The organism is Arthrobacter sp. 2MCAF14 (genome assembly GCF_052115645.1).
Taxonomy (GTDB): Bacteria; Actinomycetota; Actinomycetes; order Actinomycetales; family Micrococcaceae; genus Arthrobacter.
Window position 1 is genome coordinate 1 of sequence record NZ_JBFRHB010000001.1, and the last position, 115,343, is coordinate 115,343.

Genomic DNA, 115,343 nt, shown 5'->3' on the forward strand with positions numbered 1-115,343 from the left:
GGCTTGGTTCCAGAACCAAGCCCACGGGCCACACCCATGTTTCCGGCGTTCTTGCGACTAGCCCTCGATTGCCACAATTTCCGACTTGACCACCTTTGCCACTTTGACGCTGCGGCGCATCCGGCTTTCAAGCCATTTGGCGAATGCAGCCAGGATCAGGCACATTCCGACGTACAGGACACCGGCGATGATCGCGGAAGGAATGATGGGCGAACCGTACTGGGCCTGGCTTCCGAAATACTTGGCCTGGAAGAGGATCTCGTTGTAGGTCACGATGAAGCCCAACGCCGTGTCCTTGAGGATGACCACGAGCTGGGAGATGATCACCGGGAGCATCGAGCGGACCGCCTGCGGAAGCAGGATGTTCGTCATGACCGCACTCTTCGGCAAACCGATGGCATAACCGGCCTCGCTCTGGCCACGGGGAAGCGATTCGATGCCGGCACGGAAGACTTCCGCGAGCACGGATCCGTTGTAGAGCACCAGGCCCGCAACGACTGCCGTGAAGGGCGTGATCCCCTGGACGCCGAGCGGAGGAAGCCCGTAGTAGAAGATCATCATGAGGATCAGCAAAGGAATGGCACGGAAGAGTTCCGTGAATCCATAGCAGGGCAAGCTGATCCACTTACGGTCGGAGAGCCTGCCGAAGGCCAGGAAGACACCCAGCACGAGGCTGAACACGGCTGCCGTCGCAAAAGCTGAAAGCGTTGCACCCACCGATTGGACGATGGTCTGCTGGACCAGCGGGAACGTGAACAAGTGCCACTTCTTCTCATCGAACTGCCCGCTTTGGGCGAAGCGAAGGACGATGAATCCGACGATGGCGATAATGACCAGAGCGGTCACGACGCCGAGAATCCGGTAGCGCGCGCGGGCCTTCGGGCCCGGAGCGTCAAAAAGGACCGAGCTCATCGGGCCACCTTCCATTTCTTTTCAAGCTTCCGCTGGACAAAGGAAAGAATGAAAACGAGCAGAACGAAGATCAGTGCGATCCAGAGCAGCCCGGCCATGGCCGGCTCGCCGCGCTCGGAAAGATTCGATCTGATCGCTCCCGCTTCGGCGACCGAGAAGCCTGCAGCCACTGTGGTGTTCTTGAGCAATGCAATGAACACGCTGAACATGGGCGGGATGACAGCGCGGAATGCCTGGGGGAGGATCACCAGCGTCAGGGTTTGCGTGAACGGCAGCCCGATGGCCCGCGCGGCCTCGGCCTGACCGACAGGCACCGTGTTGATGCCGGAGCGCACGGCTTCCGCCACGTAAGTAGCGGTGTACAGGCTGAGGCCGACGGTTGCGGCGGTCATGAAATCAATTTCCACGAGGCCGAGCTTCGGGTAGCCCAAAGCAAAAAAGAACAGGACCAACGTCAACGGGGTGTTGCGGACAACGTTGATATACAACGTCGCGGCGGCGCGCATCGCAGGGATCGGGGAGACACGCAGTGTCGCCACGATGGTGCCCAGGATCAGCGCAAAGATGCCGGCAACAACGAAAAGTATGAGGGTGTTCCGGAACCCTGTGATGAACAGGTCCGAATTATTCAGCAGCGTATTCACAGAATGGTCGCTTTCAGCCGATATTCGAGGGGGCGGCCAATGGCCGCCCCCTCAACATGGGTTTAGTAGTTGTCCACTGCGGGCTGGGTGACCTTGGTGCCGGACTGTCCCAGCGTGGAGTCGTAGATCTTCTGCCACACGGAGCCGCCGTCGGTGAACATCTTGTTCACGAACTTGCGGAAGGCGGTGTCGCCCTTCTTCAAGCCCACACCGTACTTCTCAGTGGTAAACGGCTGGCCGACCACCTTGAGGTTGTCGGTGTCCTGGGACGCGTAGCCGATCAGGATTGCCTGGTCGGTAGTCACTGCATCGACCTGGCCGCTCTTGAGGGCCTCGACACACTGTGAGTACGTGTCGAACTCAGTGGTCTTGGTGCCGGGGAAGTTTGCCTTGATGTTCTGGATGGGGGTTGAACCCGTGGCTGAACAGACGTTCTTCCCGCTCAGGTCCTTCTCGCTGTTGATGGTCTTGTTGTCCTTCTTGACCAGCAGGCCTTGACCCGTCACGAAGTAGGGGCCGGCGAAATCAATCAGCTGCTTGCGCTTGTCGGTAATGGAGTAGGTCCCGACGTAATAGTCGATGTCGCCGTTGGTAATGGCAGACTCGCGGTTGGCCGAAGGAATGGGCTTGTACTCGATTTTGTCCTTGGAGTAACCGAGGGAAGCCGCGATCCACTGGGCAACCTGGATGTCGAAACCGCTGTACTCGCCGGTCGCGGCGTCCTTGAAGCCCAGGCCAGGCTGGTCCTGCTTGACGCCGATCCTGATCTTTCCATTCGATTTGATCGTGTCGAACGTGGGGCTGCCCGTAATGGACACGTTCTGGGCCACCGTGAACGGCGCCGACTCGGTGCTTGGCGCGGTGGTGGAACCCCCGCCTCCACCGCATGCGCTCAGCGAAAGGGCGAGCGCCGCGCTTGCAGCGACCAGGAGGGATTTCCTCCGGGTGATAAAAGTCTTCATAATATTCCTTTCATTGTGCGGCCACCCCCGCGGCCTGGGTGCGGTGAGTGTCAGTGAGTCAGGAGTTTGGAGAGGAAATCCTTGGCGCGGTTGCTCTGGGGGTTGGTGAAGAATTCCTCCGGCTTGGCGTCTTCCACGATCTGGCCGTCGGCCATGAAGACAACGCGGTCGGCAGCTTTGCGCGCAAAGCCCATCTCGTGGGTGACCACGATCATGGTCATGCCTTCCTTGGCCAGCTGAACCATGACATCCAGGACCTCGTTGATCATTTCCGGATCAAGTGCCGAGGTCGGCTCATCGAACAGCATGACCTTCGGCTTCATCGCGAGCGCCCGGGCAATTGCCACACGCTGTTGTTGGCCACCGGACAGCTGTGCAGGCATCTTGGGTGCCTGTTGCCCGACGCCGACACGCTCCAACAACGCCATGGCGTCCTTGTCCGCGGTTGCTTTGTCCTGTTTCTTCACCTTGATCGGTCCCAGCGTGACGTTTTCGAGAATCGTCTTGTGGGCGAACAAGTTGAAGGATTGGAAGACCATACCGACGTCGGCCCGGAGGAGTGCAAGTTCCTTGCCTTCCTCGGGCAGTTTCTTGCCATCGATCGAAATCTCGCCCGTATCGATGGTCTCCAAGCGGTTGATGGCGCGGCACAGTGTGGACTTGCCCGAGCCCGACGGCCCAATGACAACCACGACTTCACCCTTTTTCACTTGGAGGTTGATGTCCTTCAGGACATGCAGTTGACCAAAGTGCTTATTGACGCCATTCAGGGAGACGAGGGCATCGCTGGCGGCTTGAATAGTCATGTGACGAATCTAGCGAAGAAATGATTCAAGTTGAGCCAGCTCACACTAACTTCCGCGGATCGTGATTCAACAGATACCTGCCTTGCAGCTATCTGACAGCAAATGGTGGCCAGGGAACTCAACACCGCAAACAACAGAGCCACGCTGGAACGGCTGCAGCCGCCATCCGCGCTAGCCTAGGTCAATGAGTACCAGCCAGCCCCAAGTTCCAAGTCCAGACGCCAATGGCAAGGCGGTGAGCAACGGATCGGCAGCATCAGTTCCGGCCGTAGCCGCGGAGCCGCCAGCCAAGCACAAAGGACCCTTGGAGCTTCGGCGCAAACAGGCCGCCATGCCGATGTCGGACCAGCGACTCCTGGACACCAGGGGAGCCGACCACTTCATTCACACCGATCCTTGGCGGGTCCTGCGGATCCAGAGTGAATTCGTTGAAGGATTCGGTGCTCTCGCCGAGCTCGGCCCCGCCGTCAGTGTCTTTGGCTCCGCCCGCACCAAGCCGGGCACCGGCTACTACGATATGGGCGTGCAAGTCGGCCGCCACCTCGCGGAAGCCGGCGTCGCCGTCATCACCGGCGGTGGGCCGGGATCCATGGAAGCCGCCAACCGGGGGGCCGTTGAAGGCAACGGCGTTTCCGTGGGACTGGGAATCGAGCTGCCCTTCGAACAAGGCCTCAACCGCTGGGTGGACCTTGGCATCAACTTCAGGTACTTCTTCGCCCGCAAGACCATGTTCGTCAAGTACGCGCAAGGGTTCATCGTCCTGCCGGGCGGCCTGGGAACCCTTGACGAACTGTTTGAAGCCATGGTCCTGGTGCAGACCCGCAAGGTGACATCGTTCCCCATCGTTCTTCTGGGGGTCGACTTCTGGAGCCCGATGATCGAATGGATCAAGGGGACCCTCGTGGCCGAAGGAATGGTCTCCGCAAAGGACCTGGACCTTATCCAGCTTGTGGACGACCCTGCGGACGCCGTTCACCGCGTCCTGCACGGAATCCCGCGGCCACCCTCGACCAACGGAGACCAGCGCCCGGAGTAGCATTGCCGGAACTGAGCTCTCAGCTGAGTCTGGCACGATGGTTGTTGTGAGCTTTTTTCTGGTCTTTCTCGCCATTGTCATTATCGGTGCCGTGTTGTTCCTCGGCGCCGGAATGGCGAAATCCAGCCGCGACCCCGGCTCCGGGTTGGATGAACCCGTTCCGAACCTGCCGCCCGTTCTGTTACCGGCCGGAGCCAAGGCGTCCGACGTCGACCGCGTGCGCTTTGCCCTTGGGCTGCGGGGCTACCGGATGGACCAAGTGGATGAGGTCCTCGATGAGCTGAGGGATCAGCTCACCTGGCAGCAGAGGGAAATCGAACGGCTGAAACTGGCCCTTGAAGCAGCCGGGACCCAGGAAGAACCAAAAGAGTGACCCCGTCAGTCGAATTGCGGTCCTCGACGGGATTCCTGGCCCGACTGAGCCGCGCCGGAGCCCACGCCGCGAGCTGGCCGTGGTGGATCCAGGTCGCCCTCATTTACATCGCCTCGAGGCTCGTCAGCGCTTGTATTTTCATGGCTGCCGCATTGCAGCAAGGCGTCAATCCGTGGTTTCCGCCAGCACCCGACTACTGGAACTTCATCACGATCTGGGATGGGCGCTGGTACTCCGAAGCCGCAAACAACGGTTATCCGTCTGTTTTGCCGGCCAATGCGGACGGCGGCGTCGCGGAAAATTCCTGGGCGTTCTATCCACTGTTTCCGTACGTTGCCCGCGCCGTCGGTGCACTCACCGGATTGGCGACGCTGCCGGCCCTGACGGTCGTCGCCATGTTTGCCGGGCTTGGGGCGGCCCTGGTGGTCTACAAACTGTTCCGGGAATTCGCCGGGCGAACAACTGCGCTGTGGGCACTGACCTTCTTCTCGATGTTCCCCGTCTCGGCCATCCTGCAGGTCCCCTATGCGGAATCCCTCAATACCCTTCTCTTGGCCGGTTCGCTTCTACTTGTGGTGCGACGCAAGTATCTTGGCGCGATGCCCGTGGTCTTGCTCATGTGCCTATCACGGCCCACCGGAGTGCCCTTCGCGGCCATGGCGGGCCTGTTGCTGCTCCACCACCTGTGGAAGAGGTTCGGACGCCGCTCCGGCGCCGGGTCCATTCCGGACTCCGTGCCAACAGCCGCCGTACCGACGCTCCGGGAACTCATATCGTTGGCCGCGCTCGTGGTCGTCAGCGTGGCAGGGGCTTTCGCCTGGCCGGCCATTGCCTGGGCGGTCACGGGGGATCCGCTGGCCTACACCAAGACCGAAACTGTTTGGCGCGGCGCTGACCTCGTTCCGTTCAAGCCGTGGTTCGAGACCGGTCAAATGCTCTTCGGACCGGTACTCGGTATTCTGGCGCCGTTTGTCTTCGTGGCGCTCTTTGCCCTGCTGATGATGAGCAAACCGGTCCGGGCACTGGGCACCGAAATGAGGCTGTGGTGCGCGTGCTACATGGGCTACCTCCTGGTCTTCCTGCACCCCCAGACGAGCACGTTCCGGATGCTCTTGCCCTTGTTCCCCTTGGCGCTCAGTGCAGCCTGGTTGTCCCGCTCGAAGGCCTACCGCGGCACCGTGGTGGTCATGTTCTTCCTCCTCCAGATCGTATGGATCGTCTGGCTGTGGGCGTGGGCCCAGTTGCCGGGCGGCGGCGACTACCCTCCGTGACGCTGCGCGTCGTTTCGGCTGTTCAAGCGCGATCACGGCCCGCCGGGAAAAGTCCATCAATTAGCTACGGGCGGGTAATTACGAGATAATGGACACAAGCAAGGACAAAGGCACTCTCGGGTGCCCGGCGACGACGACTGAACTGCCATGACTGTCGACGCCGTATATTCCACGCGGAGCCAACCCGGCCGGGTTGGCGGGATTTGGGACAACTGGAGGGGATTTTCCTAATGGCGGCTATGAAACCACGTACTGGCGACGGCCCTATGGAAGTAACCAAAGAGGGCCGCAGCCTGATCATGCGTGTGCCGCTCGAAGGCGGAGGACGGCTGGTGGTCGAGCTCAACGCAGCAGAGGCGGCGAACCTCAAGGAATGCCTCGTTGGCGTTACCGAATAGATTCACTGGGCAGGGCCCGGCAGAAGAGCCGGCGCCCTGCTTTCATGTTTAAGGCTGAAAGCGAAGGCTGGCCGGTTACTTCTTGACCGCTACCAGCAAGCCGTCGCCGGTAGGAAGCATCGCCGAAGAGAGTCGCTCGTCGTCGCGGATGGCTTTGCCGATCTGGCGCAACACCACGGTGGTGCTGTCCCTGGCAGCCGGGTTGGAAACCCTGTCCTTGTCCAGGGCGTCATTGATGACCAGTGTTCCGCCCGACTTGAGCAGCCTGATGGCCTGCTCGACGTAACGGGGAAAGTTGGGCTTGTCTGCGTCGATGAACACGAGGTCGTAAGCGGAGTCGGTGAGCCGCGGCAAGACGTCGGCTGCACGGCCGGAGATGGTCCGGGTCCGGTTCGCGGGGCTGCCGGATTCCAGGAAGGCCTCACGGGCGGCCTTGAGGTGCTCGACGTCGACGTCGATAGTGGTCAGGACAGCCTGCGGGCTGAGGCCGCGCAGCAGGCACACGCCGGAAACACCTGCCCCGGATCCGACTTCTACAACCGTCTGGGCCTTCGATGCCGCGGCGAGGACTGTCAGGACAGCGCCAACGCCGGGGCTCACGGGAGTAACGCCCAGCTCGAAAGAGCGTTCACGGGCGCGAAGCAACACGTCGTCCTCGGCAGGCAGATCTTCTGCGTAGGACCAGCTGGTTGACTTGTCGGCACTCATGGGGGTTCGCTTTCCAGGCAGAGGGGTATTGCTTACAGACTACTGGCTACGGGGCGTCCGGCCCGGACGCCCGCGGCCCGCAATTCTGTGTCTTTCCGGGTGTCATGCGGGCGTCCTTCGGACAATGTTCGCTCTGCGGGAAAAGCCTGCCTGTGATCAGCAAAATCTCAGGCAAGACTGGGATGATGTATATCCAGCCATCCAAGCGAGGGCCGGCAACGAACTCCTGAGTGACCGGCAGGATGACAAACAGTTTGAGGGGAGCGGACGATGCGGGCATCAAGTGCTGCGCCAGTCCAGACAACGGCAGCAGTCCTGGGTTCCACCGACACGGCCCCTCCGGCCGAAGAGTGGGTCAGGCCAAGCTGGGAAGAAGTGGTGGAGAACCACTCCGCCAAGGTCTTCCGCCTTGCCTACCGGCTCACGGGAAACAAGTTCGACGCCGAAGACCTCACCCAGGAAGTCTTCGTCAGGGTCTTCCGTTCGCTCGAAAACTTCAAGCCAGGCACACTCGACGGCTGGCTGCACCGCATCACCACCAACCTCTTCCTTGACCAGGCGCGTCGGAAGAGCCGCATACGCTTCGATGCGTTGGCCGAAGACGCCGAATCCCGGTTGCCGGGGCATGAACCGGGGCCGGAGCAAAGCTTCGAGCTGAACAACCTCGATCTCGACGTCCAGCGCGCCCTGGAAGAACTCCCCCCGGACTTCCGCGCCGCCGTCGTGCTTTGCGATCTGGAAGGCCTTTCGTACGACGAAGTCGCCGAAGCACTTGACGTGAAGCTGGGGACCGTCAGGTCCCGCATCCACCGCGGACGGACAATGCTTCGTGAAAAGCTGGCGCACAGGGATCCGCGTCCCGTCCAAGCCCGCAAGCCGCGGCTCAAGATGCCGCGCATCGCCGGTCTCCTTTAGTCGCCGATGGGTCTGCTGAAAGGACGACGCGGTGGTTTGACCCGGGGAAGTATTCGGCACAGCCGCGCCCCGGGCCACCTGCAGGAATGCTCTGAATGCCACGCCGCGGTCCTGCGGGAGCGCCAGTACCTGGAACGGCTTCGCCGTGCCGCGGTTCCGGAGGCGAGCCAGGATTTCACCAACAGGCTGATCGAACACACCCAGCGGTTGGCGCAATCCGATTTTCCTGAGCGCCCTGTTCCCCCGCGAAGCGTGTGGCACGGTATCCGGATTGCCAGCGCCGCGGCCGGCGGACTCGCCGTAAGCGCCGGAATCCTGGCGGTTGCAGCCTACGCGGTCGGCGGTGAAGTTGCGCCGCAGGCCTCCAACCGCGGAGAGCAGGAAGTCCGGACGCTGGTCAGTTCAACCGTGCCCGGAAACGTCGGCGAGCAGCTCCCCGTGACTGGTGCGCAGTTGAGTCTGCCCGCGAGCGTGGCCGGGACGGTGAGCCTGAGCGAGCAGCAGTTGTCCGAACTGCGGCGAGACGGCTGGGCATGTCCCGAAATGGCGAGCATGGGATACCACGTGGTTTCCGCCCGGGCCTTGATGCAGGACGGGCATCCCGCCGTTGAGCTGCACCTCAGCGACGGTGACCACCACGCCACCCTGGTGGAGCAGCACTTGGAGGGCACCGGCACTTCGGGAACCCAACTGTCCATCACCCAAGGGGCCCCGTGGCAGGCCGTATATTCCTCGCCGGTGGCCGTGCTGCGATATTCCTCCGACATGCCTGCCAATCAGGCTGCGGGAGCCGTTCCTGAGCTCGTGAAGGCGGGCGATTCGCTTGTGGTCGCCCGGCCCGCCGAAAACAGCGCGGAGACCTGGAACGAACGGCTGCAACGGGGACTCCATGCCCTGGCGGGCCTCGCAGGTTTCTGAGCGGACCAACGGACAAGGTAATCTTCGATACGTGTTTGGAATCAATGGCTCGGAGTTTCTCATCCTGCTGATCATCGGCGTCATCGTGATCGGCCCCAGCCGTTTGCCTGAATACACGCGGAAGCTGACGAACCTGGTCAAGGAGCTGCGGCGCATGGCGTCCGGTGCCCGCGAGCAGATCAAGGAAGAAGTCGGCATCGACATAGATGAAGTCGACTGGAAGAAGTATGACCCGCGCCAGTACGATCCGCGCCGGATCATCAAGGAAGCACTGCTCGACGACGACACGAAGCCTGTCAGCGACGGTGCGCCTGTCGCCGTGGCAGCCGTGGACACCCCGGCGAAGGTTCCCGAGCGCATTGTTGAACGGCTTTCCATTGGTGAAAAGGCGCCCTTCGACGCCGAGGCCACCTAAAAAAGCTATTTCGGCTGGATCCCGAGGGACATTCCGGCGAGGCCGCGCGGCTTGGCGTTCAGCTTTCCCGCGATGCCCTGAAGTGCCTGTGCGGCGGCCGTCTCCGGAGCCGTCAACACTACGGGACGGCCCGCGTCTCCGCCTTCGCGCAGACGGATGTCCAAGGGGATCTGTCCCAACAGCGGAACGTCGGTCCCGACGGCGGCGCTCAACCGCTGAGCCAGCACCCGCCCGCCGCCGCTTCCGAACAATTCCATCCTGCCGCCGTCGGGCATTTCCAGGAAGGACATGTTCTCGACGACTCCGGCAAGCTTCTGGCCGGTCTGCGTTGCGATGGTTCCGGCTCTCTCGGCAACATCCGCCGCTGCGGCCTGCGGTGTGGTCACCACGAGGATTTCCGCGTTGGGAAGCAACTGCGCCACCGAGATGGCGATGTCGCCCGTGCCTGGCGGAAGGTCCAGGAACAGGGCATCCAGATCGCCGAAATAGACATCCGTGAGGAATTGCTCCAGGGCACGGTGCAGCATGGGTCCCCGCCAGGCCACCGCCTTGTTCCCGTAAACAAACATGCCGATGGAGATCACCTTCACGCCGAAGGCCACGGGCGGGAGGATCATGTCGTCCACCCGGGTGGGCTGTTGCGTGATTCCCATGAGCGCCGGGACGGAGAAGCCGTGGACGTCGGCGTCGACGATTCCTACGCGCAGCCCCTGCGCTGCAAGGGCGCACGCGAGGTTGACCGTCACAGAGGACTTGCCTACACCGCCCTTGCCGCTGGCCACGGCGAAGACCTTCGTCAGGGAGCCTGGTTCGTTGAAGGGGATTCCGCGTTGTCCCCCTGCGCCTCTCAACTGTTCCTTGAGTGCGTCGCGCTGCGCTTGTGTCATGACCTTGAGCTCGACTTCGACGCGCGTCACGCCCGGAACCCTCGTCAGGGCAGCCCTGGCGTCGGCCGTGATCGTCTCACGCAGGGGGCAGCCGGCGATGGTCAGCAGCACCACAACCCGGACGGTTCCGTCCGGACTGGCCTCTACCGAATCCAGCATCCCCAACTCAGTGATGGGCCGGCGGAGTTCGGGATCGATGACGGTTGCCAAGGCGGCGTTGAGGGCCTCGACAGATGGTGTGCTCATGGGGTGGATGTTCAGCTTTCGGGCTGGGCGGGAGGACTTGAGTGACGCGCCGGCGAAGTGCCGACTGCCGAGAGGTCGGGGGCGGATTGCTCCGCGTTGGAATGCGCCGGATGGACCTTGGGAATCTGTTGCGTGGGGGGATTGCGCTGTTTATTGCGCTTGTCCTTGATTTTATCCTTGGCTTTCTCGCCGTTGTTTGAGCCGCCGGAATTGTTCGGACCCAACTCCTCCTGCGCTTCGAGCAGATCTGACAGCAGCGAGCGGAGTTCTGCACGTACGTAGTCCCTGGTAGCGACCTCGCGCAAGGCGATGCGAAGAGCCGCGACCTCACGGGTCAGGTATTCGGTGTCAGCCAGATTGCGCTCGTCTCGGGCGCGGTCCTGCTCGATTGTCACGCGGTCCCTGTCGTCCTGGCGGTTCTGGGCCAACAGGATCAGGGGTGCGGCGTAGGAGGCCTGCGTGGAGAAGAAAAGATTCAGGAGGATGAACGGGTACGGATCCCACTGGAAGCCGAACAGGCCGACAACATTGAACGCGATCCAGACGATCACGAAGATCGTCATGTAGAACAGGAAATTCGCCGTACCCATGTAACGGGCGAAGCGCTCGGCAAATCGGCCGAAGGCATCGGGATCGCTGCCGAAGTTCGGCAGCATGCGGGAACGTAGCTCGAGCGGGGTGTCCAGTCCTCCGCTGGTGGGCTTCTCAGCCAATTCGGCCTCCTAGTTTCCTGATCGGGGCTCCGTCTTCGTGGGTTCGCCAGTCGTCCGGGAGCAAATGGTCCAAGAGGTCGTCAACAGTCACCGCCCCTACGAGGCGACCGGCGCTATTCACGACCGGGAGGGAGTTGAGGTTGTAGGAGGCCATGGTGTGGCTGACCTCGCTGACGCTGGCGTGATCGGAAACCGGCTCCAGGTTCTTGTCCACGATGCTGCCCAGCTGTTCGGGCGGGGCGCTGCGGAGCAATTGTTGGATATGCACGACGCCGAGGAACCGGCCCGTGGGGGTCTCCAGTGGCGGGCGGCAGATAAAGATGGCAGAGGCCAGGGCGGGGGAGAGTTCCTCGCTGCGCACGTGGGCGAGAGCCTCAGCGACGGTGGCTTCGGGGGGAAGGATGACGGGAACCGGGGTCATGAGGCCGCCGGCAGTGTCTTCGTCATACTGCAGGAGCCTGCGGACGTCGTCGGCCTCGTCGGGCTCCATGAGGAGCAGTAGTTCTTCGGCCTTTGCGGAAGGAAGGTCCGCCAACAGGTCTGCGGCGTCGTCCGGGTCCATCTCTTCCAGCACGTCCGCTGCGCGTTCGTTGTCCAGGGCGGACAGGAGCGTCACCTGGTCCTCTTCCGGCAATTCCTGGAGAACGTCGGCGAGGCGTTCGTCCTGGAGTTCGCTGGCCACTTCGATCCGTCGCTTGTCCGACATCTCCTGGAGTGCGTCGGCAAAGTCGGCCGGTTTGAGGTCCTCGTGGGTGGCAACGAAGTGACTTGCGCCTTGGGGATCGTTCTCGGAGCCCTGCAGCGTGTCCGCCCAGTCCACCAGGAGGGTATGACCGCGGCGCAACCCTCGGAGCCTGGAGGTGGACGTGCCGCGTCGAATGAAAAGTTTGGAGACCAGCCAGTCACCGTTGCGCTGCTGGTCCATGGCGATGTCTTCGATGATGGCGTCGCCGCTGCCGTCTTTGAGGGTCACCTTGCGGTCAAAGAGCTCTCCGACCACCAGCTGCTCGGCACCGCGTTGTTGGAAGCGGCGCAGATTGACCAGTCCGGTGCAGATGATCTGGCTCTGGTCCATGGACGTCAGCCTGGTCATGGGAACGAAGACGCGCTTCTTGCCCGGAACTTCGACGACGATACCCACGGCATGCGGGGCACCGCGCAAGCCGCGCGAGAGCACCACGACATCGCGCAGCCGGCCCAGGCGATCGCCCAGGGGGTCGAAAACGTCGAGGCCGAGCAAGCGCGCAACAAAGATGCGTGATGGATTTGTGCTCACCCTTACAGGCTACCGAGTCTGCTCTCTTTTAGCTGAATTTCAGCCGGTTCACATGTGTATGGGACAGAATGGGGGTATGGCGAACATTTTCGGTGCCCCTAAGGCCACGGAGGAATCCCGCAGCGTCCCCAAGGGCGACACTGTGGGCTCTTACACTTCCTATCTCGATGCCCAGAAGGCGGTGGATTATCTTGCCGACCAGCAGTTCCCCGTCCAGCATGTCTCCATTGTCGGAAACGACCTCAAAATGGTGGAGCGGGTAACGGGACGGCTCAGTTACCCGCGGGTCGCTTTGTCCGGCGCCCTGAGCGGTATGTGGTTCGGGCTGTTCGTGGGCGTTATGCTTTCGTTCTTTACCCCGGCCGGTGGCCCCTTCTCGATAGTGACGTCGGTCCTCATGGGGGCGGCATTCTTCATGCTCTTTGGGATCGTCACCTACGCCGCGCAGCGCGGGAAGCGGGACTTCACCTCCACCAGCCAGGTAGTGGCGACGAACTATGACGTCATTGTGGCGTTGGAAGCATCGCAGGAAGCCCGCCGTCTCCTTCACCAGTTGCCGATGAATCCGTCCGAGGCAGCCTTCGGCCGGCCGCCGCAGGCATACACGCCGCAGGACTACCGGAACCCGCCGGTCCATCCGGGTGCACCACAGGGCCCGGCTCCGGAACGTCCAGCGTCCTGGCAGGACCCCTATGGCCAGCATGGACCCGAAGCCGGACAGGGCACGGCCGCCGAGCCCGCCCAGCCTGTTGCGGATGCCCCGGCCCCAGCCCCGGCCCCGACCGCCGGCGTCCGCTACCCGGATCTTCCCGACGGCCGTCCGCAGTACGGTGTGCGGGTGAACGAACCCGGAAGCGGCGAGCAGGCCGCCAGCGGTGAGGATCCGGCCAAGCAGTAGTTATTGCTGGGCCACGATCCGCAGGGCCTCCCACGCTGCCGGATTCGCCACTACTCAGCCCTCAGGGCAGCTACCGGCTCTATTCGAGCCGCCCTGCGGCTCCGTCCTATCGCCGCAAGGCATAACGCCGTCAGGGTGACAATTGCGATTCCACTGAATGCCAGGACGGAAACAGTCGGGCTCAGCGTCACTCCGAGTGCCCCGGCGACAATCTGGGTCAGGACCCACCCAGCCAACTGACCAACGAGAAGACCCCCTGCCAAGGCTGCAATTCCGAGCAAAATCGCATCAACGGCAACTAGCCTCGTTATGTCGCCCCGGGTGGCACCAATCGCGCGCAGCATCCCGAACTCTTTCTCCCGACGAGCGACCCCGACTGAGAACAGGCCGGCGGCGCCGACCGCGCCGAGACCGAGTGCAAGCACCACGATGCCGAAGGCAGCTCCGGCGTATGAACCGAGCTCTGATTCTGCGCGCTCCTTCATTTTGGCGGCCGTGATCACCGAGACCCCAGGGATGTCGGCAACTGAATCAGCGATCTGGTCCCGGAGCGCTGTGACGTCGACACCTGGCTTCGCTTCTACATTCCAGCCGTTGGATCCAGTGATTCCGAGCTCGGCAGCCGTGTCACGACTCATCACCACTTGGTTCCCTGTTGCCAAGGACGCAAACGTCCCGACAAGGCGAACCGAGAGGGTCTTGCCTGCCCGATCTAATCTGACGGTGTCGCCCAAGGAAATACCGCGGCTCACGGCGAGAGCTTCAGGAATGATGACTGCGCCTCCCTTTTCCAGGGCAAGTGGCGCAGTCCCGACACTTCCCCGGCGCCATGGAAGCTGAGCTGTGGCGAAATAGCTGTTTGGATCGACAGCAAGGATTGCAATCTGGCTCGAGGTCCCCTGGAACTGCAATGCTCCGCGGTCCCAAACAGTGTCTGAAACCCTGTTGATCATTTCAATGGACCTCAGGCGTTCTTCTAATTTTTCAGTGATAGGCGTCGTGGAGGATATTTGAATGTCGGCTCCGAATTGGCGAGCAATCTGCTCCATCATCGCGCTCCTTACCGAGCCGACTCCGATCACAAGGGCGGCACCCAGGCAGACGACAACGCCCATGATGGCCGCCGTGGAGTCGAGCGATGCGTGTTTGCGCAGACGCCGGGCCGCAGCCTTGCCTGTCCACCCTTTGAAGATCTGTAGCCTGGCGGTGGCTTCGAGAATTAACGGAGCAAGGAATCCCACGGCGGCCAGCGATAGGACGAAGCCAGCGAGCTTCACGACGACGGAGTCAAGCCAGTAGCTACCGACTCCGAATACGAGGAGCATGATGCCGACGGCGGCACGGAGTCTGCGCCCAGACCTGCGCTCTGCGACTTCAGGCGAGATGGCCATAAGAGGGGCCTGGCGTAGCACTTTCACTATGGCCCGAGCCGCCCCGGCGCAGCCCGCAGCGACCCCGCTCAGGATGGCAAGCAGTACCTGCCAAAGTTCGGCCGCCACGGTTGCTGGAGGTAAGTTGCCGATCGATGATAGGCCTTGGTTGAGGATCCAGCTGACGCCAAACCCAAGCCCCAACCCGACCACCGAGCACGCGAACGCAAGCATCAGTGCCTCACACAAGACGGCGCCTGCCAGCCAGGAACCGCGGGCGCCGACAGCTCTCATGACTCCGTAAGTCAGCCGGCGGGCATTCACGACGGATTGGAAGGCCGTCGCTGATAGGAGGATCGAGATGCCCAGAACGGTGCAGGAGGCGATCATCAAGATGAGTGAAACAACGGTGATGAGGGGACCGAGGGTCGAATTGAGGGCAGAAGTGTCCTGCACTTTGAACTGAGAAGGCAGGCTGGACGAATATTCGCTCTGCCAGCGTTCCGCGGAGTGTCCTGCCGCCAACTGGATATCAACTCTTGATACTTGGCCCTGCTGGTTGAATATCATCTGGGCGTAGGACAAATCGACAAAAATGTTGTCGTATGCCAACGGACCAAGAATCTTGCCATTGATATCTCACTTGGTTCGTTGGTGGCGATACACGAGCCCCGCCACCAACGAACCGAGCGTGGCAACAGCACCAAACGGGGGATCGACTATCGGTGCTGCGCCTAGGAGGAGGGTACAAGCGCCGAAGGGCGTCTCCGTGTGGATTTCGTCAATCTCAGTGGTCAAAACGGCAAATCTCAGTGTAAAAAAGCCGAAATTAAGTGGACGGAAGCCGGCGTCTACGTGTTTGAACTCCTGCAGGACCTGGCATAGGAGCTCGTCATCGTCGCAGCCCGCCACCACTACCAGGACAGCGCAAAGCAAAAGAGGAGGGCTACCGGATCAAAAGATCCGGTAGCCCTCCTCTTGCGTTTTGCCTCAGTGGTTACGCTTCGGCGTCCTGGTAGATGCCCGCCATCCAGGACTCGACGTCGTCGGCCTTGCGGGGGAGAGCGGCGCTGAGGTTGACGGGACCGTCTGCCGTCATCAGGATGTCGTCCTCGATCCGAACGCCGATTCCACGATATTCCTCCGGAATGGCAAGATCCTCGTTCTTGAAGTAGAGCCCGGGTTCGATGGTGAAGACCATGCCCTCGGTGAGGACACCGTCCAGGTAGAGATCGCGCTTGGCCTGGGCACAGTCATGGACGTCCAGGCCAAGGTGGTGGCTGGTACCGTGCGGCATCCAGCGGCGGTGCTGCTGGCCTTCGGCGCTGATGGCTTCCTCCACGGACACCGGCAGCAGTCCCCACTCCGCAAGGCGCTCTGCGAGGACCTTGGTGGCGGCGGTGTGGATGTCGCGGAACTTCACCCCCGGCTGGGCAGCGGCGAATCCGGCGTCAGCGGCGTCAAGGACGGCTTCATAGACCTTGCGCTGGACATCCGAGAACTTTCCGTTAGCGGGAATGGTACGCGTTACGTCGGCTGTGTAGAGGGAATCTGCCTCCACACCGGCGTCGAGCAGCACGAGTTCCCCGGCGTTGACCTTGCCGGTGTTCCGGGTCCAGTGCAGAACCGTGGCGTTGTTTCCTGCGGCCGCGATGGTGTCGTAGCCGAGCTCGTTGCCTTCCTCGCGGGCACGTGCGAAGAAGGCGCCTTCGATGACGCGTTCGCCGCGGTGGTGGGTCATGGCGCGGGGGAGGGCGCGGACCACCTCTGCGAAACCCTCCACGGTGGCCGCTACAGCGGTCTTCATCTGCTCGATTTCCCAGTCGTCCTTGAGCAAGCGCAACTCGGAGAGCGCCTCGCTGAGCAGTTCGTCCAAGGCATCGAGCTCGCCGAGGTCCAGGTTCTCCGGATCCTTCGCTGTGTTGTAGCGGGCGGTGTCCACGAGGGCATCGATGTTCTCGTCGACTTTGCGGACCAGGCGGATGGAGATGCCGCCGATTTCCGGGGCACCCACGTTCTTGGTGATGGCCATCTCGAGTTCGTCGAGATGCGCCGTCCTGAGTCCGAGGCGCGCTTCGAATTCGGCGAGCGTCGGACGCTCGCCGATCCAGAACTCACCGGAACGCGAGTCGGCGTAGAACTGTTCAGTGTCCCGGCCGGCGAGCGGACGGAAGTAGAGCGTCGCGAGGTGGTTGCCGCCGTCGTCGCCGGTTCCCTCCTCCACAGGTTCCAGGACCAGCACGGCATCGGGCTCGTGGTCCAGGCCCAAGCCCGTGAGGTGGGCAAAGCCGGAGTGGGGGCGGAAGCGGTAGTCGCAATCGTTCGAGCGGACCTTGAGCGGGCCCGCCGGTACGACGAGGCGCAGGCCTGCGAACTTGTCGGAGATGGCCCGACGACGCGTGGCGGCATGGTCGGCGACGGCGTCACGCGCAGGGATCACCTGCGGCGCTGGTGCCCAATTGCTGGCCATGAATGCCTTGAAGGCATCGGATGTGGGCCGCTGGGAGCGGTTGTTGACGCGCTCCTCCAGGGGCTGGGAGGCTGTGGTTTCACCGTTTTGGGTGTTTTCTGCATCGTTCACCGTCCCATAGTCCCATCAAGGCCGACACTAGGCCAACGCCGAAACGGTCCAAGCCGTCCCCAATCAAATACGCTTGGAAAGTGAAGATCGACCTGCACGCGCACTCCAATGTTTCCGACGGGACCGAGGCTCCCGCGGGAGTGATCGCTTCCGCATCAGCTGCGGGTCTGGATGTGGTGGCCTTGACCGACCACGATTCCACTGACGGATGGGAGCAGGCCTCGGTCGCAGCCCGCGAATTCGGAGTGGCTTTCGTGCCGGGGATAGAGATCTCGTGCCGCACCCGGGAGGGGATCAGCGTCCATCTGCTGAGCTATCTCCACGATCCCGCACATCCCGGCCTGCTCGAGGAAATCACCAAGGCGAAAGACGCGAGGCTCACCCGCGCTAAACGGATGGTCACGCTCCTGGCCGAGGATTACCCCTTGAGCTGGGACGATGTCATCCATCATGTGGCTCCGGGTGCCACTGTGGGCCGGCCCCACATCGCCGACGCCCTCGTGGCGGCCGGTGCGGTGGCGAGCCGCTCCGAGGCGTTCACGGCGATCCTGACTTCGCACTCGCGCTATTTCGTGCAGCACTACGCACCGGACCCGGCGCTCGCCGTCGAGCTCGTCCGGTCGGCCGGAGGTGTACCCGTTTTCGCCCATCCGGTGGCCTCGGCCCGCGGACGCGTCGTGGGGGAACGGACTTACCGGGAAATGATCGACGCCGGCCTCCTGGGGCTGGAAGTGGAGCACCGCGACAATCCGGAGGAAGGCCGCGTGTTCCTGCGGCGCCTGGCTGCCGAGCACGGGTTGTTCATGACCGGATCGTCCGACTACCACGGAACCGGCAAACCCAATCTGCTCGGGGAGAACCTGACGTCGCCCGATGTCCTGGCGTGCATCGAGGAGCTTGGCACGGGGAGTTCGGTGGTCCGTTAGACGGGGTAGAAGGTGGCCTTGCCGTCCAGGCGCTTGCGCATCACTTCGATGGCCGGGGCGTTCTGGTCCACGCACACGAACCTGCGCTCGAGTTTCGCCGCGACCGAACCAAGGGTGCCTGAGCCTGCGAAGAAGTCGAGGCACCAGTCTCCTGGCCGGCTCGATGCCGTGACGATGCGCCGGACCAGGCCTTCCGGCTTCTGCGTCGGGTAGCCGGTCTTTTCCTTGCCGGTCGGGGAAACGATGGTGTGCCACCAGACGTCCGTGGGAAGCTTCCCAAGTTCGCGTTTGGCCGGCGTCACGAGGCCTGGCGCCATGTACGGCTCACGGTCGACCTCGGCGTTGTCGAAGTGGTACTTGGCGGGGTTCTTGACGTACACGAGGATGTTGTCGTGCTTGGTGGGCCAGCGGTTCTTGGCGCGTGCGCCGTAGTCGTAGGCCCAGATGATTTCGTTCAGGAAACACTCGCGGCCGAAGATCGAGTCCAGCATGACTTTGGCGTAGTGCACTTCGCGATAGTCGAGATGCAGGTACAGGGTGCCGTCGTCGGCGAGCAGGCGCCAGGCCTCCACGAGCCGGGGTTCCAGGAAGGACCAATAGTCGCTGAACGCGTCGTCGTAGCGGTGCAGGGCGCCCTTGATTGTGTCATAGGAGCGTCCCTTGAAGCCGACGCGGTCGCCGTCGCCGTCGGCGTTGCGGACCATGCGCGTTTCCTGGCGGCTCTGGACCCGGCCCGTATTGAAGGGCGGGTCCACGTAAATCAGTGTGAAGGCGCCGTCCGGCAGCGTCGGGAGGAAATCCGCGTTGTCCGCGTGAACCACCAAATTGCCGCCGTCCGGCGCCCAAACAATGTCAGTCATTGAGGCCGTTAAGCCTCGGTGCTCTCGCCGGACGCACCGGAAGCCGAGACCACTTCGCCGTTGCGGCGGCGGGTGCGGGAACGGCGTGCGCGGGAAGGCTTGTCCGCGCCCTCGCCGGACTGTGCCTGCCCGGATTGGGGCTCGGCTGACTGAACTGAACCTCCAGCGGGAGCTGCGTCGCCTTCGGAAGTACGACGGCGGCGGGTGCGGTTGCGTCCGCCCTCACCGTCTCCTTCGCGGGACGGAGCATCGCTGGACTTGGTACCGCGGCGTGCACCTTCACGGCCGCCATCACGCCCGGCGTCGCGGCCCGTGCGTCCACGCCCGGAATCGCCGCCTGAACGGGAGTTCTTCTTGCCGGTCTCGCCCAGGTCTTCCAGGACCTCAGCGTCGACCCCCGCGAGGGTGCGCTTGTCGCGGGGCAGGCGCCCCTTGGTGCCCGCGGGGATGTCCAGTTCCTCGAAAAGGTGCGGCGACGAGGAGTAGGTTTCCACGGGCTCCGGGTAGCTCAGTCCCAGCGCCTTGTTGATCAGGCCCCAGCGCGGCATGTCGTCCCAATCGACGAACGTCACGGCCGTGCCCTTGTTGCCTGCGCGGCCGGTGCGGCCAACGCGGTGCAAGTAGATCTTTTCGTCTTCGACGCACTGGTAGTTGATTACGTGCGTGACGTCATCGACGTCGATGCCGCGGGCGGCGACGTCGGTGGCCACGAGGACGTCCACCTTGTTGTTGCGGAAGGCGCGGAGTGCCTGCTCGCGGGCGCCCTGGCCCAGGTCTCCGTGGATGGCGGCGGCTGCGAAGCCGCGGTCCACGAGTTCCTCGGCAACCTTGGCGGCAGTGCGCTTGGTCTTGGTGAAGATGATGGTCCGGCCGCGGCCGCGGGCCTGCAGAATGCGGGCGACGACCTCGACCTTGTCCATGCTGTGGGCGCGGTAGATGAGCTGCCGGATGTCGCGCTTGGTCAGGCCTTCGTCGTCCGGGTCGGCGGCACGGATGTGCGTGGGCTGCGTCATGTAACGGCGCGCCATGGCGATGACCGGGCCAGGCATGGTGGCCGAGAAGAGCAGGGTCTGGCGGACGGCGGGTGTGCCGGCAATCAGGGTCTCGACGTCCGGAAGGAAGCCGAGGTCAAGCATCTCGTCTGCCTCGTCGAGAATCACCATGCGAACGTTCTTGAGGTTCAGGTGCTTCTGCTTGTAGAGGTCGATCAGACGGCCGGGCGTGCCGACAACAACCTCGACGCCCTTTTGCAGGGCTTCGATCTGGGGCTCGTAGGCGCGGCCGCCGTAGATGGTGGCGATGCGGGCGTTGCGCTTCCGGGACGCCGTCTGCAGATCGTTGGCAACCTGAACGGCGAGTTCGCGGGTAGGAACAATCACGAGGGCCTGGGGTGCACCCGGGACAGCAAGCTTGTCGTGGCCGGCGTCGTCCGGTCCGACGACGCGCTGCAGCGCCGGAATGCCGAAACCGAGGGTCTTTCCGGTACCTGTTTTGGCCTGGCCGATGATGTCGTGACCGCCCAGGGCGACCGGGAGGGTCATGGCCTGGATGGGGAACGGGTGGGTGATACCGGCGTCGGCGAGGGATTCAACGATGTCGGCGCGGACGTTGTAGTCGGCGAAGGTTTTTTCTGCGATCTCGTGGGGTGTTTCGTCCGAGGAAATGGTTTCCTCGGGTTCGATCGTTTCGGTTCCGTCTGTCAGAACTTCATGGGTGTGCAATTCACTCACAGTGGAGTTTTCCTTATTCATTTGGGCTGCGCTGCGTGCTCAACGGTTGTGGCAGGGCCGTTCCGGAGCACGGATGGGCGCAAGCAGATCCAGTGGAAGCCGATCGCGGGCTATCTAAATACTGGCACTGGGGACCAGCTGGTATATCTCAAGATCGCGTAGGGGCGGGCTTGTTGATGTCAAAAAATTAACTGAATCAACGACCGGGCATCCATTACTACTCACCCAGTCTAGCGTCTGGGGGCGATAATCCCCGGATCGCGGCCCCGGCCCTGCGGACGGAGCGCGCTACGGGAGCAGTTCGAAGGTGATTTGGCGGGTGGCGATCTCCGCATCGAGCAGTTTCACCCGGACCTTCGTGCCGGACTCCATTTCGCCGTCGCAACGAGCGGTGACCGCGGGCTCGGCGATCTGGACTATGCCGTAGGGGCCGTGCGGGGCTCCGTTCCCATTCCCATTGCCATTGCGGTTGTTGCCGTTGGTGCTGTTCCCGTTGCCGTTTCCGTTGTTCTTGGCGGGTTTCGATCCGGAAATCACTACGGCGTCGAATTCCCGTCCGATGTGGTTGACAAGGAGTGCTGCCTCCACAGTGTCCAGGGCCAGGTGCTCCATTTTGGCGGCAAGCTGGTCGGATGACGCCATGATCTCGGGCAGGCTCGGCAAAGCATGCCGGGCCCATGTCGGGATCTCTGTTCCATTGCTCAGCGCTTCGCAGATGACCAGCACAAAACGATCGACCAGCCGGCGCAACGGCGCAGTGGTGTGGGCATAGGGTGCCCCGATGGCTGACTGCATGACGCTGCCCGGTACCTCGCCGTCGAAGGGCGTGTAGCCGGCACCGCGGAAAAGCAGCCCTGCTGAATGGAGGATGGCCAGTTGCCGGGGGTCCTTGGCGTCGAGGGTCCGCAGGTACGCTCCATAGCTCGTCCCCTCGGTCCAGGGCTTGCCGAGCGCCCCCGTCTGCCGTTTGAAATGGAGCAGCGAACGCTCATCGGGGGCCGGCATGGTGCGCAGGATCCCCACTTTGCCGTCGAGCATCAGCTGGGCGGCGGCCATCCCGGTCATGAGCGAAATCTGGGCGTTCCAGTCCTCCACCGGGAGCGAGGGAGCTGCGACGATCCTGTACCCCCCGCCGTCGGGCAGTTGGACGATTTCCTGCTCAGGCATGTTAAGGCTTGCCCCGCCGCGGCGGCGCTCGAGTTCCACCCGCTTGAGCCCGACTTCCTTGAGCAGCTGCAGGACGGGATCAGCCGTACCGGAATCGATCTCCCTCTGCACGCCCTTGTAGTTGAGCTTGGCGCGGCTCCGTACGCTTGCCCGACGGACGGAGACGGTGCGGAACTCCGCCTCGGCATCGAGTTCGAAGTCCCACACGAACGCGCCGCACGTCTGGCCGGCCAGCAGGCTCCCGGCATGCTCGCTGATGATCTCGGGGTGCAGCGGGATGCGGCCGTCCGGGGCATAGTAGGTTTGCCCCCGGTGGCGGGTCTCGGCGTCGAGCGCGCCTCCCGGGGGCACAAAGGAGGGCACATCGGAGATGGCGTAGAGAACCCTGTAACCATCGCCGGATCGGTCAATGAAGAGGGCCTGGTCGAGATCCGTGGAAGAGGCTGGGTCGATCGTGATGAAAGGAACGTCCGTGAGATCCTGCGTCGGCAGGGTGTGTCCGGAAACCGCGGCTTCAGCGTCGCGCAGCGCTTCAGCGGGATAACCTGCGGGCAGCTCGAGTTCAGTCCGAAGCGCCGCCAGCGCTTCCGCGAGGTGGTTCGACGTTTCACTGACATTCGGGGCTAACCGCTGATGTGACACGAAAATCAGGGTAACTCCAAAATCTTCCGGCGTCTCGCTAGGCATTGGCGGGAGGATTCTGGCGACAGCGGGCAAGCCGCGAACCAGCACAACGTGTTTCATCAAAGGGGACTGAAGACTGTTCTCCTCTGATGCTGGTGGGCCTAATGTTACCGATGGGGGAAAAGTACGCTCCCTCGCCAACACCACGTTCACATCAGAGGGAGTTCCACCATGAGTTACGAGAACCCGTCGGGCCAGCCTTACGCGGGCCCGACGCCGCCGTCCTATTACGCCGCGCCGCAGGTATTCAGTCCCCGGCCCCAAGTCGGCTTCGTTGATGCCATCAAGCAGTTCTACGGTCGTTACGCCACCTTCACCGGCCGCTCAAACCGAAGCGAATATTGGTGGGTGGCGCTGTACATTGCCATCGTGAATGCCGTTTTGGGGATACCGTACTACATCGAAGTAGGCAGCTACGCTGCCTCAGTCAGTGCGGCCAGCACGGCTGAAGCCCAGCAGGCCGCAGCGGCGAGTTTCCCCGCCGCTGCCATGATCTTTGGCATTGTGTGGTTCATTTGGGGCCTCGTGAACCTTGTGCCTGGCCTGGCGCTCACGGTTCGTCGCCTCCACGACACCGGGCGCAGCGGCTGGTTCATTCTGCTCGGACTTATTCCGATTGCAGGTCCGATCATCTTGCTCGTCTTCTACGCCACGGCGTCGAAACCGGAAGGGGCGACTTACGGCGCCTGAGCGCCGCACGCTTTGAAAGCCACGGGCTGAAAACTGACCAAGAGCGACGGTGGTCGTTGCCGGGGTGCCGTAAGAACCCCGGCAACGACCGCCGTCGTCGTTCTACTCCCGGGAAATGTCCTTAAGTCGTCGCGTCAAGGGCAGCCAGAAGCGCCTGGGCTGCCGCCGTCGGATCCTGTGCTTCGGTGATGGCCCGCACCACCACGATGCGGCTGGCGCCGGCCCTAACTACCTCTTCCACGTTGCTGAGATCGATGCCGCCAATCGCAAACCAGGGGAGCACAACGCCTCCGACTGTCTCTTCGTCTGCCTGCTTCACCGCGTTGGCGGCGTACTTCACCAGATCGAGCCCGACGGCCGAGCGTCCCGGCTTGGTGGGGGTGGCCCACACCGGCCCGACGCAGAAGTAGTCCAGGCCGCTGCGGCCAGGCGACGCGGCGATGGCTGCGTCAATCTGTTCCGGCGTGTGTGTGGAGAGACCGATGATGGTGGGGTCGTGGAGCAGCTTCCGGGCAGAGCGCAGCGGAATGTCCTTTTGGCCGATGTGGAACACCGGCGCGCCGGAGAGGGATGCTACGTCCGCGCGGTCGTTGACTGCCCAGAGACGGCCGTGACGATGGGCCACTGATTGCAGGATCTCCAGGAGCTCCAGTTCCTCTGCCGCTTCAATCGTCTTGTCGCGGAGCTGGATGATGTCCACGCCGCCCTCGAATGCGGCATCGACAAACTGCCCAAAATCACCCTGTTCCTTGCGGGCGTCGGTGCAGAGGTACAGGCGGGCGGTGGTGTGGACATCGTGCTGGGTCATGGAAACAGAGTAGTTCCTCTAAACTGGGCTGGTACCGCGGGAGCCGCGGCGGCAGTCACAATCGCCGCGCGGCTGAGAGGGCTTCAGCGCCGACCGCTTGACCTGATCCGGCTAGTACCGGCGTAGGGAAGGACTCCATGGACGAAGTAAACACCCAGCACGAACCCCTGCGCGCGGATGTCGCGGTGATCGGGGGCGGTGTCATTGGCCTCGGCATCGCGTGGGAAGCCCGCAGATCCGGCCGTTCGGTTGTCCTCATCGATCCCGCACCGGCCAGCGGCGCTACGTTCGCGGCGGCGGGAATGCTGGCGCCGGTCAGCGAATTGCACTACCAGGAAGAGGACCTCCTGGAGCTAATGCTCGAATCGTCGGTATTCTGGCCGGACTTCGAACGCAATGTGACCGGCTCGAGCATCGGCCGCAGCACGGGTTACCGTACGACGCCGACCCTCGCCGTCGGCGCGGACGCTGCGGACCGCCGGGCGCTCGCCGATCTCCGGGATGTCCAGCTGGCCAACGGCCTGGTGGTGGAATCCGTGCGGTTGCGCGAGGTGCGGGAGCGTGAGCCGCTGCTGAGCCCGCAGATTTCCTGCGCCTTCGACATCCCGGGCGACCACCAAGTGGATCCGCGCCGGCTTTCGGTCGCGATTCTGGGCGCGCTGGCAGACCACCAGCCCAGGGATTCCAGCTGGATTCCGGGGGCCGATGGCGGTTTTGCGGTCCACGACACTGCAGCGGGCCTCCTGTGGGAGGACGGGCGCGTCGTGGGGGCCGTGCTCGGCTCAGGAATCGAGGTGCTCGCCACGGAAACAGTGGTAGCCAACGGACTGGATGCCGCCCGCTTGAACGGCCTGCCGGATGGATTGTCACTCCCGTTGCGTCCGGTGTATGGCGACATATTGCGGTTGCGCGTCCCGGAGCATCTGCAACCCCTGGTCACCGCCACGGTCCGGGGAATGGTGCGCGGAGTGCCCGTCTATATCGTGCCCCGCGACGACGGGACGGTGGTGATCGGCGCGACGCAACGTGAAGACGGCTTGTCGGCGTCCGGGGGATCGGCCAACCCGGTGTCAGCCGGTGGCGTGTACCAATTGCTCCGCGACGCCCAGGTACTTGTCCCGGCTGTGGCCGAACTGGAACTTCTGGAAGCAACTGCCCGTGCGCGTCCGGGCACTCCGGACAATGCACCGCTGTTGGGCCGTGTGAAAGGCGGCGAAAGCGAAGGAACCGTGCCCGGCCTCATCGTGGCCAGCGGCTTCTTCCGCCACGGCGTACTCCTCACTCCGGCAGCGGCGAAGATCTGCGTCGGACTCATGGACGGCACCGCGGATCCCCGGTGGAACAAATTCCGCCCGGACCGCTTCTCCCACCAGCTTTCAGCGACACGGGCCTCAACAGACGGCCCATCGGCCGGTACCTCATATCCCCTTCCGAAGGACCACGCATGAACATCAAATTGAACGGCGCAGACCACACACTGAGCGACGACGCGTCTGTCACCACCCTCGTCAGCCACGTCACCGGACGTGTTGTGGACTCCAGCGGCCAGACGGCTGACGGACGCAAGATCGGCGTCGCCGTCGCACGCAATTCCGAAGTGGTCCCGCGCAGCCAGTGGGCTGCCACCGCGCTCGCAGACGGCGACGAACTCGAAATCGTTACCGCAGTACAGGGAGGCTGAACCATGACCACAGCAAGCACTCAAGCAGCAAGCACCCGAACCGACGCCCTGGTGATCGATGGTGTCGAGTTCGGCTCGCGCCTCATCATGGGCACCGGCGGAGCCCCGAGCCTGGACGGCCTGGGGGCGGCGTTGCTGGCCTCCGGCACCGAACTCACCACCGTTGCCATGCGGAGGTACTCGCCGACCGAAACAGGTTCGCTCTTCCAGTTGCTCGTGGACCATGGCATCCGTGTCCTGCCCAACACGGCCGGCTGTTTTACCGCCAAGGACGCTGTCATGACAGCCGAGCTTGCCCGGGAGGCGCTGGAAACGGATTGGGTGAAGCTCGAGGTCATCGCCGACGAACAGACGCTGCTGCCTGACGCAGTGGAGCTCGTGGACGCAACGGAGAAGCTGGTGGACCGCGGCTTCAAGGTCTTCGCCTACACCAACGACGACCCCGTGCTGGCGCTTCGATTGGAAAACCTTGGAGCCACAGCGGTGATGCCCTTGGGCGCGCCTATCGGCACCGGCCTGGGCATCCTGAATCCCCACAACATCGAGCTGATTGTGTCCCGGGCTTCTGTGCCGGTAGTACTCGACGCCGGCATCGGAACCGCGTCCGACGCCGCACTCGCCATGGAGCTCGGTTGCGACGCAGTGCTGCTGGCAACCGCGGTGACCCGTGCGCAGAACCCGGTGCAGATGGGCGAAGCCTTCAAACACGCTGTCATCGCCGGTAGGCTGGCGAAGCAGGCCGGCCGCATCCCGCGCCGGGAACACGCCCTGGCCTCCTCGGCGATGGAAGGCCGGGCCGAGTTCCTCTAGTGGCCTACGCTGGCCGCTCCGGGGATTCCTGCGAATTCGACGTCAGCGAAGGAGCCCCGGATGGCCGGCAAAGATGACATCCTCACCAAGTCCGCGATCGACGACGCCCTGGCGGAGCTGCCGGACTGGCGGTACCGCCTGGGCGGACTCGCCACCGTCTACAAATGCCCGACGTCGGCTGCCGCACTGGAGCTGATTGCCGCCGTCGGGCGCATCGCCGAACAGCAGAACCATCATCCGGACCTCGACTGGCGGTACAACCGGGTGTTCATCCGCTACACCTCCCATGACGCCGGGAGCGAGGTGACCCAACGCGACATCCGGGCGGCCACGAGCGCCAGCGAAGCAGCCGCGGAAGTGGGGGCAGTGGCCAAACCGGAAGCCCTACCGGACAGTTGAAGTCGGAATCGACGCCCCGGATCCGGAAGAGATCTCGGAAGTCTGGATGCGACACCCAGGTTTATCCGCGACACGCAAACAGCTAGGCGACGCCCGGATATGAGTGTCGCCGGCCCGTTCGCGCAGCGCCAGCTAGAGTCGCAGCGCCGCGGTCAGCTGGGCGGTGTCGTGCCGGGTCCGATGGCGGCCCAGGAAGTAGGAGGCCGCCGCGGCCGCCACGGTTCCCAGAATGATCGGCAGGACCCACGGGATCCACGTCACGCCAGGCTGGTAGCCAAAGCCAAGTTGGATGAAGATCATCCAACTCAGCATGGCGACGGCGACGGAAACACCAGCGGGCAGGGCGATTCCGTACGTGCCATGGTGTTTGTCAGTTCCCCAGACGATGAAGCCTGAGGCGATGGTGGCTAGCGCCACGATGACAAGTGAGAGCATGCGGACTCCTGGCTCGCTGGTGTTCTTGCGTATCGCTTAGAGGGCGCCGAAGCCGACCCGGCGCACTTCCTCGGCGCCGATCTCCACGTATCCGAGGACATTGCCGGGAACGATGACCTGGCGGCCCTTTTCGTCGGTCAGGCGCAGGTCCGTGCCGTTGGCAATGGCCTCGCTTACGATCTTGGCAACAGCCTCGGCATCGAGAGCGGACTCAAGCGCGATCTCACGGCCAACGTTCTGAATGCCGATCTTTACTTCCACAGCGGGGCCTCCCAGCCAATCAAGAAATTACTCAGTCCTCTATTTGTAGTCTAGGACTCTTTCGGGAAGCGACTGATTCCGCGCCAAGCTAAACGGTAGATCAGATCGCTGGCGACATCGAGGTCCAGATCGCCGTCGGTTTCGAGCCAATACCGGGCGCTGACCTGCGCCATTCCGGCCAGGCCCCGGCCGAGCAGCTGGGCCTCCAGCGGGGGCAGCTTGGTGTCTTCGGCGATGACCTTGGCGACGGCGTCGGCGAAGGTGCGGTTGAAAGTCTCCAGTCGCGAGCTGACATCCGGGTCATTGATGAGATCGGATTCGAAGACGAGCCGGTGGGCTTGGTCATCGCCCGCGATGAAACGGTAGTAGGCGCGCATGACGGCCTGGACGCGTTCCTTGTTGTCCGACGTCGAATTCAGCGCCGTGAGCATCTGGTCCGTGAGCATGGCCAGGTGGCTGTCGAGGAGGGCCATGTAAAGCTCCCGCTTGGACGGGAAGTGCTGGTACAGCACCGGCTTGCTGACATGGGCGGTCTCGGCGATTTCGTCCATCGCCGCACCATGGAAGCCGTTGGCAACGAAGACTTCCAAGGCGGCGTTCAAGAGCTGGGCCCGGCGCTCATCTCGTGGCAGCCTCGCCGAGCGTGGGGAACCGGTCCGATCTTGCCTGACCTGTGCCTCCTGTTTGATACGTGCACTCTCAGCCACTTGTCTGCCGCCTTTCCTTTGCAGTTATGACCACAATACTGCGCAGTAATATGACCGGGCGGCAGCGGCAGGCATACTTTGGAGTATGGCCACTATTTTTGCTGCCCAAACGTTGCCGTCTTCGCTGCCGCCACTTGTGGAACCGGCCGCGGAGCTGACCACCGAAGAGGTCGAACGGTACTCGCGCCACCTCATTATTCCCGAAATCGGAGCGGCCGGTCAGCGCCGGCTCAAGAACGCAAAAGTCCTCGTGATCGGTGCGGGCGGACTGGGCTCTCCGGCGTTGCTGTACCTGGCCGCCGCCGGCGTGGGGACGCTCGGAATTGTGGACGACGACGACGTCGACCTCAGCAACCTGCAACGCCAGATCATCCACGGCGTGGGCGATGTGGGACGACCGAAGATCGAATCGGCACGTGACGCCATCAAGGAACTCAATCCGCTGGTCAACGTGCAGCTGCACAACGTGCGCCTGGACTCCTCCAACGCTTTGGAGATTTTCTCCGGCTACGACCTCATCCTGGATGGCGCAGACAATTTCGCCACCCGATACCTGGTCAACGATGCTGCCGCGATCCTCGGCAAACCGTACGTCTGGGGATCCATTTTCCGCTTCGACGGCCAGGTCAGCGTGTTCTGGGAGAAGCATGGACCCAGCTACCGCGATCTCTATCCGGAGGCCCCTCCTGCAGGCTCCGTCCCGTCCTGCGGCGAAGGCGGCGTGTTCGGCATGCTGTGCGCTGCTGTCGGCTCGCTCATGGTGACGGAGGCAGTCAAGCTGATCACCGGCGTCGGGCGCTCCATGCTGGGACGTGTGGCGCTCTTCGACGCGCTCGGCGGCAGCTGGCGCGAAATCAAAGTTTCGAAAGACCCGCAGGCCGAACCGATCACTGAATTGACCGACTACGAAGCCTTCTGCGGCATCACCCCGGCCCCCGCAGGCGACTCGGTTCCGACCGTCACGGCCACCGAACTTTCCGGGATGCTCGAGGCCCGCGCGGCGGGGCAACGCGACTTTGAACTGGTGGATGTCCGCGAGATCGGTGAACACGAGATTGTGAGCATCGACGGATCGGTGCTCATCCCGCAGGGACGTATCCTCGCGGGGGAGGCCTGGACGGAACTGCCGCAAGACAAAGAGATCGTGTTCCACTGCAAGGGCGGTACCCGTTCCGCTGCGGTGCTCGCGGCCGCACAGCGCGCTGGCTACTCGCGCGTGAGCCACCTCGACGGCGGGATCCTGGCCTGGGTGCATGACGTCGAGCCGGGCAAACCGGTTTACTGAACCCACTGTGCCGTTGAACCCACTGTGCTGTTGAACCCACTGTGCTGTTGAACCCGAAAGGTCCCGATATGAGCGAGGAATCCATGACCACACCGCAACACCCCATCGGATCGGGATTCGGCCACGGCTCCAAGGCATCGGAGGTTGTGGCGGGAGTGGACCTCCGCGGCAAGACGGCAATCGTCACGGGAGGCTATTCCGGGCTCGGCCTGGAAACGGTGCGGGCTTTGTCCTTCGCTGGCGCCGCGGTCACGGTTCCCGCCCGCCGTCCGGAACACGCTAGGGAAGTCCTCGCCGCGGCCGGCCTGGCCCCGGAGCAAGTGACCGTGGAAGCCTTGGATCTGGCCGACCAGCAGGCTGTGGAGGATTTCGCGGCACGCTTCCTGGCGTCGAACCCAACCCTGGACATCCTGATCAACAACGCCGCCATCATGGCGAGCCCGGAACAACGCGTGGGCCCGGGCTGGGAATCCCAGTTCGCCACCAACCACTTGGGCCACTTCACACTTCTCAACACTTTGTGGCCCGCGCTGGCGGCTGCCGGTTCGGCCCGTGTGGTCTCCTTGTCCTCTACGGGACACAAACTCTCGCCGATCCGTTTTGAGGACATCAATTTCGAGACCGGTTACGACAAATGGAAGGCCTACGGCCAGGCAAAGACCGCAAATGCGCTATTCGCCGTGGAGCTGGACCGCCTGGGTAAATCCGCCGGGGTGCGGGCCTTCGCGGTCCATCCCGGCGGCATCATGACCGAGCTCCAGCGCTACCTTCCGCGTGAAGAGATGGTCGCGGCGGGTTGGATGGACGACGCAGGCAACGTCCGGGAGGGTTTCAAGACTCCGGAGCAGGGGGCTGCCACGTCCACGTGGGCAGCCACGTCCTCGGCTCTGGCGGGCATGGGCGGGGTGTATTGCGAAGACTGCGACATCGCCAAGCCCACGGACCCGGCCTCGCCGCTCGCGCGATACCAGGGAGTGGATGCGCACGCAGTGGACCCCGAAGCCGCAACAAGGCTGTGGGCTGTGTCTGCAGAAATGACGGGCGTCAACGCCTTCGCATAGGACCCCGCGATTCGCGAACCGCCACCAGATTTCGAGAACAATCACAAAGGGACATGCTCATTCTTGGTCATTGCCGCTGGACATGATCCTGTTGTGTCCAGTCTTGGTGATCAGGGGCGGGCATGCTCTGAGGGGAGTTGCAGGATGGACCTAGCAGTCACGGTCGCGTGGGCTAGGCGCTTTCAGCCTGCTGGGATGCCTGTTGGTGGTCCACAGGGCATTCAGCTGCTGGAGCCGCGGCAACCGGCTGCTCCACCTGGATGCCATATAAGGCCTCGAGGGCTGCCACATAATCGTCTTGCTGGCCGTTGGCGGCAAGTTCGCGCGCGCGGACCGTGGGGATGTGGAGCAATTGCTTGACCATGCGGCGGAGCGCGAACTCGACTTCTTCAGCCGCAGCGGTGCAGCCGTGCCGGGCCCGGACTTTTTCCATCTCGGCGTCGAGCACGTTCATGGTGTGGCGGCGCAGTGCCACAATGGCCGAGTCGACTGACCGCGCTTCGCGCTCCTGCTCGAAGGCGTCTGCCGCACCGGAAACAATGGTGCTCGCTTGCGCCAGCGACTCCGCTTGTTCCTGGGGCGCCGCGAGCCGCACGGATTCGAGCGTCAGGAGCTCGACGCCGTCGAGCTCGCCCACCGCGGGGTCGAAGTCGTGGGTGAGCGCGAGGTCGATCGCAATAAGCGTCTGGGTGGACAGGGCACGGACCTTGGCGAGCTCTTCGGCCTCAACGCGGGTGTCCGATCCGCTGCAACCGATCATGACATCGGCGGCAGCGACGGCGGCAGGAAGGGTTTCGGCGTCGAGCGCGGTTCCGCCGCGGGTCGCCACGAAAGCCTCGGCCCGGCCGGAAGACGAGTAAACGGAGACGTCGGTGCAGCCGCGGTCGCGAAGCAGCGACATAGTGGCCCCGGCGTAGGCCCCGGTCCCGAAGACAACTACCTTCTTGGTGCTCCAGTCGGCGTTCTCCGAGAGGTCCGTGGCGAGGTCCAGGGCAACTGAAACTATGGACAGGCCCCGCGAACCGAGCGCGGTCTGGGCACCGACGTCCTTGGCCGTCTTGGAGGCAGCCTGGAACAAGCGGACCAGCCCGGAACTCGCGGTTCCTTCGTGCTGGGCAGTGATGAGGGCACGGCGCACTTGGCCGGCGATTTCGCGTTCGCCGACGACGGCGGAGTCCAGTCCGGCGCTGACGGCGAAGAGGTGCTTGCTGACCTCAGGGCCGGTGCGGGTGCTGAAGGCGCGCGAGACGAGTTGCTCGTTGAGTCCGCTCAAGCCACTGATCTGCGTGACGAGCGCCGAGCGGGCAGCTTCAAGGTTCTCGACATGCGGCGTTTCGCCGTAGATTTCGTAGCGGTTGCAGGTGGCCAGGACCACGGCGCCGGAGACAAGTTGGGAATCGGCCAAAGCGGACGAGGCAACCTCGGATGAACCGTTGCTCAACTGAGCGACGGTTTCAAGATCGATGTCGGCGTGTGTAGCCACCAATGAGAAAAGAACCACAGCAAAGCAATCATAGCTTTTTCGGCGCCACGTAGAACAACGCTCGCGAGTGGTTCTCCGCACTGTCCGGAGTGACGCCCGTCACCGCGCAATGTGCGGGACAGGCTGTCGTTATCTTTTGATCCCGATCTTCGGCACAATCGAAGGCATGACTTCCAGTTCCGCACTGCCTCATTCTGTGTCGGCCAACGGCGTTTCCGGCACCGCCGCCTCGAGCCTTGATGCAAGCCACCCGCTCATGGATGGCCGCACCGCAGACTCCCCGCTGATCCAGGCGTACCGTGGAGGCAAGCCGTCCCGCCGTCCCGTGTGGTTCATGCGCCAGGCCGGCCGCTCGTTGCCGGAGTACCTCAAAGTCCGTGAAGGCGTGGCGATGCTGGACTCCTGCCTGCGTCCCGGGCTCGCCTCCGAGATCACTTTGCAGCCGGTCCGCCGCCACGACGTTGATGCAGCCATCTTCTTCTCGGATATCGTCATTCCCCTCAAGCTGGCGGGCGTCGGCGTGGACATCGTTCCCGGCGTCGGTCCTGTCCTGGACAAGCCCGTCCGCACGGCCGCTGACGTGGCCGCCTTGCCGCAGCTGACATGGGAAGCCCTCGAGCCGATCCGCGAGGCCGTGCGCCTGACGGTGGCGGAGCTCGGCACCACACCCCTGATCGGTTTCGCCGGTGCGCCGTTCACGCTCGCCGCGTACATGGTGGAAGGCAAGCCTTCCCGTGACCACCTCGGTCCGCGCACCATGATGCACGCCGATCCGGAAACCTGGACCGCCCTGGCCAACTGGGCAGCCGACGCTTCCGGCATATTCCTGCGGGCGCAACTGGAAGCGGGCGCCTCTGCAGGGCAACTGTTCGACTCCTGGGCCGGTTCCCTTGGCCTGGCCGACTACGCCAAGTACGTTGCCCCGGCCTCGAGCCGCGCCCTCGACCACGTCCGCCACCTCGGCGCGCCGCTTGTCCACTTCGGTACGGGAACGTCCGAGTTGCTCGTCGCGATGCGCGACGTCGGCGTGGACGTCGTAGGGGTGGACTACCGGCTGCCGCTTGACGAGGCAAACCGGCGCCTAGGTGGAACCGTGCCCCTGCAGGGCAACATTGACCCCGCGCTGCTTTCGGCGCCGTGGGAGGTCCTGGAAGCCCATGTCCGCGAGGTAATCGCCGCCGGTTCCGCAGCCCCGGGCCACGTCCTCAACCTCGGCCACGGCGTGCCTCCGGAGACGGACCCCGCGGTCCTGACCCGGGTAGTGGAACTCATCCACTCGATCCCGGCAGTGTAGCCGGCATGCGCGGCGGTCACCCACAGCCCGAACACACCAAGCCCAAACACGCACTTCCCGGCGATTCAGCAGCTGGCTTGACGGCCGTCGTCGCGGGCGGCGGCATTTCCGGCTTGCTCGCCGCCCGTGGACTGGCCAAAGCGGGCATCGCTGTCACCGTGCTCGAAGCGGGCGACTCATGGGGCGGTTGCGTGGGAAGCCACGAGGTTGGCGGCCTTGAGCTGGACAGTGGAGCGGAGTCCTTCGCCACGCGCTCCACTGCCGTGGCCGATCTCGCCCGCGATCTCGGGCTTGGCGGCAACATCGTGGCGCCCCATCCTGGAGGAGCCTGGGTTCAGTTGCCCGACGGTCCGCAGGAACTACCCAAGACCGGAGTGCTCGGAATTCCGGCGAACCCCTGGGACCCCGAGGTGCGGCGTTCCTTGGGCTTCGCCGGCTCCTTGCGGGCCTCGCTCGACCGCTACCTGCCTGCCTCGGTGGGCACTACAGCTGAGGTCACGAGCGTCTCTTCGTTGGTCCGGGCACGGATGGGCAAGCGGGTGCTCGAACGGCTTGTGGCACCCGTCGTCGGAGGAGTGCACTCCGCGGATCCCGGACTGCTCGACGTCGACATGGTGGCCCCGGGACTACGCGCAGCACTGCGCAAGCACGGTTCGTTGGCCGCCGCGGTGGCCAGCCAGCGCGCAGCCGGTTCAAGTCAAAACGGAACCGGGGCGGCGCAGGCCGGATCCGCCGTCGGCGGCTTGAAAGGCGGGATGAACACCCTGATCACCGCCCTCGTCGCGGAGCTGCGTTCTCAAGGTGTCACCCTGATTTCCGGTGCCCGAGTGGATTCCATCACGCGCACTGAAAGCGGCTGGCAAGTTTGGGCCGCGGACACAACGTACGATGCCGGGCGGCTCGTGGTGGCGCTCGACGGTCCGGCCGCCGTCGGGCTACTGGAGGAGGCGCTTCCGGAGCTGTCAGGGCTGCGTCCCGCCGCGGGCCCGCTGGTGAGCCTGGTGACCTTGGTGGTGGACGTGCCCGAACTGGACCGCCGCCCCCGCGGCACCGGCATTCTTGTCGCTCCGCAAACCGCTGGCATCGAGGCGAAGGCGCTCACGCATGCCACGGCGAAATGGGACTGGCTTGCGGAGGAAGCCGGCCCCGGCACGCACGTGCTGCGTCTGTCCTATGGACGGGGCGAGGGAGCGGACGCCCCTGAATCGGCGGCCGCGCTGGATAACGATGCCCTGTTTGAGGCTGCGCTCCGCGACGCCTCGACCTTGCTGACCGTGCCGATTGTCCGCGAAGACGTGCTCGATTGGGACGTCGTCCGGTGGGCGGGCGCTCTGCCGTTCGCCGCCGTCGGTCACAAACAGCGCGTTGCCGAGGTGCGCCGCATCTGTGCCGAAGCCGAGGGTCTGTCCGTTTTAGGCGGTTGGCTCGCGGGAAACGGCCTGGCTGCTGTGGTTGCCGACGCCCAAGCGCAAATAGACGCAATATTGTGAAATGCAGCACTTCTACGTCTTGTAGAAGTGCTGCATTTCGACTTAGCGGCATCCACGGGGCAGACTTGTACCATGAGCCACACTTCTGCCGAATCTGTCACTAAAACTGCCGAGTCCGAAGAGCAGTTCTTTACGCTGTGGACCGTGTTCAAGCGGTCGGACGATGTCCTGCGCAGCGCCGATGCTGTCCAGGATTTCGAGCAGCTGGCTGCCAAGCTGGCCGGGGACGGCGTTGTGCTCCGCGGAAGCTACGACGTCTCCGCCATGCGTTCCGACGCCGACATCATGGTGTGGCTCCACGGAGCCAAGCCCGAGGCCCTGCAACAGGCCGTCCGTGACATCCGCCGCAGCGCGCTGTTCGCCGGCACGGAGATCGTCTGGTCCGCCATGGGCGTCCACCGCGAAGCCGAATTCGCCAAGAACCACGTTCCGGCCTACGCCCGCGGCGTCGAGCCCAGCACCTGGCTCTGCGTCTACCCGTTCGTGCGCTCCTACGAGTGGTACATCCTGCCGGCCGAAGAGCGTGGAAAGATGCTGCGCGACCACGGCATGCTGGGCCGCGACTTCCCCCAGGTCATCTCCAACACAGTGTCCTCGTTCGCCTTGGGCGACTGGGAGTGGATCCTTGGCCTGGAAGCACCCGAACTCGTTGACCTGGTCGACCTCATGCGCCACCTGCGGGCCACGGACGCCCGCAACCACGTCCGCGAGGAAATCCCGTTCTACACCGGTCGCCGCATCACCGCCGCGGAGATCGCCGAGGTCCTCGCGTGAGCGGCCGCCACTCCGCCGGTCCGGCCAGCCTCACCGAGGTCAATGACGTCACCGAGGCCGGACGCATGGCCCCCAAAGAGTACGACGCCGTCCTCCTCGCCTCGTTCGGCGGACCCGAAGGCCAGGACGACGTCATTCCCTTCCTGCGCAGTGTGACCCGTGGCCGCGGCATCCCGGATGAGCGTCTCGAAGAGGTGTCCCACCACTACCGCGCCTTTGGCGGGATCAGCCCCATCAACCAGCAAAACAGGAACCTCAAGGCCGCCCTCGAGGCAGAGCTTGCGGCACGCGGCATCAGCCTGCCTGTGCTGTGGGGCAACCGCAACTGGGATCCCTACATCCCGCAAACCCTCCAGGAAGCCTACGACGCCGGCCACCGCAAGCTGCTGATGGTCACCACCAGTGCTTACTCCTGTTACTCCAGCTGCCGCCAATACCGCGAGGACATCGGCATTGCTCTGACGGAGACCGGCCTTGACGGCAAACTCGAGGTGGACAAGGTCCGCCAGTACTTCGACCACCCTGGCTTCGTCGAACCATTCGTGGAAGGAACGGCTGCGGGACTTGCGGAGGTCAAGGAGAAACTGGCCGCGGCCGGTCTCCAGGACGCTGCGGTGCACATCCTGTTTGCAACGCACTCCATTCCTACCCGCGACGCTGAGGCCGCCGGGCGTTCGGACGCCGAGCCCCGCGAGTTCGAGCAGGACTCGGCTTATGTGGCCCAACACCTGGCCGCCGGCGCCGAGGTTGTTCGGCGGGTTGAAGCCGAATCCGGACTCACCGCGCCATGGTCCTTGGTGTACCAGTCCCGTTCGGGCGCACCGAGTGTTCCATGGCTTGAGCCGGATATCAACGATGCCATCGAGGAACTGGCCGGCCAAGGGATCAAGGGCGTCGTGATCGTTCCGCTCGGCTTCGTCTCCGACCACATGGAAGTGGCCTGGGACCTGGACACCGAGGCCTTGGAAACGTGCAAGAATCTCGGGCTCAGCGCGACCCGCGTCCCCACGCCGGGAACCCACCGCAAGTTCGTTTCCGGCTTGGTGGACCTCATTTGCGAGCGGACTGCAGCCAACAACATCGCCGATCGCCCTGCCATGACCGGGCTGGGACCGTGGTACGACATCTGCCGTCCCGGCTGCTGTGCCAACTTCCGTGGAGAGAAGCCCACGATTGCGGGTGCGGACACCACCGTCGGCACTGGCCATGATGCCTACCCTGTAGGAGAAGGCGCGAAATGACCGTACGGATCGGCACCCGCGCGAGCAAGCTCGCGCTCACCCAAAGCCAGCAGACCGCGGACCAGCTGGCCGCCGTCGGTGGCTTTCCCGTTGAACTGGTGCGCATCAAGACCGAAGGCGATGTCCGGACGGGCTCGCTGTCCCAGATGGGCGGCACCGGAGTGTTCGTCGCAGCCCTTCGCGAAGCGCTGTTGGAGAACGCGTGCGACGTCGCGGTGCACTCCCTGAAGGATCTCCCCACGGGTGCGGCACCGGGACTCACGATTGCCGCAACGCCCAAGCGCGTCGACGTCCGGGACGCCTTGTGCGCCCGTGACGGTCTCAAGCTGGCGGATCTTCCGGCCGGCGCAAGGGTCGGTACCGGCTCGCCGCGTCGCGCTGCGCAGTTGCGCGCCGCCCGCCCGGATCTCGACGTCGTGGACATCCGCGGCAACGTGGACACCCGGCTGGGCCGCGTTCCGGGGCTCGCCGGCAACGCAGAAGATTCACCCGGCGACCTCGACGCCGTCGTCCTCGCCGCGGCGGGACTGGAACGGATCAGCAGGCTCGACGTCGTGACGGAGTTCTTTGAGACCGACGTCATGCTTCCCGCCCCCGGACAGGGCTCACTCGCGATCGAGTGCCGCACCGTCGACGCTCCAGGACAATCCGGCTCGGCCGAAAGTTCCCAGGGCGCTCTCGCCCAGGCCCTGGCCGCACTCAATGATGAAGACACCCGGCTGGCCGTCACCGCGGAGCGGGCCGTCCTGGCCCGCCTCGAAGCAGGCTGTGCTGCGCCCGTGGGCGCCTACGCTTACCGCAAGGGCAGCTTGCTGTACCTGGAAGCGGTCGTCTGTGCCGTGGACGGGAGCAAGTCCGTACGCGAGAAAAAGGCCACGGACGGGCTCACTGAGGTGGGCGCCACGTTGCTAGGCATCGAAGTCGCTGAGCTCCTGCTTGCCGCGGGTGCCGCGGACATCGCAGATCTTGCAGCTTCCCGATAACCGGAGCCAACAGGAGACGATGGGACGGCACAGCGCGGTGAAGTCGGGGGAGGCCCGGGTCCTTGAAGGCGCCCGGGTTCTTGTGACGCGCAGCCCTGATCGTGCCGCCCCGCTCGTCAGCGCCCTGCGGGAAGCCGGCGCGGAGCCGCTCTTGTTGCCCTTGATCGACTTTGAGCGTGCCCGCGACCAGCATTCCCTCGAGGTCGCCTTGGACGCCCTCCTCGCGGGAGCGTACGGCTGGCTGGTGGTCAGCAGTATCACGACGGTGCGCGCCCTGAAGGAGAAAGCGGCCGAGCGTCGCTTGGAGTTGACGGACCTGATTCCGGATTCCGTCCGGATCGCGACGATTGGTCCGTCAAGCCGGCGGGTCCTCGAAGCGGAGGGCATTCCCGTGGACCTCGCGCCGGAAGACGTCCAGTCGGCCGCGGGACTCGTGGCGGTCTGGCCGACAGGCCCGGCCAATGTGCTGTTGCCCCAAGCGGACATCGCCGATTCGATGTTGGCGGAGGGGATCGAAGCCAAGGGAGCCGCGGTCCAGCCAGTGACGGCCTACCACACCGTGGACTACCCCGCGGCCCCCGAACGCAGGCTGACTGCTGCCTTGGTAGCGGCGAACGGCTGGAAGACAGGGGCGGGATCCGGGGCGCCGGAGCTCACCCCCGAAGCCGCCAAGGCCGAACTTTCCGGCGGCCGGCTCCACGCCGTCGTCGCCGCGTCACCCAGTGCGGCACGCCGCATCCACGCCTCGCTGGGGCCGCTGCAGGATTGCCGCTTTATTGCGATCGGGCGCTCGACGGCGGCAGAGGCTGCCGCTCTCGGCATCCCGGTCGCGGCAACCGCCAAAGAACCCACGCCCGACGGCATCGTGACCGCCCTACGCACCGTATTCGCCACCGAAGGGAACGAAAGTTGAGCTTTCCAAACCACCGGCCCCGCCGGCTCCGCACCACCCCCGCCATGCGCCGGATGACCGCCGAACACCGGCTGGCTCCCGCGGATCTCATCCTGCCCGCCTTTATTCGCGAAGGACTCAGCGAACCGGCTCCGATCAGCTCCATGCCCGGTGTCGTGCAGCACACCACCGACTCGCTCAAGCGCGCCGCTGCGGAAGCCGTGGAACTCGGTGTCAGCGGCATCATGCTGTTCGGTGTCCCGGCCGTCCGCGATGCCCGAGGAACCGCCTCCCTGGATCCGGACGGCGTGCTGAACAAAGCCATCCGCGACGTCCGGGCGGAAGTCGGCGATGACCTGGTTGTCATGGGCGACGTGTGCCTCGACGAATTCACCGACCACGGCCACTGCGGCGTCCTGGACGCCAACGGCTACGTGGACAACGACGCCACCCTCGAAATCTACGCTCAAATGGCCGTAGCCCAGGCCGACGCCGGTGCCCACGTCCTGGGGCCGTCCGGGATGATGGATGGCCAGATCGCCGTGATTCGTCAGGCCCTTGAAGAGGCCGGACACCAGAACACCGCGCTCCTGGCCTACGCGGCGAAGTACGCCTCCGCCTACTACGGCCCTTTCCGCGAAGCCGTGGACTCGCAGCTCAAGGGTGACCGCCGGACGTACCAGATGGATGCCGCCAACCGCCGCGAAGCCATCATCGAGGTGGAACTCGACCTCGAAGAGGGCGCCGACATGGTGATGGTCAAGCCGGCCATGAGCTACCTCGACATCCTCGCCGACGTCGCCGCCATGAGCCCGGTTCCCGTGGCGGCCTACCAAATCTCCGGCGAATACGCCATGATCGAAGCGGCTGCCGCGAACGGCTGGATCGATCGCCGCGGCGCCATCACAGAATCCGTGCTCGGCATCAAGCGGGCCGGCGCCGACATGGTGCTGACGTACTGGGCCTCCGAGCTTGCCGGCTGGCTTAAGGAGTCCTGATGACAGATACCGCTTCCACTCCCACGGCCCCTGTCGGAGCTACGGAGATCCTCCTCGGACTGAATACTTTCGGTGACGCCGGGGTGGACGCCGGCGGCAACCCGAAACCGCATGCACAGGTTTTGCGGGAGCTGCTGGCGGAAGCGGAACTGGCGGACGCCGTCGGGCTTCATGCCTTTGGGGTGGGGGAGCACCACCGCCGCGACTTCGCTGTCTCGGCGCCCGAAGTGTTCCTGGCGGCCGCCGCCGCCCGGACATCGCAGATCAAACTCGGTTCGGCGGTCACCGTGCTCAGCTCCGACGACCCCATCAGGGTCTTCCAGCGCTTCTCGACCGTTGACGCGATCTCCAACGGTCGTGCGGAGGTGATGCTGGGCCGCGGCTCCTTCGTGGAATCGTTCCCCCTATTCGGCCTGGACCTGGCGGACTACGAAGTCCTGTTCGAGGAGAAGCTGGAACTCTTCGACAAGGTCCGGGCGCAGAAGCCCGTGCATTGGGAAGGCCGTACCCGGCCGAACGTGAACGGAATGAGCGTTTTTCCGCCGCTGGAACACCACTTGCTGCCAACGTGGATCGGTGTGGGTGGAACCCCCGAGTCGGTGCTGCGCTGCGCCCAATACGGCTATCCGATTATCTTCGCCATCATCGGCGGGGAGCCGCGCCGTTTTGCCCCCTTGGTGGACCTGTACCGCGAGGCAATGGGGAAATACGGACACAACATGCAGCAGATTGCCACCCACTCGCCCGGCTACGTCGCTCCCACCGACGAGCAGGCCCGGGAGGAACTGTTCCCGCATTGGCTGGCCCAGCGCAACCGCATCGGCGCGGAACGCGGTTGGGGACCGGCGAGCAGGGGCGAGTTCGACGCCATGTGCGGACCTGAGGGAGCACTTTACGTGGGTTCCCCGGAAACGGTCGCCCGGAAGATCGTTTTGCTGAAGCGGAACCTCGGCGTTGACCGTTTCGACCTCAAATACAGCAATGGAACCCTGCCGCACGAATCCATGATGCGCTGCATAGAACTCTTCGGCACCGTGGTGGCCCCACTGGTGGCCAAGAAGCTTGCCGGCGCCTGAACCGTCCCGAATCCCTGAAAGAATGGACACCATGACTTCAAACACCCCTGTCTCCGACCAGCTGTTCGACCGCGCCCGTTCCCTGATGCCTGGCGGCGTCAACTCTCCGGTGCGCGCCTTCGGTTCCGTTGGCGGGACCCCGAAGTTCATGGTTTCGGCGCAGGGTCCGTACCTGACCGACGCGGATGGCCGCGAATACGTAGACCTCGTCTGCTCATGGGGTCCGGCGCTGCTGGGTCACGCGCACCCGGCCGTCCTCGAAGCCGTCCACGCCGCCGTCGACCGCGGCTTGTCCTTCGGCGCCTCTACGCCCGATGAGGCAAACCTCGCCGCGATCGTCAAGGAACGCGTCTCCGCCGTCGAACGCATCCGCATGGTGTCCACGGGCACCGAGGCCACCATGACCGCCGTACGCTTGGCTCGCGGGTTCACTGGCCGCAACCTGATCGTGAAGTTCGCGGGCTGCTACCACGGCCACCTCGATGGACTGCTCGCCGCCGCTGGTTCGGGCCTTGCGACCATGGCACTGCCCGGTTCGGCCGGTGTCACTGAAGCTGCCGCCGCTGAAACCCTCGTCCTGCCGTACAACGACCTCGGCGCGGTGGAAGCCGCTTTCGCTGCGCACGGCAACAACATCGCTGCCGTCATCACCGAAGCCGCTCCCGCCAACATGGGCGTCGTCACCCCGGACGAAGGCTTCAACGCAGGGCTGTCCCGCATCACCCGCGAACACGGCGCGCTGTTGATCCTGGACGAGGTGCTCACCGGCTTCCGCACGGGCTACGCGGGCTACTGGGGCCTCACTGGCCGCCAGGAAGGCTGGATGCCGGACCTGCTGACCTTCGGCAAGGTCATCGGCGGCGGCATGCCGACGGCGGCCCTCGGCGGGCGTGCTGACGTCATGGATTACCTTGCGCCCCTTGGTCCGGTGTACCAGGCAGGAACCTTGTCCGGGAACCCGGTGGCAATGGCCGCAGGCGTCGCCACCCTGACGCTCGCGACCCCGGAGGTCTACAGCTTCGTGGATGCCCGCTCGCTGGAACTTTCGGCGGCACTCTCGTCGGCGCTGGACACTGCCGGCGTGGACCACTCGATCCAGCGCGCAGGGAACCTCTTCTCCGTGGCCTTCGGCACTTCGGCCAACGGCGTCCACAACTACGCCGACGCCCAGGCCCAAGATGTCTTCCGCTACGCACCGTTCTTCCACTCCATGCTGGACTCCGGCGTCTACCTGCCGCCCTCGGTCTTCGAGGCATGGTTCCTGTCCGCTGCCCACGACGACGTCGCCATGAACCGGATCTTTGACGCGCTCCCTGCAGCAGCCAAAGCGGCCGCGGAGGCCACCGCCCTGTAACGCCACTTTCCCGATGCTGCGCAGCCTGCTCCTTGCACGCCCCGCCGGGCCGGGAGCAGGCTGTGGGCAACGATCGAATCTACAAGGCGATGATTCATCTGCTCAAGCCGTCCAGAATTTCAGTGCTCATCCTCTTCGCCCTGATGGCCGGGGCATTTGTCGGCATTGCGCATGCCGACGCCCCTGACCGCGGGTTCCCGGCCGTCGGAGACCCGCCCCCGGCGCCAGGCACTCCCCAGGCCGCCCCAACGCCTCGGTTTTCCAACTCTCCGTCCGCGGGATCGCCGAGTGCTTCTGCAACGCCGGCCGGTCCTACTGAGCTGCCGCCGCCACCGCACCCGACGCCGGAACAGCGGCTCGCGGGCCTGACCCTGGAGCAAAGGGTAGGGCAATTGTTCATGGTGGCGGCCAAGGCCGACGGAAGCGATTCGGGCGCAGTGGCCGATCTCCTGAACAACCACGTCGGCAATATCTATTTGGCCGGACGCAGCCAGGCCGGCGTCTCGGCGACGGCATCAGTTGTGGAAACGCTGAGGGCGGCGATTTCGCCGGCCTCAAGCCGTGGCTTGCCTCTGTCCGTCGCGACGGACCAGGAGGGCGGCTCCGTCCAAGTCCTCCGGGGACCTGGATTCCTGCCTATTCCCGCAGCCTTGGACCAAGGCAACTCGAGCCCCGAACAACTACGCGCCGACGCTCGGAACTGGGGGGCCGAACTCTTGCAGGCCGGCGTGAATGTTGACTTGGCGCCGGTACTGGATACGGTTCCCAGCCCCGAATTTGCGCCCTCGAACAAGCCCATTGGGGCGTTCAAGCGTGAATACGGCTTCACCCCGGCCGCGGTGTCCGAGCACGGGAACGCGATGGCGGCCGGACTGCGGGACGCGGGGGTGGCGCCCGTGGTCAAGCATTTCCCAGGAATGGGGCGCGTCAGCCTGAACACTGACGTCAGCGCGAACGTCCACGACGCCGAAACCACCCGGACGGATCCGTACCTGATGCCGTTCAAAGCCGCGATCGACAGCGGACTCCGGTGGGTCATGATTTCGAACGCCTACTACGACAAGATCGATCCCGACCATGTGGCCCCGTTTTCGTCGGTGATCATGCGCACCATGTTGCGGACGGACGCGGGGTTCACCGGCATCATCGTGTCTGATGACCTTTGCAACGCCGTGCAGCTGTCGCCCTGGAGCATGGGGGATAGGGCAACGAACTTCATCGGGGCAGGCGGCACCATGGTTCTGTGCGCAGACACCGCTTCAGTTCCGGCGATGTACGCCCAGGTCCTGCAACGTGCGCAGGCCGATCCTGAATTCCGCAAATCAGTCGATGCCGCTGCTTTGACTGTTCTTCAAGTGAAGGCAGGGCAGTAGCCCCGGTTACAGGCCGGGGCGGACGTGAAAAATCCCCGGTTTCCGGACGATTCACCACTGTGGGTGGTTCGTGCGGAAACCGGGGATCTTCGTTGTTAAGGCCTAGAGCACGTCCGAAAGGAAGCCCTTCAGGCGATCGGTCCGCGGCTCGGTGAAGAGTTGTTCCGGCGATCCGGTCTCTACGACGACGCCTGCGTCCATGAACGTCACGGTGTCGGACACGTTCCTTGAGAAGCCCATTTCGTGGGTTACCACCACCATGGTCATGCCGCCCTTGGCCAGATCGGTCATGAGCGCTAGAACGCCCTTGACCAGTTCAGGGTCCAGGGCCGATGTTGCTTCGTCGAAGAACATCACCTCGGGCTTCATGGCGAGCGCTCGGGCAATGGCCACTCGCTGCTGTTGCCCGCCGGAGAGGTTGGCTGGCCGGGCGTCGGCCTTGTGCTTGAGTCCTACGAGGTCCAGTTGGGCCAGGGCATCCTCCCGTGCCTGCTCCTTGGACATGCCACGGAGCTTCCGCAGTGCGAGGGAGACATTTTCCGCTACGGTCTTGTGCGGGAACAGGTTGAACTGTTGGAAAACCATGCCGATCCGCCGGCGCAGTTCATCCGGGTTGTCCTTGAGCACCGAACGGCCATCGAGCAAAATGTCACCCTGCTCGGGTTCGATGAGCCGGTTCATGACCCGCAGGAGCGTGGATTTCCCCGAGCCGGAAGGACCGATCACGGAAGCCGTGGTGCCCTTCTCGACGTGCAGGTCTATGCCGCGCAGGACATGGTTGGACCCGAAGGACAAATGGATGTTTTTAGCCGTCAGTGTTCCTGAAGCGAACTCGCTCATGCCTGGGCTCCCTTCCCGACGACGGCGGCCGCCTCGTCCGGTTCCTTCTTTTCCGGTCGCCCCGAACGCAGGCGGCGGTCCAGCCAGTTCACGAAATGCGTGAGCGGAATCGTCATGACCAGGTAGAACAGGCCCGCCGCCACGTAGGGGGACAGATTGCCGCTCGTAGACGCAAAGTCCTTGCCGATCTGGAAGACTTCCCGTTCAGAGGCGAGGAGACCCAGGACGAACACGAGGGAGGACTCCTTGATCAGCGCAATGAACTGGTTCACGAGCGCGGGCAGCACGCGGCGTACACCCTGGGGAACCACCACAAGCCGCATGGCAGGGCCGTAGCCGAACCCCAGTGCTCGTGTTGCCTCGAGCTGCCCCTTGTCGACGCTCTGGATGCCCGAGCGGAAGATCTCGCCGATGTACGCCGCCGACATCAGGGACAGAGCCGCGACAGCCAACGGGTACGGGCTTGTTGAGCCCGTCAAATGCCGGATGATGGGTCCGAAACCGAGGCCGATCACGAGGATCGTGAGCACTGCCGGGAGCCCGCGGAGGACATCCGTGTAGATCCTGGCAATCCACCGGGCGACAGGATTCCGGGAGATCCCCATGAGGGCGAGCAACATCCCGAGCAGCGTTCCGATGATGCCGGAGGTGACGGCGAGGACAAGCGTGTTCGGCAAGCCGACCGCGAACATCTTGGGGATGACTTCGCCCATCGCCTTCCAGTCGAGGAAGGTCTCGCCGAGCTGTTTGAGGATTTCCTGGAGATCCATGGAATGCCTGGGTTACTTGGCCGGGATCTGGACAGCCTTGCTGCCCGGCTTCCAGCCCTGCGGGGTCTGCTCCGCCGTCGTCGGGCGGTCCTTGTACCACTCGGCAGTCAGCTTGGTCCAGGTACCGTCCGCGATCACGGCGTCAAGGCCGGAGTTGAGGGCATCGAGCAGAGGCTGGTTGTCCTTGTTCACGGCCCAGGCGGTGAAGTTCTGGGTGTTCACGACCTTTTCGGCGATCTTGGTGTTGTCGCCGTCCTTGACCTGGCCGGTTGCCTGCTGCGACGGGGCGACCCAGGCGTCAACCTGGCCGCTCTTCACGTTGGCGTAAACCGTGTTGTAGTCCGGGAAGCGGACGGGCTCAAGCTTGAGCGTGTTGGTGACGTAGTCGTCCTGGACGGTGCCCTGAACGACGCCGATGCGGACGTCGGACTTGAGGTCCGCGAAGCCCTTGATCTTGGAGTCGGACTTGGTCACGACAGCCATGTAGCCGAAGTCGTAGCCATTCGTGAACCCGACCGACTCGCGGCGCTTGTCCGTGGTGGAGATCGAGGAGGATCCGACGTCGAACTGCTTGTTCTTGACCTGGGAGAGCAGTGCGGAGAAGTCAGTGGAGGCGAACTCGACCTTGAGGCCCAGCTTGGCTCCAACCGCGCGCAGCAGCTCGTTGTCATAGCCGGTGAACTTGCCCGAGGGATCGATGAAGATGTTCGGCGGGGCGTCCGAGAGGGTGCCGACGCGCAGGGTGCCGTCGGTGATGAGGCCCAGCTTGGACTTGTCGATCTTGTCCAGCGGAGTGACGTCCTTGGTGGTGTACTTGTCCAGAGTCTTCTGGTCGCTGCCTTGGAGGGCATCGGTCGGCGAGGCGCTGCTGGTGCTGCCCGCTCCGCCACCACACGCGGCCAGGGAGACCGCCAGGATTGCAGCCACGGGGACAGCAGAGAACCACTTCAGGGCTTTGATTTTCATCAAGCAAATCACTTTCATCGGGGAACACGCGTTCGTATCGAGACGGGCGGGGAACGCAGCCAAAGCAGGTTTGGGCCGCAATATCAGGACTCGACCCGCCAAACTTAATTATGTCATCCGCCCATTCAGCGATAAATTGACGGCGATAAGACGTGGGATTCCCGGAAACTCCGAATCAAATTCAAGATCGAATGGAAATTGCGCTTGAAGTGCCGCGCCCCTCAGGCGTCGAGGTGAATTCGTGACTGACGTCCAGCTGGCTTTCAGGCAATAAGCGCCATGTGACGTGCGTCCCATCATGCGGACTCTGGAAAAGCGTCCGATACGTGGACGGGCGCTATGAAAGTCCGGCCGCTTTAGAAGTCTCCCCGGCTGGCATCTTCCGGGGGAAGGACCGGCCAATTGCCTTCGATGACGGCTGTCGGTTTGGTCTTGCGCAGGTAGCTCTGGAAATCGGCGGCCTGTGCAGCCGCCCAATCGACCTGGAGGTGGTGCAGCTTGGAAGCGGGCATTTGCAGTTTCGGGAACTTGCCGGCCATGGCATCGAGGACGCGCAGCGTGGCGAGGGCGTCTGCAGCGGAGGTGTGGGCGTTATCGAGGTTCACACCGTACTCCTCGCACAAAGCGGTCAGGGTCCGCTTGCCCTTGCGGTACCGGTCGACCTGCTTGTTCATGACGTAGGGGTCAAGCACGGGGAAACGGCTAAGTTGCGGCACACCGTAGCGGGCGGATTCGGCCGACAGGACCGTGAAGTCATAGCTGGCGTTGAATGCAATGACCGGCACGCCGTCGTCGAAAAGTTCCTGGAGCGCTGCCGCGAGTTCGCGCGTCACTTCTGCCGCCGGACGGCCCTCGGCCTTCGCCTTTTCCGTGGTGATGCCGTGGATCTCGCTGGCCTCCAGGGGGATCTCCACTCCAGGGTCCGCCAACCATTCGAGTTCCTTGACGATGCCGCCGTCGTCGTCCACTACCGTGACGGAAGCGGTGACGATCCGCGCGGAACGGGAGTTCCGTCCCGTGGTCTCAAGGTCGAACGCGGCGCGGGGGAGGGTGTTCCAGGAGCTCATGCTTCAACGCTACCGGCGCCCTCCGACAAGAACCGGAGCGACACTCCTTCTGCGCCGATCCTGCGGCGCATGCCGATAGGCTGGTGGCATGCGGATGGAGTTTGTGACGGCGGTACTGGCCGTCGTGGATCTCATGCCGCCCGGCGTCGCCGTGTCGTATGGGGATGTTGCCGAGCTTCTGGGCTCAGGCGGTCCCCGGCAGATCGGATCGGTCATGAGCCACCATGGGAGCACAGTGGCTTGGTGGCGCGTACTGCGTGCAAGCGGGGAAGCGCCCCCAGGACTTGAGTCGGAAGCGCTACATCACTACTTGGATGAGGGAACGCCGCTGCACGGCGCCTACGCGGAGTATCTGCGGACCGGCGAGGGCCGCTGGCGGGTTGACCTGTCCCTGGCCCGGTGGGCTCCGACGAACCGCGATTTCGACAGTATCGACGCGATCTCAGGCCAACTCGAGCGTCAGCTTCATAAATTGTCGGTACCCGATGATGAAATGACCGTGTGAGTCCAACACCAACACCTCAAGCAACAACGCAGGAAGCAACACAGGCACAACCGCGGCAGGCACAGTCGCGGCAAGCGCCCGCCCGGTTGCGCCTGCTTCCCCCGCGCGAGGTCCGCTACGCAGCGCCGGAGTTGCCAGCCGACCAGGCCGCCGTCGTCGGGCTCACGCACGGATCCGGGCCGGTCCTGATACCGGGGGCGCCGGGCACCGGAAAATCCACTGTGCTGGTGGAAACCGCCGTCCGCCGGGTTCAGCGTGACGGCGTGGATCCGGAACGGATCCTGATTCTCGCACCCGGCCGGCATGCGGCGTCGGCGTTGCGGGACACCTTTACAGGGCGGCTGGACCGCAGCTTGAGTACGACGCCGGCGCGCACCTGGGCGTCATACGCTTTCGATCTGATCCGGCGAGCCAAGGCCGAGGGCGTGCTGCCGCTGCAGCGGCCGCCCAAATTGCTCTCGGGGCCGGAACAGGACCTCATCATCAAGGAACTGCTGGAGGGGCACGCCCGGCCGGGCTTCGAACTTCCCTGGCCGCAGGACTTGTCCGCCGCGTTGCCAACTCGGGGTTTCCGGCAGGAGATCCGGCAACTCTTCGACCGGATCATCGAATCCGGCCGCACTGCGGACGATCTCACGTCACTTGCGTATGAATGCGGCAGACCGGACTGGATCGCTGCCGCAGACCTCTATTCGGAGTACCGGGATGTCCTGGACCTGCGCATGCCGGAGGCCTTTGACCCGGCAGGAATCATTACCGCCGCGCGCCAAATCTTCCAGGACTCGCCCGGATTCCTGGCGGCAGAGCGCGAGCGGCTGCAGTTGATCCTGGTGGACGACGTCCAAGAGGCAAACCCCGCCGTGTTTGAACTGCTCGCGGACATCGCGGAAGGAAAGGACGTTTTGGTGGCGTCCTCCCCGGACACCGTCGTCCAGGGGTTCCGCGGCGCACGACCGGACCTTGTCGCAGAACTGCCGCGGCTTCTCGGAGGCCTTGCGGGTACCGTGCGTGAGCTTCCGCTATGGCACACTCACCGGCACCTCCCCGACGTCGCAAAAGCGTGGACGGGCGTGGCTGCCCGCATCTCGCAGCGTGCGGGAGGCCAGTTGGCCCGGCGTCTGGACCCACTTCCTGCATCGGCAGAGGAGACTCGTTCCGGAGGTAGCCAGGCCATGGGTCGGGTGGAAGCACATGTCCTTCCCTCCACAGTCCACGAATTGCGCTACGTGGCACAACGCATCCTTGAAGCACAGCTGCGCGAAAACCACGAGTTCGGCGACATCGCAGTGATTGTGCGCAACGGTGGGCAATTGGCGCAGCTCCAGCGCTATCTGAGCGGTCAGGGAATCCCGGTCCGCGTCCCCGTCGCGGACTCGGCTGTCCGCGACGAAGTGGCTGTCCGTCCCCTGCTTGAGGTGTACGGCGTGGTGCTGGATGCTGCCAAGCTGACGCCTGAGTCTGCCGTCTCGCTTCTCACGTCGAGGATCGGCGGGGCTACCGCCATCGAGTTGCGCCGCCTGCGGCAATCCCTGCGCCGTGAGGAACTGTTGGGCGGTGGTGGACGGTCCAGCGATGCGTTGCTGGTTGAAGCGTTGCTGGAGCCTGGGGCACTGGGTTCTTTGGGCATCGAGGGTAATTCGGCCCGCCGTTTGGCCCGCATGATCGCGGCGGGACGTTCGGCGGCCGCCGAACCCGGAGCTAACGCGGAGACGGTGTTGTGGGCGTTGTGGCAAGCCACCGGCCTGGCTTCGCGCTGGACGGAAATGGCGCTCGACGGCGGCGCGGCCGGCGCCCGGGCGGACCGGGACCTTGACGCCATGATGGCACTGTTCCACACTGCCGAGCGCTATGTCGACCAGCTCCCAGGCTCCGGTCCCGAACAGTTCCTCGAGTATCTGCTCAGCCAGGAACTCCCCATGGACACCCTTGCCGCCAGGGCACAGTTGGAGGAAGCGGTGGAGCTCATGACGCCGGCCAGCGCGGCCGGGCGGGAGTGGGCCGTGGTCATCGTGGCGGGTCTACAGGAGGGCGTCTGGCCCAATACGAGGCTCCGTGGTGAACTCCTCGGGAGTACTTTGTTCGCCGATGCCGTGGAGCATGGAGTCGAACATGCCCTGCAACGCGGGCCCCTCAGCAGGCTGCGCGATATCCGCTACGACGAACTGCGCAGCTTCTCCACAGCAGTTTCGCGGGCCCGGGAAGTCCTCATCTGCACCGCGGTTTCTTCCGAAGACGAGCAGCAGTCTGCCTTTCTCGACTACGTGGCCCCGTTGGAACCGGGACAGTACCAACGTGAGTACACACCGGTTGGCCGGCCCATGACGCTGCGTGCCTTGGTGGCAGAGCTGAGGCAGCGCGTTCAGCCGGACGACGCCGCGCTTGCCCGCCCGGGCGTCGCCGAGGATGCGGCTGAAGCTGCGCGCGTGCTGGCACACCTTGCCACCGCAGAGCCCGCAGTGCCGGGCGCGCATCCGGATTCCTGGTGGGGTCTGGCACCGCTTAGCAGCGAGGCGCCGGTGGTCCCGGCGGAAGGCACGGTGTTCGTTTCTCCTTCGAAGGTGGAAACTGTGCACGAATCGCCGTTGGATTGGTTTGTCCAGGCGGCCGGGGGCGAAGCCGCTACCGACTTTGCCCGCAGCCTGGGCACCTTGGTTCATGCGATTGCCCAGGAGTTGCCCGATGCTTCCGGCGCGGAATATGTCGCCGAGCTCGTGCGTCGCTGGCCGACCCTGGGCATGAAGGACAACTGGGAGGGCAGGCTGGACTTCCAACGGGCAGAGCAGATGGTCCGGAAACTCGCCCAATACGTCCTTGTCATGCGGAGCGAAGGCCGAAGCCTGGCCGGGGTGGAAGTGGACTTCGAGGTTCCTCTTCCGGAGGTGCGTCTGGGCCACGTTGCCGAGGATTCCGATGTTGTCCGGAACGCCGTCCTTCGGGGACAAGTGGATCGTTTGGAAATAGATGCAGAGGGCAGGCTAGTGATTGTCGACCTCAAGACGGGCAAACGCCAGCCGGGCAAAGCCGAACTCGCCAGGCACCCCCAGCTCGGTGCGTATCAGGCGGCGGTACTGCACGGGGCGTTCCAGGATCTGCCTGTTCCGGGGCTTGTTCCCGGCGGTGCCGTGCTGGCACAGCTGGGGACCAAGACAAAAACGCCTGCGGTCCAAGTGCAGGAGCCCCTGGACCCGGGAGATAACTGGGCACAGGACCTTGTCAGCGAGGCCGCCGTGCTCATGGCCGGAGCAAGCTTCGAAGCACGTCACGATCCCTCGAAAGGGAGCCATGGAGGCCACAGCTGCCGACTGCCCGATATTTGCCCGTTGTGCGCCAGGGGAAAGCAGGTCACGGAATGACCGTCCAGACACTCGCGGGAATTGAGGCCGGAGACGCCGCCGAAGATGCCGCGGTCCTGCCGGAACCTCGATTTTCGCCCGGCGAATTGGCCGATATCCTCGGCGAACGGAACCGTCCCACGGACGAACAATCCGCGATTATTGCGTCACCGTTGACCCCCCGGCTGGTCATCGCCGGCGCCGGATCGGGAAAGACCGCAACCATGGCGGACCGTGTGGTATGGCTCGTCGCGAACGGATTCGTTCGCCCCGAAGAGGTCCTTGGCGTCACCTTCACCCGTAAAGCCGCAGGGGAGCTGGCCAGCCGTATCCGCGCGAAATTGGCCACCCTGCAGCGCATCGCGTCCTCGGACAACGGGCAGTACGGCTTCCCGGAGGGCGTTGCAGGCTCCGATGAGCTTGAACCCAAAGTGTCTACGTACCATTCCTACGCCAGCGGGATCGTATCCGACTACGGCCTGCGCCTGGGCATCGAGCGCGATGTGGTGCTGCTCGGCGGCGCCCAGGCCTGGCAGCTCGCGAGTGAAGTGGTCGAAGCGTACGACGGCGACTACGAGCACTTCACCGCTGCCAAGTCCACGTTGGTCAATGCCGTGATGCAGTTGGCCGGCGAGTGCGCCGAACACTTGCGAGAACCAGCCGAGGTCCAGTGCTGGTTGATGGACCGGGTGTCCGAATTCGCGCAATTGCCCTATGTGTCCGCGGCGAAAAAGAACCCGAGCCAAGCTGCCGGTGATCTCGGCGCCATGTTGCGTACCAGGGCCAGCGTCGCGGACATGGTGGGGCGATACCAAGAGGCCAAGAGGAATCGCGGCGTCCTCGACTTCGGCGACCTCGTTGCGCTCGCCGCGAAGATCGCCCAGGACATACCCTTGGCCGCTGCCACCGAACGGGCCCGCTACAAGGTGGTGCTGTTGGATGAATTCCAGGACACCTCGCACGCGCAACTGGTCCTGTTCTCCCGCCTGTTCGGGGGAGGGCACGCTGTGACGGCGGTGGGGGACCCGAACCAGTCCATCTATGGGTTCAGGGGTGCTTCCGCCGGCCAACTGTTCCACTTTGTCCAGGAATTTCCCGTCCGGGTGGAAGACGGTTTTGTAACGGCATCCCTTACAACTGCACCCACCTCGTACCTGACCACCGCGTGGCGGAACGGGCGCAACATCCTGGCCGCCGCCAATGTCATTTCCGCCCCTCTGAACAAGGCCGCCGCGAATGACGGAGCCCCGGGCTCCAGGGCCGACGACGGTTCCGTCGCAGTGCCTCCGCTGCAGCCGAGCCCGGCAGCCGTGGACGGCAACGTCGTTCTCGGACGATTTGCCACCGACGAAGACGAAGCCGCAGCGATTGGGCGGGACGTCCGGCGCTACCGGCGCACAGTCTTTGAAACCGCGGCCGACGGTACGCCGGTTTCTCCCACCATGGCGGTGCTATGCCGCCGCCGGGCGCAGATGGAGTGCTTGCGGCGGGAATTCGAGGTCCAGGGGATCCCCTACGAAATAGTCGGCCTCGGCGGGCTCCTCGACACCCCTGAAGTAGTGGACCTCGTTGCCGCGCTCCGGGTCCTCGCCGATCCCGGCCGTTCCGATGCCCTGATGCGTTTGCTGGCAGGCGCCCGGTGGAGGATCGGAACTGCTGATCTGATGGCATTCCGCGACTGGTCCCAGTTCCTCGCAAGGCGGCGATCCCACGGCGGTGCGGGGGACCGCGGCGCCCCAAACGATGCGTCAATCGCGGACGAAAGCCCGATGGAGACGGTCGTGGAGAGCGACATTACTGATGCGGCCAGCCTTGTGGAAGCGCTGGACTTCCTGCCACGCCCGGGGTGGACTTCCGGCCACGGACGCTCGCTCAGCGCGGAGGCTTTGGACCGTCTTGGCCGGCTGTCTGCGGAACTTCGGAACCTGCGGGGATTCATCGGAGACGATCTGACCACGCTGATCGGCGAGGTGGAACGTGCCATGCTGCTGGACATTGAGGTCGCTGCGAAGCCCGGCACGAGTATCCACCAGGCCCGCCGGAACCTGGACGCATTCCACGATGCCGCGGCGGGTTTCCTGCAGACTTCGCAGCGCGTGGACCTTCTGGCTTTCCTGGGCTGGCTTGAAGCGGCCGCATCGGAAGAAGGCGGACTGGACATGGCCGACGCCGAGGTGAACCACGAAGCCGTGCAATTGCTGACAGTCCACGCCTCCAAAGGATTGGAATGGGACGTTGTTTTCGTCCCCGGTCTCAACGCCGGAGCCTTTCCGAGCAACCGGGACTCCCGGTGGAGCAGCGGTACCGCTGCCTTGCCATGGCCCCTTCGTGGCGACCGGGCGGATCTCCCTCAATGGGATCTGGACCAGCCGGACCAAAAGGGCTGGCTGGACGCCGAAAAGGACTTCAAATCGAAAGTCCAGCACCACGGCGAAGCCGAAGAGCGGCGACTCGCCTACGTTGCCTATACCCGCGCAAAGTTCGTCCTGTGGGCATCGAGCGCCGCGTGGAATGGTTCCCGGGCAGGCATTGCCGAGACGTCACCTTTCCTTGCAGAGCTGGCCGGCCTTGCCGGTGAGGCAGGAGACAGCGAGGGCGGAGCATCGGCTGCCATTCACCCGCAGTCCCTCAGCGAAGACGCGCTGCCCACTGAGAGTCCCTTGACAGTCGGCGCCGAGGTGGCGATCTTCCCCTATGATCCGCTCGAAGGTCCAAGCGACCCTCGCACAGGGGAACGGCTCCGCTTGGTACCGGGGCGGCGGGCCGCCATGGAGGCGGCAGCAACCCGGGTCAGGGAGGCCATCGAGGGACTGCGGACGGATTCGCCGCTGGTCGTCGATGCCTCGGGGACCTCCCTACGCGGTGCCGCAGCGGGCTGGGCCGCCGAAGCGGAGTTGTTGTTGGAACGGCAGTTGCGGCGGAAGCCCGTCCAGGACGTCCATTTGCCCGGACACATCTCGGCATCGATGTTCGTTGACCTGGGAGACGACCCCAGCGCGGTCCTGGCCCAGCTCCGGCGCCCGGTGCCCCGGCAACCCGGGATCTCGGCACGCAAAGGCACCGCTTTCCATTCCTGGGTGGAGGAATACTACGGAACCACCGGCATGCTGGATATCGACGAAGCCCCCGGCTCTGACTCCCACATTGACGAAGCCTATGGACTTGACGACATGGTGGCGACGTTCAGCAATTCAGAATGGGCACACCGGTCCCCGGCCTTCGTTGAAGTTCCCGTGGAAACAAGGATCGGGGACGTCGTGGTTCGCGGACGGATTGACGCAGTCTTCCAAAGCGCCGATGGCATATGGGAACTGGTGGACTGGAAAACGGGCAAACGCCCGGCCGGGAGTCAACTCAAGACGCGTGCGGTGCAACTGGCCGTCTACCGGCTGGCATGGGCGCGCCTCAAGGGTGTTCCGTTGGATCACGTCAGTGCAGCGTTCTACTACGTTGCCGATGACGCTGTCGTGAGGCCCCATGACCTGGGCACGGCCGAAGAACTGGAGAAGATCATCGCTTCCGCGCTGGGTAGCCGAACCGATAGGCAGCCGAAGCCGCTAGGCAGCCGAAACCACGGCAGCCAAGCCGGGAAGGACTAGTGGTCCTTGGCGTCTTGGAGCGGCGCGGGCTCCACTATCTGGAGGGCCGTCGTCGAGGTGTCGTCAGCTTCGGACGGCGCCTCCGGCGTCGGGTTGATCCCGTCTGCTGAATCTCCCGAAGGCTCCGGGATAGCTGTAACACTCACCGTCGGCTTTGCGGAGTCGCCCTCGGGGGCCTTCTCTTCCGAAGCCATAACGACTGCCGGTGCTGCCGGCCCTTCCGCGGCGGCAAGTTCCGCGGCGGCAAGTTCCGCAGCTGCAAGTTCCGCCGCGGCATCTGCCTCCTCGGCTGCCAACGCGTTCTGCTCCTCGATGTCGTCGGCGAGGGATTTGAGCATCGCCTCGGCCTCTGCCGTCATCTCGCTGTGACCGGCTGCCAAGGCCTTGACGAGATACTGGGCCAGGGCGAATTCGGCGAGAAGTGCCGAGCGTCGGAGCAGATGGCCATCGGGCGTGTCCCGCCGGGCTTCCGTGTAGTGCCGCAATACGGACTCCACGAAGCGCTGTTCGTTTGAGGCCACGAGCCAGGCGAAATCATCGGCGGGATCGCCGATGCGCAGATCGGTCCACCCCGTCACCGCCGTCACGCTGTCGCCGTCGACCAGCAGATTGTCTTCATGGAGATCGCCGTGGACCACGCACGGGTTGAAGCGCCACAGCGCCACGTCCTCGAGTGCGTGCTCCCAGCGACGCAACAGCGCGGGCGGAATCTTGCCCGTGGTGGCGGCCTGGTCCAGCTCGTTCAACTTGCGCTGGCGGAATTCGTTGGCCGTGTAGCTGGGAAGATCGGCGTTATTGACGAGCGATTGGGGGAGATCGTGGACGGCGGCCAGTGCCACACCGATCTCCTTGGCCAAGGCATCACTGCAGGTCGACAACTCTTCGATGCTGCGCGTGGCACCAGCCAAGTGGGCGTACACAAATGTGCTCAGCGCACCTTGGCGAACGGTTCCGGCCACAGTGGGCATCAGAAAAGGCAGCTCGGCCCGGATCGCCGGAGCGAAAGCCCGCAGAATCATGAATTCGGTTTCCAGCCGGGTGCTGGCTTCCGGATGGCGCGGCGAACGGACACGCCACCGTTTGCCCTCCGAGTCCAGCAGAAGCGCCGAATCGAAATCGGCAGCATCATCCGGGGCGGTGGCGGCAGCCATCGGCGTCAGGCCGGGCACCGCCGCAGTAGCTACAGCGGCCAGTTCGAACGGTGTTCTTCTCACGCCTTCCACGGTAGATTGACAAGCGCTTCTGGCAGCGATGCAGTGCGGCGAGTCTTGAGATCCGCTGGAAAACAGCATCCAGGGGCGTGGATCGCTGAAAGATCCAAATGTCAATTGTCGGTGCGAGTCAGTACGGTAGGTACATGAGTTTCACCGAGTTCCAGGCGCCGGCAAACCACCTTATCGATACCGTTCTTCCAGTGCGCCCTGCCATGGTTGACCGCGGATCTGCCGAGCGCCTGAAGCCAGGCATGCTTGACGAAGTGATCTCCTCAGGATCCGCCAAGGCGATGGTGGTGTCCCAGCGTCAGGCCCTCGTGGTGGGTGACAAGCTGTGGCTGGGCGACGCCGCGCCGCTCTTCGAAAACCTTAAAGCCGCCGGCGGACCGCTCACTGCCATTTATCTCGGCCGGACGCTCGCTGCTTCCTCTGTCCCGGAGCAAACATCAATCGTCCTCTTTGTGCCCACCGAGCCGGTTTCGCCTCGGGCCGCGGGCCTTCCGGCCGACGGCTCCTGGGCGGGATTCCGGGAGGTCGCCGCGCGCCTTGGTGCCATGGACACAGCCTTGTTTGTTGAGGCCAGCGCCATTTCCAATTGGCATGCCACCCATACCCACTGCCCGCAGTGTGGAACTCCCACGGAAATCGAAGCCGGCGGCTGGGTTCGCAGGTGCCCGCGGGACAAATCGGAACACTATCCGAGGACCGATCCGGCCATCATCGTCACTGTGGTCGGTTCCGACGGCAGGCTGCTCCTGGGCGGGGGAGGGCCGCTTGACGCCAAGAACTACTCCACGCTCGCCGGCTTCGTTGAGCCCGGGGAATCGCTCGAACAGGCCGTGGTTCGCGAAATCGGGGAAGAAGTGGGTGTGCGGGTCACCGCTTGCCAGTACCTTGGCTCGCAGTCGTGGCCGTTTCCGGCCTCGCTTATGCTCGGGTTCACCGCAACGACGGACGACGTCGAGGCCCGGCCCGACGGCGTAGAGGTCACCCGGGCACGCTGGTTCAGCCGTGCGGAACTCCAGGCAGCCGTGCTCAGCGGCGAGATCACGATCTCCACAAGGCTTTCGATTGCCCGTTCCCTGATCGAGCACTGGTACGGCGGCGTCATCGAGGATCTCCAGCAGTGACAGAGGGTATTTTCAGCGACACCGCTTCACTCGAGGACCGGATTCTCGGCGGACTTGACGCCGAGCAACGGGAAGTCGCCAGCAACCTCACTGGTCCCATGTGCGTCCTCGCGGGAGCGGGTACGGGAAAAACCCGGGCCATTACGCACCGCATCGCCTATGGTGTCCACTCCGGCGTTTACAGCCCTCAGCGCCTCCTGGCTGTCACCTTCACCTCCCGGGCCGCCGCCGAGATGCGCAGCCGGCTGCGGGATCTCGGCGTCGGAAACGTCCAAGCACGCACCTTTCACGCCGCTGCGCTCAGGCAACTGCAGTTCTTCTGGCCGCAGGCGGTCGGCGGCGTCCTGCCGAACTTGCTCGACCACAAGGCGAACATGATCGCCGAAGCCGCACGGCGGCTCCGGCTGAGTACCGATCGAGCTTCCATCCGTGACCTTGCGGCGGAGATCGAGTGGGCCAAGGTTTCCATGCTGACGCCGGCAAACTACCTTGAGAACGCCCAGGACCGCGGCACTCCGGGAGGTTTTGACCTCACCGCCGTCGCACGGGTTTTCCAGTCTTACGAAGACGTGAAGACGGACCGCAACGTGATCGATTTCGAGGACGTCTTGTTGATCACCGTAGGCATCCTTCAGGAAGACCCGAAAGTCGCAGCGACGGTCCGCGAGCAGTACCGGCACTTTGTGGTGGACGAGTACCAGGACGTTTCGCCGTTGCAACAGCGGCTTCTTGAGCTGTGGCTTGGCGGCCGCGACGAACTCTGCGTGGTGGGCGACTCCAGCCAGACCATCTACTCGTTCACGGGAGCCTCTCCCAAGCATCTCCTGGGATTCAAGGGCCACTACCCTTCGGCGACGGTCGTCAAACTGGTTCGTGACTACCGTTCCACGCCTCAAGTGGTGAAGCTCGCCAACGATCTCCTCGGATCCCGCCGCAGTGGAGGAACGGTTGCCGACGCCGCCTGGGCCAAACCCCTGCAGTTGGTGGCCCAGCGCCCGGCCGGTCCGGAGCCGCGGTTCATGGAATGCCCCGACGACGAGGCCGAGGCGGCGGTGGTCGCAGGCCGGATCCGGGAATTGATCGACGCCGGCACCAAGGCGAGCGAGATTGCCGTGCTGTTCCGCACCAACGGCCAATCGGAAGCGTACGAACAAGCCCTTGCTTCGGCGGGCATCGGCTACCAGCTGCGGGGTGGTGAGCGGTTCTTCGCGCGCAAGGAAGTCCGGGATGCTATCCTGCAGTTGCGCGCCGCCACGCGTGCGGTGGCCGAGGATTCCGCCAAGGAGCCGCTGGGCCAACTGGTCCGGGACATCGTGGCTTCGCTCGGTTACACGGATGCCGCCCCGCATAGCGGCGGTGCCCTTCGCGAACGCTGGGAGTCGCTGGCCGCGCTCGTGGCCCTCGCGGACGAACTGGCCATTAGCCGCGGGCCGGAATTCACGTTGATGGAATTCGTCAACGAGCTCCAGGAACGTTCGGTGGCCCAGCACGCCCCGACGGTCCAGGGCGTGACTCTCGCATCGTTGCACGCCGCGAAGGGCCTGGAATGGGACGCTGTGTTCCTGGTGGGCTTGAGCGAGGGACTTATGCCCATTTCCTTCGCCGACACTCCCGAGAGCGTGGACGAGGAACGCCGTCTGCTTTACGTCGGGATCACGCGGGCACGCGAGCACCTGAACCTGTCCTGGTCCACGGCACGCACGCCTGGTGGCCGTGCCAACCGCAAGCCTTCGCGTTTCCTCGACGGGCTCCGCCCCGATTCGGTGCTCGGGGCCAACGCGCGCAGCCGCCCGACGCCACGGCGTAAGGCGGCAGCACCGGCGTCGTGCAGGGTCTGCGGCACGATGCTCGCCACTGGCGCTGAACGCAAAGTGGGTCGCTGCAGCCAGTGCCCGCCCACGTACGAGGACCAGACCTTTGAGGCTTTGCGGCAATGGCGCAAGGAAGAGGCCTTGAGCAACGAGGTTCCCGCCTATGTGGTCTTCACGGACGCGACGTTGACGGCCATCGCCGAGGCCCGGCCCACTTCGCTTGAGGAACTGGCGAAACTCGCCGGCGTCGGACCTTCCAAACTGGAAAAGTACGGCGAAGCCGTGCTGGCAGTTCTGGTTGAGAACGGGTCTGCCTAGTGCCCCGGGTGGCAGGCCAGCCCGATCTGCCGCTGACCACCGATGACGGCATACCCGTCGTCGTTCGCCGCTCTGCCCGCCGGCGTCGTACCGTGGCGGCTTTCTGGGAGGACGGGAACGCCGTTGTTGCGATCCCTGCCCACTTCACGAAGGCGCAAGAAGGCGAATGGGTCCGGCGGATGCTGGACAAGCTCAAGCGCCAAGGGCAGAGAGGCGCCCAGGGCGCCGGCAGGCGGAAACCCGCGAGCGATGCAGCCCTTGCCGGTCATGCCGCGGAATTGTCTTCAAAGTATCTGGGCGGGCGAGCCATCCCGACGTCGGTCCGCTGGGTCAGCAACCAGAAGTCACGGTGGGGCTCGGCAACTCCGGCGGACGGGACCATCCGGCTTTCCGACAAGCTCCAGTCGATGCCGCAATGGGTGATCGATTACGTGTTGCTCCACGAACTCGCGCATTTGCTGGTGGCCGGGCACAACGCCGCGTTTTGGCGCTTGCTGGAGGCGTACCCCGAAACACAGCGGGCGAAGGCCTTCCTGGAGGGCGTCGCCTTTGCGACGTCCCGTGGGCTTGGACCGGATGAAGAAGGCGCCGGCGCTCCAGCCGGAAGCTGGGACGCCGACGCCGACTAGGCGTTCAAGGAGCGGCTAAGCTTTCGGCTCGCCCGGCTCCGTGTTTTCAGGGGAGTCTCCGTCTTCAGGCTTCGGAGCCTCCGGGCTCCCCTCTGTGTTCTCCTCATCCTTCGGAGCGTCGTAGCCACCTTCAAGGAGCTTCTGCAGCGCATCGTCCACTTCGGTGTCGCTGGCTTCGGCCAGGCGGCGCCGTTCAGTGAAGCCCGCCGGGTCGTCGAGGTCATGCGCCGTGGGGAGCAAATCGGGGTGCTGCCAGATGGCATCGCGCCCGGCGATTCCCCGCTCGTCCTTCAGGGCAGCCCACAGCGTGGCGGCTTCACGCAGGCGCCGCGGGCGCAGCTCGAGTCCCACCAGGGAGGAGAACGCGTGTTCAGCGGGTCCTCCCGTGGCGCGGCGCCTCCGCACTGTCTCGCGGAGTGCGACGGCGGATGGCAGCACATTCCCGGTGGCAGCAGCCGTGAGTTCGTCCACCCAGCCCTCAACCAGCGCCAGGGCCGTTTCGAGTTTCTCCAGTGCAGCCGACTGTTCGGGAGTGCGCTCGGGTGTGAACACCCCTTGGGAGAGGGCTTCTTGAATGCCCTCGGGGTTGCCGGGATCCAGGTCCCGGGCGAGGTCCTCGACGCGGGACAGGTCGATGTGGATGCCTCGGGCATAAGCTTCGATCGCTCCGAGGAGATGGCCTCGCAGCCATGGAACCTGCACGAAGAGGCGGGCATGCGCGGCTTCGCGGACGGCGAGGAACAACCGGACGTCATTCTCAGGGACGCTTAGGCCTTCGCCGAATTTCGCCACATTGGCGGGTAGCAATGCCATCTCGAGATCAGCCAGTGGAACGCCGATGTCGGTAGAGCTGACCACCTCGGCTGACAAGGCGCCGATCGCCTGGCCCAGCTGTATGCCGAAGATGGCTCCGCCCATGTTCTGCAACATGGACGAGGTGCCACCCATCATGGCCTTCATTTCTTCCGGCATTTGCTGGGTCAGTGCGTCCGACAGGGCGTTGGCGATGCTGTTGGCCACCGGCTCCGTGAGCCGTTTCCACGTAGCGAGGGTAGCTTCCACCCATTCAGCGCGGGACCACGCGCGGCCGATGAGGCCCGTTGCCTGAAGATCGGTGACCGGATCCAACCAGAGTTCCGCGAGCCGGAGCGCCTCGTCGACTTCGCGGGCCTGCACCGCATTCACGGACGGATCCGTGCCGGCAGCGGCAACACGGCGTGCATTCTCGTGGGCGAGCTGCCAATTGACGGGACCCTCTGAAGTGGAGCTCATCATGGCCTGCACCTGGGCGAACATTTGCTGCAGCATGTTGGGGTCGTTCGGCAGCCCTGCGGCCTTTGCCAGTTCGGCGGGGTCGATATTGCCCATGCCTTGCCCGCCCATCAGGTTCTTCAGCATTTCTGCCAAGGGATCCACGGGTGAATCGTCTCCGTTGGGAGGGGTATTGGGGTTGGAGGTCATGGTGCCGCCGATCGTCGGTGTGACTGGTGATCACTTTCAAGGTACCGCGATGCCCCGGGGCTGTCTGCCTCAGGAACGCGTCGTTCGCTCTAGGCAAAGCACCCCAGGCGGGCACAGCAAAGTAGGGTGGATCGTTGGTATGTTTACTGGCCTCCACCATGAGGGGGTCGAAACGGTAGTGCTGGGCACACGGTTCCCGGCGCGGAGAGGTCTTCCATTGACTAGTTTGCCGAGCCCCGGAGCGGCCGGGGAACCCGGACAGCCTCTCGGCCCCTCCAACTCCCCGGACGTCCCGACGTCGGACGGGCATTTCCCGGAGCGGGACACCGCACCATCGCAGGAGCCAGGGCAGGAATCGCCCGACGCGCCCCAACCGCCACGGCGCCGTGACGGCCGGTACGTCGCGATGCTCGTCTCCGGCGCCCTGACCATTGTGTTGGGAATCGCCGCGGCTGTCCTCCCTGTTCCTTACGTCGTGGAATCTCCCGGACCGACGTTCAACACCTTGGGCACGGACCACGACAAGCCGGTCATTAGCATCTCCGGGCACGCGACGTATCCTGCCAAAGGAAATCTGGACCTGACCACCGTCTACATCAACGGCGGCCCCAACGGACCCGTCAACATTTTCGAGGCCTTCCAAGCCTGGCTGGATGGTTCCAAGGCCGTATACCCCGAAGAACTTCTCTATCCCAAGGGCGTCACCAAGCAGCAATCCGAACAGGAAAGCGCGCTTGCCATGACTACCTCCCAAGAGAACGCAGTTGCCTCGGCCCTCAAGGAAGAGAACATTCCGTACGGGCAGAAGCTTGCAGTCGCAGGGTTGTCCGATGGCTCGGCCTCGGCAGGCAAACTCCAAACAGGGGATGTCTTCACGTCGATCAACGGGAAGGCGGTCACGTCCCTGAACGTCGTCCAAACCGCACTGGCCGAGGGCGCGGGCGCGCCCGCCGCCGTCGTCGTCGATCGGAACGGCAAGCCTGTGACGGTGAGCATCACTCCGGGCAAGGGCTCGAACGGCAAGTACATCCTGGGCGTACTGCTTCAGTACAAGTTCACCTTCCCGTTCGACGTCAAGATCTCCCTGGACCAGGTGGGCGGACCGAGCGCCGGCATGATGTTCGCGCTGGGCATCATCGACAGCATCACCCCCGGCGACCTCACGGGGGGCAAGCATGTGGCCGGCACCGGCACCATTTCGCCGGACGGCACCGTGGGACCCATTGGTGGAATCGCCCAGAAAATGCGCGGAGCCCGCAACGGCGGCGCCACGCTTTTCCTCGCGCCTGCCGCCAATTGCGACGAGGTCGTTGGGCACGTTCCGGACGGGCTGCAGGTAGTCAAAGTGGACACTCTGGCGGACGCAAAATCAGCCGTCGAGCGACTCGCCTCGGGCCAGAATGTGTCCCGCCTCCCGACATGCTCCAACAACTAGACTGATGATGGAACTTAGCTCCACCGCCACTCGTGGCACTAATGACGGCCTCCGCCATTAGCACCCGGCACCGGGGCCGACGAACACACGCACTGATGACCGTTAACTGACGACCAGCGATGAGGTATCGAGTTTGTCCCGTCCAGCCAGCACCAGCCCGCCCGGAAGACCGCAGCGGAGACGGGGTGCACTCACTCCAACTCTGATCATCGTCGCCGTCGCCGTGGTGGGATTCATTTTCTTCGCCAATGTGTGGACAGACGTCCTCTGGTACCAGCAGTTGGGCTTCTTCGAAGTCTATTTCAGGGAGAACCTGGCCCGGATCCTGAACTTCCTCGCCGGCTTCGTCCTGATGTTCGTGCCGGTCTTCTACGCAATCCGCGTTGCCTACCACGCACGGCCCGTTTACGCTCCGGACTCCGAGGTCAGGGACAACCTGAACCGGTACCAGGCCCAACTCGAACCCGTGCGACGCGTGGTCATGATCGGCATCCCCGTGCTGTTCGGCCTCTTTGCAGGCAGCGCGGCCGCGAGCCAGTGGCAATCGGTGCTTTTGTTCTTCAACCAGGTACCCTTCGGCCAGGCCGATCCCCAGTTTGGCCTGGACATCAGCTTCTATCTCATGACTTTGCCGTTCCTTGGCTTTGTCACGGGTTTCCTCATGAGCGTTGTGGTGATTGCCGGAATCGCGGGAATCCTCACCCACTACCTCTATGGCAGCATCCGGCTCATGGAACGCGGCATCTTCACCAGCCGTGCCGCCCAAATCCACCTCGCCGTGACCGGGGCCGTTTTCCTGCTGCTGCTTGGAGCCAACTTCTGGCTTAACGTCTACGACACCGTTCAAAACCAAGGTGGACACTGGGCGGGCGCCCTGTATACCGACGTCAACGCCGTGATCCCAACGCAGACAATCCTGGCCGTTGCCGCGGGTCTGGTGGCTATCCTCTTCATTGTGGCCGCTGTGATCGGGCGTTGGCGCCTGCCCGTGATCGGCACGGCCATGCTGATCATCACGTCCATCCTTGCCGGTGGCGTCTACCCTTGGGTTATCCAGCAGTTCCAAGTCCGTCCCTCCGAGCAGACGTTGGAAAACAAGTACATCGATCGCAATATTTCGATGACCCGGGCCGCCTACGGTTTGGATAAGATCCAGGTATCCCCTTACAACGCCACCACGGATGCCAAGACCGGGGCGCTTGCCAAGGATGCGCAGACCACCGCCAATATCCGGCTGTTGGACCCGAACCTTGTCTCTTCTGCGTTCTCCCAGTTGGAGCAGTACCGTCCGTACTACCAGTTCCCCAAGGCCCTGAACGTCGACCGTTACACCGTGGACGGCAAGACCCAGGACACCGTGATCGCTGTCCGCGAGTTGAACCAGGACGGGCTGAACGCCAGCCAGCAGACCTGGGTCAACCGGCATATCGTCTACACGCACGGTTACGGCGTCGTGGCGGCCAAGGGCAACACGGTCACCGTTGACGGCAAGCCGGACTTCCTGTTGTCCGGCATCCCGTCGATGGGTAGCCTCGGCAGCGATGCGAGCTACCAGCCCCGCATCTACTTCGGCGAAGATTCGCCTGACTACTCCGTTGTCGGCGCCCCGGACGGTGCTCCTCAGCGCGAGCAGGACCGTCCTGCCGCCACGGACAGCACCACCGAGACGCAGTACACTTTCACCGGCAATGGTGGCCCAAACGTCGGTAACTGGTTCAACCGCCTCCTGTACTCCATCAAGTTCCAGTCCTCGGATCTGCTTTTGTCTGACGGCGTCAATGCGAAGTCCCAGATCCTCTACGACCGCTCCCCGCGCGATCGAGTTCAAAAGGTCGCTCCGTACCTGACCGTGGATGGCAGCGCTTATCCCGCGGTTATTGACGGCCGGGTGAAGTGGATTGTGGACGGCTACACCACCAGCCAGTACTTTCCCTACTCTCAGCAGCAACAACTGCAAACCGCCACCGCTGACTCGCAAACGACCTCCGGGCGCACTGCGGTCTTGCCGAACAACTCCGTCAACTACATCAGGAACTCGGTCAAGGCCACTGTTGACGCCTACGACGGCTCAGTGACACTGTACGCCTGGGATGACCAGGACCCCGTCCTCAAGTCCTGGCAGAAGATTTTCCCCAGCACCATCAAACCGATCTCGGAGATGTCCGGACAGCTGATGAGCCACGTGCGGTATCCGGAGGATCTCTTCAAGGTCCAGCAGGAGCTGCTTGGCCGTTACCACGTGACCAACGCGGACAGCTTCTACCAGAACAACGACGCTTGGAGCGTCCCGAACGACCCCACCGTCACTGATCCCGTCCGGCAGCCTCCGTACTACCTGTCCCTGCAGATGCCTGGCCAGAGCAAGCCGGCGTTTCAGCTGACCTCCTCGTTCATTCCACAGGTAGTCAACGGTAACGCTCGGAACATCTTGTATGGCTTCCTGGCTGCCGACTCCGACGCCGGTAACCAGAAGGGGGTGAAGGCAGACTCGTATGGCCAGTTGCGATTGCTCCAGTTGCCCACGGATACCCAGGTTCCAGGCCCGGGCCAGGCCCAGAACAAGTTCAACTCTGATCCTGAGGTGTCGCAGCAACTCAACCTGCTCAGGCAAGGAGCCTCGGATGTGCTCAACGGCAACCTTCTGACGCTTCCTGTGGGTGGCGGCCTGCTGTACGTGCAGCCGGTGTACGTGAAGTCAACGGGTGAAACGTCCTATCCAACGCTTCAGCGAGTGCTCGTAGCATTCGGCGACAAGGTAGGGTTCGCCTCCACCTTGGATGCCGCGCTGAAGGTTTTGTTCGGGGGCGACTCGGGGGCCTCGGCGGGAGACTCGGCAAATAACGGCCAGACCCCCACTCCGCCGGGGACCACCACGCCACCGGCCGCTGCGGATGCACAGGCCCAGCTGAAGGCTGCGCTGGACCAGGCCAACAAGGCCATCCAGGATGGCCAGGCTGCGCTGGCCAAGGGCGACTTCGCCGGATACGGTGCCCAGCAGAGCCTCCTGTCCGCGGCAATACAGAAAGCGCTCGACGCCGAGTCCCGGCTTGGTGTCACCCCGGCTCCGTCGGCAAGTGCCGGCCCTTCGGCGAGTCCGTCCGCGAGCCCGTCGGCGAGCCCGTCGCCCTCGCCAAGCAAATAGCTGACTCCAGCTGGCCGATTTCGGCATAGCTGAGGGTTTTTGCAAGACCGGGCCGGCCCTGAACCAGGGCTGGCCCGGTCTTCCTTTTGATCTGGTGGCCCCTGCAGCTTGGCCGCAGGGCCGGGGAGACGGAGGTCACGTCGTTTCGATTTGGCCTGACATTCACCTGCAGGTAAAGTAGTTCTTGCGACGCGGGGTGGAGCAGTTCGGTAGCTCGCTGGGCTCATAACCCAGAGGTCACAGGTTCAAATCCTGTCCCCGCAACTGGAGATAAGATCCGGCACAGTGGAAACACTGTGCCGGATCTTTTTGTTTTCCACCGATTTGTGGGTGGTGGAGTGCGGGATGGGTAGAACGCGCGGGCGGTGCGGGCCTGGCACGTCCGCCCAGGGATCGTCTTCGCTCGGATGTCGGATTTTGCTCAATCATTCGAATAGACAAATTCCGGGCCCGCGGAATCAGGGACCGGCAACTTCGGCGAAGAGAATGATCCAGCAGAATCCGACAATGTCCATCGATCGTAGCTCCCGTCGACTTGGATCTGGTCATGGACCTCCCCGGTCACCGGGATCCGCGGGGTAACGTTCCAGCACCAGGCCGTGCGGCGGCGGAATGACCGGGCGGCGCCGAATGAGGTGGGCGAAGACTGACCGGAGGTGCCCTTCAGCCAGTCAGGGAACCCTTCGGGCTCTGAGCGTCGGCTGACGTCCGGGCGTTCACCGGAGCGGCTAGCCCCGCAGACCGGGCACCGGTAGCGCTGCTTGCCCGCGGCCGTTTTTCCGTTCCGTCCCAGCGCCTGACCACAGTCCTGTCACGTCCGTCCTGACCTTCTTTGAGCCGCCTGGGCGCCCAAATGACGCGACCCGCCGTGTCGCAAGCGCTTTCCCAAAGCAAAGAGGGTCAGGACGGCGCCGAGCACCGGCGACAATAGCCCCGCCTCTCAGGGCCTGTTACTTTCATCCCGAGGGCTCCCTTTGAGGCCTCAGTTCCCATCGTGCCGCAGCCCACACCCGAGTGGTCAAGGGTGTCCGTGAATGTGCGGTAGAGTTGATTTTGCGACGCGGGGTGGAGCAGTTCGGTAGCTCGCTGGGCTCATAACCCAGAGGTCACAGGTTCAAATCCTGTCCCCGCAACCAAATAAACGAAAGAGTCCGCCCGGCTGGGCGGACTCTTTGGTTTAACTCCCTTTTTGCAGCCTTCTGAATCCTGAAGTAAGGGTTATAGGACAAAACGTGTGTATATCCCGAGCGGGTCATGTCCGCCCGGGCTTGTCTTCGCCCGGATGCCGGATTCTGCTCAATCATTCGAATGGACAAATTCCGGGCCCGCGGAATCACGGGACCGGCAACCTCAGCCAAGAGAATGATCCAGCAGAATCCAACGGTGTGCGCAGATGCTGTCGATCTGGACATGGTCTTGGACACGGATTCAGAAGGCTATGCGGGCCGATCAGGGTGAATCGTTTTTCCACACGTAGAAGCGGCGAGATCCACACTGAGATTGCCCAAAACACACTGATTTTTGGCAAATCTGTACGGATTTTGACCAGGTCGACCCCTGAGAGGCGAAATATCGGGCTACTTTCTTGGGCGAGGGAACAAAGCTTCATCAGTGGATTTCAGGCTGGGCTCAGCGTCGACCGACTTGAGGAGGAGCTTCGATGAATACGGCATCGAAAATTATTGGTACGGCCATGGGCGGAATGGCCGGGGGATTGGCACTGTCGTTCATTCTGTGTGTGGCCACAAGCGTGATCGCCATTTCGACGGGCTCCCCGGCGACCCTTCCGGGTCTGTTTACCGCGACCGCCGGAACCGAAAACGGGGCACTGGTCTTGGAATTCCAGCCCAACTTCGCCGGAATCCTTGTGGTCACAGCGTTGTCGGTGCTTGTCCGCGTGGTGATGGCCGTGCAAAGCAACAATGTGTCCCCTGGGCTCTCAGGACGCAACTAATGGGCGCTGCTTCGCGATGACGGCGACGGGCGCATGCTCCGCGTGGCGCTGAGACAAGTCCGGCCGCGTGACCCACGCCGATCCGAACGCTTCAAGCGTTGACAGTCCAGTTCCTCGAGGACCACACTTGGGCCGAATGGCCTGTTCATCCTGACGGAATGGGCCGCCCTGAGGAGGGCCGAGATGATCAGCGCAAGCATGGTCGTGGCGACAATTCCGGTCACGGATCTGGAACGGGCGAAAGAGTTCTACGGCGGCATCCTGGGGCTGACCTTCCTCTGGGAAACTCCGGTAGGCGTACGGTACCGGTGCGGCCCCGTCAGTGAGATCTCGGTCTTCAAGCGTCCGCCTACCACTACGGAGCACACCCTTGCCCACTTCGAAGTGGACGACATCGAGGCGGTCGTCCAAGACCTGGCCGCCAAGGGCGTTGAGTTTCTCGACTACACAGAGGGTCCGCTCGCCACGACAGGGCATATCGCCCAGCTCGGCCCGGCCCGCGGCGCTTGGTTCCGTGATCCCGACGGGAACACCCTCGGAATCCGCCAGGGCTAGATCGATCGCTTCTAAAGCCTGCAACCTGCCGCCGGGCCGGATCGCCGTGCCCGGCGCGGAGAATCCCCAATCCCGGCAGAATCAATAGGAGTTCCAAGCATTCCTTCCCTCGCTCCATGGTAAATACTAGGAGTTCCTAGTATTCTCGATTCCAAGCGTCAGCCATTTGCATCGAGGGAGCTGTTGAATGAAGATCGTCGTGCTCGTCAAACAAGTGCCGGATACGGCTGAGGAACGGAAGCTCGACCTGGCAACCGGCCGGCTCGACCGTGAGGCTGCCGACTCCGTGGTCGATGAAATCAACGAGCGCGCCCTCGAAGCCGCGTTGCGCATCAAGGATGCCAACAAAGGCACCGAAGTAGTGGCAATGACCATGGGTCCTGATGACGCCACCCAGTCCTTGCGCAAGGCCCTCTCCATGGGAGCCGATTCCGGGGTTCACATCGTGGATGATTCCCTGGCCGGCGCCGACACCGTTCGAACGGCCGCAACGCTGGCGGCTGCACTGAGGTCTACCGGGTTCGACGTGGTGATGGCCGGCAACGAATCGACGGATGGCCGCGCCGGCGTCGTGCCCGCCATGGTTGCCGAACATCTCCAGTTGCCACTGTTGGGTTCGTTGATCTCCGCGGAAATCGCCGACGACGGCGTGAGCGGCGTTCGCCAGGGCGAGGGCGGAACCCTCACTGTCCGTGCCGGACTGCCCGCCATCATCACTGTGACCGAGCGTTTCCCGGAGGCCCGGTTTCCCAACTTCAAGGGCATCCTGACGGCCAAGCGCAAACCCGTCACCACGTTGTCCGCCGCCGAGCTTGGCGTCCCGGCGGGCGCCAGCCGCACCGTAGTGGTCTCCACCGTTGAGCGGCCGCCGCGCGCGGCCGGGCGAAAACTCATCGATGACGGGACCGCGGCCGACGAGCTCGCCGAGTTCCTCGTTGCGAACCGCCTGGTCTGAGGGAGGAAAAGAAATGTCGAACGTCTTGGTGCTCATTGAAATTTCCCACCGCGGCGAGATTGCCGCATCCGCCCGCGGGCTGCTGGCTGCCGCAGCCACGCTGGGCTCACCGGCCGCCGTCGTCGTGTCCTCGGCACCGCTGGCGGACGACGACGTCGCGCGCCTGGGTGAGCTGGGCGCGGCAAGGATCTACTCGGCTGTGACAGCTGCCGCCGGCACTGTTTTGGTGGCACCCGCCGTGGATGCCCTGAGCGGGGCCGTCGAAGCCTACGGGCCGGCTGCCGTCCTCACCGCGAATTCGGTGGACGGCCGCGAAGCTGCCGCCCGGCTTGCTGTCCGGGTCGGCGGGAGCATGCTCGCCGACGTCGTGCAGGTGCGCAGCGACAACGGAACCGTTGTTGCCCAGCATTCGGTGTTTGGCGGGGCCTACACCGTCGAGTCCGTGGTGGAAGGCGGGCTGCCCATCCTCACCATCCGGCAGGGGGCGATCGAAGGCCAGGCTCCTGCAGCAACGGCAGACCTGCAGACGGTGTCCCTCGATGCCAGAGAAGAAGGCGCCGCCATCATTGACCAGTTCAACGACGATGCCGCCGTCTCGGCCCGGCCCGAGCTTCGGACTGCGTCGACGGTGGTTTCCGGGGGACGGGGTTTGGGCTCGTCCGAGAACTTCGTGCTGGTGGAACAGCTTGCCGACACCTTGGGCGCGGCGATCGGTGCGTCACGCGCAGCCGTCGACGCCGGGTACATTGCCCAGACGGCCCAGGTGGGCCAGACCGGTGTGAGCGTGTCCCCGCAGCTGTACATCGCATTGGGAATATCCGGAGCCATCCAGCACCGCGCAGGCATGCAGACCGCCAAGACCATTGTGGCCATCAACAAAGACGAGGACGCGCCCATTTTCGAGGTGGCCGACTTCGGAATCGTGGGCGATATTTTCACGGTGGTCCCGAAACTCATCGAGGCCGTCAAGGCCCGTTCAAACTGACGGCGTAACAGGCTTTGGCCGCTTCGGTCCAAAGCCTGTTAGCTTGATGCGTCCCTGATTGCAAAGTTCTTCCGAGAGGTGCCTGAGAAGATGTCCACCCCCGCCAAAAAGTCGACAGCAGCCAAAAGCAAATGGTCCCAACCCCTTTGGGTGGTTCCAGGCGTGCTGCTCGCACTTTTGCTCATCGTCTTGTTTGCCAAATGGTTGACGGGCCTGTCGGGTGTGCAGTCGTTCTTGCACGAGTTCCCAGGCGCATCCAGCCTCCCGGCGAACGCCCCTGTAGGTTTCCCGGCATGGCTGGGGTGGCAGCATTTCCTGAACGTCTTCTTCATGGTGCTCATCGTTCGATCCGGTTGGCAGGTCCGCACAGCCAAGAGGCCTCCGGCCCAATGGACCCGAAACAACAAAGGATTCATCCGGACCAAGAACGCGCCAACCAAGATCAGCCTGGACCTGTGGTTCCACCTGACCCTGGATGCCCTGTGGGTGTTGAACGGCATCATCTTCGTCATCGTGATCTTTGCCACCGGGCAATGGATGCGGATCATTCCGACCAGCTGGGATGTATTCCCGAACGCCCTTTCCGCCGCCCTCCAGTACGCATCGTTGAACTGGCCCACTGAGGACGGCTGGGTGAACTACAACGCCCTTCAATTGCTGACCTACTTCGTCACGGTCTTCATCGCCGCCCCGCTTGCCATCATCACCGGCCTGCGAACGTCCCCTGCATGGCCGAAGAAGGCCGGCACGGTGAACAAGATCTATCCCATCGAACTGGCCCGAGCGGTGCATTTCCCGGTGATGGTGTACTTCGTGCTCTTCACCATCGTGCACGTCACCCTGGTGCTCGCCACCGGGGCGCTGCGCAACCTGAACCACATGTATGGCGGCAGCGACGATATCAACTGGGTTGGTTTCGGCATTTTCGCCGTATCCCTCCTGGTGATTGTGGGCGCGTGGTTCCTCGCGAGGCCGCTGTTCCTTCGCCCTGTCGCTTCGCTGATGGGCAAAGTCAGCAAGTAAACGCACCGAATAGCCAGAAATACCGGACAACCCGGAGAACTGGGAAGAACTGCAAAGGAGTGCCAATGTTTGAGCTCACAGAGGACCAGCAAGCGGTGGTGGAGATGGTGCGCGACTTCGCCACAACGGCCATTGCGCCGCACGCCGCGGAATGGGACGAGACCAAGCATTTCCCTGTGGATGTCCTGCGCGAAGCGGGCACCCTCGGCATGGGAGGCATCTATGTCCGGGAAGAGTTCGGCGGCTCGGGGCTTTCCCGCACGGATGCTGCGCTGATCTTTGAGGAGCTTTCCAAGGCAGACCCCACCATCGCGGCCTATATCTCGATCCACAACATGGTGGTGTGGATGATCGATGCTTTCGGCAACGATGAGCAGCGGGCCCAATGGGTGCCGCAGCTTGCGTCCATGGAAGCACTGGGCAGCTATTGCCTCACGGAGCCGGGAGCAGGCTCGGACGCCGCTGCCCTGAGCACCAAAGCAGTGCTCGACGGCGACAGTTACGTTCTTAACGGCACCAAACAGTTCATTTCGGGCGCAGGAGTTTCCAGCGTCTATGTGGTCATGGCACGGACTGCCGACACGGGGAGCCAGGGCATCACCGCGATCGTTGTGCCCTCGGACGCGCCGGGCCTGTCCTTCGGCCCGAATGAAAAGAAGATGGGATGGAATGCCCAGCCCACGCGTCAGGTCATCTTCGAGGACGTACGGGTCCCGGTGGCGAACCGGCTTGGCGAGGAAGGCAGCGGATTCGGCATCGCCATGAAGGGCCTCAACGGAGGCCGGGTCAATATGGGCGCTTGTTCCTTGGGAGGCGGCCAGGCGGCCCTGGAGAAGTCCATCGCCTACCTCAAGTCACGTTCGGCTTTCGGTGGCCCGCTCATCAACCAGCAGTCCTTGCTGTTTGAAATCGCCGACATGGATACGGAACTCGAAACTGCCAGGACCTTGATCCTCCGTGCCGCAGACGCCTTGGACCGCGGCGCCCCGGACACCGTGAGGTTGTGCGCAATGGCGAAGCGCGTCGCCACGGACGCCGGGTTCAATGTCGCAAACAAGGCCATCCAACTGCACGGCGGCTACGGATACCTGTCGGAATACGGCCTCGAGAAGATTGCCAGGGACCTGCGCGTCCACCAAATCCTGGAAGGCAGCAACGAAATCATGCGGCTCATCATTGGACGACTCGCTGTAGGCGCATAAAGCACGCAGCAAGCACGAAGGGCCGGACCCCATGAGGTCCGGCCCTTCGTTTGGTGGGACTAGAGCTTGTCGAAGTCGGCTTCGTCCACAGTGTCATCTGCCGGAGCGGCGGCGCCGGCTCCGATCGCAGCCTTCGAACCGCCCGACTTCAACGCCGCCAGCCGGGCCTCGATTTCCGTCTGCTCTCCGAGGTCCTCAAGCTGGTTGAACTGCGCGTCCAGGCTGGAGGCCGCAAGTTCCTGCTGGCCGAGGACTTTGGCCTCTTCGCGGCGGATCTTCTCTTCGAAGCGGCCCACCTCGCTGGTGGGGTCCATGATGTCGATGCTCTTGAGGGCGTCGTGCACCTGGGTCTGGGCAGCAACCGTCTTGGAGCGGGCAACCAGCTCATTGCGCTTGCTGGTGAGCTCGTTGAGCTTGCCCTTCATCTGGTCGAGACCGCTCTTGAGCTTGTCCACGACCTCCGACTGGGACGCGATGTTGGGCTCGGCGGCCTTGGCCTCGTTCTCCGCCGACATCTGGCGCTGGATGGCCACCTTGGCAAGGTTGTCGAACTTCACGGCGTCGGCCGCGCTACCGGTAGCACGGTACTCGTCCGCCTTGCGGGAGGCCGCGAGGGCCTTGTTGCCCCAGTCTTGGGCGTTCTTGATGTCCTCGCTGTAGTCGGCCTGGAGCATGCGGAGGTTGCCGATGGTCTGCGCCACGGCGGACTCGGCCTCGGCGATGTTGTTCGAGTAGTCGCGGACCATCTGGTCCAGCATCTTCTGCGGGTCCTCAGCCTGGTCGAGCAAGGCATTGATATTCGCCTTGGCGAGCTGTGCGATCCGCCCGAAAATGGACTGCTTAACCATGGTGTTGCCTTTCGTCCTGCTCAGTGGTGCCCACTGAATCCAGTGATCAGTTTTTGTATCCTTCTACGCGGGGGAGAGGCCCCCACCTAGTCTTCGTGAGCTAGAAGCTGCCGGAGTCGCCGCCGCCGAAGTCACCTCCGCCGCCGCCGTCGCCGCCGAAGAAGCCTCCGCCCCCACCGCCGTCGCCGCCGAAGAAGCCTCCGCCCCCACCGCCGTCGCCGCCGCCGAAGAAGCCTCCGCCTCCGCCGTCATTGGTTCCGCCGCCCCAGCCGCCTCCGCCGCCGTGCAGGATGGAGTTGATGAGGATGCCGCCGAGGATCGCTCCGCCGAGGCCGCCACCGCTCCCTCCACCACCGAACATGCCGCCACGGCCGTAGCCTTGGTTGGCAAAGCCACCGAACTGATCGACGTCGGACTGTGCCAGTTGCGCGGCTTGTGCAGCGAGCGACTGGGCCTGCTGGGCGTACGTCAGTGCGGTGACCGGGTCATTGCGGGAAATGGACAGGGCGTAGTCGAGATTCCGTTGGGCTTCGGCCAGCCGGGTACGCGCCTCGGTGCCCACGCCGCCGCGTCGCGCCGCGATGTAGTCCGAAGTGGCGCTGATCTGGGACTGGGCAGCCATGATGGTCTGCTGGAGCGCGGCCTGTGCACGCCTTGCCTGTTCCTGCTGGTCACGGATACCCGAGAGGGACTGGTCTAAGGCCTGGTGCGCCTTCTCCACGCGGTCCAAGGTGGCAATGGGATCGATTTTCCCGCCCTGGATTTCAAGTTTGACCTGCGCCAGTGCGGCTTCGACTCCAGCAACCGGGCCAGCCAGCTCCTGGTGTTCGCCGGACTGGATCATCGCTTTGGCCTGTGCCAGGTCCTGGCTGGTCTCCACCACGGCGCCCTCCAGCGAGTTCCGGGCTTCGTCGAGGCTGCCCGCTACCTTGGAGATGGCGTCGATTAGCACGTTGGTCTGGTGCAGGCCCTCTTCCGCAGCGCGGACTGCTACTGCGGCAAGGCTGCTCTCACCTGCGGCGAGCTTTTCCTGGGCCGTCGTTGTCGCGTTGTGGACGAAGGCAAGCCGGTCCTTGGCCTGGGTGATGTTGTCGCTCACGTGGCCAAGTGCGCTGTCTGCGTACTTCTCGCGCAGGCCATTGAGCGATTGCTCCGCGCTGCTGATCTTTGCCTCGGCTTCGTTGGCGCCGGCGGCAACAGTGGCCAAAGCCTGCGGCGCGTTCTTCTCGAGTTCGCGCAGGGAGTCGAAATCGGCCTTCTGCTCGCGCAGCGACTCGAGCGCTGCCTCCGAGCGTCGGATGATTTCGCCGAGCCAACTGCGCTGCTGCTCTTCGGTGTCCGGGATGTGATCATCGAGCTGTTGCTGCAGCTTGAAGGATTCGGTCATGTGGTTCTTGGCTTCCAGCAATGCCTTGGTGAAGTTCCCGACGGCGGCATCGCCGTATTGCGCCTGGGCGAAGCCGAGTTCCTGTTCGCTGGATTTGATGGTGTCATCCGCTTCGATGAGCAGGGAACCGGCTTTTCGCCGCAAGTCCGGGATGCTCAACGAGGCCAGGGGATCGAGCTGTTCTCCCTGCGGGCCGTAGCTCGTTCCGGATGCCTGGCCCTTCTTGCGGCGGTTACGGAAGTACAAGTACGTGCCCACACCGCCCGCCGCAACAACACCCGCGCCGATCAAAACGGCTGCACCCGAGTTGCCGCTCGGAACCGTGCCGCTGCCCCCACCGGCGGCGTCGCCGACGGCGGCCGCAGTGTCGATGGCTGCCTGGGCAAAGTCCCGCTTGCCTGCGCCCAGGTTGGCCGCGATGGCATTGGACGAAATGGTTGACCTCTTGGAATAGATCGCGCTTGCAGAGTTGGGTGCGAAATAGTACTGACCGGCCGTGGAGATGGCCAGAATGACGTCAGCCTTGCCCATACCCTTCTTGTTGGCCACAGCCATGGCCCAGTCTGCGGGCGATGAGGGGTTGTCGAAGGAATCCACGGTGACCACATACAAGTTGTATTTGTGGTCCTTCAGGAGCTTCTGGATGGCATCCTGGACCTCGCCCTTGCGGTTGCCCAGAACATTCGCCTTGTCCACGATGTTCTGGCCGGAGGGGATTGTCACTGGACCCTCGGCCCAGGCTGCGGTGGCCGGGAGGACCAGCATTCCGGCCAGGCCGATGACGGCGAGTACACGTTTCAACATTGACCGCATGTGCAACCCTTCAGCACGTCTGCGATTGGTCCGGGCCGGAACAATCGAAACAGAATGCGTCAGCGCCCCCACGCATGGTTATCAAGCCGCAGGTCGCTGTGGCAATTCCACTTGATACTATGGTGCACCTTTTGGAGCGTCCACAGCGGCAAATATGCCGCCAGCGAAACGGGGAGAGATCCTCCCTTCTCCAGCGTTGAGGGGCTAGTCGGCGCCATTCGAGGGCACAGGGCCATTCCGATGACGGCGTTCAGCAAGCTCCCAGCGAACGTCGACTCTTGATCCAGCAAGAGCGACGATAGTTAAGGGGACGAGGAAGAAAGGAAGTCCCATGACGGAGAACCCAGCACAGGGCGCCGCGCCTGAGAACAATGGCCCCGAGAACCATGGTCCTGAGGGCGCCGGCCAGGCGGAGGCGGACAAGCAAGGCAATTCCCAGCCTACGGCCCCGCTGCCGGCATACCAGCCGGGTCAGGATTTCACTGCGAAGCCCGAATACACTGCGAAGCCCGAATACACTGCGCAGCCGGATCACACGGCGCAGCCGGCTCACACAGCGCAGGGCCCGGTAGCTCCGGCACCGTGGGCCCAGGGTCGGGCCGAAAACGCCACCGAGCAGATCCAGGCACAGCACAGCGCTCCGGAGCACGGCGCACCCCAACACGGAGCGCCCCAATACGGAGCGCCCCAGCACAGCGCGGGACCGCAACACCCCTACCCGCAGCACCAGCCCTTCTATGGCGGACCGAACCCTGCGCAGCACTATCCCACGCAGCAGTTTCCGGCCCACCCGGGCGGTCCGGCGGCTAGCCCGAAGCGCAAGCCGGCCTTCGGCGTCGGGACCTTGGTGGCCTGCATCCTGGCAGCCGGTCTCGTCGGCGGAGGCGTTGTGGCCGCCAGCGATCAATTGTTGAACAGCCGGACCCCGGCGGCGGCCACTAGCGGCCAGACGGGAACCGTGATTGTCAACAACACGGACAACGTCAACGCCATCACCGCAGCCGCGGCCAAGGCTTCGCCGAGCGTCGTGACCATCATGGCCTCGAGCGGAAACCAGGGCGGCACCGGTTCGGGCATCATCCTCGACGACCAGGGCCACATCCTGACCAACACCCACGTGGTAACCCTCGACGGTGCCAGCGCCAACGCCGCGATTGAAGTGCGGTTGAGCGATGGACGCGTCCTGAAGGCGACGGTAGTGGGGACGGACCCGCTTTCGGACCTCGCCATCATCAAGGTGGACAACGCCTCCGGCCTCGTGCCGGCCACCCTGGGTGATTCCAGCAAAATCAACGTCGGGGACAACGCAATTGCCATCGGCGCTCCCCTCGGCCTGCCCGGCACGGTCACCGACGGCATCGTGTCCACGCTCAACCGCACCATCAGCGTGGCGTCCTCGGCTGTTCCCAACGGCGGCTCCGACAATTCGCAAAACGGCGGCCAGGGCGGATTCCAATTCGCCCCTCCAGGCGGTGGCCAGAGCCAGAGCAGTGCAGGCCAGGGCACCGTTTCGCTCAACGTGATCCAGACCGACGCGCCGATCAACCCGGGCAACTCCGGTGGAGCGCTTGTCAACACCAAGGGCGAGATCATTGGCGTCAACGTGGCGATCGCTTCCGCCGGAAGCAACAGTTCCTCGTCTTCCTCCAGCGGCAACATTGGTGTGGGCTTCAGTATCCCCATCAACAACGCGAAGCGTATTGCGCAGGAACTCATCAAGAACGGCAAGGCCACCCATGGGCAGTTCGGCGTCAGCGTGCAGCCTAAGTCTGCCACGGGGAGCAGCTCCGGGTTCTCGGTGGGCGCGCAGGTTGCGGCTGTTACCAAGGGCTCGGCAGCTGAGAAGGCCGGGCTCAAGGTGGGCGATGTCGTGACCAAGTTCGCCGGCATCGACATCAGCGATCCCGAGCAACTCACCGCGGCTGTCCGTGAGCAGCCGGCAGGAGCAACGGTCAAGGTGACCATCCAGCGCAGCGGCCAGTCGCAGGAGCTCGACGTGACACTGGATGCTGCGCCGTAACAGCTTCCCAGTAGCAACGGATTCCAGGACGGAAACCAACAAGCAGTCGATGACGGCGGGCGGCACCACCGGTGCGGCCCGCCGTCGTCGCGTGCTCTTGCTGCCGTAAGCGATGCGATCCGCGAAACAGGAGTTAACGCGGCGCCGTTGTCCGACTTGTCCCGCAATATGCTTAGCTAGGACGAGCCCGTACGCCGGGCACTCTTGGCCATGCGCCTAGTTGCTGGCCATCCCCGAGTATGGAAGGCTGCCTCGAACACAGTGGGAGATACATTGAAGATTGTTGTTCTGGTCAAGCACGTCCCGGACGCGCAGTTCGACCGACACCTCACCGGCCCAGGCAACACCACGGACCGCGACGAGAGCATTCTGTCCGAACTGGACGAATATGCGCTTGAAGCCGCATTGCAGCTGAGCGAAGCGCGCGGAGGTGCCAAGGCCGGCAACGAGGTGATCGCCTTGAGCATGGGTCCCGCCGGTGCCGTGAACGCCGTCAAGAAGTCCCTGCAGATCGGTGCCTCCTCGGGAGCGCATTTGAGCGATGACGCGTTGGCCGGTTCCGACGCCGCCGCCACCTCGCTGGCTCTCGCCGCGGCGATCCGGTATCTTGGCGCCGACTCGCCCGTGGACCTCGTCCTGACGGGCATGGCCTCGACCGACGGCGAAACGTCCTTGGTTCCGGCCCAGCTCGCTGAGCGGCTCGGACTCCCGCAAGTGACTTTCGCTTCCTCCCTGGAGGTCAACGGCGAACGCATCGTAGCGCGTCGTGACGGTGACGCCCACGCGGACACCGTGGAGGCAACCTTGCCCGCGCTGGTGTCCGTGACGGACCAGATCAACGAGCCGCGATACCCCAACTTCAAGGGCATCCTTGCAGCCAAGAAGAAGAAAATCACCGCACTCACGCTGGCCGATATCGGCGTCGATGCCGCGCAGGTGGGCGCCGCGGGTTCGCTGACCGCCGTCGAGACCGCCGAAGCGCGGCCGCCGCGCACTGCCGGCACCATCATCACCGACGAAGGCGACGCCGGCATCAAGCTGGTTGAGTTCCTGGCCGCCCAGAAGCTGCTCTAAGAGGATTCCGACACATGGCAAAAGCACTTGTATTCATTGACAACCCGGGCGCGGCGCTCAAGAAGAGCAGCCTGGAACTCCTGACGATCGCACGTTCCCTCGGGGAAGCAGTGGCTGCCGTCAACGGCGAACTGCACGACGACGTCGCGGCCGCCCTGGGTACGCAAGGAGTTTCGGCTCTTTACCGCCCGTCCGCTACGGACCTGGACGACTACCTGGTTGCGCCGAAAGCCGCATATCTTGCTGCGGCCGTTGCGGCCTCCGGAGCCCAGACCGTCCTGCTGGAGAACACCGCCGACGGCAAGGAAATCGCGGCCCGTCTTGGCGTGAAGCTCAACGCCGGGGTCATCACCGATGTCGTGGGCGTCGACGCCGACGGCACGGCCCACAAGTCGGTCCTGGCAGGCTCGTACACCACCACGGCCAAGGCGCGCACCGCCGTCGCCGTGCTCACAGTCAAGCCGAACAGCGTCGACGTCGGGGCCCCGGCCGCGGCAAGCACGCCCGAAACCGTCACTATCGACGTCCGGGCCGATGCCACTGCGAATGCCGCACGGGTCACCGGGCGTGCAGAAAAGCCGGTCAGCGGCCGTCCCGAGCTCACCGAAGCCCGGATCGTGGTTGCCGGCGGACGCGGCGTCGACGGCGACTTCGGTCCTTTGGAAGAACTGGCCGACGCGCTGGGCGGCGCACTCGGGGCTTCCCGCGCCGCCACGGATGCAGGCTGGATTGGTCATGACTACCAGGTTGGCCAGACGGGCAAGACCGTGTCCCCGCAGCTCTACATTTCGGCGGGCATCTCCGGAGCGATCCAGCAGAAGGCCGGTATGCAGACCTCCAAGGTCATCGTCGCGATCAACAAGGATGCTGAATCGCCGATCTTCGAAATCGCGGACTTCGGCATCATCGGCGACCTCTTCAAGGTTGTTCCGCAGGCCACCGAAGAGATCAAAAAGCGGAAAGGCTGATCCCTTTGTCTTCTGACGCCACGTCAGCGAAGAGCCCGTTCAACGCCTCCACGGAGCGCGTCGAGCGGGTGCTTTGTTTTACCGCCCATCCGGACGACATTGACTTCGGCGCGGCCGGCACCATCGCTGCCTGGACCGCTGCCGGCGTCGAGGTCAGCTACTGCGTCATGACCGACGGCGACGCCGGAGGTTTCGATCCTGCGCACCGCGAAGAGATCATTTCCATGCGCGCAGAGGAACAGAGACAAGCCGCTGCCCTCGTCGGCGTGACGGATGTGCACTACCTCCATGAGCGCGATGGATACCTGGAACCGACGCATGGGGTCATCGAGCAAGTGGTGAAGCTCATCCGCGAAATCCGCCCCGACGTCGTCCTTGCCATGCACCCGGAACGCAATTGGGACAGGATACAGAAGAGCCATCCCGACCACCTCGCAGTGGGGGAGATCGTGACCCGGGCGGTGTACCCCGCGGTTGAGAACCCCTTCGCCTACCCGGAACTGGCCGCAGCGGGTCTCGAGGCCTTCAAACTGCCATGGCTGTGGCTCTTCGCCGGTCCCGAAACCCGTGAGAACTATTTCGTGGATGTGACCGAACACATCGACGCGAAACTGGCTGCTATCCGGATCCATGCAAGCCAGCACCCCGATCTGGGGGGCATGGAACGGGCTGTCAGAGGCATGCTCCGGCACAATGCCTCGCGCGCCGGCATGCCCGACGGGCGCAGCGCCGAGGCGTTCCATGTGGTGGAAGTCAACGGTTCCCAAACCATCGCCGGTTTCTGAAATTGCTGATGTGTAACCTGTGTCATATGCTTAGTCTCGTTTAAATCATATTTAATTGAGAGAGGCAGACTTTGATGGCGAAGACTGCACAACAGTCGGTATTGGTGATCATGGGTGTCTCCGGTTCCGGTAAATCGACAGTGGCCGGCGTATTGGCCGGCCGGCTGGGGTGGGACCTCGCCGAGGGCGACGACCTGCACCCGGAAGCGAACGTGGCAAAGATGCAGGCGGGGCACGCACTCAGCGATGAGGACCGTTGGCCCTGGCTGAACATCATTGCCGATTGGATCAAGGAGCGTACCGCAGCAGGAAAGCCGGGCATCATCACGTGCTCGGCCTTGAAGAAGCGCTACCGGGATGTCCTCCGCGGGGAGGGCGTCGTGTTCGTCTTCCTCCAAGGGAGCAAGGACAAGATTTCCGACCGGCTGGCTTCGCGTCACGGACACTTCATGCCTGCCTCGCTGCTGGAATCCCAGTTCGATGCACTGGAGGCGCCCACCGAGGACGAGAACCACATCTCACTGTGCGTCTCCGCTTCTCCGGCTGAAGAAGCGGACGAAATCATCGAACGGCTCGGCCTTGAGGCACAGACCGCACACACAACCGGAGATGCAGCGTGAACTGGACCGGGCACGATACCCAACTCCTTGTCGTCGCGGCCATCGGCATTGCGCTGATCGTCCTGCTGATCGCCAAATTCAAGGTCCACCCGTTCTTGTCCCTCGTGCTTGGTTCGGCCTTCGTCGGCCTGGCATCGGGAGTCGGCCTCGACAAGGTGGTCAGCAACTTCGAAGACGGCGTGGGCGGCGTCCTCAAAGAGGTCGGGCTTCTGATTGCCCTCGGCGCCATGCTGGGCAAGCTCCTGGCGGACTCCGGCGGCGCAAACCGCGTGGTGGACACCTTGCTGGAGAAAGCCAGCGGCAACAAGGTGGTCTGGATGATCACCTTGGTTGCTGTCATCATCGGCCTCCCAATGTTCTTCGAGATTGGCCTCGTCCTGCTCCTTCCGGTGATCGTCCTGGTCACCCAGCGCTCGCAGATGAAGCTCATGCGCATTGCCATTCCGGCGCTCGCGGGTTTGTCCGTGTTGCACGGCCTGGTCCCGCCGCACCCCGGCCCACTCATCGCCATCAGCGCCGTGAAGGCTGAACTAGGAACCACCCTGGCTCTTGGGCTCCTGGTGGCCGTCCCCACAGTGATCATTTGTGGACCGTTGTTTTCCCGTTTGGCCGCGCGTTGGGTTCCCGTGGATGCCCCCGCGGTGGCGGGCGGTATCGACACCAAGCACGCCGTCGATCTCAGCGACGTCAAGCGCCAACCGACCTTCCTTGTCACTTTGCTGACGATCATTTTCCCGGTGGTGCTCATGCTCCTGAAGGCCGTTGCGGACATTGTCTGGCCTGACGCCGCCCATGCCCCGATGATCCGCACAGTCCTGGACTTCATTGGCCAGCCCCTCGTTGCGATGACTTTGGCTGTGCTCGCCGCCATGGTGACCTTCGGCTACGCCGTCGGCTTCACCGGAAGCAAGATCACCGCGAAGCTCGGCAACAGCCTCGGGCCGATTGCCGCGATCCTGCTGATCGTGGGCGCGGGCGGCGGTTTCAAGCAGACCCTCATCGGTGCCGGCGTCGGTGACGCGGTCAAGAAATGGGCCGAAGGCGCCAACATGTCCGTGCTGGTCCTGGGCTTCCTTGTGGCTGTGGCGCTTCGGCTGGCCACGGGCTCGGCGACAGTTGCCACCGTGACGGCTGCAGGGATCGTGGCTCCGTTGGCAAGCAGCCTGAGTCCGACGCATGCCGCGCTCCTTGCCTTGGCCATCGGTGCAGGCTCGCTCTTCCTGTCCCACGTCAACGACGCAGGGTTCTGGCTCGTGAAGGAACTCTTCGGCCTGACGGTCGGGCAGACGTTCAAGACGTGGTCGGTGATGGAGACGCTCATCTCGGTGGTCGGCTTCGGCTTCATCATGGTGCTCTCGCTGATCATTTAGCGTCGGCTGCTTGGCAGCCAGTACGATGGCGGCCCGTCCCCTTTGATTCCAAGGGGACGGGCCGCCGTCGTACTTTTCTTGAGGAATGCCCTAACTGAGCATTTCTGCCGCGTAGACCTTGATGCCTTCCAGTAGGTAGGGCGCCAGGCCGACCCTGACCTTGTCGTAATTGGCGGCGAACCGGGGGTCGTCCACATACATCTGTCCCAGGCCTACATAGGATTCCGCGTTGGGGGTCCAACTCTCGCAGATCCACTTGTAGTGCCGGCCGACAGCTGCCTGGACGTCCGGGTGATCCGCCGGAAGGGCGGCGTCGAAACAGCGGGCGAGATCCTGGTTCAGCGCCGCGTACTCCTCCATGAAGGCCTGTTTCTGGGCCGTTGTCATTGCCGAGTGCCGGGCCTTGCTCGCGTCGACGGCGCGATCGCCCCAGCGCTCGCGCGCCTCGGCTTCGTAGGGGTTGTTGTCGAAATCCTTGAAGATGTTCTCCGCGGTCATGGTTTCTCCTTGACGTAGTGCTGCGATAGTGGCGTCGACCGTCCGGGACATCCGGTCCAGCCGGTCGCGCTCGGCCAGCAGCCAGTTCCTGTGCACGGCGAGTGCCTCCACGGGATCGGCCTGGCCATCCAGAACTTCGCCGATGGTCTCGAGCCCAAGGCCAAGTTCACGAAGCAGGAGGATCCGCTGCAGTCGCAGCAGCTCAGGCTGGCCGTAGTACCGGTAGCCGTTGTGTCCGGTGTGGGCAGGTTCCAATAGTCCGAGTTGGTCATAGTGGCGCAAGGTCCGCGAGGAAACCTTGCTGGCCTTGGCCAGTTCGGAAATGGTCCAGGTACCTGCCTTGTCCTGCTTCATGTGTCCAGCGTAGAAGTTGACGTTACGTCAAGGTCAAGCCCCGCCGCTAAGAGCCCACGGCGGGGCAGGGCCCCTCGCTTTACGTGAGGGGCGCTGCTGCGACCGTCGGGAGTGTCGGCTTCTTGGAGCCGCCCACGGGCTCAACCGTGATGCCGATGGACGCCGCGCTGGCAATGCCCGAGACAACCGCCGGATGGCTCAAGGCCTGGGCGTCCATGAGTCCTTGGGAGACAGGGTCGGAGCCATCCTTGGGAATAAGCCACATCTGATAAACCTTGCCGGCCGGGGGAGCGGGAACTCCGTTCATCCGGACCACCACGGCGTTCTTCGAGCTGGAGATGGACACGGTGGCCGTGCCGCCGCCGTTGACGTCGACCGTGGCTTGACGGACATCGCCGGCCTGCAGTACTTGGTTCACGGGATCGTTCTGCCCGGCCACGTAGACGCCAACGCCGATACCGCCAAGCGCAATAACCGCGGCCGCCGCAGCGGCTGCCACCCAACCACGGACGCCGCCGAAGCGTCGGCGATCACGCCGGTTCCGGGCGGCGGCGAGGTCGACGACGTCGGGGGAAACGTGCGCTGCGGGGCCAGCCGGCACCTCGGGAACCGACGACGGCGCGGAAGCTGTGCCGGTTTGTGCAGTGCGTGGTTGTTGCGGGAGCTGCCGCAGAATGTCCTCCAAGAGCCCAGGCCGCGGTTCCGCCTCGTCGGTGAAGGAAGCGGCAAGAGTCTCGCGTGACTGCCTGACCCGCTCAAGGAACGCGGAACGAACAGGTGCGGTGGCAATGTAGTTGTCGATTTCCGCTCTCTCGGCGTCGCTCAAGGCATCGAGGGCGTAAATCTCGGCGAGTTCCAGGACGCGGCCTTCGGCGAGATCAGTGGCTATATCGGTGGCGAACATCCTGCGGAGGCCTTCCTTCCCGGCATTCTGCTTGTTGTCATCGTGTTCGGTCATGTCAGCTCACCCCCAGGCAAGTCTTGAGTCGGAGAAGTCCATCGCGGATGCGGGACTTGATGGTCGGAATCGCGGCACCGAGTTGTTCAGCTACCTCCCGGTACGTGAGCCCGCCATAGTAGGCGAGCCGCACGGATTCCAATTGCGTTTCCGTCAGGGTGCCAAGGCAACGGGTGACGGCCTCGGCTTCAAGCCGGCTGCTCGCTTCTTCCTCCACCGAATCGTGGTCAAGGAGTTGGCTCGCGGCACCATATTTCGCTTCGCGGTCCGTGGCGGACTGGGCCGAGCGGACGCGGTCGATGGCGCGCCGGTGGGTGATGGTCATGAGCCACGCGAGGGGACTGCCTGCCTCGGGATTGAACTTGCCCGCGTTCTGCCAGACCTGGATGAAGACTTCCTGGGTGGTATCTTCGCTCAGGCCCGCATCCACCAAGACACGCTTGGCCATGCCGAAGACCCTCCGCGCAGTGAGGCGGTAGAACTCGCTGAAGGCGACACGATCGCCGTCGGCCATCAACCCCAGCAATTCCGCAAGCTGCGCATTCGAGCCGGCAATCACGCTGGGGGCCTCGGGGCCTCGCACATTCGGTGTATCCATCACCGTCCAGCATAGATTGCTCGTGACCCTGGCAGTACCAGAAGCACTCTTGAGGGTAGTCACCTGCGCCCCTTCCGCGGCCGTCGCTTCACCGGCACCTTGCCACGCAGGCCAGCTGCCTGCCCAGGCTGTTGGTGCCTGCACAGGGTATTCGGCGCAGGGGGAGCTTTGGATGGGTGACCCGCGGAGGTGAGCTAGGGGGTGCCCGGCGGCCAGGCAGTCTTGCTAGAGCTTCGCGCCCGCAAAACCGTGTTGGCGCCAGGCTTCATACACCGCGATGGAGGCGGCATTGGCAAGGTTCAGCGAGCGGAGGGATGGCAGCATGGGGAGCCGGACGCGGGCCGTGACATGAGGGTCCTGTTTCAGCCAGTCCGGAAGCCCGACGGACTCGGGGCCGAACAGCAATACGTCGCGCTCCTCGTAGGCAATGTCCGTGTAGGAGGATTCGCCGTCGGACGTGAAAGCGAAGACGCGCTCGGGCTGCAAGGCCGCCCAGGCGGCCTCGATGTCCTTGTGCACCGTGACCACCGCGAGGTCGTGGTAGTCAAGTCCCGCGCGGCGCAGCTTCGCGTCGGAGAAGTCGAAGCCCAGCGGCTCCACAAGGTGCAGCTCCGCGCCGGTGATGGCGGCGAGCCGGATGGCGTTTCCCGTGTTGCCCGGGATTTCAGGGGTGTGGAAGAGGATGCGGAACACGTATCAATCCTAGCCAGCGAAAATACAGGGTTTTTCCTGCAGGCTCAGTGCATGCCGCGCAGCAGCCGGGCCAGGACCGGAACAACCACGGTGTTTGGTGCGGGACCCGAACTCAGGAACTGCTTGAGGCCGCGGGCCAGCCCGGAGGCGTTGACGATTTGCACCAAACCGAAGTCTCCATCCGTGCGCCGGTAATGGTCGATGACCGGTTCGTGCGGGTTGCCGTCCGGGCTATGGATTACCACCCAACCCGTCACATTCAGTTCCGGGAAGATCTCCTGCATGTGGCGAACGATCAGCTCGAGCTGCGGCGGAGGCACCGAACGCCCGCCGTGCTTGAGCGCGACGCCGTCCCAGGCGTAGGCACCCTTGGGCAGGAGCATGGAACCGATGAGCGCTAGTCGGTAGCCGGCAAGAAGGGCGTGATCGATGTGGCTGTCGTCCGAGGGGGAGCGAAGCCCGTTCACGAGCCGTGCTGACGGGATGGCAGGCAGAATCTGGCGGCTGATGAGCTGGACTGTCCGCATTTCGCGCTGAATGCGGGCTTCGGCGCCGAAGATTCCACGCTTCCGGGGAATCCCGTGGATCTGCAGGGCGGCCTCGCCCTTGGACAGCAGTGGCACCTCGTGGGGATCATCGAAGGGCGGTACGTAGACGGGGGCGTCGCCAGCTGTGTTGCGCGGCGCATTCGGCCGGTGGACACCGGCGGTGGTGCGGGGTTCTGGTCCGGGAGCGCCGTAGTCCGGTCTTTGCGCCGGGAAGGGGTTCGCCCTGCCGGAACCGCCGCTCGCGTAGCGGCGGTCGTACTCCGCGCGTCGTTTGGGGTCAATCAGGGTCTCGTACGCGAGCGTGACCTGTCGAAAAACCTCAGGATCCCCGCCATGGTCCGGGTGGGCGTTCCTCGCGGCCTTCCGGTAGGCCACTTTAATCTCCTTGTCCGTCGCGGTGACGGGAACCCGGAGGATCTGATAGTGGGAACTGCTGCCCTGAGCCAACCACGGGCCTTTCTCTGGGATTCTGAAGGTTCCCGCCGTCCCGGTGCGGAGCGGCGATCTTGGCAAGTCTAGCCAGCCCACCATGAGAACGACGGCGGCCCGGGCTTTAGTTCCCCTGATCACGCCCCTGCCGATGGCATGATTCATGCTGTGAACTCCGCGGCCGGCCCCGACCATCCCCTTGACCAACCAAGTACCGGCCCTGATGGGTTGGACGGGTCCTCCCGCCGAAGGGTCGTGCTGGCGGTCAATCCAACCGCAGCGTTTGGACGGCACGCCCTTGCCGGGGACGACGCCGCCCGTTGCCTCCGCGCGGCGGGCCTCGACGTCGTCGTACTTCGGCGCGACAGCATGGACGCCCTGCGGGAAGCTGTAGACGAAGCGATTCGCGCCGGCGCCGAAGCCTTGGTGGTGGTGGGCGGCGACGGCATGGTCCATTTGGGCGTCAACTCACTGAGCGGGACCGGGTTGCCGCTCGGGATTGTTCCCGTGGGTACGGGAAACGACGTTGCCCGGATGCTTGGGCTGCCTTTGCAGGATGTCGAGGGCTCCTGCGCCCGCGTGATTTCGGCGCTCGCCGACGGTGGCCGGGTGCTCGATGCAGGCCGCATCACCACTGGCGGGCGGACCATTTGGTTTACCGGGGCCGTATCTGCGGGGTTCGACGCCGCTGTCAATGAACGGGCCAACTCCTGGAGATGGCCCCGCGGCGCCCTCCGCTACACCCTTGCGATGCTCCGGGAGCTCGGATCGTTCCGGGCCATCAACTACACCGTGACTGCCGACGGCGTGGCATCGCACGAGGGTGCCATGCTGATCTCCGTGGCCAACGCCCAGTCGATCGGCGGCGGCATGCGCATCGTCCCGGATGCCGCGCCCGACGACGGGTTGCTGGATCTGTTCATCGTCAAGCCCCTGTCCCGGCTGGCCCTCCTTGCGGTCTTCCCGAAGGTCTTCTCCGGACGGCACACCCGGCACCCGGCCGTGGAAATCCGCCGGGTGCGCTCAGTGCGCCTTGCCGCCGAGAACGTGGTGGCCTACGCCGACGGCGAGCGGATCGGTCTCCTTCCACTGGACATCGAGGTGGTTCCGGGCGCACTGCGGGTATTGGCCTAACCTGGCCGCTCAGCGACGCGAGGCGACGGCCAGGCGGTTGAGCGCGAGTGCGCCCACGAGCAGTCCGAAGTCGCGGAGGGCGACGTCGAAGAAGTTGCCGAGCACCAGCAGGTTCACGATGATGCCCAGGAGCCACGCGGCCACCAGGAGCGAGCCAAAGCGCGGACGGACCGCCACCGCGATGCCGGCCACGATCTCCACAACGCCCACGATGTACATGAAGGTCTGGGCCGGGATCGGAATCACCGAGGTGGCCACGGGCGCCAGATACATAGTCCAGTGGGTGAGCAGGTTGGTGAACTTGTCCAGGCCGAAAAGGATCGGCACCACGGTGAACACGGTCCGAAGGAGCAGGAAAGCCTGCCGTTGCGGATCCATGGACATCAGCGATCCGGTTTTCGCCTGGGCCGGGGATGATGCGGTGTTCATAATGCCTTCTTTCTAAAAATGGATAATCTGATTTTAGAAAATTCCGAAGGATTAAGCAATGAGTGTTGATTTTAGAGTTAAGCTGGATCCATGACCGGACTTCCGTGGCTGCGTCGGCTCTCCGCTTTGGCATCCCTCGACGACGGCAACCGTCGTCGCTTGTACGAGCACGTCTGCAGCGCAAGCGATGCAGTCAGTCGCGACGACGCCGCGATGGCCCTGGGGCTTCCCCGCAGCACGGCCTCCTTCCACCTCGACCGGCTGGTCCGTGACGGGCTCCTGAATGTTGAGTTCCGCAAGCTCGGCGGCAAGGTCGGCCCGGGTTCCGGACGGCCTGCGAAGCTGTACACGCCCGTCATTGAAGAGATCGGCGTCTCGGTTCCGGAGCGCCACTATGACCTCGCCGGGGAAGTGATGGCCTCTGCCATCCAGGACCTGATGGCGAAGGGTGGTTCCCCCCGCGAAGCTCTCCTCGAAACCGCGTACGCCCGGGGCCGCGAGGCCGGCAGCGCGGAGCCCCGTTTCGAGGATGTCTTGGCGAACTACGGTTACAGGCCGGAAGTTGACGACGGCGGCGGGTACTCGCTGGTCAATTGCCCGTTCCACCGGCTGGCCGAAAGCCACACGAGCGTCGTCTGCGCCATGAACGGCGCCTTCCTGAGCGGAGCGGCGGCCGCCTGCGGAATTGCCGAGGCCCGGATCGCTGACGACAACCGCGAAGGCCATTGCTGCGCAAGGATCCTTCCCGCGGATTAGGGAAGCGGCACTGGAGGCACCCTCCGTCGCCGAAGCTTGGATCCGCCTGCCTCGATAGACTTGGGTGGTGCCTGTTTACCTGGACCATGCCGCCACCACGCCCCTTGCCGCCGTCGCCCTCACCGCCATGACCCGCGAGCTGGTACGGACCGGCAATCCGTCATCGTTGCACGCTTCCGGACGGCGTGCCCGGCGATCCGTGGAAGAGGCGCGGGAAGCGATTGCGGCAGCGGCCGGGGCGCATCCCTCCGAGCTCATCTTCACGTCGGGAGGCACCGAAGCAGACAACCTCGCCGTCAAGGGGATGTACTGGGCCCGCCACGACGACGACGGCCGCCGCAAGCGGATCCTTTGCTCCGCCGTCGAGCACCACGCCGTGCAGGACACGGTTGAATGGCTAGAACGGCACGAAGGGGCCGAAGCGGTGTGGCTCGCCGTCGATTCCCAGGGCGTCGTGCGGCTGGACGCTGTGCGGGCGGAAATCGAGCGTGATCCGGGATCGGTGGCCCTCGTCACCGTCATGTGGGCAAACAACGAGGTGGGCAGCATCCAGCCCATCAAGGAAATAGTGGAAATTGCCGCCGCCCACGGCATTCCCGTGCACTCGGACGCTGTCCAGGCGTTCGGCTCGATTCCCCTCAGCTTCCGCGAATCCGGGCTCGCTGCGATGTCGGTCTCGAGCCACAAAATCGGCGGACCCGTGGGTGTGGGCGCCCTGTTCCTGGGGCGGTCCACCAAGGTCACTCCTGTCCAGCACGGGGGAGGGCAAGAGCGCGACGTCCGCTCGGGAACCCTGGATACGGCGTCGATCGCGGCTTTCGCCGCCGCAGCAGAGTCTGTTGCCCGGAACCTGCCCGCGGAGCGCGAGCGAATCAGTGCCTTGCGGGAAAGGATCATTGAGGGGGTCCACGCGGCCGTTCCCGAGGCTGTGCTGCGCGGAGCGCCTGGAGACGCCCGGCTTCCGGGCAACGCGCACTTCACCTTCCCTGGCTGTGAAGGCGATTCCTTGCTGTTCCTGCTGGACCTCGCAGGTATTGAGTCCTCGACGGGATCCGCCTGTACCGCAGGGGTCCCCAGACCCTCTCACGTCTTGCTCGCCATGGGGCTTGATGAGGACACCGCTCGGGGTGCACAGCGATTCAGCCTGGGGCACTCCTCGAACGACGCCGACGTCGACGCCCTGCTCAAGGCCCTGCCCGATGCGTATGCCCGGGCGAAGCTTGCCGGAATGGCCGGTCACGAGTCCAGCATCCAGACCGCGGGCACCGTGGCCCGGGGCCACGGTAGCGGTTCTGCAGGCAACTCGGCGAGCGATTAGGTACCGGGCAACAACTGATCCAGCGGAACGGCAGGATCGGTCAGGCGGTCCACGTCCACCGGAAAGCGCCCCGAAATGAGTGCCTTGACCGGCTTCTGGACCCGTTGCTGGTTGACGCTCATGCCCGCCACGACGGCGCCGTCCCGTAGCCAGAAGGCGAGGAAGCTGTTGTCCTCCAACATGCCGCGGATGACGGGCACGGAACCTGCCGCGAGCGTGGGATATCCCCAGTACTCCATCGAGACGTCGAACTGGTCTGTATAGAAATACGGGACCCCGTCCAGCATCGCGTCCTGTCCCAGCATCGCTTTGGCCACGACCTTGCCGCCGTTGAGGGCGTTGGACCAGTGTTCGCTGCGGTGGTGATCACCGGTGAAGGGGTGGAGGGCGTTGGCTACGTCTCCGGCTGCGAACACGTCCGGACTGCTGCTCCGGAGCGAAGAATCCACCAAGATCCCGTTGCGGATATCCAGCCCTGCGGCTTCGGCCAGGCCCGTGTCCGGAACGACGCCGACGGCCACCACCACGAGGTCAGCGGGAAGGACTTCGGCGGAGTTGGTGACAACGGCGCTCGCCTTGCCCCCGGTGCCCGTGATTTCCGCCGCGCTCGCGGGGAGCCGGAACTGCACGCCGTGCTTTTCGTGCACGCTGCGGAAGAAGCCGCCCAGTTCCGGGCCGATGGCCATGCTGAGCGGCACGTCCTCCAGTCCCAGCAGGGTCACTGTGTTCCCGTAGCTGCTCGCCGCGGCGGCAAGCTCCATGCCGATCCAACCGGAGCCGATCATCACCACATTCCGGCCTCCTCCGGCCAGCTCTTCCTTGAGTCGGCGCGAATCATTGAACGTCCGGAACGTCATGACACCGGCAAGATCGGAACCGGGGAGCGGAATCCGACGCGGCTGTGCCCCTGTGGCGATCAGGAGCTTGCTGAACCGAAGCTCGGTTCCTGATTCCAGTTGTACCGTGTGGGCAGCAGGATCGACAGCCGCAACAGGGTCGCCAAGGAGGAGTTCGACGTCGTTCTCCCCGTACCAGCCGGCTGCGAGCACCGGGACGGCATCCTCGCCGGCTTTGCCCAGGAGGAACTCCTTGGAGAGGGGAGGCCGCAAGTAGGGCTGTTCATTCTCGGCGCAGGCCACGGTGATGTGGCCCTCGAAGCCTTCGGACCGGAGGGTCTTGGCCGCCGTGGCGCCGGCCAGCCCGCCGCCTGCAATAACGATGTGTTCAGTGTCCATGGTGACTCGATTCGCGGGGCGTGGGCGGTTAGCGCGGGCAGTCCGGGTGCGCGTGAACGCGCGAACAGCCTCATCTAAAACTGCTAGTTTTGACTTTAGAATCGTCCGCGACGGTGGTCAAGGCATTTTTGGGGCGGATTCCCGCGGGCGCTAGAATAGTTGGGCGCGCTTCCTCTCTTGAGCGCAATTCTTCTCCCCACACATCAACAGAAAGCCAGCATGCGAGTTCTTGCAGCCATGAGCGGCGGAGTCGACTCCGCCGTTGCCGCCGCCCGCGCCGTCGAGGCGGGGCACGACGTCGTCGGCGTCCACTTGGCGCTGTCCCGCATGCCCGGAACACTGCGCACGGGCAGCCGCGGCTGCTGCACCATTGAAGACTCCCGCGACGCCTGGCGCGCCTGCGACGTACTGGGGATTCCCTATTATGTTTGGGATTTCTCGGAACGCTTCAAGGAAGACGTTGTCCAGGACTTCATCGATGAATACGCCGCGGGCCGAACTCCTAATCCCTGCATGCGCTGCAACGAGCGGATCAAGTTCGCCGCCTTGCTGGAGAAGGCCATCGCCCTGGGCTTCGACGCGGTCTGCACTGGACACTACGCCAAGGTCATCCAAGACGCCGACGGCAATCCCGAACTCCACCGTGCCGCCGATTGGGCCAAGGACCAAAGCTACGTACTCGGCGTCCTGACCCACGAACAGCTCAAGCACTCCATGTTCCCGCTGGCAGAGACTCCCTCCAAGGCCGAGGTCCGTGCAGAGGCGGAGCGCCGCGGTCTGTCCGTGGCAAACAAGCCGGACAGCCACGACATCTGCTTCATCCCGGACGGTGATACCGCCGGCTGGCTCGCCGAGAAGATCGACATGACCACGGGCGACATCGTGGACGAGGCCGGAACCAAGGTTGGGGAGCACCCGGGGGCCAACGCCTTTACCGTAGGCCAGCGCCGCGGCCTCAAGCTGGGCACCCCTGCCGCTGACGGCAAGCCGCGCTTCGTGCTGGAAATCCGGCCCAAGGAAAACAAGGTGGTCGTCGGGCCCGAAGCCCTGCTGGCCATCGACGAGATCCGCGGAATCAAGGTCTCCTGGGCTGGCCTGCCTATCGCCGAGGTGGCTACCGGCGCCGAATTCGACTGCTATGCCCAGGTACGCGCCCATGGCGACCCCGTTCCTGCCAAGGCATTTGTCGAGCGGCACGTCGACGACGCCGGCATTGAGCGCGAAGGCCTCGTGGTGACCCTTGTCGATCCCCTCCGCGGCGTGGCCCCCGGGCAGACGATCGTGCTGTACCAAGGCACCCGTGTCCTGGGCCAGGCAACCATCGACGCCGCTCGGTCCCTTCAGCGCGCGGAGCTCTAGGCCCGCGAATTTCCGGTGATTTGTTCTCCGGGAAGCCGAGCACGAAATTGTGAGCGCTAACTAAGTCCTTTCGCCACGTTCGGACCGGCGCGCGGTGGTCGTCCTAGCCGACCGAACGGACAGTCAAAAGTAAATTTTGTGTCTCAACTCACAAAATCAAACGTTTCACCAGAAAAGCTTCTGATTGAATCGTGGAGTTGGGAGTGTGTGCTCCTAGGAAATTACCGACGGCGGTTCGCCGTATCCATCGAACAGAAAGTTCACTGATGGCATTGAACAAAAAAGCCTTGCGAAGCGCTATCGCGTTCGCGGGCATCTCCGTATTCGCTTTGACGGCCTGCACGGGCCCGGCAGGCGGCGGCGGTTCAGCTTCCTCAGCTGCCAGCGGTCCGATCGCTTATGGCACCACCGATAAGGTGACCGCCCTCGATCCCGCGGGTTCGTACGACAACGGTTCCTTCATGGTGATGAACCAGGTCTATTCCTTCCTCCTCAACTCGAAGCCAGGAAGTGCCGACCCCGTTCCGGACCTGGCAGCGTCGGCGTCGTTCACGTCGCCCACCGAGTACACCGTCAAGCTGAAGCCCGGACTCAAGTGGGCCAATGGCCACACGCTGGACTCCACCGACGTCAAGTTTTCGTTCGACCGGCAGCTCAAGATCAACGACCCCGCCGGTCCTGCAAGCCTGCTCGCCAACCTGGACAGCGTCACCACCCCTGACGCCGACACGGCCGTTTTCAAGCTGAAGCTCGCCAACGACCAGACGTTCCCGCAGATCCTCAGCAGCCCGGCCGCGCCGATTGTGGACCACCAGGTCTTCCCGGCCGACAAACTGCTTTCCGATGACGACATCATCAAGGCCAAGGCGTTCTACGGCCAGTACACGATCGACAGCTACAAGAAGAACGAGCTCATCAGCCTCAAGGCCTACCCTGACTACCAGGGTGTCCTGGGCAAGCCGGCCAACGACGCCGCCACGATCAAGTACTACGCCGAGCCGACCAACATGAAGCTGGACATCCAGCAGGGCAACATCGACGTGGCGAACCGAAGCCTTAGCGCCACCGACGTCGACGACCTCAAGAAGGACTCGAAGGTCAAGGTCAACGTTGGTCCCGGCGGCGAGATCCGCTACATCACGTTCAACTTCGACACGATGCCGTTCGGCGCCAAGGCAGCCGGCGCCGACCCGGCCAAGGCACTTGCCGTGCGCCAGGCGATCGCCAACCTCGTTGACCGCCAGGCAATCGCGGACCAGGTCTACAAGGGCACCTACCTGCCGCTGTACTCCAACGTCCCCAGCGGCTTCCTGGGCGCCAACGAGTCGTTCAAGGATGCCTATGGCGACAACGGAAAGCCGAGCTTGGACAAAGCCAAGAAGGTTCTTTCCGATGCCGGTGTCAAGGACGTCGTGACGTTGAACCTCCAGTACAACCCGGACCACTACGGCAAGTCCTCGGGCGACGAGTACGCCATGATCAAGGACCAGCTCGAGAAGTCGGGCCTCTTCAAGGTGAACCTGCAGTCCACCGAATGGGTGACCTACAGCAAGGCCAGCCGTGCGGACGAGTACCCGCTGTTCCAGTTCGGTTGGTTCCCTGACTTCAGCGACCCCGACAACTACCTGAGTCCCTTCTTCCCGAACGGTGGCTTCCTGAAGAACCACTACAACAACCCCGCCGTGACGGATCTGATCAACAAGCAACTGACCACTACGGACAAGACGGCCCGCGAGTCGGCCATCAAGAACGCCCAGAACGCATTGGCAAAGGACATTTCCACTTTGCCGCTGCTCCAGGGTGCACAAGTTGCCATCTCGGCGAAGGGCGTGAACGGCGTCGACAAGACGCTTGACGCATCCTTCAAGTTCCGATTGGGAACCGTTTCAAAGTAAGCAGCCGGTCGGGGGAGGCGGGTGCCAACAGGCGCTTTGCCTCCCCTTACTGCTGATTGCCTCACATATGAGCAAAACCCCGCGCGATCCGCGGGCAATGAACTTAGGTAGCAATGACAACACTTATAGAGGTGCCCGACGTCGAACCGGACGCGGTCACTCCCAAGAGCAAATCGGCGGGCGGGGGTCTCGGCAGGTACATCGTGGTCAGGTTTTTCCTGATCATCCCGACGATCTTCATCCTCGTGACTCTGGTTTTCTTCCTCATGCGGGTCATCGGAGACCCCATCACCGCAGCACAGGGCGGCCGGCTTCCCCCGGATGTCCTGGCGCAGCGAATCCACGACGCCGGTTACGACCGGCCGATCATCCTCCAGTACTTCGAATACCTGGGCCAGTTGGTCACCGGCAACTTCGGCACCACCATCACGGACCGGCGCCCCGTCGTCGAAATGCTGTCGACCTTCGGTGCAGCCACCCTTGAGCTTTCGATCAACGCTCTGATCGTGGCGCTCGCGGTCGGCATCCCGCTGGGCATGATCGCCGCGCAACGGCGCGACAAGGCGACTGACGCCTTCCTGCGCTGCTTTGCCATCCTCTGCTACGCCACTCCGGTCTTCTTCTCCGGACTCCTGCTCAAGCTGACGTTCTCGGTTTGGCTCGGATGGCTCCCAGTGGCCGGGCGAGTGTCCACCCGCACTGAGCTGACCATGGGCCAACTGGCCGCTCCCACCGGCATTTATTGGCTCGACGCGCTGCGCAGCGGCAATCTCACCGCTCTCGGCGACGTCGTGTCGCACGCGGTGCTTCCCGCTATTGCCCTGGGTCTCCTGACCGCCGGTGTCTTCCTGCGCCTCGTCCGGACCAACGTCATCGGAACGCTGGGCAAGGATTACGTCGAGGCCGGCCGTTCCCGCGGCGTCAGCGAGTTCCGGCTCGTGACGAAGCACGCCTACAAGCCGGCGCTCATCCCCATCATCACCGTCATGGGCTTGCAGATCGCCCTGATGCTCGGCGGAGCCGTGCTCACCGAGACCACCTTCGAATGGAAGGGACTTGGCTATCAGCTGGTCCAGTACCTGAACGCCAGGGACTTCGTGGCGGTCCAGGGCATCGTGGTGCTGCTGGCCGTCATCGTCGCATTTACCAACTTCGTCGTGGACGTCGTCGCCGCGCTGATCGACCCGCGAGTGAGGTACTGACATGAGCACTGCAACAATTTCAGGACGGAAGAAGTCCTTCCTGTCCGGACTTCCTGTCATTTCCCACGTCAAGAAGAGCGTTGGCCTCCAGCGGGGCATGCTCATCACCGGGCTTGTGCTGACCGGGATCTTCCTTCTCTCGACCGTGCTCGCGCCGTTCATCGCACCGTACGGCTATTCCCAACTGAGTGACGCTTCCGGATCGTTCCCGACCCAGGAAGCCCCCGGCAGCAAGCACCTGCTCGGCACCACAGTCGGCGGCTATGACGTTCTCTCCCGCGTCCTGTGGGGTTCACAGACCGCCGTGACCGTGATCGTCGTCGCCGTGGTGATGTCCATCTTCCTCGGCGTGGCGCTGGGCCTGCTCAGCGGCTACTTCGGTGGCTGGCTGGACCGGGTGCTGGTAGTCATCGCCGATGCCATTTATGCCTTTCCTTCCCTGCTCCTGGCGATTGTCATGTCGATCGTCATCAGCCGTGGCCAATCGAGCTTCTGGGGCGGCATCCTCGCCTGCTCCTTCTCGATCACCGTGGTGTTCGTTCCGCAGTATTTCCGCGTGATCCGGGCCGAAACCATCAGGCTCAAGGCCGAGCCGTTCGTGGAATCGGCCATGGTCCTGGGCGCGTCCAGCCTTCGGATCATCACCCGGCACATCTTCAAGAACGCCACCAGGACGCTTCCGCTGATGTTCACCCTGAACGCCTCCGAAGCGATCCTGACCCTTGCCGGCCTTGGTTTCCTGGGCTTCGGCATTGAACCGTCCTCGGCCGCAGAGTGGGGCTTCGACCTCAACAAGGCCATGGCGGACGCTTCCTCCGGCATTTGGTGGACCGGCGTCTTCCCCGGTATCGCGATCGTCCTCACAGTGCTGGGGCTGACCTTGGTCGGCGAAAGCATCAACGATCTCAACGATCCCCGTCTCCGTGGCCGAAAGCGTGCTGGAGGCAAGGCCTCCCGCTCCAAGGCCGCGGCAGGAACCGACGGCACGAACACAGGGGCCCCTACCGCTCCCAAACCGGAAACAGGCAGCCCAGAAGCAGGTAAGGCATGACCACCAACATCGGCAACATTTCGGACCAGCCGCTGACATCCGGGCAGCCCGTCCTGGACATCGAACGGCTCAAAGTCACCTTTGCCACCGACAGCGGCGACGTTTACGCGGTCAAGGACGTCAGCCTCGAGGTCAAAGCCGGCGAAGTGCTGGCGATCGTGGGGGAGTCGGGCTCCGGCAAGACTGTCACGGCCAAGACCATCCTCGGCCTGCTCCCTGAAACGGCCATCAGCTCGGGAGCCGTGCTGATCAACGGCAACAACGTCATCAGCGTCAGTGCGTCCAAACTGCGCAAGATCCGCGGCCGCGACGTGGCCATGGTCTTCCAGGAACCGTCAACGGCACTGAACCCGGTGTTCACGGTGGGCTGGCAGATCGCCGAAGGCATCCGGGCACACGCCTCGGACGGACACCGCATCTCGGCCAAGGAGGCCAAGAAACGGGCCACCGAAGCCCTGCGGAAGGTGGGAATCCCTGATCCCGAAACCCGCGTCAACTACTATCCCCACCAGCTTTCCGGTGGCCAGAAGCAACGCGTCGTCATCGCGGCTGCGCTCGCCTTGAACCCCGGGTTGATCGTGGCGGACGAACCGACGACGGCCCTGGACGTCACTGTCCAGGCCGAGATCCTTCAGTTGCTCCGGGACTTGCGGGACAAGTACGGCACCTCGATTGTGCTCATCACGCACAATATGGGTGTCGTGGCCGACCTGGCCGACCGCGTCGTGGTCATGTACCAAGGCGACGTCGTCGAAGAGGCCACTGCCAGGGTTCTCTTCGCCGAGCCCAAGCAGGACTACACCAAGAAGCTGCTGGCCGCCGTGCCGCACCTCGGCCGCAACTCAGCGTCCGAAGGGGCCACCGAACGGTTGCACCAAACCGGAAAGATCCTGGTTGAGGCAAAGAACCTCACCATCGAGTATCCGGGCCGCCTCGGCAAGCCAGGGTTCAAAGCCGTGGACAACGTCAGCTTCACGGTTTCCGAGAACGAGGTCTTTGGCCTGGTTGGCGAGTCCGGTTCGGGCAAGTCCACCATCGGTCGCGCCATCGCAGGCCTCAACAGGGCAACCGGCGGCAGCCTCAAGGTCCTTGGCTACGAAATGCTGGGCTTCAAGGAACACACGTTCAAGCCGCTGCGCAAGGATATCGGCTTCGTCTTCCAGGACCCGGCCGCTTCGTTCAACCCTCACCTGACCATCGGTGAGTGCGTGGCGGAACCGCTGCTCATCCATACCCACCCGAGCCCGGCTCAAGCACGCCTGCGTGTGGCGCAGTTGCTCGAATCGGTGCAGCTGCCGGCGTCGTACGCTGAACGCTTCCCGCATGAGCTCTCCGGCGGGCAGCGCCAGCGCGCTTCGCTGGCGCGTTCGCTCGCGCTCAACCCGCGCCTCCTGATCGCCGACGAGCCGACCTCGGCCCTCGACGTATCCGTGCAGGCAAAGGTCCTGGAACTGTTCAAGGACATCCAGGAAGAGTTCGGTTTCGCCGCGCTGTTCATCAGCCACGACCTCGCCGTCGTGGACATTCTCTCCCACTGGGTGGGCGTGTTGTACAAGGGCGAGCTCGTAGAGCAGGGGATCGGCAGCCAGATCATGGGCAATCCCCAGCACGACTACACCCGCAAGCTCATCGCCTCGCTGCCGGTGCCGGATCCTGACGAACAGGCCCGACGCCGGGAGGAGAACCGCGCGCTGCTGGGCATCTAGCCCGCCATCCAAGCAACGATCCGCAACAACGGACATGCCCGCCCTTCTCCGCGAAGGGCGGGCATGTCCCGTTGGCTGCGGCTATTCCGACACGATGCTGATGTTGAAGAGCTTGTCCTTCGGCTGGCGCATGAAGATCCGGAGCCACAGCGGCATCCACATTTCGAGGCCGCGGGCGACGTCGAGCCCGCCCAGGTCGTGGATGTGTTCCGGGAGCCAGCCGAACTCCTGCAGGAGCGCGACGACGGTGGCTTTCGCGTCGTCGTCGTTACCGGCCACGAAGACGTCGTGGGCGCCATCGGCGAGCTTGAGCGGGTCAACCATCAGCGGAGCCTCCAACGTGTTGAGGGCCTTGACCACGCGGGCCTTGGGGAAGGCACGCTGGATGGTTTCGGCAATGCTGTCGGTATTGCAGACGGAGAGCGACGGCGGGAAGCCGGCGGAAAAGTCCAGCGGGTTGGACACATCCACCAGGACCTTGCCCGCCAGGTTCGCCGCCCCGGCTTCACTCAACGCGGCGAGGGACACCATCCCGGGGGTTGCGTTGACCACGATCTCGGCCATGGCTGCGGCCTCCGCGAAGGAACCGGAGCTTGCTCCCGGACCTGCCTGCGCCGCCCACTCCATCCCCTTGGGATTGCCGGCCTCCCGCGAACCCATCATGACCTCGTGGCCTATTGCCACCAATTTTCCGGCCAGAGTGTGCCCCACCATTCCGGTGCCAAGAACTGCGATTTTCATGCGTGCTCTCCTTATCATCGGCGCGGACATGCCCATTCTGCCCCTCTAGGCCCGGCCGGCACACCCTAGACTGGAGGAATGACCGAGCAGAACCACGCCCTCCCCGACGCCGACTCCTTCGATCCTTCCGCCAGCTCCCTCGCCGGCCGCGTGGACCAGGCCGTCATGGACGAGTTGCTCTCCATCCGCTCCAGCATCGACAACATCGACGCCACCCTCGTCTTCCTCCTCGCGGAACGGTTCAAGGCCACCCAGAAAGTGGGCGTCCTCAAGGCGACGCACAAGCTTCCAGCCGGGGACCCCGGACGCGAGTCCGCCCAGATTGCGCGGCTCCGCCGGCTCGCCGAAGAGGCGCACCTCGATCCTGCCTTCGCCGAGAAGTTCCTGAATTTCATCATCAGTGAGGTCATCCGGCACCACGAGGCAATCGCCGAAGGCCACCAGGCTTCCATCGCGCAGGCCTGAACACGTGGCCGCCGAAACCGCGCAGAACCAGGTCATCGCCACGGCATTGGGTCCTTGGCCCGGAACGGATCCTGCTGAGGCCGCCCGGATCATCCGCGGCGAGCTGGGCAGCCCGCACCTGCCGTTCCTGGCCGAGCTTCCGGACCGTGGGGTCGGCTCGGACGCCCTCGGCCGGACGGCATCCCTTCTGGTTGAGTTGGCCATCGATGTGCAGCCGCACGGCTGGCGCCTGGTAGACCGGCCGGGTAAAGACCTCCGGCGTGCGAAGTCCGCCCTTGCTACGGACATCAACGTCCTGGCTGACGTTGCCGGCTCGGAAGAATCCTCCGCTGAGGAACTGAAGATCCAGTTGCGCGGACCGCTGAGCCTTGCGGCGGGCCTCTACTTGCACAACGGGGAACGTGCTCTTCTTGACTATGGTGCCCGGAGGGACATTGCGGAGTCCTTGGCCGCCGGCGTCGCTGAGCATATATCCCGCGTCCGTGCTGCGGTTCCGGGCGCCGGGATAGTGGTCCAGCTTGACGAACCGGACATCTCCTCCGTGTTGGCCGGCACAATTCCCACGGCGAGCGGCTACCGCACCCTGCGCTCCATCCCGGGCGAGGAAGTCACGGGAGCCTGGCGGTTGGTGATCGACGCGCTGCGGGCCGCAGGAGTGGCGGAGACCGTGGTTTCCGTTCCGGAAATCGAAGCCCCGATCCAGCAGATCCTCTCCGCCGGAGCCGACGGCGTCGCCCTGCCGCTCAAAGCGCTCACCACGCGCCAATGGGAACAGATTGCCACCGCTGTGGAAGCCGGCAAACGCCTGTGGGCCGGCGCTTTGCCGGTAGACATTCCGCGGGCAACCCTGCCACGTACCGCTGAGCTTGTGGACACCGTCTGGCGGCCTTGGCGCCAACTCGGCCTACCGGCGTCGAGCCTGGGGGCCGTGCGTGTCACGCCCTCGGACGGGCTGGCCGGATTCTCGCCGTCGGGAGCCAAAGAGGTTCTGAACCGCTTGACCCAGATTGCGGACGGGCTGAACCAGCTCGGGCTCGGCTAGCCTGCTTCGGGCCTTCTAGACGCGCGGTTCCCAACGGTCCGGCTCGGCATAGCGGGGGAGCCCGACGGCGGCAGTGGCGGTCCGCGCGGGCGCGGCACCATCCGTCGCGGGCAGTGAAGGTGCCAAACGATAGTCGAAGGAACCGGCGTAGACCAGGACCAAGCCGACGTCTGGCTGAAGCACCTTCACCTGGATCCGATGCTTGCCTTCTGCCGGATCCCACCACTGCTCCGCGTAGGCCTTCGCATCAAGGGAAGCCGGCAAGCTGAGCCTCAGCGGACCCAGGAACAAACGCGAGGCTCCCGAGACGCCGCGAAGACGCCCTTCCGCTGTGACATCCAAATCCAATGCCGTGGCCAGCCTGCGGTACCGGCCCACATAGTCGACCAGACGGGTACCGCCGTCGTTGGCGGTCTCCGCAACAGTGGTGTCATGGAACAGCCGGGTGTGCCCGGGAAAGAAAATTTCACGCCGGGCCGTGAGGCTGGACCGTCCGAACGGATCAAGGTGCGCATGGTTTTCGATGCGGAACGGGATGCGCTCGCCGTACTCGGGGAAGAAGGCCTCTTCCCCTGCAACCGTGGCAAGGAGCGGGCGGAGCCATTTCTGCCGGCAACCGACCACGTCGAAGACGCCCTCGCCGATTCCGTAGGATCCGGAACCCGGGGCGAGGGAGAAATAGTCCTGAAGTTCGGGCTGCAACTGCCGGAACTTGCTGCCCAGCGCCAACTGGTAAATGGGTGTGCTCATGTGCTTTCCTCGGATCCGGGGTTGTTGATATCTGGACTCGGCTGGCCAGGCTACAAGCGGCCCGCAGCCTTCAGCCGAATGTACGCATCCGCCAGGAGCGGCGGCAGTTCCAACGGCTCTGCGTCGACTACCTCCGCGCCAAGCTGGCGCAATTGGGCGCTGACGGCCTCACGGTCCAGCAGGGCACGTTCGGCGGCCGAGGCACGGAAGACCTGGCTCGCCGTCGTGCGTTCTTGCTTCATTCGGCCCAGCAAGGGGTCCCGGACCGATCCAAGCAGCACGACGTGCTGCCGCACCAGTTGCGCCACCAAGGGAATGAGCCCTTCCTCGGGGGCGCCGCTGTCGAGCGAGGTCAACAGGACCACGAGGGAACGGTGCGCGGAAATGGCCCGTATTTGCGCCGGGACCTGCGCCCAGTCCATCTCGATCAGTTCCGCCTCAAGCGGAGCCATGGCCTGGACCAACGAGCCGAGGACATTGCCTTTGGCCGCTGAATCGACGCGCCCGCGGACGCGCCTGTCGAAGGCGAAGAAGTCCACACGGTCTCCGCCTCGCTCCGCCAGCACGGCCAGCAGGAGAGCCGCTTCCATCCCGGTGTCCAGGCGGGGCTCGTCGTCGATTCGGGCTGCTGCCGTGCGCGATGTGTCGAGCATGATGACGACGCGGCGGTCCCGTTCGGGTCGCCAGGTCCGGACGACGACGGCGGTGCGCCGGGCGGTTGCCCGCCAGTCGATGGAGCGCACGTCGTCGCCCCGCACGTAGTCGCGGAGGGAATCGAATTCCGTGCCGGCCCCGCGGATCTGCACGGCCGCTTTGCCGTCCAGCTCCCGCAGTTTCCGCAGCTTGGACGGCAAATGCCGCTTGGAATGGAACGGCGGCAGGACGCGAAGACGGCCGGGGAGGGCCACGGTGCGTTGCCTGGCGGCCAGGCCAAGCGGGCCGAAGGACCGCAGCGTGACGTGCGGTGCCGTCAGGTCGCCGCGCCGAGTGGGCCTCAGCTGCACTGACATCCGCCGCCGCTCACCGGCCGGGATCTCGATGCGTTGGACGGGGGCGACGGTCCCTGCGGAGGGTTGCCAGGCGTCACGCACCAGTCCGCGGAAGGTCCGCCGGTTGCCGTTTTCCAGCGTCAGAAGGGATTCCGTTTCCGCGTGCAGGGTGACATTCCCGGGATCCTTCCGCTGCGGGGCGATCTTGGCTGGCGACGCGGCCAGCAGGAGGTCGCACAACACCAAGGCCAGCAGCACCGCGGAGGTGAGGACGACCGTACCCCAGGCGGGAAACAGCAGCAACGGGGCCAATGCGGCGAAAACCAACAGCACAAAGCGGCCCGTGATAGCCATTCAGTGCCGCCCGAAGTAGAGGGTCCAGAGGTGGAAAGTCATGAGGCGAGGCCAATCAGCGCGGCACGGGAACAGAGGCCAGAATGCTGCCAAGGACATCATCGACGTTCACGCCGTCCATTTGGGCTTCGGGTCGAAGACCCACACGGTGCCTCAAACACGGCAGGGAGAGTGCTTTGACGTCGTCGGGGGTGACGAAGTTGCGTCCGGACAACCATGCCCAGGCACGCGAGGTGTTGAGCAGCGCCGTGGCGCCACGCGGGGAGACTCCCAGTTGGAACGACGGCGCCGCCCGCGTCGCTCGCACGACATCCACAATGTAGCCGAGGATCTCGGGGGCCACTGTCACTTCGGCCACCGCATCACGGGCATTCTGGAGTTCGGCGACGCCCGCTACTGGCCGGACTCCCGCAGCCAGCAAATTCCGCGGATCAAAACCTTCCGAATGCCTGCGGACCACTTCGATCTCTTCGGCACGTCCGGGCAGCGGCATGGAGAGCTTGAGCAGGAAGCGGTCCAGCTGCGCCTCGGGCAGGGGATAGGTGCCCTCATACTCGACAGGGTTCTGCGTGGCGGCAACAATGAACGGCGACGGCAAGGGCCGGGAGACTCCGTCCACCGATACCTGGCGCTCCTCCATGGCTTCCAGCAACGACGCCTGGGTCTTGGGCGGCGTTCGGTTGATCTCGTCCGCCAGCATGATGTTGGTGAATACCGGTCCTTCGCGGAAGGTGAATTCCGAGGTGTGCGAGTCGTAGACCAGGGAGCCGGTGACGTCACCCGGCATGAGGTCCGGAGTGAACTGGACGCGCTTCGTATCCAGGCTCAACGCAGTGGACAAGGCCCGTACCAGCAGGGTTTTGGCGACGCCCGGAACACCCTCAAGCAGTACGTGGCCCCCACAGAGCAGCGCGATGAGCATGCCGGTCACCGTTGCATCCTGCCCGACGACGGCCTTGCCCACTTCGTGACGGACGTCCAACAAAGCTTTGCGGGCAGGGTCGGACCGCGTAGCTGCCTGGGCTGGCTGCCCCTGCGACGCCGGGCCCCCCGAGTAGCCATAGCTGCCGTCGGTGTAGCTGTCTGCTTGATTGCTCATGGGGCTATTGCCTCCTGCTCGAGTTTTTCGATGCTTTGTGCCCATTGGACAAGTTCTGGTTCGGTGCGTGGCCGGTGGTCCAGCAGCAGCGTCCGGAGTTCATGTGCCGGCCGGTTGATTTTTCGGGACACGGCATCGAGGACGGCATCTGCGCCGGCCTCGGGGCCGAGCCGGAAATGCTTGGCAAGCCTGGTCAAAGTGCCGGCCCGGAGATTGTCGGCCGCCTGGCCGACAGCGCGGGAATCCTGGTAGAGACGGGCGCGGCCTTCGGCGGTCTCTACCGCCTTGACCACTACTGGCAGTGGCTCGAACACGAGCGGCCCAAGCCGCCTGCCCCGCCACAGCACAGCGAGCAATGCGACCACCGCCAACCACAATCCCAGAAAACCAACCCACGGTGGCGCCAATTCATCCAGGGTTGGCGGTGTGCCATCATTCGGTACGTCACCGAGGCCCGGGAGATACCAGACAAGATCCGATGTTGGCCCGAGGGTCCGGAGGGCCAATGCGGCGTTGCCCTCCACCTGCAGGAGATCGTTGCTGAGAAGGGCTGTGCTGCCGAGAACCACCAGCCGACCGTCCGCACTGGCAGCGTACATACCGCCGTCGTTGCTGCCAGGCCGGTAGCAGGTCACCTCGGCTCCCGTGTAAAGGAATGCGCCCTTGCCGGACACACGCCCCGCAACCAGGGAATCCGCTTGCCCGCAGCCCGCTTCCAACGTCGACGTCCCGTTGGGAACCACTCCAGCGTTATGGATCCCGCGGCCCAGCCCGGTCAGGGTTCGGAAGCCGGGAGCGACGACCACCACGCGGGTGGCCGATTGCAGCAGGCTGTGCAACTGGGCGGAATCGAGATAGCCATTGCGGTCATACAACAAGACGGTGGCGCGTGGTTTCCCGGCCAGCAGCGAGGTTGTCGTTGCGAACGAATCGGATTCCGTGACGGTGACTCCGTGCCGCCGGAGGATTTCGGCTACGGCCATGGCGCCATCCGGAGCGGCGTTGCGGGCAGAGAGGGGTGCCGTGTCCGTGTTCGTGGGGGACTGGACCACGGTGACAGCGACCAGTACCGCCACGATGGCCCCGATGATGATCCAGGCCATCTGGCGGCGCGACCAGCTCCGCAACTGCGCGGACCACCGAAGTGTTTGAGTGTCAGCAGTCACCGCGGCACCGCCAAACCGCTGGCTGACTGCCCGGCGAAATCAGGTCTCATGGCCAATAGTCCGTTGTCCAATGCGAGCACGGCAGCATGGTCGGAAGCGGTGGCGGTGGCCTTCCCGTATTTCACGCCGTCGAAAATCCTGGCCGCTTCCTCTAACCGTGTACTGGCTGCCCCGAACGCGCGCCCCAATTGAGCAGCCGCCTCGTCCGCCGTCCGGCCAGCCTGGATATCAAGGACTGCACGGTCCTCCGCTGAGCGAACCACAGCGCGGAACTGTTCGACGACGGCCGTTTGCCAGTCCCCTTTGCTTGCCGCGGCAGATGCCCGGCCGCGGAAGGTGTCGGCATCAACTGTCGGCTCGCCGTCGAAGATCTTCGCCGACATCTTCTTCCGCGCGTTGAGCCTCGGCCTGACAACTATCACGACAACCACAATGAGGACCACGGCCAGGGCGCCGATCAGAGGCACGCCGATATTTGCCCCGCCGATGGAATCGCCGTTCAAGGAGCGGAGCCAGTCGATGAACTGATTCCACATCTCACTGATCCAACTGGGTTTGGCCGATGCGTATTGCGGTTTGGACAGTTCCTCGACCGCCCACCGTTGGGCCTCCCCGCGATCGGGATCGACGGGAGGCCCGGAGGCGGGGAGGAGAAGAGCGAGGGACGCGGAGACCGGGGTCATCCTTTGGGGGAACCCTGAGCGGTGTTCGGCGGCCATGGTTGCGCACCGGTTTGTTGTGCCCTGCGCCGGCCGGGAACGCCGCCGGGATCTTCTCCGGTCTCCAGAAGCCGAAGGAGCTCCACGTCAAGTCCGTCATGTCGCATCCGCAGGTCCATGTAGATCAGGGATGCTACGGAGGTTTGGAAGGCGAAGCCCACTGAGCTGACGAGAACCCCTACGACCAGCGAGACCACCGCCAGGACAATCGCCGTCGTCGTCACTTGCGAGGCCCCGGCATGGGGTGCGAACACGGAGTTTATTCCACCGGAAGCCAGGCCCAGGGGAATCTGGATGACCTGTCCGATGATAGTCACCATGACGGACACCAGCAGTGTGATTCCGAAGATCCGCCACCAATTCCGGCGCGTCAGGGTCCACGAGCGCCGAATACCGGCAAAGACGCCGAGTTCTTCTACGGTGATGGCGGCCGGGGCCACCAACAGCTTCGTGTAGATCCAGGCATATACGACGAAGGCGCCGAGTCCCAACGGGAAAAGCAAAAGCAACCCGGCCGGTCCCAACCCGGTCAAGATGAGGGCCGCCAGCAAGAACACGACCAGTATGAACAGCACTGATCCGGCAAGGAAGAGGAAGGCAAAGCCTACAAGGGGCCAGAGACGCGAGCGGGCCAGGGACCACATCTGCTTGAACCCGGTGGGCCGGTTCAACGCGGACCTGGCGACGGGAATGGCCATGACTCCCTGCAGGATGGCCGCGAGTGCCAGGGCGAGCAACGAAATTCCCATTATCTCGGCAAAGGCGCCAAACACCGGGCCGAGATACCGCGTCGCCTCGGCTTGATTCGCGAACCTTCCTCCGGTAGGAAGGTTCGCGACCATGCCCAGAGCGGCCACCTCGCTCAGTGCGCTTGTGATGGCCTGGACGATAAGGGCGGAGCCGAACATGGTCTTGGCGTTCCGGCGGATGGTCTGGAACGCGCCGTCCATGATTTCCCCGAAGAAGAGCGGCCGGAGGGGCACGATTCCGGGCTTCGGGGGAGCCACATAGCGGGGCTGGCCATAGGGCGGCGGACCGCCTGCCTGCCAGCGCGGATCGACCGGCGCGCCCCACGATTGCCCCGGATACTGTGGCGCGCCCCATTGCGGCTGGCTGCCCCATTGTGGCTGGGCGCCGGGTTGCGGTGCGCCCCATTGTGGCTGGCTGCCCCATTGTGGCTGGGCGCCGGGTTGCGGTGCGCCCCATTGTGGCTGGGCGCCCCATGGTGGCCGCGGTCCTTGTTCAGGCCGGTAACCCGGATCGGGTTGTGACACGTTTTCCTCCCCAAAAGATACGTCCGCGGCAATGCACGGACCCCAAAAGGGGCCGTTCGCACCAGCCTATAGTTCCGCCGTCGTGCCTCATAGCCCATTTGCTTGCCGGCTGCAGCGCGCCATGCCGTGATTGGGCTCAACGGGACAAAGGCTTGGGGATAAGGGAATATATAACTATGAAGGCACGCATCCTGGTAGTAGACGACGACGAAGCGCTGGCCGAAATGATCGGCATCGTGCTGCGGAACGACGGCTTCGACCCGGTTTTTTGCGCGGACGGCGGGCAAGCGCTGGAGGTCTTCCGGTCCTCAAAGCCAGATCTGGTACTGCTTGACGTGATGCTGCCCGGATCGGACGGCATCGAAGTGTGCCGCCAGATCCGCGGGGAGTCGGACGTCCCCATCGTCATGCTCACCGCCAAATCCGATACCTCCGACGTCGTACGCGGCCTTGAATCCGGTGCTGACGACTACGTGCCCAAGCCTTTCAAGCCGGCCGAGCTCGTTGCGCGGGTCCGCGCCCGGCTGCGCCCGGGAGACCAGAAGGCGCCCGAGACCCTGCGGATCGCCGACGTCACCATCGACGTGGCGGGCCACTTGGTGACCCGTGGCGGAGAGCGGATTTCATTGACGCCCCTGGAATTCGATCTCTTGGTCGCGCTGGCGCGAAAGCCCTGGCAGGTCTTCACCCGCGAACTGCTCCTTGAGCAGGTATGGGGCTACCGCCACGCTGCCGACACCCGGCTGGTCAATGTCCATGTCCAGCGCCTGCGGTCCAAGATCGAGCGTGACCCGGAAGCTCCCGAAGTTGTATTGACGGTTCGTGGTGTCGGATATAAAGCAGGCGCCTGAGTCTTCCACCGGCGAGCCCGGCACTGACCAAGAGGCCCCGGCGGCCAAGGTCAAACATCCCGTTTCAGGACATCCTGTCCCGGAACACACGGACGCCCGGGCACTGAACCTCCCGTGGATCTTGGAGCGCGCGCGCATCTGGACGCGCCGCGCCCTGATCCTGGCACTGCGTGTCTCCCGCCTTGTGGTGACCGGACTTCGCCACATCCGGCCGGGAATCCGGTACTTGTGGCGCGCACTGCTGCGCCGTTGGCGCCGCTCGCTCGAATTCAGGACAGTCGCGGTGACGATTGTGCTGTCGATGGTGTCATTTGCGGTGGTCGGCGCGTACCTCTCGAACCAAATAGCGAACAACCTGTTCCAGGAGCGTTTGAAGCAAGCCGAATCCGAGAGCCGCTACTACGTCAAGCAAGTCCAGGACACCTTCGACGGTTCACAGGCCAACGACCAGTCAAGCGTCATCACCCTCGTCTACGACACGCTCAAAGCGGTGGAGGGCAACGGCTCGGTCATCCAGCGGCGATACGTCTTCGAAGCGATGCCCGAACAAACCAAGCCGCGCAACCGCTGGGTGGAATCGCGGGCCTCGGATCAGTTGACGGTCCGCGTCATTCCTCCGGCACTCCGCAAGTCGGTGCAGGAATCCGGCAAGGACCAGTACTGGGCTTCCACTGAGTTCCCCGTCGGCAACCAGGACCACCCCGGCATCGCCGTCGGAAACAAGGTCACGTTCAACGGCACGGTCTACGAGCTCTATCTCCTCTATGACCTGGATACCGCCCAACAAACCCTGGACGAAATCCAGAACGTGCTGTGGGCGGGCGGTGCCGCTCTCATCCTGATGATCGGCGGTATCGCATGGTATGTGACCAGGAACGTCGTGAGTCCGGTGAGCCACGCCGCCGTCGTCTCCGAAAAGCTGGCCGCAGGCCAGTTGCAGGAGCGGATGGTGGTCAAGGGCGAAGACGAGGTGGCCAGGCTGGGCGCCTCCTTCAACCACATGGCCGCGAGCCTGCAGGAACAGATTACCCAGCTCGCCACGTTGTCCCAGATGCAGCAGCGGTTCGTCTCCGATGTGTCCCATGAACTGCGGACACCGCTCACGACCGTTCGGATGGCAGCCGAGGTGTTGTTCGATGCCCGCGATGACTTCGACCCCATCAACAAGCGTTCCGCCGAACTGCTTTACAACCAGGTGGAACGTTTCCAGTCGTTGCTTTCGGACCTGCTGGAGATTTCGCGCTTCGACGCCGGGGCCGCGGTGTTGGACTCCGAACCGACGGACATCTTCCAGGTGGTTTCGCATGTCATCGACGGCGCCTCGCCCGTTGCAGCCGAGTATGGCTCCGAAGTGCGCCTTGCGTCACGCCACAAGCGCATCATCGTGGAAATGGACGCCCGCAGGATCGACCGCATCCTGCGGAACCTGCTGCTCAACGCCGTCGAACACGGCGAGGGGAAACCTGTCCACGTTTCCGTTGCTGCCAACCAGGAGGCAGTCGCCATCTCTGTGCGTGACTTCGGCATAGGGATGACCGCGGCAGAAACCGCGCGGGTCTTTGATCGTTTCTGGCGCGCCGATCCCGCGCGTGCGCGGACCACGGGCGGCAGCGGACTGGGACTTTCCATCGCCGCGGAGGACACCAAGCTCCACAACGGTTGGTTGCAGGCTTGGGGGCGCAAGGGATCCGGTTCCAACTTCCGGCTGACGCTGCCTCTCAAGAAGGGGGGCACCATCGTGAAGTCGCCTTTGCAGCTTGAACCCGCAGACATCCATCTACCGGGCGCAACTCCTGAGCGCCAGATGCTCGTTTTGGATGCGGGCGAGCCGCAACTCGAGCGCGATTCCGCCGAGGACCCGAGGCCTGAAGGCGCTCCGGCACTGCCTCCGGCACACCCGCCTGCACTGCCTCCCGTGCTGCCTCCTCTATTGCCTCCGGCCGGAAACGACGACGCCGACAAAACCCAAGGGGGGACGGCACCTTGAGTTCCCGACGCTCTTTCCTGTCACGGCGCCCGTACTTGTTAAGGGCCGTGATTGCCGTTCTTGCCGTCCTCATGGTGGTCCTGAGTTCCTGCGCGCAGATCCCGCGGTCCGGTCCGGTGGGAAAGAGCAAGGACGAAAGCGCGGGCAACCCGAACGCTCCCGTCTTCTTCCCTCCGCCGCCGCACTCCGGCGCCACCCCGGAGTCCATCATCGAAGACTTCTATGGTGCAGGCAGCGGTTACGAAGGCGACTACGCCGTGGCCCGGCAGTACCTCACTCAGGCGCTGTCCGTCAGCTGGAAGTCCGACAAACGCACGCTCGTTTTCCGGAAGGCGACCGTCGTCAAGACCGGTGTGGAAAACGAGTTCAAGTACCAGCTGGACCTCGCCTACTCGGTCGACGCCGACGGCGTTGCGACGCAGTTCCAGGAAGGAACCACCGAGACAATTCCGGTGACCCTGGAACAGGTTGACGGCGAATGGCGGATCTCGGCCGTCCCGGACGGCACCGCGATCCCGGAAGAGACGTTCAAAGTCATTTACGCGGCCCAGCCCATCTATTTCTACGACCCCTCGTTCACGTATGCGGTTCCGGATGTCCGGTGGTTCATCAAGAAGAACACTGTCAAGGCGATGACCAGCGCGTTGCTTGACGGTCCTGCGCCCTACCTCCAGGGTGCGGTCGTCAGTGCTTTTCCTTCGGGCATGAAGCTGGCCCGGGAGTCGGTGCCGGTAGTGTCGGGAGCAGCCCAAGTGGACCTTTCCGCGAAGGAGCTCGTGGATGCTTCTGCCGAGGACCGGCAGCGCATGCAAAACCAACTGACCCTGACCTTCCGTAGCCAGCCGGACGTGGTGAACGTCCAGTTGCGGGCTGACCAGGATCTTGTCCGGGTGGAGGACAACGGTTCGGTCCTGCCGCCCGTGCTTGAAAAGAATGCTCCTGCGCGCCAAATCGCCGTCAGCAACGAAGAACTCGTGCGCTACGAGAACAACAGGGTCTCGGCCCTCCCGGACATGCAGCCGGTAGCCGGACTGAACCCGAGCGCTCCCGCGGAGTCCCCGACGTCCCAGGCCGTGGCTTTCCTCAACGGCGCCGGAACCACCCTGTATTCGATGATTCCGGGCCAACCAGCCCGCCAACTGACAACCCGGACCACGCTGAGCCATCCCTCCTTCAGCCCGCAGGACTGGGTCTGGACGGCAGGTCCGGGAGCCAACGGCGCCACCGAGGTCGCGGCATTCAAACCGTCCAACGTTCCTCAAGGCCAGCCCGTCCCCACGGTGACGATGACGCCGCCGTGGTTGGCAGGGCGGGTGGTGAGGGACTTCCGGATATCCCGTGAAGGGACGCGCGCGCTGGTGATTTCCGAAATGAACGGCAAGTCATCGGTGCAGGTGACCGGTATTGTCCGCAATCCTGACGGCACCCCCAAGGATCTGACTGCACCGATAACCTTGTTCGCTTCCGCTCCTGTTGATCAAGGGGTTTGGGTCAATTCCACGACAGTCGCGGTGATGAAAGCCTCGTCAACCGAGAACGTGGTTCCCGAGCTGTTGTCCTTGACCTCAAGCCAGCCGCAGCTGTTGCCTGCATGGCCGAACCTGACGACTATCAGCGCGGGCAATGGGCCGGAGCAGATTTTCGGACAGTCGGGCGCAGGCGTGTTCCAACGAGTGGGCAACGGCTGGGAATTGCAACTCAAGGGCCCGGTGGACCCTTCCTTCCCGGGCTAGGCCTTCTTCGTGAAGCGCGCTCTCCGCGACGCGCGGTTTTCCACATGGCGCGTTTCGGGAGTGTCGGCTGTAGGCGAGGAGCCGGATGCTTGAAGTATGGGTACTGAGAGCCGTCGCCGCGTGCGTGACCCTGACCTCGCTGTCCTCCCCGGTGACGGCGCGCACCATCGGGGAGTCCATCCTGCCCGACTGGCGAGGCTCGCGCAGGGCGCTGGCGAGGCCTTCGTCGAGTTGCTGGCCGTTCTGGCCCCGGTGGAATGTGTCTGCTGTGGTTTCGAGGATTCGGCGCTCTGCGGCACCTGTGCACGGCGCCTACGCCTGCTGTGCACCAGTCCATTCCGTGCTGAAGGACAGGCGCCTGCCTTGCTCACGGTGGAAGGCGCCGTGATGCTGCCCGTCGTCGCGGGAGGACACTATCGGGACGAGCTGGCCCAGGCCCTGCTTTCTTTCAAGCACCTAGGCCAGGGACGGCTGGCCTCGGTGCTCGCGCCTGCACTGGGCAAGGCGATCCGGTCTGCCGTAGGAGACAGGGCAGACATCTGCCTCGTACCCGTTCCCAGCAGCAACGTGGCCTTCCGGCGCCGCGGCTTCAGTCCGGTCCATCTCTTGCTCGGCCGCCTGCGGCGCCTGGACGCCTTGCCTGGTCTGCACATGACGGATGCGTTGAAGAATGCGCCCGGGTTTGGAATCCGAGGCTCCGGAAACCGGGGTCCGGGAAACGGGCAAAAGGGCTTGGGCCGCGGAGAGCGTGCGCGCCGTGTCCGCGACTCTATGACCGTCCGCCTCTTACACAAAGGTTCTTTGGAGGGTAAAGCATGCGTCATCGTCGACGACGTCCTCACTACGGGTGCAACCCTCGCCGAAGCCGCCCGGGCAGTAGCGGCGGCCGGAGGCGTGGTGTGTGGCGCGGTGGTCCTTGCAGCCACCCGGCCGCCGGCCGGTAGAGATCTTCCTACGGACGGGCCGGACGCGCAGCCAGCACCGACTCAAACAAAAAATAAGTTACGAAAGGATGAATTACCAGTGGCGATGAACTAACGTCGGTTATGGGTACCAAGAACAGATGTACCTGTCGATAGCGGCTCGGAAAGGGGCTCGACTGTCCGTCAGACCAGCCCCGAGAAGCGCCCTTATCGTGTCACCTGAGTTGTTTGGAGGGCACCATGGAGTTCATGATCAGCGGCCGTAATCTGACCGTTTCGGATCGCTTCCGCGAGTATGCCGGCGAGAAGATATCAAAGATTGAATCGCTTGGGGACAAGGTCCAGAGGGTTGACGCGAAGGTTTCAAAGGAAACCAACCCGCGCCAGACACCGGGCCAGCTCACGGTGGAAGTGACAGTTCTGGGCCGGGGCCCTGTGATCCGGGCCGAAGCGAGCGCCGCTGACAAGTTTGCCGCCTTTGATCTCGCCTATAGCAAGCTGCTGGAGCGGCTCCGCAGGGCCAAGGACCGCAAGAAGGTCCACCACGGCCGCCACACCCCCAAAGCCGTTCGTGAGGCTACTGCGACGCTTGAGCCTGCCAGCGCGAGCGAACCCATTTACGTAGAGGCCAGCAACCACCAGGAGCCAACGACGCCACCGGTGGAGACCTCGCCCTACGACGTCGACAACGACATTCCGGCCGGTGATTCCCCGGTCCTGATTCGTCGCAAGGTTTTCCCCGCCGCTTCGCTCACCCTTGATGACGCGGTGGACAACATGGAATTGGTGGGCCACAATTTCTACCTGTTCGTGGACAAGGAAACCAACACGCCGTCGGTCGTCTACCGCCGCCGTGGCTGGACATATGGAGTAATCACTCTCGACTCCACATGCGAACCAGGAGACGAACCCGTGGAGGAGAAGATCCACGCTTACCGTTCGAATGACCAGGCAGCCACAGCCTAGGCCGCATTCGTATTTCCCATGAAAGGACTGGCATGGCCGCTTCGCTGAGCCTGTTGCAGGCACGGCGGATTGCATTGGCAGCCCAAGGACTGGACAAGGAACGGCCCACCGGCCCCGTGACTTCACGGACGGTGGGCCGTACCTTTGCCCGCCTACAGGTGGTGCAGATCGACTCCGTCAATGTCCTCTCACGCAGTCATTACCTTCCATTCTTCTCAAGGCTTGGCAACTACGACCGAAGCATCCTTCATGCGATGGCCGGGCGAAGTCCGCGGCGCATGATGGAATACTGGGCGCACGAGGCGAGCTTCATCCGCCCGGAACACTTCCAGGATCTGCTGCTGTGGCAAAACCGTGCGTGGGTAGGCGCGGCCCACTTGGAACGCGGAATCCGGGAGGACATGGCTAACCGGATCCTCGACGCCCTCGCAACCGGGCGGCCCATGACTGCCGCGCAATTGACGGCGCACCTGGGGCACCAGGAGGACCGGCAGCACGATAACTGGGGCTGGAACTGGAACCTGGTCAAAAGGGTTTTGGAGCACTTGTTTGAAGAGGGGCTAGTGACGGCCGCGTCGCGGACAGAGCAGTTCGAGCGCCGGTACACGCTGACATCTCGGGTTCTACCGCCGGGATCGCCTGGCGTGATCGCTCGCTCAGGAGCACTCCCGGATGGCGGCTCCGGCGAGTCGACCGCGGCCATGGACCGGCTGATCGACGCGGCAGCCCAGGCTCATGGCATCGGAACAATCCGATGCTTCGCCGATTACTTTCGGACTCCAGTGAAGGCCGCTGCGGCATCGATCGACAGGCTCGTTGCCGCCGGCCGCCTGGAGCCGGTCACGGTGCGTGGATGGGACCGGGCTTTGTACCGGCATGCGGACGCCCGGCTTCCCCGGTCCGCCACGGGCCGCGCGCTGCTCAGCCCGTTTGATTCACTGGTCTTCGAGCGTAGAAGGCTTGAGGAGTTGTTCGGCTTCCATTACCGGATCGAAATCTACACGCCCGCGGAGAAGCGCAAGTTCGGCTATTACGTGCTGCCTTTCCTTCTCCGGGACGCCGTGGTCGCGCGCGTGGATCTCAAGGCCGACCGCTCGGCCAAGCAGCTTCTGGTGCGTGCCGCCCACGCCGAGCCGGACGCCCCGGCCGACACCGCCGTCGAGCTTTCCGCAGAGCTGCGGCTTATGGCCGAGTGGCTGGGGCTCGACGACGTCGTCGTGTCACCGATGGGCGATCTCTCGTCGGCGCTTGCAGCGGCAGTGGCCCGCAGCTGAGGTCCAGGGGTCCCCGGCACCGGCCCGCAAGCGCCGGCGCTCCGCTCTCAGGGAAACGGGGCCGCGTGGCGTTGGTCTCTCCCGTAGACTGAAACCGCCAGAATTCGGCAGCTTGAGACTGGGAGCAACTTTACGTGGCATCACTTATCGAAAAACTTCTCCGCACGGGTGACAAAAAAACCCTGAGGCAACTGCGGACCTACGCCGATTCCATCAACGCCCTCGAAGACTCCTTCAAGACCTTCTCCGACGCAGAATTGCGCGAGGAGACGGACAGG

Annotated in this window: 105 protein-coding genes, 2 tRNA genes and 1 riboswitch (1 of these 108 running past the window's edge); of the genes, 65 read left to right on the forward strand and 42 right to left on the reverse strand. The window is 64.0% G+C overall.

The window, feature by feature from the left end:
- Positions 1-57: 57 nt before the first annotated feature.
- The 4 genes from AB4074_RS00005 to AB4074_RS00020 all read right to left on the reverse strand — a co-directional run bounded on the left by AB4074_RS00005 (position 58) and on the right by AB4074_RS00020 (position 3,324).
- Complete coding sequence (locus AB4074_RS00005) at positions 58-912, reverse strand: amino acid ABC transporter permease (RefSeq protein WP_441411577.1); 855 nt, start codon at positions 910-912, stop codon at positions 58-60.
- Positions 909-1,556, reverse strand: coding sequence for an amino acid ABC transporter permease (locus tag AB4074_RS00010; RefSeq protein WP_437770916.1), 648 nt, complete (start codon positions 1,554-1,556; stop codon positions 909-911). Before AB4074_RS00010 ends, AB4074_RS00005 begins: the two co-directional genes overlap by 4 nt.
- 62 nt (positions 1,557-1,618) lie before the next feature.
- Complete coding sequence (locus AB4074_RS00015) at positions 1,619-2,518, reverse strand: glutamate ABC transporter substrate-binding protein (RefSeq protein WP_437770915.1); 900 nt, start codon at positions 2,516-2,518, stop codon at positions 1,619-1,621.
- Positions 2,519-2,568: 50 nt separating this feature from the next.
- A complete protein-coding gene (locus AB4074_RS00020; RefSeq protein WP_059387486.1) occupies positions 2,569-3,324 on the reverse strand; it encodes an amino acid ABC transporter ATP-binding protein in 756 nt (251 codons plus the stop codon).
- Between the two features lie 184 nt (positions 3,325-3,508).
- Here AB4074_RS00020 and AB4074_RS00025 point away from each other — a divergent pair, with 184 nt between their 5' ends.
- The 4 genes from AB4074_RS00025 (at position 3,509) to AB4074_RS00040 (ending at position 6,402) form a co-directional block, all read left to right on the forward strand.
- Complete coding sequence (locus AB4074_RS00025) at positions 3,509-4,360, forward strand: TIGR00730 family Rossman fold protein (protein WP_441411578.1); 852 nt, start codon at positions 3,509-3,511, stop codon at positions 4,358-4,360.
- A 37-nt stretch (positions 4,361-4,397) separates the two neighbouring features.
- Complete coding sequence (locus AB4074_RS00030) at positions 4,398-4,733, forward strand: DivIVA domain-containing protein (RefSeq protein ID WP_441411579.1); 336 nt, start codon at positions 4,398-4,400, stop codon at positions 4,731-4,733.
- Positions 4,734-4,747: 14 nt separating this feature from the next.
- The gene (locus tag AB4074_RS00035) at positions 4,748-6,004 is read left to right on the forward strand and encodes a hypothetical protein (protein WP_441411831.1); all 1,257 of its coding nucleotides are present in this window, start codon (positions 4,748-4,750) and stop codon (positions 6,002-6,004) included.
- 230 nt (positions 6,005-6,234) lie between these two features.
- On the forward strand, positions 6,235-6,402 hold the full coding sequence (locus AB4074_RS00040; protein WP_009357720.1) for a DUF3117 domain-containing protein: 168 nt from the start codon (positions 6,235-6,237) through the stop codon (positions 6,400-6,402).
- A 75-nt stretch (positions 6,403-6,477) separates the two neighbouring features.
- Here AB4074_RS00040 and AB4074_RS00045 read toward each other — a convergent pair whose 3' ends face one another.
- The gene (locus AB4074_RS00045; RefSeq protein WP_441411580.1) at positions 6,478-7,110 is read right to left on the reverse strand and encodes an O-methyltransferase; all 633 of its coding nucleotides are present in this window, start codon (positions 7,108-7,110) and stop codon (positions 6,478-6,480) included.
- A gap of 270 nt (positions 7,111-7,380) precedes the next feature.
- On the opposite strand from AB4074_RS00045, the gene sigE reads away from it, so the two are divergent.
- The 3 genes from sigE to AB4074_RS00060 are packed head-to-tail and all read left to right on the forward strand — an operon-like array spanning position 7,381 to position 9,358.
- Positions 7,381-8,025 (forward strand): RNA polymerase sigma factor SigE, encoded by a 645-nt coding sequence (gene sigE, locus AB4074_RS00050; RefSeq protein WP_234748318.1) that lies wholly within the window; start codon positions 7,381-7,383, stop codon positions 8,023-8,025.
- Between the two features lie 36 nt (positions 8,026-8,061).
- Complete coding sequence (locus AB4074_RS00055) at positions 8,062-8,943, forward strand: hypothetical protein (protein ID WP_441411581.1); 882 nt, start codon at positions 8,062-8,064, stop codon at positions 8,941-8,943.
- Between the two features lie 31 nt (positions 8,944-8,974).
- Positions 8,975-9,358 (forward strand): twin-arginine translocase TatA/TatE family subunit, encoded by a 384-nt coding sequence (locus AB4074_RS00060; RefSeq protein ID WP_441411582.1) that lies wholly within the window; start codon positions 8,975-8,977, stop codon positions 9,356-9,358.
- 5 nt (positions 9,359-9,363) lie between these two features.
- Here the strand turns inward: AB4074_RS00060 and AB4074_RS00065 are convergent, their stop codons facing one another.
- From AB4074_RS00065 to AB4074_RS00075, 3 genes are read right to left on the reverse strand one after another with little or no spacing between them, the layout of a single operon-like run.
- On the reverse strand, positions 9,364-10,491 hold the full coding sequence (locus tag AB4074_RS00065) for an Mrp/NBP35 family ATP-binding protein (RefSeq protein ID WP_441411583.1): 1,128 nt from the start codon (positions 10,489-10,491) through the stop codon (positions 9,364-9,366).
- Between the two features lie 11 nt (positions 10,492-10,502).
- Positions 10,503-11,147 (reverse strand): DUF1003 domain-containing protein, encoded by a 645-nt coding sequence (locus tag AB4074_RS00070; protein ID WP_441411832.1) that lies wholly within the window; start codon positions 11,145-11,147, stop codon positions 10,503-10,505.
- Positions 11,148-11,196: 49 nt separating this feature from the next.
- The gene (locus AB4074_RS00075; protein ID WP_236812034.1) at positions 11,197-12,480 is read right to left on the reverse strand and encodes a magnesium transporter MgtE N-terminal domain-containing protein; all 1,284 of its coding nucleotides are present in this window, start codon (positions 12,478-12,480) and stop codon (positions 11,197-11,199) included.
- 76 nt (positions 12,481-12,556) lie between these two features.
- On the opposite strand from AB4074_RS00075, the gene AB4074_RS00080 reads away from it, so the two are divergent.
- Positions 12,557-13,378, forward strand: coding sequence for a general stress protein (locus AB4074_RS00080; protein WP_441411584.1), 822 nt, complete (start codon positions 12,557-12,559; stop codon positions 13,376-13,378).
- Positions 13,379-13,428: 50 nt separating this feature from the next.
- On the opposite strand, the gene AB4074_RS00085 is transcribed toward AB4074_RS00080, so the two are convergent.
- The 3 genes from AB4074_RS00085 to AB4074_RS00095 all read right to left on the reverse strand — a co-directional run bounded on the left by AB4074_RS00085 (position 13,429) and on the right by AB4074_RS00095 (position 17,329).
- On the reverse strand, positions 13,429-15,360 hold the full coding sequence (locus AB4074_RS00085) for an FtsX-like permease family protein (RefSeq protein ID WP_441411585.1): 1,932 nt from the start codon (positions 15,358-15,360) through the stop codon (positions 13,429-13,431).
- Positions 15,361-15,387: 27 nt separating this feature from the next.
- A complete protein-coding gene (locus AB4074_RS00090; RefSeq protein ID WP_441411586.1) occupies positions 15,388-15,546 on the reverse strand; it encodes a hypothetical protein in 159 nt (52 codons plus the stop codon).
- Positions 15,547-15,745: 199 nt separating this feature from the next.
- The gene (locus tag AB4074_RS00095; protein WP_441411587.1) at positions 15,746-17,329 is read right to left on the reverse strand and encodes an aminopeptidase P family protein; all 1,584 of its coding nucleotides are present in this window, start codon (positions 17,327-17,329) and stop codon (positions 15,746-15,748) included.
- An 80-nt stretch (positions 17,330-17,409) separates the two neighbouring features.
- On the opposite strand from AB4074_RS00095, the gene AB4074_RS00100 reads away from it, so the two are divergent.
- Positions 17,410-18,255: a PHP domain-containing protein gene (locus AB4074_RS00100; RefSeq protein ID WP_441411588.1), complete on the forward strand. Its 846-nt coding sequence runs from the start codon at positions 17,410-17,412 to the stop codon at positions 18,253-18,255.
- Here AB4074_RS00100 and AB4074_RS00105 read toward each other — a convergent pair.
- The 3 genes from AB4074_RS00105 to AB4074_RS00115 all read right to left on the reverse strand — a co-directional run bounded on the left by AB4074_RS00105 (position 18,252) and on the right by AB4074_RS00115 (position 22,654).
- Entirely contained in the window at positions 18,252-19,115 is an 864-nt protein-coding gene (locus tag AB4074_RS00105) for a DNA-methyltransferase (RefSeq protein WP_441411589.1), read from the reverse strand. The two genes, AB4074_RS00100 and AB4074_RS00105, sit on opposite strands and share 4 nt — an antisense overlap.
- A gap of 8 nt (positions 19,116-19,123) precedes the next feature.
- A complete protein-coding gene (locus tag AB4074_RS00110) occupies positions 19,124-20,845 on the reverse strand; it encodes a DEAD/DEAH box helicase (RefSeq protein ID WP_441411590.1) in 1,722 nt (573 codons plus the stop codon).
- 288 nt (positions 20,846-21,133) lie between these two features.
- Positions 21,134-22,654 carry an RNB domain-containing ribonuclease gene (locus AB4074_RS00115; protein ID WP_441411591.1) on the reverse strand — a complete coding sequence of 507 codons (1,521 nt, stop codon included), beginning with the start codon at positions 22,652-22,654 and terminating at the stop codon, positions 21,134-21,136.
- Positions 22,655-22,867: 213 nt separating this feature from the next.
- Between AB4074_RS00115 and AB4074_RS00120 the strand changes: the two genes are divergently transcribed.
- Positions 22,868-23,386, forward strand: coding sequence for a DUF805 domain-containing protein (locus tag AB4074_RS00120; RefSeq protein ID WP_441411592.1), 519 nt, complete (start codon positions 22,868-22,870; stop codon positions 23,384-23,386).
- 121 nt (positions 23,387-23,507) lie between these two features.
- On the opposite strand, the gene thiE is transcribed toward AB4074_RS00120, so the two are convergent.
- Positions 23,508-24,194, reverse strand: coding sequence for a thiamine phosphate synthase (gene thiE, locus AB4074_RS00125; protein WP_441411593.1), 687 nt, complete (start codon positions 24,192-24,194; stop codon positions 23,508-23,510).
- Positions 24,195-24,220: 26 nt separating this feature from the next.
- Positions 24,221-24,340: riboswitch (TPP riboswitch) on the forward strand.
- Here thiE and thiO point away from each other — a divergent pair.
- The 4 genes from thiO to AB4074_RS00145 all read left to right on the forward strand — a co-directional run bounded on the left by thiO (position 24,332) and on the right by AB4074_RS00145 (position 27,084).
- The gene (gene thiO, locus AB4074_RS00130; RefSeq protein WP_441411594.1) at positions 24,332-25,642 is read left to right on the forward strand and encodes a glycine oxidase ThiO; all 1,311 of its coding nucleotides are present in this window, start codon (positions 24,332-24,334) and stop codon (positions 25,640-25,642) included. Its footprint overlaps the riboswitch before it by 9 nt.
- Positions 25,639-25,875, forward strand: a complete 237-nt coding sequence (gene thiS, locus AB4074_RS00135; RefSeq protein ID WP_441411595.1) for a sulfur carrier protein ThiS — start codon at positions 25,639-25,641, stop codon at positions 25,873-25,875. Before thiO ends, thiS begins: the two co-directional genes overlap by 4 nt.
- Before the next feature lie 3 nt (positions 25,876-25,878).
- Positions 25,879-26,685, forward strand: a complete 807-nt coding sequence (locus AB4074_RS00140; protein ID WP_284980662.1) for a thiazole synthase — start codon at positions 25,879-25,881, stop codon at positions 26,683-26,685.
- 60 nt (positions 26,686-26,745) lie between these two features.
- Positions 26,746-27,084 (forward strand): 4a-hydroxytetrahydrobiopterin dehydratase, encoded by a 339-nt coding sequence (locus AB4074_RS00145; RefSeq protein ID WP_441411596.1) that lies wholly within the window; start codon positions 26,746-26,748, stop codon positions 27,082-27,084.
- 132 nt (positions 27,085-27,216) lie between these two features.
- On the opposite strand, the gene AB4074_RS00150 is transcribed toward AB4074_RS00145, so the two are convergent.
- The 3 genes from AB4074_RS00150 to AB4074_RS00160 are packed head-to-tail and all read right to left on the reverse strand — an operon-like array spanning position 27,217 to position 28,487.
- The gene (locus tag AB4074_RS00150) at positions 27,217-27,519 is read right to left on the reverse strand and encodes a hypothetical protein (RefSeq protein ID WP_441411597.1); all 303 of its coding nucleotides are present in this window, start codon (positions 27,517-27,519) and stop codon (positions 27,217-27,219) included.
- Between the two features lie 36 nt (positions 27,520-27,555).
- Complete coding sequence (locus AB4074_RS00155; RefSeq protein ID WP_059387503.1) at positions 27,556-27,780, reverse strand: DUF3107 domain-containing protein; 225 nt, start codon at positions 27,778-27,780, stop codon at positions 27,556-27,558.
- 50 nt (positions 27,781-27,830) lie between these two features.
- A complete protein-coding gene (locus AB4074_RS00160; protein ID WP_415983880.1) occupies positions 27,831-28,487 on the reverse strand; it encodes a TetR/AcrR family transcriptional regulator in 657 nt (218 codons plus the stop codon).
- A gap of 85 nt (positions 28,488-28,572) precedes the next feature.
- On the opposite strand from AB4074_RS00160, the gene moeB reads away from it, so the two are divergent.
- Positions 28,573-29,772: a molybdopterin-synthase adenylyltransferase MoeB gene (gene moeB / locus AB4074_RS00165; RefSeq protein WP_441411598.1), complete on the forward strand. Its 1,200-nt coding sequence runs from the start codon at positions 28,573-28,575 to the stop codon at positions 29,770-29,772.
- A gap of 68 nt (positions 29,773-29,840) precedes the next feature.
- On the forward strand, positions 29,841-30,833 hold the full coding sequence (locus AB4074_RS00170) for an SDR family NAD(P)-dependent oxidoreductase (protein ID WP_441411599.1): 993 nt from the start codon (positions 29,841-29,843) through the stop codon (positions 30,831-30,833).
- 172 nt (positions 30,834-31,005) lie between these two features.
- Here AB4074_RS00170 and AB4074_RS00175 read toward each other — a convergent pair whose 3' ends face one another.
- Positions 31,006-32,334, reverse strand: a complete 1,329-nt coding sequence (locus AB4074_RS00175; protein WP_441411600.1) for a glutamyl-tRNA reductase — start codon at positions 32,332-32,334, stop codon at positions 31,006-31,008.
- Between the two features lie 148 nt (positions 32,335-32,482).
- Between AB4074_RS00175 and hemE the strand changes: the two genes are divergently transcribed.
- From hemE to AB4074_RS00225, 10 genes are all read left to right on the forward strand, one after another.
- On the forward strand, positions 32,483-33,610 hold the full coding sequence (gene hemE, locus AB4074_RS00180; RefSeq protein WP_441411601.1) for a uroporphyrinogen decarboxylase: 1,128 nt from the start codon (positions 32,483-32,485) through the stop codon (positions 33,608-33,610).
- A 5-nt stretch (positions 33,611-33,615) separates the two neighbouring features.
- Positions 33,616-35,100, forward strand: a complete 1,485-nt coding sequence (gene hemG, locus AB4074_RS00185) for a protoporphyrinogen oxidase (RefSeq protein ID WP_441411602.1) — start codon at positions 33,616-33,618, stop codon at positions 35,098-35,100.
- 72 nt (positions 35,101-35,172) lie between these two features.
- On the forward strand, positions 35,173-35,874 hold the full coding sequence (gene hemQ / locus AB4074_RS00190) for a hydrogen peroxide-dependent heme synthase (RefSeq protein WP_441411603.1): 702 nt from the start codon (positions 35,173-35,175) through the stop codon (positions 35,872-35,874).
- A gap of 65 nt (positions 35,875-35,939) precedes the next feature.
- Positions 35,940-37,115 (forward strand): ferrochelatase, encoded by a 1,176-nt coding sequence (locus AB4074_RS00195; protein WP_441411833.1) that lies wholly within the window; start codon positions 35,940-35,942, stop codon positions 37,113-37,115.
- The gene (gene hemC, locus AB4074_RS00200; RefSeq protein WP_441411604.1) at positions 37,112-38,098 is read left to right on the forward strand and encodes a hydroxymethylbilane synthase; all 987 of its coding nucleotides are present in this window, start codon (positions 37,112-37,114) and stop codon (positions 38,096-38,098) included. The genes AB4074_RS00195 and hemC overlap by 4 nt, the downstream gene beginning before the upstream one ends.
- A 19-nt stretch (positions 38,099-38,117) precedes the next feature.
- Positions 38,118-39,011, forward strand: a complete 894-nt coding sequence (locus AB4074_RS00205; protein ID WP_441411605.1) for a uroporphyrinogen-III synthase — start codon at positions 38,118-38,120, stop codon at positions 39,009-39,011.
- Complete coding sequence (gene hemB / locus AB4074_RS00210; RefSeq protein WP_441411606.1) at positions 39,008-39,988, forward strand: porphobilinogen synthase; 981 nt, start codon at positions 39,008-39,010, stop codon at positions 39,986-39,988. Before AB4074_RS00205 ends, hemB begins: the two co-directional genes overlap by 4 nt.
- Entirely contained in the window at positions 39,988-41,064 is a 1,077-nt protein-coding gene (locus tag AB4074_RS00215) for an LLM class flavin-dependent oxidoreductase (protein ID WP_441411607.1), read from the forward strand. The genes hemB and AB4074_RS00215 overlap by 1 nt, the downstream gene beginning before the upstream one ends.
- Before the next feature lie 31 nt (positions 41,065-41,095).
- Complete coding sequence (hemL, locus tag AB4074_RS00220) at positions 41,096-42,418, forward strand: glutamate-1-semialdehyde 2,1-aminomutase (RefSeq protein ID WP_437770885.1); 1,323 nt, start codon at positions 41,096-41,098, stop codon at positions 42,416-42,418.
- Between the two features lie 62 nt (positions 42,419-42,480).
- Positions 42,481-43,791, forward strand: coding sequence for a glycoside hydrolase family 3 N-terminal domain-containing protein (locus AB4074_RS00225; protein WP_441411608.1), 1,311 nt, complete (start codon positions 42,481-42,483; stop codon positions 43,789-43,791).
- Between the two features lie 102 nt (positions 43,792-43,893).
- Here the strand turns inward: AB4074_RS00225 and AB4074_RS00230 are convergent, their stop codons facing one another.
- The 4 genes from AB4074_RS00230 to AB4074_RS00245 all read right to left on the reverse strand — a co-directional run bounded on the left by AB4074_RS00230 (position 43,894) and on the right by AB4074_RS00245 (position 47,434).
- Positions 43,894-44,631, reverse strand: coding sequence for an amino acid ABC transporter ATP-binding protein (locus AB4074_RS00230; RefSeq protein ID WP_236811991.1), 738 nt, complete (start codon positions 44,629-44,631; stop codon positions 43,894-43,896).
- Positions 44,628-45,401 (reverse strand): amino acid ABC transporter permease, encoded by a 774-nt coding sequence (locus tag AB4074_RS00235; protein WP_236811990.1) that lies wholly within the window; start codon positions 45,399-45,401, stop codon positions 44,628-44,630. Before AB4074_RS00235 ends, AB4074_RS00230 begins: the two co-directional genes overlap by 4 nt.
- Positions 45,402-45,413: 12 nt before the next feature.
- A complete protein-coding gene (locus AB4074_RS00240) occupies positions 45,414-46,367 on the reverse strand; it encodes an ABC transporter substrate-binding protein (RefSeq protein WP_437770882.1) in 954 nt (317 codons plus the stop codon).
- A 356-nt stretch (positions 46,368-46,723) separates the two neighbouring features.
- On the reverse strand, positions 46,724-47,434 hold the full coding sequence (locus AB4074_RS00245) for a 3'-5' exonuclease (protein WP_441411609.1): 711 nt from the start codon (positions 47,432-47,434) through the stop codon (positions 46,724-46,726).
- Between the two features lie 88 nt (positions 47,435-47,522).
- Between AB4074_RS00245 and AB4074_RS00250 the strand changes: the two genes are divergently transcribed.
- The 3 genes from AB4074_RS00250 (at position 47,523) to AB4074_RS00260 (ending at position 54,870) form a co-directional block, all read left to right on the forward strand.
- Positions 47,523-47,939 carry an MGMT family protein gene (locus AB4074_RS00250; protein WP_441411610.1) on the forward strand — a complete coding sequence of 139 codons (417 nt, stop codon included), beginning with the start codon at positions 47,523-47,525 and terminating at the stop codon, positions 47,937-47,939.
- 86 nt (positions 47,940-48,025) lie between these two features.
- A complete protein-coding gene (locus AB4074_RS00255) occupies positions 48,026-51,292 on the forward strand; it encodes an ATP-dependent helicase (RefSeq protein ID WP_441411834.1) in 3,267 nt (1,088 codons plus the stop codon).
- Positions 51,289-54,870 (forward strand): ATP-dependent helicase, encoded by a 3,582-nt coding sequence (locus tag AB4074_RS00260; RefSeq protein WP_441411611.1) that lies wholly within the window; start codon positions 51,289-51,291, stop codon positions 54,868-54,870. Before AB4074_RS00255 ends, AB4074_RS00260 begins: the two co-directional genes overlap by 4 nt.
- Here the strand turns inward: AB4074_RS00260 and AB4074_RS00265 are convergent.
- Positions 54,867-56,084: a macrolide 2'-phosphotransferase gene (locus AB4074_RS00265; protein WP_441411612.1), complete on the reverse strand. Its 1,218-nt coding sequence runs from the start codon at positions 56,082-56,084 to the stop codon at positions 54,867-54,869. The two genes, AB4074_RS00260 and AB4074_RS00265, sit on opposite strands and share 4 nt — an antisense overlap.
- Before the next feature lie 143 nt (positions 56,085-56,227).
- Between AB4074_RS00265 and nudC the strand changes: the two genes are divergently transcribed.
- From nudC to AB4074_RS00280, 3 genes are read left to right on the forward strand one after another with little or no spacing between them, the layout of a single operon-like run.
- Positions 56,228-57,214, forward strand: coding sequence for an NAD(+) diphosphatase (nudC, locus tag AB4074_RS00270; protein ID WP_441411613.1), 987 nt, complete (start codon positions 56,228-56,230; stop codon positions 57,212-57,214).
- Complete coding sequence (locus AB4074_RS00275; protein WP_441411614.1) at positions 57,211-59,343, forward strand: ATP-dependent DNA helicase UvrD2; 2,133 nt, start codon at positions 57,211-57,213, stop codon at positions 59,341-59,343. Before nudC ends, AB4074_RS00275 begins: the two co-directional genes overlap by 4 nt.
- Before the next feature lie 8 nt (positions 59,344-59,351).
- Positions 59,352-59,972 carry a M48 metallopeptidase family protein gene (locus AB4074_RS00280; RefSeq protein ID WP_441411615.1) on the forward strand — a complete coding sequence of 207 codons (621 nt, stop codon included), beginning with the start codon at positions 59,352-59,354 and terminating at the stop codon, positions 59,970-59,972.
- Positions 59,973-59,987: 15 nt separating this feature from the next.
- Here the strand turns inward: AB4074_RS00280 and AB4074_RS00285 are convergent, their stop codons facing one another.
- A complete protein-coding gene (locus tag AB4074_RS00285; RefSeq protein ID WP_441411616.1) occupies positions 59,988-61,433 on the reverse strand; it encodes a zinc-dependent metalloprotease in 1,446 nt (481 codons plus the stop codon).
- Between the two features lie 226 nt (positions 61,434-61,659).
- Between AB4074_RS00285 and AB4074_RS00290 the strand changes: the two genes are divergently transcribed.
- From AB4074_RS00290 to AB4074_RS00300, 3 genes are all read left to right on the forward strand, one after another.
- The gene (locus tag AB4074_RS00290; RefSeq protein WP_441411835.1) at positions 61,660-62,868 is read left to right on the forward strand and encodes a YlbL family protein; all 1,209 of its coding nucleotides are present in this window, start codon (positions 61,660-61,662) and stop codon (positions 62,866-62,868) included.
- A gap of 133 nt (positions 62,869-63,001) precedes the next feature.
- The gene (locus AB4074_RS00295) at positions 63,002-66,010 is read left to right on the forward strand and encodes a UPF0182 family membrane protein (RefSeq protein WP_441411617.1); all 3,009 of its coding nucleotides are present in this window, start codon (positions 63,002-63,004) and stop codon (positions 66,008-66,010) included.
- Between the two features lie 190 nt (positions 66,011-66,200).
- Positions 66,201-66,274 (forward strand) — tRNA-Met (locus AB4074_RS00300).
- Positions 66,275-66,431: 157 nt separating this feature from the next.
- Here the strand turns inward: AB4074_RS00300 and AB4074_RS00305 are convergent.
- Complete coding sequence (locus tag AB4074_RS00305) at positions 66,432-66,803, reverse strand: IS1/IS1595 family N-terminal zinc-binding domain-containing protein (RefSeq protein WP_441411836.1); 372 nt, start codon at positions 66,801-66,803, stop codon at positions 66,432-66,434.
- Between the two features lie 266 nt (positions 66,804-67,069).
- Here AB4074_RS00305 and AB4074_RS00310 point away from each other — a divergent pair.
- The 7 genes from AB4074_RS00310 (at position 67,070) to AB4074_RS00340 (ending at position 72,684) form a co-directional block, all read left to right on the forward strand.
- Positions 67,070-67,146, forward strand: a tRNA-Met gene (locus tag AB4074_RS00310).
- A 524-nt stretch (positions 67,147-67,670) separates the two neighbouring features.
- Positions 67,671-67,964: a hypothetical protein gene (locus AB4074_RS00315; protein WP_441411618.1), complete on the forward strand. Its 294-nt coding sequence runs from the start codon at positions 67,671-67,673 to the stop codon at positions 67,962-67,964.
- Between the two features lie 183 nt (positions 67,965-68,147).
- Positions 68,148-68,519, forward strand: coding sequence for a VOC family protein (locus AB4074_RS00320; protein ID WP_441411619.1), 372 nt, complete (start codon positions 68,148-68,150; stop codon positions 68,517-68,519).
- Between the two features lie 187 nt (positions 68,520-68,706).
- The gene (locus AB4074_RS00325) at positions 68,707-69,474 is read left to right on the forward strand and encodes an electron transfer flavoprotein subunit beta/FixA family protein (protein ID WP_441411620.1); all 768 of its coding nucleotides are present in this window, start codon (positions 68,707-68,709) and stop codon (positions 69,472-69,474) included.
- 13 nt (positions 69,475-69,487) lie between these two features.
- Entirely contained in the window at positions 69,488-70,459 is a 972-nt protein-coding gene (locus AB4074_RS00330) for an electron transfer flavoprotein subunit alpha/FixB family protein (protein ID WP_441411621.1), read from the forward strand.
- Positions 70,460-70,549: 90 nt separating this feature from the next.
- Positions 70,550-71,482: a cytochrome b/b6 domain-containing protein gene (locus AB4074_RS00335; RefSeq protein WP_441411622.1), complete on the forward strand. Its 933-nt coding sequence runs from the start codon at positions 70,550-70,552 to the stop codon at positions 71,480-71,482.
- Positions 71,483-71,547: 65 nt separating this feature from the next.
- Positions 71,548-72,684 carry an acyl-CoA dehydrogenase family protein gene (locus AB4074_RS00340; RefSeq protein WP_441411623.1) on the forward strand — a complete coding sequence of 379 codons (1,137 nt, stop codon included), beginning with the start codon at positions 71,548-71,550 and terminating at the stop codon, positions 72,682-72,684.
- A gap of 59 nt (positions 72,685-72,743) precedes the next feature.
- Here AB4074_RS00340 and AB4074_RS00345 read toward each other — a convergent pair whose 3' ends face one another.
- Positions 72,744-73,532, reverse strand: coding sequence for a PspA/IM30 family protein (locus AB4074_RS00345; RefSeq protein WP_441411624.1), 789 nt, complete (start codon positions 73,530-73,532; stop codon positions 72,744-72,746).
- A gap of 100 nt (positions 73,533-73,632) precedes the next feature.
- Entirely contained in the window at positions 73,633-75,732 is a 2,100-nt protein-coding gene (locus AB4074_RS00350) for a TPM domain-containing protein (protein ID WP_441411625.1), read from the reverse strand.
- 331 nt (positions 75,733-76,063) lie between these two features.
- Here AB4074_RS00350 and AB4074_RS00355 point away from each other — a divergent pair, with 331 nt between their 5' ends.
- From AB4074_RS00355 to AB4074_RS00380, 6 genes are all read left to right on the forward strand, one after another.
- Positions 76,064-77,752: a trypsin-like peptidase domain-containing protein gene (locus AB4074_RS00355; protein ID WP_441411626.1), complete on the forward strand. Its 1,689-nt coding sequence runs from the start codon at positions 76,064-76,066 to the stop codon at positions 77,750-77,752.
- Positions 77,753-78,025: 273 nt separating this feature from the next.
- Entirely contained in the window at positions 78,026-78,826 is an 801-nt protein-coding gene (locus tag AB4074_RS00360) for an electron transfer flavoprotein subunit beta/FixA family protein (protein WP_284991530.1), read from the forward strand.
- Between the two features lie 14 nt (positions 78,827-78,840).
- On the forward strand, positions 78,841-79,794 hold the full coding sequence (locus AB4074_RS00365; RefSeq protein WP_441411627.1) for an electron transfer flavoprotein subunit alpha/FixB family protein: 954 nt from the start codon (positions 78,841-78,843) through the stop codon (positions 79,792-79,794).
- Between the two features lie 5 nt (positions 79,795-79,799).
- A complete protein-coding gene (locus AB4074_RS00370) occupies positions 79,800-80,579 on the forward strand; it encodes a PIG-L deacetylase family protein (protein WP_441411628.1) in 780 nt (259 codons plus the stop codon).
- Positions 80,580-80,653: 74 nt separating this feature from the next.
- Positions 80,654-81,199 (forward strand): gluconokinase, encoded by a 546-nt coding sequence (locus AB4074_RS00375; protein WP_441411629.1) that lies wholly within the window; start codon positions 80,654-80,656, stop codon positions 81,197-81,199.
- Positions 81,196-82,569, forward strand: coding sequence for a GntT/GntP/DsdX family permease (locus AB4074_RS00380; RefSeq protein WP_441411630.1), 1,374 nt, complete (start codon positions 81,196-81,198; stop codon positions 82,567-82,569). The genes AB4074_RS00375 and AB4074_RS00380 overlap by 4 nt, the downstream gene beginning before the upstream one ends.
- A 90-nt stretch (positions 82,570-82,659) precedes the next feature.
- On the opposite strand, the gene AB4074_RS00385 is transcribed toward AB4074_RS00380, so the two are convergent.
- The 5 genes from AB4074_RS00385 to AB4074_RS00405 form a co-directional block, all read right to left on the reverse strand.
- Positions 82,660-83,421: a MerR family transcriptional regulator gene (locus tag AB4074_RS00385; protein ID WP_441411631.1), complete on the reverse strand. Its 762-nt coding sequence runs from the start codon at positions 83,419-83,421 to the stop codon at positions 82,660-82,662.
- A 79-nt stretch (positions 83,422-83,500) separates the two neighbouring features.
- Positions 83,501-84,379, reverse strand: a complete 879-nt coding sequence (locus AB4074_RS00390; RefSeq protein WP_441411632.1) for an anti-sigma factor — start codon at positions 84,377-84,379, stop codon at positions 83,501-83,503.
- 1 nt (position 84,380) lies between these two features.
- Positions 84,381-84,977, reverse strand: coding sequence for an ECF RNA polymerase sigma factor SigK (gene sigK, locus AB4074_RS00395; RefSeq protein ID WP_236811936.1), 597 nt, complete (start codon positions 84,975-84,977; stop codon positions 84,381-84,383).
- Positions 84,978-85,202: 225 nt separating this feature from the next.
- The gene (locus tag AB4074_RS00400; RefSeq protein WP_441411633.1) at positions 85,203-85,670 is read right to left on the reverse strand and encodes a tRNA (cytidine(34)-2'-O)-methyltransferase; all 468 of its coding nucleotides are present in this window, start codon (positions 85,668-85,670) and stop codon (positions 85,203-85,205) included.
- Positions 85,671-85,714: 44 nt separating this feature from the next.
- Positions 85,715-86,665, reverse strand: a complete 951-nt coding sequence (locus AB4074_RS00405; protein ID WP_441411634.1) for a J domain-containing protein — start codon at positions 86,663-86,665, stop codon at positions 85,715-85,717.
- A 150-nt stretch (positions 86,666-86,815) separates the two neighbouring features.
- Between AB4074_RS00405 and AB4074_RS00410 the strand changes: the two genes are divergently transcribed.
- A complete protein-coding gene (locus AB4074_RS00410; protein ID WP_441411635.1) occupies positions 86,816-87,781 on the forward strand; it encodes a diacylglycerol/lipid kinase family protein in 966 nt (321 codons plus the stop codon).
- Between the two features lie 9 nt (positions 87,782-87,790).
- Here the strand turns inward: AB4074_RS00410 and AB4074_RS00415 are convergent, their stop codons facing one another.
- Positions 87,791-88,210: a hypothetical protein gene (locus AB4074_RS00415; protein WP_441411636.1), complete on the reverse strand. Its 420-nt coding sequence runs from the start codon at positions 88,208-88,210 to the stop codon at positions 87,791-87,793.
- A 90-nt stretch (positions 88,211-88,300) separates the two neighbouring features.
- Between AB4074_RS00415 and AB4074_RS00420 the strand changes: the two genes are divergently transcribed.
- Together AB4074_RS00420 and AB4074_RS00425 are read left to right on the forward strand one after the other, a co-directional pair.
- Positions 88,301-88,966 (forward strand): helix-turn-helix transcriptional regulator, encoded by a 666-nt coding sequence (locus AB4074_RS00420; protein ID WP_441411637.1) that lies wholly within the window; start codon positions 88,301-88,303, stop codon positions 88,964-88,966.
- Between the two features lie 67 nt (positions 88,967-89,033).
- Positions 89,034-90,284 (forward strand): cysteine desulfurase family protein, encoded by a 1,251-nt coding sequence (locus AB4074_RS00425; protein ID WP_441411638.1) that lies wholly within the window; start codon positions 89,034-89,036, stop codon positions 90,282-90,284.
- Here AB4074_RS00425 and AB4074_RS00430 read toward each other — a convergent pair.
- The gene (locus AB4074_RS00430; RefSeq protein ID WP_441411639.1) at positions 90,281-91,519 is read right to left on the reverse strand and encodes an NAD(P)/FAD-dependent oxidoreductase; all 1,239 of its coding nucleotides are present in this window, start codon (positions 91,517-91,519) and stop codon (positions 90,281-90,283) included. The two genes, AB4074_RS00425 and AB4074_RS00430, sit on opposite strands and share 4 nt — an antisense overlap.
- A 237-nt stretch (positions 91,520-91,756) precedes the next feature.
- On the opposite strand from AB4074_RS00430, the gene mnmA reads away from it, so the two are divergent.
- The 5 genes from mnmA (at position 91,757) to AB4074_RS00455 (ending at position 98,732) form a co-directional block, all read left to right on the forward strand.
- On the forward strand, positions 91,757-92,878 hold the full coding sequence (gene mnmA / locus AB4074_RS00435) for a tRNA 2-thiouridine(34) synthase MnmA (protein ID WP_441411837.1): 1,122 nt from the start codon (positions 91,757-91,759) through the stop codon (positions 92,876-92,878).
- A gap of 266 nt (positions 92,879-93,144) precedes the next feature.
- Positions 93,145-94,773: an ABC transporter substrate-binding protein gene (locus AB4074_RS00440; protein ID WP_441411640.1), complete on the forward strand. Its 1,629-nt coding sequence runs from the start codon at positions 93,145-93,147 to the stop codon at positions 94,771-94,773.
- 113 nt (positions 94,774-94,886) lie between these two features.
- Positions 94,887-95,975: an ABC transporter permease gene (locus tag AB4074_RS00445; RefSeq protein ID WP_441411641.1), complete on the forward strand. Its 1,089-nt coding sequence runs from the start codon at positions 94,887-94,889 to the stop codon at positions 95,973-95,975.
- A 1-nt stretch (position 95,976) separates the two neighbouring features.
- Positions 95,977-97,026 carry an ABC transporter permease gene (locus AB4074_RS00450; RefSeq protein WP_441411642.1) on the forward strand — a complete coding sequence of 350 codons (1,050 nt, stop codon included), beginning with the start codon at positions 95,977-95,979 and terminating at the stop codon, positions 97,024-97,026.
- Positions 97,023-98,732, forward strand: a complete 1,710-nt coding sequence (locus AB4074_RS00455) for an ABC transporter ATP-binding protein (protein WP_441411643.1) — start codon at positions 97,023-97,025, stop codon at positions 98,730-98,732. The genes AB4074_RS00450 and AB4074_RS00455 overlap by 4 nt, the downstream gene beginning before the upstream one ends.
- A gap of 81 nt (positions 98,733-98,813) precedes the next feature.
- Here AB4074_RS00455 and AB4074_RS00460 read toward each other — a convergent pair whose 3' ends face one another.
- Positions 98,814-99,473 carry an NADPH-dependent F420 reductase gene (locus AB4074_RS00460; protein WP_441411644.1) on the reverse strand — a complete coding sequence of 220 codons (660 nt, stop codon included), beginning with the start codon at positions 99,471-99,473 and terminating at the stop codon, positions 98,814-98,816.
- A gap of 78 nt (positions 99,474-99,551) precedes the next feature.
- Here AB4074_RS00460 and AB4074_RS00465 point away from each other — a divergent pair, with 78 nt between their 5' ends.
- Positions 99,552-99,938: a chorismate mutase gene (locus AB4074_RS00465; RefSeq protein WP_059387536.1), complete on the forward strand. Its 387-nt coding sequence runs from the start codon at positions 99,552-99,554 to the stop codon at positions 99,936-99,938.
- A gap of 4 nt (positions 99,939-99,942) precedes the next feature.
- Positions 99,943-100,980 (forward strand): hypothetical protein, encoded by a 1,038-nt coding sequence (locus tag AB4074_RS00470; protein ID WP_441411645.1) that lies wholly within the window; start codon positions 99,943-99,945, stop codon positions 100,978-100,980.
- Positions 100,981-100,995: 15 nt separating this feature from the next.
- Here AB4074_RS00470 and AB4074_RS00475 read toward each other — a convergent pair whose 3' ends face one another.
- The 6 genes from AB4074_RS00475 to AB4074_RS00500 are packed head-to-tail and all read right to left on the reverse strand — an operon-like array spanning position 100,996 to position 107,331.
- Complete coding sequence (locus AB4074_RS00475) at positions 100,996-101,730, reverse strand: DUF4166 domain-containing protein (RefSeq protein WP_441411646.1); 735 nt, start codon at positions 101,728-101,730, stop codon at positions 100,996-100,998.
- Between the two features lie 50 nt (positions 101,731-101,780).
- Positions 101,781-103,073, reverse strand: a complete 1,293-nt coding sequence (locus AB4074_RS00480; protein ID WP_441411647.1) for a DUF58 domain-containing protein — start codon at positions 103,071-103,073, stop codon at positions 101,781-101,783.
- A 55-nt stretch (positions 103,074-103,128) separates the two neighbouring features.
- A complete protein-coding gene (locus AB4074_RS00485; RefSeq protein ID WP_441411648.1) occupies positions 103,129-104,172 on the reverse strand; it encodes an AAA family ATPase in 1,044 nt (347 codons plus the stop codon).
- Complete coding sequence (locus tag AB4074_RS00490; protein WP_441411649.1) at positions 104,169-105,338, reverse strand: DUF4350 domain-containing protein; 1,170 nt, start codon at positions 105,336-105,338, stop codon at positions 104,169-104,171. The genes AB4074_RS00485 and AB4074_RS00490 overlap by 4 nt, the downstream gene beginning before the upstream one ends.
- Complete coding sequence (locus AB4074_RS00495) at positions 105,335-106,021, reverse strand: DUF4129 domain-containing protein (RefSeq protein ID WP_441411650.1); 687 nt, start codon at positions 106,019-106,021, stop codon at positions 105,335-105,337. The genes AB4074_RS00490 and AB4074_RS00495 overlap by 4 nt, the downstream gene beginning before the upstream one ends.
- Positions 106,018-107,331 carry a hypothetical protein gene (locus AB4074_RS00500; protein ID WP_441411651.1) on the reverse strand — a complete coding sequence of 438 codons (1,314 nt, stop codon included), beginning with the start codon at positions 107,329-107,331 and terminating at the stop codon, positions 106,018-106,020. Before AB4074_RS00500 ends, AB4074_RS00495 begins: the two co-directional genes overlap by 4 nt.
- Before the next feature lie 176 nt (positions 107,332-107,507).
- On the opposite strand from AB4074_RS00500, the gene mtrA reads away from it, so the two are divergent.
- From mtrA to secA, 7 genes are all read left to right on the forward strand, one after another.
- Positions 107,508-108,182 (forward strand): MtrAB system response regulator MtrA, encoded by a 675-nt coding sequence (mtrA, locus tag AB4074_RS00505; protein ID WP_236811907.1) that lies wholly within the window; start codon positions 107,508-107,510, stop codon positions 108,180-108,182.
- A 103-nt stretch (positions 108,183-108,285) separates the two neighbouring features.
- Complete coding sequence (mtrB, locus tag AB4074_RS00510; RefSeq protein ID WP_441411838.1) at positions 108,286-110,169, forward strand: MtrAB system histidine kinase MtrB; 1,884 nt, start codon at positions 108,286-108,288, stop codon at positions 110,167-110,169.
- A gap of 47 nt (positions 110,170-110,216) precedes the next feature.
- Positions 110,217-111,902 (forward strand): LpqB family beta-propeller domain-containing protein, encoded by a 1,686-nt coding sequence (locus tag AB4074_RS00515; RefSeq protein WP_441411652.1) that lies wholly within the window; start codon positions 110,217-110,219, stop codon positions 111,900-111,902.
- A gap of 96 nt (positions 111,903-111,998) precedes the next feature.
- On the forward strand, positions 111,999-112,940 hold the full coding sequence (locus AB4074_RS00520) for a ComF family protein (RefSeq protein ID WP_441411653.1): 942 nt from the start codon (positions 111,999-112,001) through the stop codon (positions 112,938-112,940).
- Between the two features lie 125 nt (positions 112,941-113,065).
- Positions 113,066-113,791, forward strand: coding sequence for a ribosome hibernation-promoting factor, HPF/YfiA family (gene hpf, locus AB4074_RS00525; RefSeq protein WP_234748144.1), 726 nt, complete (start codon positions 113,066-113,068; stop codon positions 113,789-113,791).
- 32 nt (positions 113,792-113,823) lie between these two features.
- On the forward strand, positions 113,824-115,065 hold the full coding sequence (locus AB4074_RS00530) for a winged helix-turn-helix domain-containing protein (RefSeq protein WP_441411654.1): 1,242 nt from the start codon (positions 113,824-113,826) through the stop codon (positions 115,063-115,065).
- A 134-nt stretch (positions 115,066-115,199) separates the two neighbouring features.
- A protein-coding gene (gene secA / locus AB4074_RS00535; protein ID WP_441411655.1) for a preprotein translocase subunit SecA crosses the window boundary here: on the forward strand, positions 115,200-115,343 show its beginning. The gene runs 2,601 nt beyond the window's last position; only the first 144 of its 2,745 coding nucleotides appear in the window; it begins with the start codon at positions 115,200-115,202; its stop codon lies beyond the right edge, outside the window.

Bases quoted from the DNA above. Each gene is read 5' to 3' on its own strand.
- hemE (WP_441411601.1), top strand. From the start codon at position 32,483: ATGACTTCCAGTTCCGCACTGCCTCATTCTGTGTCGGCCAACGGCGTT.
- AB4074_RS00245 (WP_441411609.1), bottom strand. From the start codon at position 47,434: ATGAGCTCCTGGAACACCCTCCCCCGCGCCGCGTTCGACCTTGAGACC.
- hemQ (WP_441411603.1), top strand. From the start codon at position 35,173: ATGAGCCACACTTCTGCCGAATCTGTCACTAAAACTGCCGAGTCCGAA.
- AB4074_RS00350 (WP_441411625.1), bottom strand. From the start codon at position 75,732: ATGCGGTCAATGTTGAAACGTGTACTCGCCGTCATCGGCCTGGCCGGA.
- AB4074_RS00250 (WP_441411610.1), top strand. From the start codon at position 47,523: ATGCGGATGGAGTTTGTGACGGCGGTACTGGCCGTCGTGGATCTCATG.
- AB4074_RS00445 (WP_441411641.1), top strand. From the start codon at position 94,887: ATGACAACACTTATAGAGGTGCCCGACGTCGAACCGGACGCGGTCACT.
- AB4074_RS00150 (WP_441411597.1), bottom strand. From the start codon at position 27,519: ATGCTCTCACTTGTCATCGTGGCGCTAGCCACCATCGCCTCAGGCTTC.
- AB4074_RS00450 (WP_441411642.1), top strand. From the start codon at position 95,977: ATGAGCACTGCAACAATTTCAGGACGGAAGAAGTCCTTCCTGTCCGGA.
- hemG (WP_441411602.1), top strand. From the start codon at position 33,616: ATGCGCGGCGGTCACCCACAGCCCGAACACACCAAGCCCAAACACGCA.
- AB4074_RS00065 (WP_441411583.1), bottom strand. From the start codon at position 10,491: ATGAGCACACCATCTGTCGAGGCCCTCAACGCCGCCTTGGCAACCGTC.
- AB4074_RS00170 (WP_441411599.1), top strand. From the start codon at position 29,841: ATGAGCGAGGAATCCATGACCACACCGCAACACCCCATCGGATCGGGA.
- AB4074_RS00020 (WP_059387486.1), bottom strand. From the start codon at position 3,324: ATGACTATTCAAGCCGCCAGCGATGCCCTCGTCTCCCTGAATGGCGTC.
- AB4074_RS00355 (WP_441411626.1), top strand. From the start codon at position 76,064: ATGACGGAGAACCCAGCACAGGGCGCCGCGCCTGAGAACAATGGCCCC.
- AB4074_RS00365 (WP_441411627.1), top strand. From the start codon at position 78,841: ATGGCAAAAGCACTTGTATTCATTGACAACCCGGGCGCGGCGCTCAAG.
- AB4074_RS00455 (WP_441411643.1), top strand. From the start codon at position 97,023: ATGACCACCAACATCGGCAACATTTCGGACCAGCCGCTGACATCCGGG.
- AB4074_RS00230 (WP_236811991.1), bottom strand. From the start codon at position 44,631: ATGAGCGAGTTCGCTTCAGGAACACTGACGGCTAAAAACATCCATTTG.
- AB4074_RS00120 (WP_441411592.1), top strand. From the start codon at position 22,868: ATGAGTTACGAGAACCCGTCGGGCCAGCCTTACGCGGGCCCGACGCCG.
- AB4074_RS00195 (WP_441411833.1), top strand. From the start codon at position 35,940: ATGGCCCCCAAAGAGTACGACGCCGTCCTCCTCGCCTCGTTCGGCGGA.
- AB4074_RS00040 (WP_009357720.1), top strand. From the start codon at position 6,235: ATGGCGGCTATGAAACCACGTACTGGCGACGGCCCTATGGAAGTAACC.
- AB4074_RS00335 (WP_441411622.1), top strand. From the start codon at position 70,550: ATGTCCACCCCCGCCAAAAAGTCGACAGCAGCCAAAAGCAAATGGTCC.
- hemC (WP_441411604.1), top strand. From the start codon at position 37,112: ATGACCGTACGGATCGGCACCCGCGCGAGCAAGCTCGCGCTCACCCAA.
- AB4074_RS00235 (WP_236811990.1), bottom strand. From the start codon at position 45,401: ATGGATCTCCAGGAAATCCTCAAACAGCTCGGCGAGACCTTCCTCGAC.
- sigK (WP_236811936.1), bottom strand. From the start codon at position 84,977: ATGGATACACCGAATGTGCGAGGCCCCGAGGCCCCCAGCGTGATTGCC.
- AB4074_RS00530 (WP_441411654.1), top strand. From the start codon at position 113,824: ATGGCCGCTTCGCTGAGCCTGTTGCAGGCACGGCGGATTGCATTGGCA.
- AB4074_RS00315 (WP_441411618.1), top strand. From the start codon at position 67,671: ATGAATACGGCATCGAAAATTATTGGTACGGCCATGGGCGGAATGGCC.
- AB4074_RS00140 (WP_284980662.1), top strand. From the start codon at position 25,879: ATGACCACAGCAAGCACTCAAGCAGCAAGCACCCGAACCGACGCCCTG.
- AB4074_RS00475 (WP_441411646.1), bottom strand. From the start codon at position 101,730: ATGAGCACACCCATTTACCAGTTGGCGCTGGGCAGCAAGTTCCGGCAG.
- AB4074_RS00285 (WP_441411616.1), bottom strand. From the start codon at position 61,433: ATGACCTCCAACCCCAATACCCCTCCCAACGGAGACGATTCACCCGTG.
- sigE (WP_234748318.1), top strand. From the start codon at position 7,381: ATGCGGGCATCAAGTGCTGCGCCAGTCCAGACAACGGCAGCAGTCCTG.
- AB4074_RS00460 (WP_441411644.1), bottom strand. From the start codon at position 99,473: ATGAAAATCGCAGTTCTTGGCACCGGAATGGTGGGGCACACTCTGGCC.
- thiS (WP_441411595.1), top strand. From the start codon at position 25,639: ATGAACATCAAATTGAACGGCGCAGACCACACACTGAGCGACGACGCG.
- thiO (WP_441411594.1), top strand. From the start codon at position 24,332: ATGGACGAAGTAAACACCCAGCACGAACCCCTGCGCGCGGATGTCGCG.
- AB4074_RS00415 (WP_441411636.1), bottom strand. From the start codon at position 88,210: ATGAACACCGCATCATCCCCGGCCCAGGCGAAAACCGGATCGCTGATG.
- AB4074_RS00015 (WP_437770915.1), bottom strand. From the start codon at position 2,518: ATGAAGACTTTTATCACCCGGAGGAAATCCCTCCTGGTCGCTGCAAGC.
- AB4074_RS00240 (WP_437770882.1), bottom strand. From the start codon at position 46,367: ATGAAAATCAAAGCCCTGAAGTGGTTCTCTGCTGTCCCCGTGGCTGCA.
- AB4074_RS00025 (WP_441411578.1), top strand. From the start codon at position 3,509: ATGAGTACCAGCCAGCCCCAAGTTCCAAGTCCAGACGCCAATGGCAAG.
- AB4074_RS00145 (WP_441411596.1), top strand. From the start codon at position 26,746: ATGGCCGGCAAAGATGACATCCTCACCAAGTCCGCGATCGACGACGCC.
- AB4074_RS00520 (WP_441411653.1), top strand. From the start codon at position 111,999: ATGGGTACTGAGAGCCGTCGCCGCGTGCGTGACCCTGACCTCGCTGTC.
- AB4074_RS00340 (WP_441411623.1), top strand. From the start codon at position 71,548: ATGTTTGAGCTCACAGAGGACCAGCAAGCGGTGGTGGAGATGGTGCGC.
- thiE (WP_441411593.1), bottom strand. From the start codon at position 24,194: ATGACCCAGCACGATGTCCACACCACCGCCCGCCTGTACCTCTGCACC.
- AB4074_RS00045 (WP_441411580.1), bottom strand. From the start codon at position 7,110: ATGAGTGCCGACAAGTCAACCAGCTGGTCCTACGCAGAAGATCTGCCT.
- mtrA (WP_236811907.1), top strand. From the start codon at position 107,508: ATGAAGGCACGCATCCTGGTAGTAGACGACGACGAAGCGCTGGCCGAA.
- mnmA (WP_441411837.1), top strand. From the start codon at position 91,757: ATGAGCGGCGGAGTCGACTCCGCCGTTGCCGCCGCCCGCGCCGTCGAG.
- AB4074_RS00080 (WP_441411584.1), top strand. From the start codon at position 12,557: ATGGCGAACATTTTCGGTGCCCCTAAGGCCACGGAGGAATCCCGCAGC.
- AB4074_RS00030 (WP_441411579.1), top strand. From the start codon at position 4,398: ATGGTTGTTGTGAGCTTTTTTCTGGTCTTTCTCGCCATTGTCATTATC.
- AB4074_RS00320 (WP_441411619.1), top strand. From the start codon at position 68,148: ATGATCAGCGCAAGCATGGTCGTGGCGACAATTCCGGTCACGGATCTG.
- AB4074_RS00480 (WP_441411647.1), bottom strand. From the start codon at position 103,073: ATGGCTATCACGGGCCGCTTTGTGCTGTTGGTTTTCGCCGCATTGGCC.
- AB4074_RS00070 (WP_441411832.1), bottom strand. From the start codon at position 11,147: ATGCTGCCGAACTTCGGCAGCGATCCCGATGCCTTCGGCCGATTTGCC.
- moeB (WP_441411598.1), top strand. From the start codon at position 28,573: ATGGCCACTATTTTTGCTGCCCAAACGTTGCCGTCTTCGCTGCCGCCA.
- AB4074_RS00105 (WP_441411589.1), bottom strand. From the start codon at position 19,115: ATGACTGACATTGTTTGGGCGCCGGACGGCGGCAATTTGGTGGTTCAC.
- AB4074_RS00485 (WP_441411648.1), bottom strand. From the start codon at position 104,172: ATGAGCAATCAAGCAGACAGCTACACCGACGGCAGCTATGGCTACTCG.
- AB4074_RS00375 (WP_441411629.1), top strand. From the start codon at position 80,654: ATGGCGAAGACTGCACAACAGTCGGTATTGGTGATCATGGGTGTCTCC.
- AB4074_RS00440 (WP_441411640.1), top strand. From the start codon at position 93,145: ATGGCATTGAACAAAAAAGCCTTGCGAAGCGCTATCGCGTTCGCGGGC.
- hemL (WP_437770885.1), top strand. From the start codon at position 41,096: ATGACTTCAAACACCCCTGTCTCCGACCAGCTGTTCGACCGCGCCCGT.
- AB4074_RS00495 (WP_441411650.1), bottom strand. From the start codon at position 106,021: ATGACCCCGGTCTCCGCGTCCCTCGCTCTTCTCCTCCCCGCCTCCGGG.
- AB4074_RS00005 (WP_441411577.1), bottom strand. From the start codon at position 912: ATGAGCTCGGTCCTTTTTGACGCTCCGGGCCCGAAGGCCCGCGCGCGC.
- AB4074_RS00215 (WP_441411607.1), top strand. From the start codon at position 39,988: ATGACAGATACCGCTTCCACTCCCACGGCCCCTGTCGGAGCTACGGAG.
- AB4074_RS00345 (WP_441411624.1), bottom strand. From the start codon at position 73,532: ATGGTTAAGCAGTCCATTTTCGGGCGGATCGCACAGCTCGCCAAGGCG.
- AB4074_RS00260 (WP_441411611.1), top strand. From the start codon at position 51,289: ATGACCGTCCAGACACTCGCGGGAATTGAGGCCGGAGACGCCGCCGAA.
- AB4074_RS00385 (WP_441411631.1), bottom strand. From the start codon at position 83,421: ATGAAGCAGGACAAGGCAGGTACCTGGACCATTTCCGAACTGGCCAAG.
- AB4074_RS00390 (WP_441411632.1), bottom strand. From the start codon at position 84,379: ATGACCGAACACGATGACAACAAGCAGAATGCCGGGAAGGAAGGCCTC.
- AB4074_RS00430 (WP_441411639.1), bottom strand. From the start codon at position 91,519: ATGGACACTGAACACATCGTTATTGCAGGCGGCGGGCTGGCCGGCGCC.
- hpf (WP_234748144.1), top strand. From the start codon at position 113,066: ATGGAGTTCATGATCAGCGGCCGTAATCTGACCGTTTCGGATCGCTTC.
- AB4074_RS00325 (WP_441411620.1), top strand. From the start codon at position 68,707: ATGAAGATCGTCGTGCTCGTCAAACAAGTGCCGGATACGGCTGAGGAA.
- AB4074_RS00330 (WP_441411621.1), top strand. From the start codon at position 69,488: ATGTCGAACGTCTTGGTGCTCATTGAAATTTCCCACCGCGGCGAGATT.
- nudC (WP_441411613.1), top strand. From the start codon at position 56,228: ATGAGTTTCACCGAGTTCCAGGCGCCGGCAAACCACCTTATCGATACC.
- AB4074_RS00465 (WP_059387536.1), top strand. From the start codon at position 99,552: ATGACCGAGCAGAACCACGCCCTCCCCGACGCCGACTCCTTCGATCCT.
- AB4074_RS00420 (WP_441411637.1), top strand. From the start codon at position 88,301: ATGACCGGACTTCCGTGGCTGCGTCGGCTCTCCGCTTTGGCATCCCTC.
- AB4074_RS00205 (WP_441411605.1), top strand. From the start codon at position 38,118: ATGGGACGGCACAGCGCGGTGAAGTCGGGGGAGGCCCGGGTCCTTGAA.